This window comes from Sphingomonas sp. BL-S-05 (genome assembly GCF_055521695.1).
The window spans coordinates 2,205,800-2,321,142 of sequence record NZ_CM145499.1 but is presented as its reverse complement, the minus strand read 5'-3'; the positions used below and the strand labels follow the sequence as shown (position 1 = coordinate 2,321,142).

Annotated in this window: 94 protein-coding genes and 2 pseudogenes (2 of these 96 running past the window's edge); 61 read left to right on the top strand and 35 right to left on the bottom strand. The window is 67.1% G+C overall.

The features are described 5' to 3' along the window. The 4 genes and pseudogenes from ACZ1JS_RS10860 to ACZ1JS_RS10845 all read left to right on the top strand — a co-directional run. A pseudogene (locus ACZ1JS_RS10860) lies at window positions 1–750 on the top strand (glycoside hydrolase family 43 protein); its annotated part reaches 297 nt to the left of the window's first position; the annotation flags it as partial. 237 nt (window positions 751–987) lie between these two features. Beyond that, window positions 988–3,726 carry a TonB-dependent receptor gene (locus tag ACZ1JS_RS10855; RefSeq protein ID WP_465166070.1) on the top strand — a complete coding sequence of 913 codons (2,739 nt, stop codon included), beginning with the start codon at window positions 988–990 and terminating at the stop codon, window positions 3,724–3,726. A 37-nt stretch (window positions 3,727–3,763) separates the two neighbouring features. Further along, window positions 3,764–5,569, top strand: coding sequence for a methyl-accepting chemotaxis protein (locus ACZ1JS_RS10850; protein ID WP_465166069.1), 1,806 nt, complete (start codon window positions 3,764–3,766; stop codon window positions 5,567–5,569). A gap of 4 nt (window positions 5,570–5,573) precedes the next feature. Then, window positions 5,574–6,572, top strand: a complete 999-nt coding sequence (locus ACZ1JS_RS10845) for a DUF2332 domain-containing protein (RefSeq protein WP_465166068.1) — start codon at window positions 5,574–5,576, stop codon at window positions 6,570–6,572. On the opposite strand, the gene ACZ1JS_RS10840 is transcribed toward ACZ1JS_RS10845, so the two are convergent. Continuing rightward, the gene (locus ACZ1JS_RS10840; protein ID WP_465166067.1) at window positions 6,569–8,290 is read right to left on the bottom strand and encodes an acyl-CoA dehydrogenase; all 1,722 of its coding nucleotides are present in this window, start codon (window positions 8,288–8,290) and stop codon (window positions 6,569–6,571) included. The genes ACZ1JS_RS10845 and ACZ1JS_RS10840 overlap by 4 nt on opposite strands. Before the next feature lie 46 nt (window positions 8,291–8,336). Between ACZ1JS_RS10840 and ACZ1JS_RS10835 the strand changes: the two genes are divergently transcribed. The 8 genes from ACZ1JS_RS10835 to ACZ1JS_RS10800 all read left to right on the top strand — a co-directional run bounded on the left by ACZ1JS_RS10835 (window position 8,337) and on the right by ACZ1JS_RS10800 (window position 23,775). Continuing rightward, window positions 8,337–9,293, top strand: coding sequence for an L-threonylcarbamoyladenylate synthase (locus ACZ1JS_RS10835; RefSeq protein ID WP_465166066.1), 957 nt, complete (start codon window positions 8,337–8,339; stop codon window positions 9,291–9,293). Between the two features lie 115 nt (window positions 9,294–9,408). Next, window positions 9,409–10,866 (top strand): methyl-accepting chemotaxis protein, encoded by a 1,458-nt coding sequence (locus ACZ1JS_RS10830; RefSeq protein WP_465166065.1) that lies wholly within the window; start codon window positions 9,409–9,411, stop codon window positions 10,864–10,866. 151 nt (window positions 10,867–11,017) lie between these two features. Beyond that, window positions 11,018–13,507, top strand: coding sequence for a circularly permuted type 2 ATP-grasp protein (locus ACZ1JS_RS10825; RefSeq protein ID WP_465166064.1), 2,490 nt, complete (start codon window positions 11,018–11,020; stop codon window positions 13,505–13,507). Beyond that, window positions 13,507–14,391, top strand: coding sequence for a transglutaminase family protein (locus tag ACZ1JS_RS10820; RefSeq protein ID WP_465168674.1), 885 nt, complete (start codon window positions 13,507–13,509; stop codon window positions 14,389–14,391). Before ACZ1JS_RS10825 ends, ACZ1JS_RS10820 begins: the two co-directional genes overlap by 1 nt. A gap of 268 nt (window positions 14,392–14,659) precedes the next feature. Next, a complete protein-coding gene (locus tag ACZ1JS_RS10815) occupies window positions 14,660–15,439 on the top strand; it encodes an ImuA family protein (RefSeq protein WP_465166063.1) in 780 nt (259 codons plus the stop codon). Beyond that, a complete protein-coding gene (locus ACZ1JS_RS10810; RefSeq protein ID WP_465166062.1) occupies window positions 15,336–16,880 on the top strand; it encodes a Y-family DNA polymerase in 1,545 nt (514 codons plus the stop codon). Before ACZ1JS_RS10815 ends, ACZ1JS_RS10810 begins: the two co-directional genes overlap by 104 nt. A 384-nt stretch (window positions 16,881–17,264) precedes the next feature. Further along, entirely contained in the window at window positions 17,265–20,483 is a 3,219-nt protein-coding gene (locus tag ACZ1JS_RS10805; protein ID WP_465166061.1) for an error-prone DNA polymerase, read from the top strand. Between the two features lie 43 nt (window positions 20,484–20,526). Then, a complete protein-coding gene (locus tag ACZ1JS_RS10800; RefSeq protein WP_465166060.1) occupies window positions 20,527–23,775 on the top strand; it encodes a PAS-domain containing protein in 3,249 nt (1,082 codons plus the stop codon). 369 nt (window positions 23,776–24,144) lie between these two features. On the opposite strand, the pseudogene ACZ1JS_RS10795 reads toward ACZ1JS_RS10800, so the two are convergent. The 3 genes and pseudogenes from ACZ1JS_RS10795 to acs all read right to left on the bottom strand — a co-directional run bounded on the left by ACZ1JS_RS10795 (window position 24,145) and on the right by acs (window position 29,492). Next, window positions 24,145–25,441: pseudogene (locus ACZ1JS_RS10795) on the bottom strand (IS110 family RNA-guided transposase). Between the two features lie 1,213 nt (window positions 25,442–26,654). Further along, window positions 26,655–27,272, bottom strand: a complete 618-nt coding sequence (locus ACZ1JS_RS10790; RefSeq protein WP_465166059.1) for a response regulator — start codon at window positions 27,270–27,272, stop codon at window positions 26,655–26,657. Between the two features lie 285 nt (window positions 27,273–27,557). Continuing rightward, window positions 27,558–29,492: an acetate--CoA ligase gene (acs, locus tag ACZ1JS_RS10785; protein WP_465166058.1), complete on the bottom strand. Its 1,935-nt coding sequence runs from the start codon at window positions 29,490–29,492 to the stop codon at window positions 27,558–27,560. Between the two features lie 162 nt (window positions 29,493–29,654). Here acs and ACZ1JS_RS10780 point away from each other — a divergent pair, with 162 nt between their 5' ends. Beyond that, the gene (locus tag ACZ1JS_RS10780) at window positions 29,655–31,316 is read left to right on the top strand and encodes an MFS transporter (RefSeq protein ID WP_465166057.1); all 1,662 of its coding nucleotides are present in this window, start codon (window positions 29,655–29,657) and stop codon (window positions 31,314–31,316) included. 261 nt (window positions 31,317–31,577) lie between these two features. Here the strand turns inward: ACZ1JS_RS10780 and ACZ1JS_RS10775 are convergent, their stop codons facing one another. Both ACZ1JS_RS10775 and ACZ1JS_RS10770 read right to left on the bottom strand, forming a co-directional pair. After that, complete coding sequence (locus ACZ1JS_RS10775) at window positions 31,578–31,766, bottom strand: YbdD/YjiX family protein (RefSeq protein ID WP_465166056.1); 189 nt, start codon at window positions 31,764–31,766, stop codon at window positions 31,578–31,580. Further along, window positions 31,750–33,831: a carbon starvation CstA family protein gene (locus ACZ1JS_RS10770; protein ID WP_465166055.1), complete on the bottom strand. Its 2,082-nt coding sequence runs from the start codon at window positions 33,829–33,831 to the stop codon at window positions 31,750–31,752. Before ACZ1JS_RS10770 ends, ACZ1JS_RS10775 begins: the two co-directional genes overlap by 17 nt. 214 nt (window positions 33,832–34,045) lie before the next feature. Here ACZ1JS_RS10770 and ACZ1JS_RS10765 point away from each other — a divergent pair, with 214 nt between their 5' ends. Then, complete coding sequence (locus tag ACZ1JS_RS10765; protein ID WP_465166054.1) at window positions 34,046–34,510, top strand: low molecular weight protein-tyrosine-phosphatase; 465 nt, start codon at window positions 34,046–34,048, stop codon at window positions 34,508–34,510. Between the two features lie 155 nt (window positions 34,511–34,665). Here ACZ1JS_RS10765 and ACZ1JS_RS10760 read toward each other — a convergent pair whose 3' ends face one another. Together ACZ1JS_RS10760 and ACZ1JS_RS10755 are read right to left on the bottom strand one after the other, a co-directional pair. Then, a complete protein-coding gene (locus ACZ1JS_RS10760) occupies window positions 34,666–38,061 on the bottom strand; it encodes an acyl-[ACP]--phospholipid O-acyltransferase (RefSeq protein WP_465166053.1) in 3,396 nt (1,131 codons plus the stop codon). Between the two features lie 102 nt (window positions 38,062–38,163). Then, window positions 38,164–39,834, bottom strand: coding sequence for an MFS transporter (locus ACZ1JS_RS10755; protein WP_465166052.1), 1,671 nt, complete (start codon window positions 39,832–39,834; stop codon window positions 38,164–38,166). A gap of 77 nt (window positions 39,835–39,911) precedes the next feature. Between ACZ1JS_RS10755 and ACZ1JS_RS10750 the strand changes: the two genes are divergently transcribed. Next, window positions 39,912–40,223 carry a DUF167 domain-containing protein gene (locus ACZ1JS_RS10750; protein WP_465166051.1) on the top strand — a complete coding sequence of 104 codons (312 nt, stop codon included), beginning with the start codon at window positions 39,912–39,914 and terminating at the stop codon, window positions 40,221–40,223. A gap of 158 nt (window positions 40,224–40,381) precedes the next feature. Here ACZ1JS_RS10750 and ACZ1JS_RS10745 read toward each other — a convergent pair whose 3' ends face one another. The 3 genes from ACZ1JS_RS10745 to ACZ1JS_RS10735 are packed head-to-tail and all read right to left on the bottom strand — an operon-like array spanning window position 40,382 to window position 42,730. Next, window positions 40,382–41,545, bottom strand: coding sequence for a glutathionylspermidine synthase family protein (locus ACZ1JS_RS10745; protein WP_465166050.1), 1,164 nt, complete (start codon window positions 41,543–41,545; stop codon window positions 40,382–40,384). Then, window positions 41,545–42,285, bottom strand: coding sequence for a PspA/IM30 family protein (locus ACZ1JS_RS10740; protein ID WP_465166049.1), 741 nt, complete (start codon window positions 42,283–42,285; stop codon window positions 41,545–41,547). The genes ACZ1JS_RS10745 and ACZ1JS_RS10740 overlap by 1 nt, the downstream gene beginning before the upstream one ends. Before the next feature lie 13 nt (window positions 42,286–42,298). Further along, on the bottom strand, window positions 42,299–42,730 hold the full coding sequence (locus tag ACZ1JS_RS10735) for a YjfI family protein (protein ID WP_056459411.1): 432 nt from the start codon (window positions 42,728–42,730) through the stop codon (window positions 42,299–42,301). A 98-nt stretch (window positions 42,731–42,828) separates the two neighbouring features. Between ACZ1JS_RS10735 and ACZ1JS_RS10730 the strand changes: the two genes are divergently transcribed. Genes ACZ1JS_RS10730 through ACZ1JS_RS10715 form a run of 4 tightly spaced genes read left to right on the top strand, consistent with a single transcriptional unit; the run spans window position 42,829 to window position 45,536 of the window. Then, a complete protein-coding gene (locus ACZ1JS_RS10730; protein WP_465166048.1) occupies window positions 42,829–43,833 on the top strand; it encodes an ion channel in 1,005 nt (334 codons plus the stop codon). Beyond that, window positions 43,830–44,468, top strand: a complete 639-nt coding sequence (locus ACZ1JS_RS10725; protein ID WP_465166047.1) for a DUF2491 family protein — start codon at window positions 43,830–43,832, stop codon at window positions 44,466–44,468. The genes ACZ1JS_RS10730 and ACZ1JS_RS10725 overlap by 4 nt, the downstream gene beginning before the upstream one ends. Window positions 44,469–44,485: 17 nt before the next feature. Further along, window positions 44,486–44,899: a DUF350 domain-containing protein gene (locus ACZ1JS_RS10720; RefSeq protein ID WP_465166046.1), complete on the top strand. Its 414-nt coding sequence runs from the start codon at window positions 44,486–44,488 to the stop codon at window positions 44,897–44,899. A gap of 13 nt (window positions 44,900–44,912) precedes the next feature. Continuing rightward, the gene (locus ACZ1JS_RS10715) at window positions 44,913–45,536 is read left to right on the top strand and encodes a DUF1190 domain-containing protein (RefSeq protein ID WP_242117066.1); all 624 of its coding nucleotides are present in this window, start codon (window positions 44,913–44,915) and stop codon (window positions 45,534–45,536) included. Window positions 45,537–45,675: 139 nt separating this feature from the next. Here the strand turns inward: ACZ1JS_RS10715 and ACZ1JS_RS10710 are convergent, their stop codons facing one another. Continuing rightward, a complete protein-coding gene (locus tag ACZ1JS_RS10710; protein ID WP_465166045.1) occupies window positions 45,676–46,281 on the bottom strand; it encodes a hypothetical protein in 606 nt (201 codons plus the stop codon). A gap of 111 nt (window positions 46,282–46,392) precedes the next feature. On the opposite strand from ACZ1JS_RS10710, the gene ACZ1JS_RS10705 reads away from it, so the two are divergent. Both ACZ1JS_RS10705 and ACZ1JS_RS10700 read left to right on the top strand, forming a co-directional pair. Beyond that, entirely contained in the window at window positions 46,393–47,058 is a 666-nt protein-coding gene (locus tag ACZ1JS_RS10705; RefSeq protein WP_242117069.1) for a response regulator transcription factor, read from the top strand. Continuing rightward, window positions 47,055–48,401 (top strand): sensor histidine kinase, encoded by a 1,347-nt coding sequence (locus tag ACZ1JS_RS10700; protein WP_465166044.1) that lies wholly within the window; start codon window positions 47,055–47,057, stop codon window positions 48,399–48,401. Before ACZ1JS_RS10705 ends, ACZ1JS_RS10700 begins: the two co-directional genes overlap by 4 nt. On the opposite strand, the gene ACZ1JS_RS10695 is transcribed toward ACZ1JS_RS10700, so the two are convergent. Further along, window positions 48,370–50,316 (bottom strand): energy transducer TonB, encoded by a 1,947-nt coding sequence (locus ACZ1JS_RS10695; protein WP_465166043.1) that lies wholly within the window; start codon window positions 50,314–50,316, stop codon window positions 48,370–48,372. The genes ACZ1JS_RS10700 and ACZ1JS_RS10695 overlap by 32 nt on opposite strands. A gap of 69 nt (window positions 50,317–50,385) precedes the next feature. On the opposite strand from ACZ1JS_RS10695, the gene ACZ1JS_RS10690 reads away from it, so the two are divergent. Beyond that, entirely contained in the window at window positions 50,386–50,805 is a 420-nt protein-coding gene (locus tag ACZ1JS_RS10690; protein WP_465166042.1) for a TlpA family protein disulfide reductase, read from the top strand. 116 nt (window positions 50,806–50,921) lie between these two features. Here the strand turns inward: ACZ1JS_RS10690 and ACZ1JS_RS10685 are convergent, their stop codons facing one another. Further along, window positions 50,922–51,398 (bottom strand): DUF6702 family protein, encoded by a 477-nt coding sequence (locus ACZ1JS_RS10685; RefSeq protein ID WP_465166041.1) that lies wholly within the window; start codon window positions 51,396–51,398, stop codon window positions 50,922–50,924. Next, window positions 51,395–53,785: a M1 family metallopeptidase gene (locus ACZ1JS_RS10680; protein ID WP_465166040.1), complete on the bottom strand. Its 2,391-nt coding sequence runs from the start codon at window positions 53,783–53,785 to the stop codon at window positions 51,395–51,397. Before ACZ1JS_RS10680 ends, ACZ1JS_RS10685 begins: the two co-directional genes overlap by 4 nt. Window positions 53,786–53,959: 174 nt before the next feature. On the opposite strand from ACZ1JS_RS10680, the gene ACZ1JS_RS10675 reads away from it, so the two are divergent. The 4 genes from ACZ1JS_RS10675 to ACZ1JS_RS10660 are packed head-to-tail and all read left to right on the top strand — an operon-like array spanning window position 53,960 to window position 58,555. Continuing rightward, window positions 53,960–54,919, top strand: coding sequence for a glycoside hydrolase family 43 protein (locus ACZ1JS_RS10675; RefSeq protein WP_465166039.1), 960 nt, complete (start codon window positions 53,960–53,962; stop codon window positions 54,917–54,919). Next, on the top strand, window positions 54,916–57,015 hold the full coding sequence (locus ACZ1JS_RS10670) for an ATP-binding protein (protein WP_465166038.1): 2,100 nt from the start codon (window positions 54,916–54,918) through the stop codon (window positions 57,013–57,015). Before ACZ1JS_RS10675 ends, ACZ1JS_RS10670 begins: the two co-directional genes overlap by 4 nt. A gap of 11 nt (window positions 57,016–57,026) precedes the next feature. Next, window positions 57,027–57,551 carry a lactoylglutathione lyase gene (gloA, locus tag ACZ1JS_RS10665; protein ID WP_465166037.1) on the top strand — a complete coding sequence of 175 codons (525 nt, stop codon included), beginning with the start codon at window positions 57,027–57,029 and terminating at the stop codon, window positions 57,549–57,551. Further along, on the top strand, window positions 57,548–58,555 hold the full coding sequence (locus tag ACZ1JS_RS10660; protein ID WP_465166036.1) for a zinc-dependent alcohol dehydrogenase family protein: 1,008 nt from the start codon (window positions 57,548–57,550) through the stop codon (window positions 58,553–58,555). Before gloA ends, ACZ1JS_RS10660 begins: the two co-directional genes overlap by 4 nt. 190 nt (window positions 58,556–58,745) lie before the next feature. Here the strand turns inward: ACZ1JS_RS10660 and ACZ1JS_RS10655 are convergent, their stop codons facing one another. From ACZ1JS_RS10655 to ACZ1JS_RS10630, 6 genes are all read right to left on the bottom strand, one after another. Continuing rightward, window positions 58,746–59,381, bottom strand: coding sequence for a carbonic anhydrase (locus ACZ1JS_RS10655; RefSeq protein ID WP_465166035.1), 636 nt, complete (start codon window positions 59,379–59,381; stop codon window positions 58,746–58,748). After that, window positions 59,378–60,967, bottom strand: coding sequence for a SulP family inorganic anion transporter (locus ACZ1JS_RS10650; protein ID WP_465166034.1), 1,590 nt, complete (start codon window positions 60,965–60,967; stop codon window positions 59,378–59,380). The genes ACZ1JS_RS10655 and ACZ1JS_RS10650 overlap by 4 nt, the downstream gene beginning before the upstream one ends. Window positions 60,968–61,093: 126 nt before the next feature. Continuing rightward, entirely contained in the window at window positions 61,094–61,789 is a 696-nt protein-coding gene (locus ACZ1JS_RS10645; protein ID WP_465166033.1) for a carbonic anhydrase, read from the bottom strand. A gap of 100 nt (window positions 61,790–61,889) precedes the next feature. After that, complete coding sequence (locus ACZ1JS_RS10640) at window positions 61,890–63,233, bottom strand: ATP-binding protein (RefSeq protein WP_465166032.1); 1,344 nt, start codon at window positions 63,231–63,233, stop codon at window positions 61,890–61,892. A gap of 4 nt (window positions 63,234–63,237) precedes the next feature. Further along, window positions 63,238–63,948, bottom strand: a complete 711-nt coding sequence (locus ACZ1JS_RS10635) for a response regulator (protein WP_242115959.1) — start codon at window positions 63,946–63,948, stop codon at window positions 63,238–63,240. Between the two features lie 210 nt (window positions 63,949–64,158). Next, on the bottom strand, window positions 64,159–65,931 hold the full coding sequence (locus ACZ1JS_RS10630; RefSeq protein WP_465166031.1) for a M14 family metallopeptidase: 1,773 nt from the start codon (window positions 65,929–65,931) through the stop codon (window positions 64,159–64,161). 126 nt (window positions 65,932–66,057) lie between these two features. Between ACZ1JS_RS10630 and ACZ1JS_RS10625 the strand changes: the two genes are divergently transcribed. Genes ACZ1JS_RS10625 through ACZ1JS_RS10610 form a run of 4 tightly spaced genes read left to right on the top strand, consistent with a single transcriptional unit; the run spans window position 66,058 to window position 70,749 of the window. Further along, on the top strand, window positions 66,058–67,734 hold the full coding sequence (locus ACZ1JS_RS10625) for an MFS transporter (RefSeq protein WP_465166030.1): 1,677 nt from the start codon (window positions 66,058–66,060) through the stop codon (window positions 67,732–67,734). Further along, window positions 67,731–68,879, top strand: coding sequence for an HlyD family secretion protein (locus tag ACZ1JS_RS10620; RefSeq protein ID WP_465166029.1), 1,149 nt, complete (start codon window positions 67,731–67,733; stop codon window positions 68,877–68,879). Before ACZ1JS_RS10625 ends, ACZ1JS_RS10620 begins: the two co-directional genes overlap by 4 nt. Continuing rightward, a complete protein-coding gene (locus ACZ1JS_RS10615; protein WP_465166028.1) occupies window positions 68,876–70,243 on the top strand; it encodes an efflux transporter outer membrane subunit in 1,368 nt (455 codons plus the stop codon). The genes ACZ1JS_RS10620 and ACZ1JS_RS10615 overlap by 4 nt, the downstream gene beginning before the upstream one ends. After that, complete coding sequence (locus ACZ1JS_RS10610; RefSeq protein ID WP_465166027.1) at window positions 70,240–70,749, top strand: GNAT family N-acetyltransferase; 510 nt, start codon at window positions 70,240–70,242, stop codon at window positions 70,747–70,749. Before ACZ1JS_RS10615 ends, ACZ1JS_RS10610 begins: the two co-directional genes overlap by 4 nt. Window positions 70,750–70,826: 77 nt before the next feature. On the opposite strand, the gene ACZ1JS_RS10605 is transcribed toward ACZ1JS_RS10610, so the two are convergent. Beyond that, window positions 70,827–71,498 carry a TetR/AcrR family transcriptional regulator gene (locus ACZ1JS_RS10605; RefSeq protein ID WP_465166026.1) on the bottom strand — a complete coding sequence of 224 codons (672 nt, stop codon included), beginning with the start codon at window positions 71,496–71,498 and terminating at the stop codon, window positions 70,827–70,829. A gap of 106 nt (window positions 71,499–71,604) precedes the next feature. Between ACZ1JS_RS10605 and ACZ1JS_RS10600 the strand changes: the two genes are divergently transcribed. From ACZ1JS_RS10600 to ACZ1JS_RS10580, 5 genes are all read left to right on the top strand, one after another. After that, entirely contained in the window at window positions 71,605–72,807 is a 1,203-nt protein-coding gene (locus tag ACZ1JS_RS10600) for an efflux RND transporter periplasmic adaptor subunit (RefSeq protein WP_465166025.1), read from the top strand. A 6-nt stretch (window positions 72,808–72,813) separates the two neighbouring features. After that, the gene (locus tag ACZ1JS_RS10595; protein ID WP_465166024.1) at window positions 72,814–76,023 is read left to right on the top strand and encodes an efflux RND transporter permease subunit; all 3,210 of its coding nucleotides are present in this window, start codon (window positions 72,814–72,816) and stop codon (window positions 76,021–76,023) included. A 2-nt stretch (window positions 76,024–76,025) separates the two neighbouring features. Continuing rightward, window positions 76,026–77,489: an efflux transporter outer membrane subunit gene (locus tag ACZ1JS_RS10590; RefSeq protein ID WP_465166023.1), complete on the top strand. Its 1,464-nt coding sequence runs from the start codon at window positions 76,026–76,028 to the stop codon at window positions 77,487–77,489. A 62-nt stretch (window positions 77,490–77,551) separates the two neighbouring features. Continuing rightward, window positions 77,552–77,815 (top strand): hypothetical protein, encoded by a 264-nt coding sequence (locus ACZ1JS_RS10585; protein ID WP_056456356.1) that lies wholly within the window; start codon window positions 77,552–77,554, stop codon window positions 77,813–77,815. 160 nt (window positions 77,816–77,975) lie between these two features. Beyond that, window positions 77,976–78,137, top strand: a complete 162-nt coding sequence (locus ACZ1JS_RS10580) for a hypothetical protein (protein ID WP_465166022.1) — start codon at window positions 77,976–77,978, stop codon at window positions 78,135–78,137. 446 nt (window positions 78,138–78,583) lie between these two features. Here ACZ1JS_RS10580 and ACZ1JS_RS10575 read toward each other — a convergent pair whose 3' ends face one another. The 9 genes from ACZ1JS_RS10575 to cyoA form a co-directional block, all read right to left on the bottom strand. Next, window positions 78,584–78,949: a hypothetical protein gene (locus tag ACZ1JS_RS10575; protein ID WP_465166021.1), complete on the bottom strand. Its 366-nt coding sequence runs from the start codon at window positions 78,947–78,949 to the stop codon at window positions 78,584–78,586. A gap of 10 nt (window positions 78,950–78,959) precedes the next feature. Further along, window positions 78,960–80,459, bottom strand: coding sequence for a L,D-transpeptidase family protein (locus tag ACZ1JS_RS10570; RefSeq protein WP_465166020.1), 1,500 nt, complete (start codon window positions 80,457–80,459; stop codon window positions 78,960–78,962). Window positions 80,460–80,577: 118 nt separating this feature from the next. Beyond that, on the bottom strand, window positions 80,578–81,108 hold the full coding sequence (locus ACZ1JS_RS10565) for a response regulator transcription factor (protein ID WP_345876446.1): 531 nt from the start codon (window positions 81,106–81,108) through the stop codon (window positions 80,578–80,580). Continuing rightward, window positions 81,105–82,409, bottom strand: a complete 1,305-nt coding sequence (locus ACZ1JS_RS10560; RefSeq protein WP_465166019.1) for an ATP-binding protein — start codon at window positions 82,407–82,409, stop codon at window positions 81,105–81,107. Before ACZ1JS_RS10560 ends, ACZ1JS_RS10565 begins: the two co-directional genes overlap by 4 nt. Before the next feature lies 1 nt (window position 82,410). Continuing rightward, window positions 82,411–83,109, bottom strand: a complete 699-nt coding sequence (locus tag ACZ1JS_RS10555) for an SURF1 family protein (RefSeq protein WP_465166018.1) — start codon at window positions 83,107–83,109, stop codon at window positions 82,411–82,413. Beyond that, window positions 83,106–83,495, bottom strand: coding sequence for a cytochrome o ubiquinol oxidase subunit IV (gene cyoD / locus ACZ1JS_RS10550; protein WP_242115976.1), 390 nt, complete (start codon window positions 83,493–83,495; stop codon window positions 83,106–83,108). Before cyoD ends, ACZ1JS_RS10555 begins: the two co-directional genes overlap by 4 nt. Further along, the gene (gene cyoC, locus ACZ1JS_RS10545; RefSeq protein ID WP_465166017.1) at window positions 83,495–84,124 is read right to left on the bottom strand and encodes a cytochrome o ubiquinol oxidase subunit III; all 630 of its coding nucleotides are present in this window, start codon (window positions 84,122–84,124) and stop codon (window positions 83,495–83,497) included. Before cyoC ends, cyoD begins: the two co-directional genes overlap by 1 nt. A gap of 5 nt (window positions 84,125–84,129) precedes the next feature. Next, window positions 84,130–86,130: a cytochrome o ubiquinol oxidase subunit I gene (cyoB, locus tag ACZ1JS_RS10540; protein ID WP_465166016.1), complete on the bottom strand. Its 2,001-nt coding sequence runs from the start codon at window positions 86,128–86,130 to the stop codon at window positions 84,130–84,132. A gap of 10 nt (window positions 86,131–86,140) precedes the next feature. Beyond that, window positions 86,141–87,292 carry a ubiquinol oxidase subunit II gene (gene cyoA, locus ACZ1JS_RS10535; RefSeq protein WP_465166015.1) on the bottom strand — a complete coding sequence of 384 codons (1,152 nt, stop codon included), beginning with the start codon at window positions 87,290–87,292 and terminating at the stop codon, window positions 86,141–86,143. Window positions 87,293–87,424: 132 nt separating this feature from the next. Between cyoA and ACZ1JS_RS10530 the strand changes: the two genes are divergently transcribed. Genes ACZ1JS_RS10530 through ACZ1JS_RS10515 form a run of 4 tightly spaced genes read left to right on the top strand, consistent with a single transcriptional unit; the run spans window position 87,425 to window position 91,482 of the window. Further along, window positions 87,425–88,765 carry an MFS transporter gene (locus tag ACZ1JS_RS10530; protein WP_465166014.1) on the top strand — a complete coding sequence of 447 codons (1,341 nt, stop codon included), beginning with the start codon at window positions 87,425–87,427 and terminating at the stop codon, window positions 88,763–88,765. A gap of 5 nt (window positions 88,766–88,770) precedes the next feature. Next, window positions 88,771–89,997, top strand: a complete 1,227-nt coding sequence (locus ACZ1JS_RS10525; RefSeq protein ID WP_465166013.1) for a chymotrypsin family serine protease — start codon at window positions 88,771–88,773, stop codon at window positions 89,995–89,997. 37 nt (window positions 89,998–90,034) lie between these two features. Next, window positions 90,035–90,748 (top strand): NUDIX hydrolase, encoded by a 714-nt coding sequence (locus tag ACZ1JS_RS10520; protein WP_465166012.1) that lies wholly within the window; start codon window positions 90,035–90,037, stop codon window positions 90,746–90,748. Beyond that, on the top strand, window positions 90,745–91,482 hold the full coding sequence (locus ACZ1JS_RS10515; RefSeq protein WP_465166011.1) for an extensin-like domain-containing protein: 738 nt from the start codon (window positions 90,745–90,747) through the stop codon (window positions 91,480–91,482). The genes ACZ1JS_RS10520 and ACZ1JS_RS10515 overlap by 4 nt, the downstream gene beginning before the upstream one ends. 13 nt (window positions 91,483–91,495) lie before the next feature. Here ACZ1JS_RS10515 and ACZ1JS_RS10510 read toward each other — a convergent pair whose 3' ends face one another. Further along, the gene (locus ACZ1JS_RS10510; RefSeq protein WP_242115984.1) at window positions 91,496–92,047 is read right to left on the bottom strand and encodes a hypothetical protein; all 552 of its coding nucleotides are present in this window, start codon (window positions 92,045–92,047) and stop codon (window positions 91,496–91,498) included. Between the two features lie 348 nt (window positions 92,048–92,395). On the opposite strand from ACZ1JS_RS10510, the gene ACZ1JS_RS10505 reads away from it, so the two are divergent. Continuing rightward, window positions 92,396–92,971, top strand: coding sequence for a CHAP domain-containing protein (locus ACZ1JS_RS10505; protein WP_465166010.1), 576 nt, complete (start codon window positions 92,396–92,398; stop codon window positions 92,969–92,971). A 14-nt stretch (window positions 92,972–92,985) separates the two neighbouring features. Here the strand turns inward: ACZ1JS_RS10505 and msrB are convergent, their stop codons facing one another. Then, on the bottom strand, window positions 92,986–93,471 hold the full coding sequence (gene msrB, locus ACZ1JS_RS10500; protein WP_465166009.1) for a peptide-methionine (R)-S-oxide reductase MsrB: 486 nt from the start codon (window positions 93,469–93,471) through the stop codon (window positions 92,986–92,988). 178 nt (window positions 93,472–93,649) lie between these two features. On the opposite strand from msrB, the gene ACZ1JS_RS10495 reads away from it, so the two are divergent. The 5 genes from ACZ1JS_RS10495 to ACZ1JS_RS10475 all read left to right on the top strand — a co-directional run bounded on the left by ACZ1JS_RS10495 (window position 93,650) and on the right by ACZ1JS_RS10475 (window position 99,490). Then, on the top strand, window positions 93,650–95,326 hold the full coding sequence (locus tag ACZ1JS_RS10495; RefSeq protein WP_465166008.1) for a DEAD/DEAH box helicase: 1,677 nt from the start codon (window positions 93,650–93,652) through the stop codon (window positions 95,324–95,326). 539 nt (window positions 95,327–95,865) lie between these two features. After that, window positions 95,866–97,569, top strand: coding sequence for a 30S ribosomal protein S1 (gene rpsA, locus ACZ1JS_RS10490; protein WP_242115987.1), 1,704 nt, complete (start codon window positions 95,866–95,868; stop codon window positions 97,567–97,569). Window positions 97,570–97,735: 166 nt separating this feature from the next. After that, window positions 97,736–98,014 carry an integration host factor subunit beta gene (locus tag ACZ1JS_RS10485; protein WP_465166007.1) on the top strand — a complete coding sequence of 93 codons (279 nt, stop codon included), beginning with the start codon at window positions 97,736–97,738 and terminating at the stop codon, window positions 98,012–98,014. A gap of 100 nt (window positions 98,015–98,114) precedes the next feature. Continuing rightward, the gene (locus ACZ1JS_RS10480; RefSeq protein WP_465166006.1) at window positions 98,115–99,053 is read left to right on the top strand and encodes a right-handed parallel beta-helix repeat-containing protein; all 939 of its coding nucleotides are present in this window, start codon (window positions 98,115–98,117) and stop codon (window positions 99,051–99,053) included. Between the two features lie 50 nt (window positions 99,054–99,103). Next, a complete protein-coding gene (locus tag ACZ1JS_RS10475) occupies window positions 99,104–99,490 on the top strand; it encodes a DUF6766 family protein (protein WP_465166005.1) in 387 nt (128 codons plus the stop codon). Between the two features lie 12 nt (window positions 99,491–99,502). Here the strand turns inward: ACZ1JS_RS10475 and ACZ1JS_RS10470 are convergent, their stop codons facing one another. Then, a complete protein-coding gene (locus ACZ1JS_RS10470; RefSeq protein WP_465166004.1) occupies window positions 99,503–101,167 on the bottom strand; it encodes an alkaline phosphatase family protein in 1,665 nt (554 codons plus the stop codon). A 52-nt stretch (window positions 101,168–101,219) separates the two neighbouring features. Between ACZ1JS_RS10470 and ACZ1JS_RS10465 the strand changes: the two genes are divergently transcribed. From ACZ1JS_RS10465 to ACZ1JS_RS10450, 4 genes are all read left to right on the top strand, one after another. Further along, window positions 101,220–103,238: a protein-disulfide reductase DsbD family protein gene (locus tag ACZ1JS_RS10465; RefSeq protein ID WP_465166003.1), complete on the top strand. Its 2,019-nt coding sequence runs from the start codon at window positions 101,220–101,222 to the stop codon at window positions 103,236–103,238. A gap of 78 nt (window positions 103,239–103,316) precedes the next feature. Then, the gene (locus ACZ1JS_RS10460) at window positions 103,317–104,798 is read left to right on the top strand and encodes a circularly permuted type 2 ATP-grasp protein (protein ID WP_465166002.1); all 1,482 of its coding nucleotides are present in this window, start codon (window positions 103,317–103,319) and stop codon (window positions 104,796–104,798) included. A gap of 7 nt (window positions 104,799–104,805) precedes the next feature. Further along, a complete protein-coding gene (locus ACZ1JS_RS10455; RefSeq protein WP_242116440.1) occupies window positions 104,806–105,738 on the top strand; it encodes an alpha-E domain-containing protein in 933 nt (310 codons plus the stop codon). Then, window positions 105,738–106,532, top strand: a complete 795-nt coding sequence (locus ACZ1JS_RS10450; protein WP_465166001.1) for a transglutaminase family protein — start codon at window positions 105,738–105,740, stop codon at window positions 106,530–106,532. Before ACZ1JS_RS10455 ends, ACZ1JS_RS10450 begins: the two co-directional genes overlap by 1 nt. Window positions 106,533–106,673: 141 nt before the next feature. Here ACZ1JS_RS10450 and pyk read toward each other — a convergent pair whose 3' ends face one another. After that, window positions 106,674–108,140: a pyruvate kinase gene (gene pyk / locus ACZ1JS_RS10445; protein ID WP_345876484.1), complete on the bottom strand. Its 1,467-nt coding sequence runs from the start codon at window positions 108,138–108,140 to the stop codon at window positions 106,674–106,676. 72 nt (window positions 108,141–108,212) lie between these two features. Between pyk and ACZ1JS_RS10440 the strand changes: the two genes are divergently transcribed. The 12 genes from ACZ1JS_RS10440 to ACZ1JS_RS10385 form a co-directional block, all read left to right on the top strand. Next, complete coding sequence (locus ACZ1JS_RS10440; protein ID WP_465166000.1) at window positions 108,213–108,581, top strand: DUF1244 domain-containing protein; 369 nt, start codon at window positions 108,213–108,215, stop codon at window positions 108,579–108,581. A gap of 69 nt (window positions 108,582–108,650) precedes the next feature. Further along, a complete protein-coding gene (locus tag ACZ1JS_RS10435; protein ID WP_110152188.1) occupies window positions 108,651–108,887 on the top strand; it encodes a DUF2312 domain-containing protein in 237 nt (78 codons plus the stop codon). Window positions 108,888–108,910: 23 nt separating this feature from the next. Then, window positions 108,911–109,444 (top strand): DUF1003 domain-containing protein, encoded by a 534-nt coding sequence (locus ACZ1JS_RS10430; RefSeq protein WP_465165999.1) that lies wholly within the window; start codon window positions 108,911–108,913, stop codon window positions 109,442–109,444. Window positions 109,445–109,471: 27 nt separating this feature from the next. Then, the gene (locus ACZ1JS_RS10425; RefSeq protein WP_055763231.1) at window positions 109,472–110,215 is read left to right on the top strand and encodes a YebC/PmpR family DNA-binding transcriptional regulator; all 744 of its coding nucleotides are present in this window, start codon (window positions 109,472–109,474) and stop codon (window positions 110,213–110,215) included. A gap of 145 nt (window positions 110,216–110,360) precedes the next feature. Beyond that, window positions 110,361–110,870, top strand: coding sequence for a crossover junction endodeoxyribonuclease RuvC (ruvC, locus tag ACZ1JS_RS10420; protein WP_465165998.1), 510 nt, complete (start codon window positions 110,361–110,363; stop codon window positions 110,868–110,870). A gap of 118 nt (window positions 110,871–110,988) precedes the next feature. Next, window positions 110,989–111,591, top strand: coding sequence for a Holliday junction branch migration protein RuvA (gene ruvA, locus ACZ1JS_RS10415; protein ID WP_465165997.1), 603 nt, complete (start codon window positions 110,989–110,991; stop codon window positions 111,589–111,591). Window positions 111,592–111,768: 177 nt separating this feature from the next. Then, on the top strand, window positions 111,769–112,788 hold the full coding sequence (gene ruvB, locus ACZ1JS_RS10410; protein ID WP_465165996.1) for a Holliday junction branch migration DNA helicase RuvB: 1,020 nt from the start codon (window positions 111,769–111,771) through the stop codon (window positions 112,786–112,788). A 9-nt stretch (window positions 112,789–112,797) separates the two neighbouring features. Then, the gene (locus ACZ1JS_RS10405; RefSeq protein ID WP_465165995.1) at window positions 112,798–113,124 is read left to right on the top strand and encodes a hypothetical protein; all 327 of its coding nucleotides are present in this window, start codon (window positions 112,798–112,800) and stop codon (window positions 113,122–113,124) included. Window positions 113,125–113,183: 59 nt separating this feature from the next. Beyond that, window positions 113,184–113,642: a tol-pal system-associated acyl-CoA thioesterase gene (gene ybgC, locus ACZ1JS_RS10400; protein ID WP_345876513.1), complete on the top strand. Its 459-nt coding sequence runs from the start codon at window positions 113,184–113,186 to the stop codon at window positions 113,640–113,642. After that, complete coding sequence (gene tolQ / locus ACZ1JS_RS10395) at window positions 113,642–114,331, top strand: protein TolQ (protein ID WP_431311895.1); 690 nt, start codon at window positions 113,642–113,644, stop codon at window positions 114,329–114,331. The genes ybgC and tolQ overlap by 1 nt, the downstream gene beginning before the upstream one ends. Window positions 114,332–114,334: 3 nt before the next feature. Beyond that, window positions 114,335–114,766 carry a protein TolR gene (gene tolR, locus ACZ1JS_RS10390; protein ID WP_242116003.1) on the top strand — a complete coding sequence of 144 codons (432 nt, stop codon included), beginning with the start codon at window positions 114,335–114,337 and terminating at the stop codon, window positions 114,764–114,766. Between the two features lie 4 nt (window positions 114,767–114,770). Then, window positions 114,771–115,343, top strand: partial view of a cell envelope biogenesis protein TolA gene (locus tag ACZ1JS_RS10385; protein WP_465165994.1) — the 5' portion only. The gene runs 408 nt beyond the window's last position; only the first 573 of its 981 coding nucleotides appear in the window; its start codon is at window positions 114,771–114,773; its stop codon lies off the right edge, out of view.

Below are 115,343 nucleotides of genomic sequence, written 5' to 3'. Positions count from 1 at the left end.
GGCTTCCTGTGGGCGCCCGAACTGCACCAGATCGACGGCAAGTGGATCATGTACTTCGCCGCCGGTCCCAGCGGCGGCGGCGAGGACGTGTTCCGCATCCGCACCTATGCGGTGGTGTGCGACGGTCCCGATCCGATGACCGGCAACTGGTCGGTGCTGGGGCAGCTGGAAACGCCGTGGGACAGCTTCAACCTCGATTCGACCAGCTTCGTACATCGCGGCACCCGCTATCTGGCATGGGCGCAGCGCGAGCCGGGGATCGAGACGAATTCGAACCTGTATCTCGCCCCGCTCGCGACGCCGCTGACGCTGGCCGCCAAGCCCGCGCGGTTGACCGTGCCGACGCTGCCATGGGAGATTCGCGGCTACAAGGTTGCCGAGGCTCCGGCGCTGCTCGCGCGCAACGGGCGGCTGTTCATGACCTATTCGGCGAGTGCCACCGACGCGCGCTACTGTCTGGGCATGCTGACCGCGCGCGACGATGCCGACATCATGGACCCGGCGGCATGGACCAAGTCGCCCCAGCCGGTGATGAAGACCGATCCGGCCCGCAAGATATTCGGTCCCGGCCATAACAGCTTCACCGTCGACGAACGCGGTCGCGACATGCTGGTCTTCCACGCCCGAGATTATGAAAAGATCACCGGCGACCCGCTGTTCGATCCCAATCGCCACACCCGGGTCCAGCCGATCCGCTACGATGCGGACGGCGTACCCCAGTTCGAACCGCCCGCCGCCAACGGGCCGCTGCGGGTCTGAACGACGCGGAACCGATCGATCATGCGCCCGGCAGCCATGCGTTGCCGGGCCGATTTGCGTTGGCGAAGACGCGACGCAGAACAGTGTCCGGGCAATACACGGCCCACTCGCTTCGATCCGTCCTTGTCTTCGGAACGGGCCTTTGGCGTCTTTCGCGTTAACTATCTGGTATCCGCTCCCGATCTATTGACTCCCCTGCGGGCAGTATTGCCGGGTGGGGGAGCGTTGATGCGGAAGTTGGGAGTTCTGTTGGCGGCGACCGCCACTGTGGTGGCGTCGGCACCGGCGGCAGCGCAGGGATTGCGCGGAGTCGTGACGACCAAGGGCGACAAGCCCGAGGCGAAACCCGGCGAGCAAGAATCGACCAACACCTCCGACATCGTCGTCACCGCGACTCGGCGTTCGCAGCGCCTGTCGAACGTGCCGATCGCGGTCAGCGCCTACAGCACCGCCGCACTTCAGAATTCGGGCGCGACCGACATTCGCCAGATGGCACAATTGTCGCCATCGCTGATCGTGTCCTCGACCGGATCCGAAGCCAATGCTGCGGCACGCCTGCGCGGCATCGGCACGGTCGGTGACAATCCCGGTCTCGAAAGCTCGGTCGCGGTGTTCATTGACGGCGTCTATCGCAGCCGCACCGGTTCGGGCCTCAACGATCTGGGCGAGGTCGAGCGGATCGAAGTACTGCGCGGGCCGCAGGGCACGTTGTCGGGACGCAATTCGTCGGCGGGCGCGATCAGCATCTACACCAAATATCCCTCGTTCACCTTCGGGGGCTATGGCGAGGCGAGCTATGGCAATTTCAACGCGGTGCGGCTGGCCGGCGCGCTGACCGGGCCGATCGTCAAGGACAAGCTGGCGTTCCGCGTCGACGGGGTGGTCGGCAAGCGCGACGGATTCTACCGCGATGTCGTCAACGACACCGATTACAACGACCGCAACCGCTATTTCGTGCGCGGGCAGCTGTTCTTCAAACCGGTCGACAATTTCTCGATCCGGCTGATCGGCGACTACACCCATCGCGACGAAAAGTGTTGCGGCGCGGTCTATATCGATACGCAGGAAAAGATCGATCCGACGCCGGGTGTCGCGGGGGATTATACCCCGTCGGCACAGAACCGCATCGTGTCGATCCTGCAAAGCCTGGGCGGGGTGCTGCCCAGCGACGGCGATCCGTATAACCGCCGCATCGCCAACACGCGCGGGCGGGCCTATGGCAACATCACCACCGATTACGGCGCGTCGGCGCGTATCGGCTGGACCTTCTCCAACCTCCAACTCATCTCGATCAGCGCGTATCGCGAATATAAGGCGGGTGGCGCGGCCGACGTCGATTACGGCAATGTCGACATCGGCTATCGCCCCGATGACGGGAACGCCTATCGCGAATTCCATACCTTCACGCAGGAAACGCGGTTGAGCGGCGGGCTGTTCAACAACCGTCTCGACTGGATGGTCGGCGGCTATTACGCGCACGAAAATCTGGCGGTCGTCGATAATCTCCGCTTCGGTACCCAATATGGCGCGTTCGCCGCATGCCGGGTCGTGGCGACGATCAATCCGCTGGCGGCGCTGCGCAATCCGGCGGCGAGCGGCTGCCTCAGCACTGCCGGCCGCGCCGCGCTGACCCCGGCGGTCGGGCCGCAGATCATCGGCGCGATCGACCGGCTGAGCACGCTCAACGATCTCGGCAGCGTGCGCGACGTCTATGACCAGACCAGCAGCAACTATGCGTTCTTCACCCACAATATCTTCAAGGTGACCGATACGCTCAGCCTGACCGGCGGTCTGCGCTATACGCATGAACAGAAGTCGCTGAACGCCAGCTTCGTCAACAACAACACCGTCTGTCCCAGCCAGCAGGCGGCGATGGCGCCGCTGCTCGGCAGCAGCAACGCGACTCTCCGGTCGCTCGCGGCGGGCATCGTCACCCTGACCTGCACGGGCAATTCGACCGCAGCGCTGACCGGCGTGCCGATCCGCGACAAGCTGAGCGAAGGGCAGGTGACCGGCACGACCGTGCTGTCGTGGAAACCGGTGCCGAGCACGCTGCTCTACGCATCCTATGCGCGCGGGTACAAGGCGGGCGGCTACAATCTCGACCGGTCCGACCTGTCGGCGACGGTGTTCACCACGCCGACGGCGGCATCGGCGCGCAACCTGCGCTTCGACCCGGAAACGGTGCAGGCGCTGGAAATCGGCGTCAAATACAGCTCGGCGAAGTTCACGGCGAACCTTGCCGCGTTCCGATCGGCGTTCCGCAATTTCCAGCTGAACACCTTCAACGGCACCAATTTCATCGTCCAGAATATCAGTTCGTGCGACCAGTCGCTGGCCGGTGCCGATCGCGACAACAACTCGGTGACCGGTCAGTGTTCTGGCAAGGTAGGTGCCGGTGTGGTGACGCAGGGCTTCGAATTCGAGGCCGGCGCCTATCCTGCGCGGGATGTGGCGTTCAATATCGGCTATACCTATGCCCATACCCAGTATCGCGACAATCTGGTCGGCAGCGAGGCGGGCGAGCCGCTGAACGCCGCCTTGTTCCTGTTGCCGGGCAACCAGATGTCGAACGCACCGCGCCACACCATCACCAACTCGGCGGTGTGGACCCCGCCGGTCGGCCGCAACCTCAGCGCGCTGTTCTATGTCGATAGCCGCCTGACCAGCGACTATAATACCGGATCGGATTTGTTCGCCGAAAAGCGGCTCGACGGCTTCTTCCTGATGAACGCCCGCATCGGCCTGCGCGGTCCCGAACAGCGCTGGGCGATCGAGTTCTGGGGACAGAATATCCTCGATACCGATTATCAGCAGGTCGCCTTTGCCGCGCCGTTCCAGGGGCTGGGCAGCGTGTCGCAGGTGACGGCCTTCGGCGCGCCCGCCTTCGGCGTCGGCAATGCGGTGACCTCCTCCTATCTTGCCGAACCCCGTACCTACGGCATCACGCTACGGTCGCGGTTCTGACGATGCCCTTCACATCTGTTACGGACGAACCGAACCCATGAGAATTCCTCGCAAGCTTGGGCTGTCGTTCCTCGCCGTCATCGCTTCGGCGGCGGTGGTGATGCTGGTGTTCTTCGTCAGCATCATGATGATCGCGCGGTCGACCGAACGGAATAATCACAGCCGGGACGTCTATGCCAAGGCGTTGACGCTCGAAACCTCGATCCTGCGGCAGAACAGCCAGTTTCGCGGGTTTCTGGTCACCGGCGATCCGACCTATCTGAAATCCTATGACGAAGGGCGGCAGGAGTTCGACGAGACGGCCGCCGCGCTGGCGGGAATGCTGACCATCCAGTCCGAAAAGGATCAGCTGGAGGAAGCGCGTCGCGAAACGCTGGCATGGCGGCGGAATTGGGGCGACCGGCTGATTGCGAAGGTCAAGGCCGGCGAACGCGACGCGGCGCAGGAGGAAGTGCGCGCCGCCGGGCAGAAGGTTCTGGTCAGCAAGGTGGCGCTGCCGCTGCGCGCGCTACGCGCGACCGAAACCGAGGAGATGGACGCGAACTCGGCGGCGCAGGCGAGCGCGATCACCACCGCGCTGATCGCGCTAGTCATCGGTGGCGTCGCGCTGATCGGGATCGCCGTCGCGCTGTCGATCATGCTCAGCCGCCAGATTGCGCGTCCGATCACCGCGCTGACGCAGGCGATGGCCGATCTGGCGGCGGGGCGGCACGATATCGCGGTCGACGCGGCGGGGCGGAGCGACGAACTGGGCGATATGGCGCGTGCGGTGCTGGTGTTCCGCGACACGGCGGCGGCGAAGGTCGCCGACGATCGCGACCGGCTGGCGGCGATGACGGCGATCGGCGGCGGCCTGCGCAGCCTGTCGCAGGCCGATCTGACCGCGCGCGTCGCCGATGTGCCCGACGCGTTCCGCGCGCTGTCCGACGATTTCAACAACGCCACGTCCAGCCTGAACCGGGTGCTGGGCGAAGTGCGCGGCACGGTGCAGAGCATCAAGCATAATTCCGACGAAATCTCTCAAGCCGCCATGGATCTCGCCGAACGGACCGAGCGCGAGGCGGCGGCGTTGCAGCAATCGTCGTCGGCGCTGGACGAAGTGACCAAATCGATCCGCGACGGGGCGGGGGCGGCGACCGGCGCTAGCAGCGCGATGGCCGACACCCGAACCGAGGCGGAGCGCGGCGACGCGATCGTGCGGCAGGCGATCGAGGCGATGCACGGCATCGAACGTGCCAGCAACGAGATCGCCGAGATCATCACCCTGATCGACGGCATCGCGTTCCAGACCAATTTGCTGGCGCTGAACGCCGGGGTCGAGGCGGCGCGCGCGGGCGAGGCGGGCAAGGGCTTCGCCGTCGTCGCCTCCGAAGTCCGCGCGCTGGCGCAGCGTTCGGCCGATGCCGCGACCGAGGTGAAGAACAAGGTCCAGTCGGCGTCGACCCATGTCCAGTCCGGCGTGCAGCTGGTCGGGGAGACCGGGCAGGCGCTGGGACGGATTATCGAGCGTGTGACGTCGGTCAGCGGGTCGATCGACGCTATCGCCCGTCAGTCGGAGCATCAGGCGACCAGCCTCGGCCAGATCAACGTCGCCATCGCCGAGATGGACGCGATGACGCAGCAGAATGCGGCAATGGTCGAACAGACCTCCGCCGCCGCGCGCCAGCTTGTGTCGGAGGCCGAAGCGCTTGCCGGATCGGTCGCCACCTTCGCGATCGATGGCGGCAGCGCAGCGAACGTAGCGAAATTCACGCCGCGCAAGCAGCAGCGCCGCTGGGTCGCCCCGCCCGAGCCTGCTCCGCGACGCGCGGTCAATGCGAGCGACGACTGGGACGCGTTCTGACGTCATGCCGGGTCCATTGGGGCAATATGCACTGGTCGCGCGCGACCTGGGCTCGGCGTTCGTCGCGGCGGTACTGGGGGCGGGGGAGCGTCAACTCGCTCGCGCGCCGCAGACCGCAGCACTGATCGCCGACTGGCCGGGCGATGCCGCCGCCGATGCGCTGGCGATGCGGTTCAATGCCGCGCTCCATGCGCTGGCGCGGCGCGGCGATGATCCGGCGCTCGGTGCACTCTACGCCAAGCGGACCGGCGATTTCGACGCGGTGATCGGCGACGCCATGGCGGCGGCGGACGGCTTCATCGCCGACTGGATGCGGCTGCCGCCCCAGACCAACGAGGTCGGGCGCGCGGCGGCGATCATGGCCGCGTTGATGACGCTACGTGGCATCCACGACCTGCCGGTCGAACTGCTCGAATTGGGCGCGAGCGCCGGGCTGAACCTGAACCTCGCTTATTATGCCTATGATCTGGGCGGGGTTGCGGTCGGGCATCGTGATTCGCCGGTACGGATCGCGCCTGACTGGCGTGGGCAGGCCCCGGTCGCGCGCCCGGTCGAGATCGTGGCGACGCGCGGCGTCGATCTGCGCCCGCTCGCCGCCGCCGATCGCCAAGCGCGCGAACGGCTGATGGCCTATGTCTGGGCTGACGAACCCGAACGCGCCGAACGGCTGCGCCACGCGCTGGCGATCGCCGACGACGTGCCGCCACCGATCGCATGCGACGACATCGCCCGCTGGCTACCCGCAGAACTGACGCATCCGCCTGCGGACGGTATCTGCCGCGTCGTCATCCACACCATGGCGCTGCAATATTGCAGCGCCACGACCCGAGCGCAGGTGACGGACGCCATGGCGACGGCAAACTACCCGCTGGCACGAATCGGCTTCGAATGGACCGACGCGCGGGATGCGGTCCATCTGACGCTCACCACCTATCCCGACGGCCACGTCCGCCATCTGGCGACCTGCCACGCTTATGGCAACTGGATCGACTGGCAGGGTTAGCTTGCGGCGAACTGTTCCGCACTGAGGCCGTATAATCCGCCGGCACCCGCCATCGCCGCCATGCCGAGGCCACGCGCTTCGGGCACGATCCGGTCGAGGTAGAACGCGACCGCCGCCCGCTTGCGCGCCGCGAAGTCGGCGTCGGCGACCCCGGCCAGCGCACGGCCCTGCCGCTCGAGCAGCCAGCCGCAGACGCAGGTCGAGAGCATCGTCAGGAACGGGTAGCTGCCCGCCAGCCGATCGTCGACGCTCGCCTCCAGCATCCAGCGCGCCACCGCCTGCGTATCGCCGAGCAGATCGCCAAGCGCGGCGTGTTCGACCTCGCCGCGCATGTCGGCGAACAGCGCGTCGATCGCCGCCCCACCATCGCCCGACAGCTTGCGTCCGACCAGATCGGCGGCCTGAATACCGTTGGTGCCCTCATAGATCGGGGTGATGCGGACGTCGCGATAATGCTGCGCCGCGCCGGTTTCCTCGACATAGCCCATGCCGCCATGGACCTGTACGCCAAGGCTCGCGACTTCGCAGCCGATATCGGTGCCATGCGCCTTGGCGAGCGGCGTCACCAGATCGAGCCGCGCCTTCGCCCCTTCGATCCCCAGCGTCGCGCGATCGACCTGCCCCGCGGCGTAATAGACCAGCGCCCGCCCGGCCATGGTCTGCGCGGTCATGCGCAGCAGCATTCGGCGGACATCGGGATGCTCGATGATCGCGACCGGGGCACCGCCGGCCGAGGCGCGCGGCGACTGGACGCGTTCGCGGGCATAGGCGACGGCCCGCTGTGTCGCCGCCTCCGCCACCTGTACCCCCTGCAGCCCGACATTCAGGCGGGCATTGTTCATCATCGTGAACATCGCGCGCATCCCCGCGCCCTCCGCCCCGATCAGTTCGCCGATACAGTCGCCATTGTCGCCGAACGACAGCACGCAGGTCGGCGAGGCATGCAGCCCCATTTTGTGTTCGATCGACACCACACGAATGTCGTTCGGCTCGCGCGGATTGCCATCGGCGTCGAGCCGGTATTTGGGAACGAGGAACAGCGAAATGCCCCTGGTCCCTGCCGGCGCGCCGGGGGTGCGGGCGAGCACCAGATGGACGATATTGTCGGCCATGTCGTGATCGCCGAACGAGATATAGATTTTGGTGCCGCGAATGCGCCAGTTGCCGTCGCCCACCGGCTCGGCCCGTGTGGTCAGCGCGCCGACGTCCGATCCGGCCTGCGGCTCGGTCAGGTTCATGGTACCGGTCCATTCGCCGGTGGCCAGTTTGGGCAGATAGCGCGCCTGTTGCTCGGCGCTGCCATGATGGGTCAGCGCCTCGATCGCGCCGACCGTGAGCGTGGGGGCGAGCGCGAAGCCGAGATTGGCGGTCCCTAGCGTCTCCAGTACCGCGGTCGCGACGGCAAAGGGCATCGCCTGTCCCCCGAAATCGGCGGGCGATCCGATCGTGCCCCAGCCGCCCGCGACATAGGCCTGATAGGCGGCACGATAGCCTTCGGGCATCACCACCCCATCGGCGGTCCACCGCGCGCCGACCGTGTCGCCGATCCGGTCGAGCGGCCGCCATTCACCGGCTGCGAACTCGCCGATCCCGGTCAGGATCGCATCCAGCATGTCGGGCGTCGCATCGGCGAAGCGCGGATCGGCGGCCAGCGCCTCGATCCCGGCGGCATGGGTCAGCGCGAAACGCTGTTCGGCGGTGGCGGGGGTCAGCTCCATTTGCCCTCTCTCGATCTCGTGTTTTTGCCGGTATAGCGCCCAAATCATGACCGCTCCAAACCCCCGCATCGCCACCGTCACCTTACCGTACGGCATGGCGGCGATCGATGCAGCGGCGGCGGTGATCGCGGACGGCGGCTGCGTCGCGGTGCCGACCGAGACGGTCTATGGCCTTGCCGCCGACGCGGGTGATTCGCATGCGGTCGCCGGCATCTATGCGGCGAAGGGGCGGCCGGGGTTCAATCCCCTGATCGTCCATGTGCCGACGCTGGCGGCGGCGCAGGCGCTGGCGGTGTTCGACGACCATGCATTGCGGCTGGCCGACGCCTTCTGGCCGGGTCCGCTGACCCTGGTGCTGCCAATGCGCGCGGGGGCGGGGATCGCCGCGCTGGTGACCGCCGGGCTGCCCACGGTCGCGATCCGGGTGCCGGCGCACGACGCGATGCAGGCGTTGCTGGCGGCGACCGGACGGCCGCTCGCCGCGCCCTCCGCCAATGCCAGCGGATCGATCAGCCCGACACGGGCCGAGCATGTGCTGCGCAGCCTCGACGGTCGCATCCCGCTGGTCATCGATGCCGGAGCGACGACACGCGGCATCGAATCGACGATCATCGCCTGTATCGACGGCGAGGTCCGCGAACTGCGCCCCGGCCCGGTGACGCGATCGGCGGTAGCGGACCTGCTGGGCGTAGCGGTCGGCGGAGCGGGGGCGGGGATCGAGGCACCGGGGCAGCTCGCCAGCCATTATGCCCCGTCGAAGCCGGTTCGGCTGCACGCAACCGATCGCCGGGACGGCGAATGGTGGATCGGTTTCGGGCCGTTCGCGGGCGACGCGACGCTGTCGGCCAGCGGCGACCCGGTCGAGGCGGCGGCACGGCTGTTCGACGCGCTGCACGTCGCCGATGCGTCGGTCGCCAGGCGAATCGCCGTAGCGCCGATCCCCGATGCGGGATTGGGTGCGGCGATCAACGACCGGTTGCGCCGCGCGGCGACACCGGCCTGACCTGATGCGTTAAGTCCGCGATTTACCAGTACTTACGCGCGGCCCATGCCTTTAAAAAGCTACGCAACATTAACCGTCGCGCGATAGCTTGCGTTGGTACGGGAGGGTACCGATCGTGAGTGCAACTGACGAAATTGATTTCGACAAGAGACTGGCGGCGTTCGCCTATGATGATCGCAGCTATCGTTCGTTTCCGCGGGTCAAGCGCGCGATCGAGCGCCATGCGCCCGCCGCGCTGACCGCGCTCTACCGGCATATCGCGGCGACGCCGTCGATCAACGCGATGTTTCAGTCGCAGGCGCGGATGGACCATGCCCGCGACAAGCAGCTCGAGCATTGGCGCAAGCTGTTTTCGGGGCCGATCAACCGCGACTATGCCGCTGCCGCATCGAATATCGGGCAGGTCCATGCCCGCATCGGGCTGGCCCCGACCTGGTATATCAGCGGCTACGCACGAATGCTGGAACATGTCCTGCCGCGACTGGTGCTCGGGCGGATCGGTTGGCCGTTCGGGGCGCGGGCGCGTGCACGGGCGGCGACCGCGCTGGTTAAGGCGTCGCTGATCGACATGGACATCGCGCTCGCCGCCTATTTCGAGGCGGAACAGGCCGGGCGGCGCGCCGTCATCGAACGCTGCGGGGTTGCGTTCGAACGGATGGCGCAGGGCGACCTGACCGTGTCGCTGGAGGGGCTGCCGCGCGAATATCAGGCGCTGGCCGACAGTTTCGAAGCGATGCGCAAGCAGATGTGCGAGACGCTGGGCATGGTCACCCGGTCGGGCGAGCAGATCCGCATCGGATCGGGCAATATCCGCCACGCATCGGACGACCTGTCGCAGCGCACCGAACAGCAGGCGGCGAGCCTCGAGGAAACGGCGGCGGCGATGGAACAGATCGTCGGCACCGTCCGCCAGACCGCCGAGGGCGCATCGCGTGCCGACCGCATCGTTGGCGAAGCACGCGGCGAAGCGGAGGAATCGGGCAAGATCGTCCGCCGCGCGGTCGACGCCATGGGCGGGATCCAGCGCTCCTCGGCCGAAATCAGCGAGATCATCAGCGTCATCGACGGCATCTCGTTCCAGACGAACCTGCTGGCGCTGAACGCCGGTGTCGAGGCGGCCCGTGCGGGCGAAGCGGGCAAGGGTTTCGCCGTCGTCGCTTCCGAAGTCCGGGCGCTGGCGCAGCGTTCGGCCGACGCCGCCAAGGACGTGAAGACGCGCATCCTCGCCTCGTCCGAACAGGTCGATGTCGGCGTCGAACTGGTCAATGCGACGGGACAGGCGCTGCAACGGATCATCGGCCGTATCGGCGAGATCAGCGACCTCGTCTCGGGCATCGCCATGTCGGCGGCGCAGCAGTCGACCGGCCTGCAACAGGTCAATACCGCCGTGTCCGAGATGGACAATGTCACGCAGCGCAACGCGGCGATGGTCGAGGAAGCGACCGCCGCCGCCCGCGTGCTCGCGCAGGAGGCCGAAGTGCTGGCAACCGAAGTCGCGCGCTTCAAGCTCGCCGGGGCTGGGGACGGCGGCAACGAGGTGCACCGGATGCAGCAGCGCCTGGCGGCGGCGTAAAGCCGGACCTCCTACTTCCGACGGGGGAGTAGGAGGTTCGAGGCTCTTGTGCTGCGCGGAGAAACCTCCTCGCATCCGTACCCATTTCCGCAAACCGGTTGCACCTGTGCGGCGCGCGTGCTTGGGAATGGTCGGGGTTTTGGGAAGCATTATGGCCAGCCGCGCGATCAACGGACGGTTTGATGCTGGCGCGACGGGTGAGCGCTGGCTGACGGAGTATCGGACCCGCGCGCCGCAGGGCGACATGTTGTCGGCCGCCTGCGCCGGGGACCGTGCGGCATGGGAGGTCGCGTTCGAGGAATTGGCCAGCCTGCCCGGCAGCACGCTGGCCGCCGCGCGCGAACGGGCGCAACGCCATGCCGACGATATCGGCACCGCCTATCGCGCGGCGGGCGAGAGCGAGGAACGCCGCTGGCCGCTGTCGCCGGTCCCGCTGCTGATCGGTGCCGACGAATGGCGCACCATCGCCGACGGTATGGCCGAACGCGCCGACCTGTTCGAGAGCGTGATCGCCGACATCCATGGCGACCAGCGGCTGGTCGCGGACGGCACCTTGCCGGCGATGATGGTCACCGGATCGCCATTGTTCCTGCGGCCGATGGTCGGCGTCGTGCCGCCAGGCGGGCACCAGTTGCACTTCGTCGCCGCCGACCTGTGCCGCGGTCCGGACGGGCGCTGGCGGGTGCTGGCGGACCATGTCCGCGTGCCGGTGGGGGCGGGATATGCGCTCGAAAACCGGCTGGCGATGGCGCGGACGCTGGGCGGTCTGCCGTCGCGGTTGAATATCGAACGCCACGCGCCCTTCTTCGCGGCGATGCGCGCCGGGATCGCCGCCGCCTGTCGCCGGGCGGAGCCGCGTATCGGCTTGCTTACATCGGGCAAGCTCAATCCCAGCTATGCCGAACAGGCGCATCTGGCGCGCTATCTGGGGTTCCTGCTGGTCGAGGGTGCCGATCTGGCAGTGCGCGACGATCACCTCTATGTCCGCACCATCGCCGGGTTGAAGCGGATCGACGCGCTGTGGCGGCGGATCGACCCACGTTTGATCGACCCGCTGGCGTTCGATGCCGGTTCGACGATCGGCGTGCCGGGGCTGGTCGACGCGATGGCGGCGGGCAATGTCGTGATCGCCAATGCGCCGGGCGTCGGCGTCCTTGAATCGCCGGCCTTTGCAGCGCTCCTGCCGGCGCTGGGCGAACGGCTGCTCGGGCGTGCGCCCGCATTGCCGTCGATCGGGACATGGTGGTGCGGTCGCGCGGCGGACCGTGCGCATGTGCTGGCCTCGCTCGATCAGCTCGTGGTGGGACCGGCCTTTGCCGGTCCGCCGGTCGCAGGATTGCCGGACGGCGCCGTGCTGGGCGCTGCACTGGACGACGAGGCACGCGAACGGCTGGCGATAGCGATGGCGTTGCGGCCGCAGGATTATGTGGGTCAGGAGGTCGCCGAGCTTTCGACCATGCCGACCGCCTGTGGCGAGGGTTTGCAGCCGCGTCCCTTCTCGCTGCGGGTTTTTGCCGCGCGCGGCGCCGACGGGCGCTGGGTGGTGCTGCCCGGCGGGTTCGTCCGTATCGGCGACCAGCCCGATGCACGCGCGGCGGTGATGGGCGAGGGGTCGTGGTCGGCCGACGTCATCGTCCACGGTCCCGATCCGGTCGCGCCAATATCGCTGCTCCAGCCCGCAGACAGCGTCGAACTGCGCCGCAATCCCGGCACGCTGCCCAGCCGCGTCGCCGACAACATGTTCTGGCTGGGGCGCTATCTGGAACGGGGCGAGGCGCTGCTGGGCGTCATCCGCGTGCTATTCGGCCATTCGATCTCGGCCGATACCGGCGCGGCGCTGGCTCCGGAAACGGTCGAGCGGCTGGTGACGATCATCGCCGATACCGGTGCCGCCGCCCGGCCGCCCAGCCACCGTCGCCGCGATCTGGTCGATTTCGGGCGGGAGGCGATGGAATCGGTCGAGGGCTGGGGCAGCGTGCGCGCGATCAACCGCATGGCGACGGGTATCGGCGGGGTTTCGCGCGACCGGCTGTCGGCGGACATGGTGCGGCTGCTCGACGCGCCGCATCCGACCGCAGGCACGTTGCTCGACCGCGCGGGCACGTTGCAGCGTCGCTATGCCGCGCTGGCCGGGCTGTCGGCAGAACATATGGGGCGTACCGATGCGTGGCGCTTCCACGACCTGGGGCGGCGGATCGAACGCGCGATGGCGGCGACGCGTACCTTGCTGGCGGTCGATCTGCGCCGGGCGAGCGCCGAGGACCTGTCGACGCTGCTCGACCTCGCCGACAGCCTGATCAGCTATCGCCAGCGCTATCTTATCGGGTTCGCACGGGTGCCGGTGATCGACCTGATCGCGCTCGACCCCGGCAATCCGCGCGGCATCGCCTTTCAGGTGGAAACGATCGTCCAGCATCTGTGCAAGCTGCCGGTCTTGAACGATGCCGGCATCGCCGAACCGCAGCAGCGCATCGCCGCGCGATTGACCGCGGCGATCGCGATCGGATCGGCCGAACGGCTCGATCGGGGCTGGCTGCTGGAGATCAACCAGCAGTTGCAGAAGCTGTCGGACGCCATCGCCACGCGCTATTTCCTGCAGGGGGCGCAGGCGCTTCGCGAAGCCGGGTTGACGCTGGCATGATGCGCTATGCCATCCGCCATATCACCCGCTTCGACTATGCCGAGGCGGCCGGGTTCGCGCGGTGCAACCTGCGCCTGCGCCCGATCCTGTGGTCGGGACAGGAACTGGAGGATTATGCGCTGCTGGTCGAGCCGGGGGGGCGGACCGCGCCGGCGCGGGCGCAGGCTGGGTTGGCCAATGTAACGCGATTGGTAGTCGATCGGCCTGAAAAGACGCTGACGATCGAGAGCCGCGCGACGGTGCGGGTCGAGCGTCCGATACCGTTGCCGTCACCGGGCGACCCGACGCTGGGCGATATCCGGGCGATGGTGGCGGCGGTGCAGGATGCGGGGCCGGCCAGCCCGGTCAGCTATCTCTTCCCCTCCGCCCACGTCCCGATCGTACCCGAAATCGCGGCATGGTGTGCCGAGGACCTGACCGACGACCGCGGCATCCTCGACGCGGCGATCGCGCTGGCCCGGCGGATCCAGGGGGATTTTGCCTTCGATCCGACCGCGACTTTGGTCGATACGCCGCCCGCCGAAGCCTTCGCCAAGCGAGGGGGCGTGTGTCAGGATTTCGCGCAAATCATGCTGTCGGGCCTGCGCGGCGCGGGGCTGCCCGCCGCCTATTGCTCGGGCTATCTACGCACGCTGCCGCCGCCGGGGCAGGAGCGGCTGGTCGGGGCCGATGCGACGCATGCGTGGGTGCTGGTCTGGGCCGGTCCCGAGCTGGGATGGGTCGGAGTCGATCCGACCAACGGCATCTGGATGGCGGAGGACCATGTCGTGATGGCGATCGGCCGCGACTATGCCGACATCGCGCCGATCGATGGCGTCGTGCTGGGATCGGGCGCGCAGACGATGCATGTGTCGGTCGATGTCGAGCCGTTGCCGGTTGGGTAGAGGGTCCGCATAGCAGCGCAGAGAAGTGGTTCGCGCAAAGGCGCAAAGGACGCCAAGGGTTCGGCTTTTGGTGAAGCCTGCCCACGCCAGCGCCCTCATCGTCAATGCTTTGAGAGGATGGCGTCTGCCGTAGGCAGTTGCTTCCCAGGAGGCGCAACCTCTTGGCGTCCTTTGCGCCTTTGCGCGAAAATCTTTTTAGGTTGCGCGCTGACACCCCTTCCAACCCGGATTGACGAATCCATAAGGGTTGGGGGATAAAGAACAAACCATGAACGCAGAGTCGTCCACCCTGTCCGCGCTGAAGCGGCAAGTCGCCGCTATGGAGCGGCGCGCGCCGGTGGGCAAGGCGGAGCGGGTCGCGACCGGGCATGCCGATATCGACGCCGCGCTGGGCGGTGGAGTCGCGCGCGGACGGCTGCACGAGATTTTCGCGCTGGAGGCGGGCGATGCCGGCAGTGCGACCGGTTTTGCGGGGATGCTGGCGATTCGCATGGGCGGCGGCATCGTATGGCTGCGCGAGGAGGCGGCGGTGCGGGGCGGGGGGCATCTCCATGCGCCGGGACTGGTCGAGATCGGGCTGGACCCCGCGCGACTGTTGCTGGGGGTGCTGCCCGATGCGCTGTCGGTGCTGCGTGCGGCGTCCGATGTCGTGCGCTGTGCCGGGGTCGGGGTGGCGGTGATCGAACTGCACCGCGATCCCAAGGTGCTCGACCTGACCGCCAGCCGCCGGCTCGCGCTGGCGGCGGAGGAAAGCGGGGTGGCGGCGCTGTTGCTGCGCATCGCCGCGACGCCGGTGGCAAGCGCCGCCGATACCCGCTGGGCGGTGCGGTCGTGCGCGTCGCAGCCCCTGCCGGCCAATGCGCCCGGCCATCCGACCTTCGACCTGGAATTATTGCGTCAGCGCGGCCGGGGTGCCGATGGCCGCTGGCAAGTGGAGTGGAACCGTGAGCAAGCCGTCTTCACCAGCCCGACGCCATCTGGCGCTGTGGTGGCCGTTCCTGCCCGCCGACCGGCTGCTGCGCCAATCCCCCTGCGCCGTGCCGGATGACGCCCCGTTCGTCTGTGTCGAGACGGTGCGGGGCGCGTTGCGTATCGCATCGGTCGACCCGCAAGCGCTCGACAAGGGGCTGGCCCCCGGCATGGCGCTGGCCGATGCGCGGGCGCAACTGCCCGAACTGGTGGTGGTTGATGCCGATCCGTTCGCCGATCATGGCTGGCTGGAGCGGATCGCCGATGCCTGCGACCGGTTCACGCCGCTGGTGGCGTTGGACGGCGGCGACGGGGTGACGCTCGACATTACCGGCTGCGCGCATCTGTTCGGCGGCAAGGGGGCGTTGGTGGCGGAGGTCGAGGCGCGGCTTGCCCGGTTCGGGACGCTGCGCCACGCGCTGGCCGACACGCCCGATGCGGCGCAGGCGCTGGCGCGGTTCCAGAGCGCGCCGGCGGCGAGCGAGGCGGCGGCGATCCGGCGGCTGGGGGTGGCGGCGCTGCGGCTCGACGACGAGGTTGCGGTGGCGCTACGCCGGGCGGGTCTGCGCACCATTGGCGATCTCGCGAGCCGTCCGACCGCGCCGATCGCGGCGCGTTTCGGCGACGAGACGGTGGCGGCATTGGCACGGTTGCTGGGCGATGCCGATCAGCGGTTGCGGCCACGGCGAGCCTTGCCGGCCCTGTTCTTCGAACGGCGTTTTGCCGAACCGATCGCGCGCGATGCCGACGTGCTGGCGGCGATCGGCGAACTGGCGGCGGAGGCGGAAGCGGAACTGACCGCACGCGACCGCGGCGGGCGGCGCTTTGCGGTGCGGCTGTACCGGGCCGATGGCGCGCTGCGCGATCTGGCGGTCGAAAGCGGGCTGCCGCTTCGCGATCCGCCGTCGATCCTGCGGCTGTTCCGCGAACGGATCGATGCGCTGGCCGATCCGATCGATCCGGGGTTCGGTTTCGACATGATCCGGATGATCGTCCCCGCGCTCGAGCCGCTCGCGCCGACGCAATTGCAGCTAGAGGGTGGCGCGGTCAGCGAGGAGGCGATGGCGGCGTTGGTCGATCGCCTCAGTACCCGCCTTGGCCGGGGGCGCATTGCTCGGGTCGCGCCGGGCGACAGCCATCTGCCCGAACAGGGCGTGCTGACCATCGACGCGATCGATGCGCCGGTCCCGACCGGCTGGGACGCGCCCGAGGCCGGCGAGCCGCCGCTGCGCCCGATCCACCTGTTCGACCCGCCGCAACGGATCGAGGTGATGGCGGAGGTGCCCGATGGCCCGCCGCATCGCTTCCGCTGGCGCCGCGTGCTGCACGACGTGATCCGGTTCGAGGGGCCGGAGCGGATCGCGGCCGAGTGGTGGCGGCGCGGGCAGGCCAAGGTGCGGACGCGCGATTATTACCGGGTCGAGGATGTGCGGGGGCGGCGCTACTGGATCTTTCGGCACGGGCTGTACGATCGCGAGACGCCCGATCCGCTCTGGTATGTGCATGGGGTGTTTGCGTGAGCGGGTGGTTCGCTGGCCCCCGTCATTCCCGCGGAGGCGGGACTTCTGCGATGGTTCGCGTCACCGTATGCCCGCAAAGGCGGGGATCCAGGGGCACCCTCGCGAAGCTTTGTCTTGCTTGGCTCTGGGCCCCCGCCTTCGCGGGGGTACGGAAGAGCTTCGGGATAGGCGGCGTTTGTTCGCAGAGGTCTCTTATAGGTGGGAGTCCATATGTGCCTGTGCTGCGGATGGAGGCGAGACGTCAGCGCATATGGATTCCCGCCTGCGCGGGAATGACGAAAATTGGGGCGGTGATGCTAGTTGCTGGCTCCTTCGTCATCCCCGCCCAGGCCGGGATGACGAAGGGTGGCGGGGTGACGAACGGAGCGGGCGAGGCTCCGTGAGATGGCCTTTGCCGAACTGATCGCCGCGACGCATTTCTCGTTTCTGCGCGGGGCGTCGCCACCGTCCGAGATGGTTGGGCAGGCGAACGCACTGGAGATGGCCGGGATCGGCATCGCCGACCGCAACACGGTTGCCGGGGTCGTGCAGGCGTTTCTGTCGCTAAAGAATGCGAAGGAGAAGCGGCATGAGGCCGGGCTGCCCGACTATCCCTTCGACCTTGTCGTCGGTGCGCGGCTGGTATTCGCCGACGGGACGCCGGACATCGTCGCCTATCCGGTCGACCGTGCGGCTTGGGGGCGGCTGACCCGGTTGCTCAGCGGCGGCAATCTCAAGGCGAAGAAGGGGGACTGCCACCTCGAACTGGCCGATCTGCTCGACTGGCAGGAGGGGCTGTTGCTGATCGTCACTGCGCCCGATGCGGCGTTGCTGGCGTGGCTGCGCGATGCCTGTCCGGGGCGGGTATGGCTGGCGGCGACGATGCCGCGTGGCGGGTGCGACCGGCGGCGGCTGGCGGCAAGGATCGCGTTGGCGCGGACCATCGGCGTGCCGCTGCTCGCGACCAACGACGCGCTCTATGCGAGCCACGAACAGCGCCCGCTGCACGATGTGCTGACCTGTATCCGCGAGGGGACGACGATCGCCGCCGCCGGCAAGCGGCTGGCCGCCAATGCCGAACGCCACCTGAAATCGCCGGAAGAAATGGCGCGGCTGTTCCGCGATTGCCCTGAAGCCGTCGCGGAAAGCGTCGCAATCCTCCGGCGCATCCGCTTTCGCCTGACCGACCTGAAATATGAATATCCGCACGAACCGGTGCCGCCGGGATGGGAGGCGCAGGACTGGCTGGAGCATCTGACGATGACCGCCGCGCATGAACGCTACGGTCCCGATCTGCCGGTCGAGGTGCGGCGGCGGCTGGACGAGGAGTTCGCGCTGATCCGCAGCGAGAAATACGCGCATTATTTCCTGACCGTCCATGATCTGGTCCGGTTCGCGCGGACGTGCGACCCGCCGATATTGTGCCAGGGGCGCGGGTCGGCGGCCAATTCGATCGTGTGTTTCCTGCTGGGCGTCACCTCGGTCGATCCGCGCGAGCATGATCTGCTCTTCTCGCGATTCGTGTCCGAACAGCGGGGCGAGCCGCCCGATATCGACGTCGATTTCGAACATGAACGGCGCGAGGAGGTGATCCAGTATATCTATGCCCGCTATGGCCGCGAGCGGGCGGGCATCGCCGCGACCGTGATCCATTACCGCCCGCGCAGCGCAGTGGGGGAGGTCGGCAAGGTGCTGGGCCTGACCCGCGACGTGACGCAGCGGCTGGGCAGCACCGTATGGGGCAGTTTCGCCGGGCAGATGGAGGCGCGGCGCTATACCAGTGCCGGGTTCGACCTCGACAATCCCGACATTGCGCAGCTGCGCTGGCTGGTCGATCAGATCCTCGAATTCCCGCGCCATTTGTCGCAGCATGTCGGCGGCTTCGTGCTGACGCAGGGGCGGCTGGACGAACTGGTGCCGATCCATAACGGCGCGATGGAAGGGCGGACCTTCATCGAATGGGACAAGGACGATATCGACGCGCTGGGGCTGATGAAGGTCGATGTGCTGGCGCTCGGCATGCTGACCTGCATCCGCAAGGCGTTCGACCTGCTGCGGCGACACGGCCTTGGCGAGCATGACCTGACCGTCGACCTGAAGGCGGACGATGAAGATGTTTACCGTATGCTGCACCGGGGCGACAGCATCGGCGTGTTCCAGGTCGAGAGCCGGGCGCAGATGAACATGCTGCCGCGGCTAAAGCCCGAAAACCTCTACGACCTGTCGGTACAGGTCGCGATCGTGCGGCCGGGGCCGATCGAGGGGGACATGGTCCATCCCTATCTGCGCCGCCGTGCGAGCAAGGAGGTGGTGACCTATCCCTCGCCCAAGCCGCCGCACGATCCCAACGAACTCAAGACGCTGCTCGACAAGACCTATGGCGTGCCGCTGTTCCAGGAACAGGTGATGAAGCTCGCCATCGTCGCCGCCGATCTCAGTCCGGGCGAGGCGAACGAGTTGCGACGGGCGATGGCGACGTTCCGCAATCCCGGCACGATCCAGAAGCTGCGCGAAAAGCTGATCGAGGGCATGACCCGGCGCGGCTATGAGCCGGACTTTGCCGAGCGTTGTTTTCGCCAGATTGAGGGGTTTGGCAGCTATGGTTTTCCCGAAAGCCATGCGCTGTCCTTCGCGAGGCTGGTCTATGTATCGTCATGGATCAAATGCCATCACCCGGCGGTGTTCGCCTGCGCGCTGCTCAATTCGCAGCCGATGGGCTTTTACGCGCCGGCACAGATCGTCCGCGACGCGCGCGACCATGGGGTCGAGGTGCGGGGGATCGATGTGAATGTCAGCGACTGGGACAACAAGCTGGAGGGGGAGCAACGCGCGCTGCGGCTGGGGTTCCGGCAGATGGATGGCTTTCGGGAGAAATGGGCCGAGGCGATCGCCGAAGCGCGACCCTTTGCCAGCGTCGAGGAACTGGCGCGAAGGGCGCGACTGCCGCAGCGGGCGCTGCGGCTGCTGGCGGATGCCGATGCGTTCCGATCGATCGGCTTCGACCGGCGCGCGGCATTGTGGGAGGTGCGGCGGACGCCCGATGCCGAACTGCCGCTGTTCGCCCATGCCCGCACCGCCGAACTGGGCGCGGAGCCGGACATGGCGCTGCCCGCGATGCCCGCGGTCGAGCATGTCGTGACCGATTACCAGACGCTGCGCCTGTCGCTGCAGGGGCATCCGATGCAGTTTCTGCGCGACCGGCTGGACCGGATGGGGGTGACCAGTTGTGCGGGCATCATGGCGGCGAAGGCGGGGGCAAGGGTCACGGCCGCCGGCCTCGTCCTCGTGCGGCAGCGGCCCGGCAAGGGCAATGCGGTCTTCGTCACGCTGGAGGATGAGGGCGGCATCACCAATGTCGTGCTGTGGGCGCGGCTGTTCGAGGCGTATCGACGCGAGGTGATGGGCGCGCGGCTGATGCTGGTCGAGGGCGAGGTGCAGCGCAGTCGCGAGGGGATCGTCCACCTGATGGGCGCGCGGGTATGGGATCGCAGCGACCTGCTCGACAGGCTGGGCGAAGCGCCGCCGCCGATCCCGTCGTCGCGCGGCGACGAAGCGATCCGTCCGGTCGCCTCGCGTCACCCGCGCGACGTGCGGCTGGTACCCAAGTCGCGCGATTTCCACTGACATCCCCCAGCCGCCCGGCGTAGGACGGAAGGCGGAGGGTCGCATGAACGGATTGCTGCTGTTCGCGGTCGCGATCGGCTATGCCGCCTTGCTGTTCGCGGTGGCATGGGGCGCGCGTCGCCGCGGGCTGACGCCGCGTGACCGGCGGATCGTCTATACGCTGGGGCTGGCGGTCTATTGCAGCAGCTGGACGTTCAACGGCGCGGTCGGCAGCGCGGTTGCCGATGGCTGGGCGTATCTGCCGATCTATCTGGGGCCGATCCTGATCTTCGTGCTGGGCGGGCGGTTGCTGGTGCGGCTGGTCGGCGCGGTGCAGGCCGATGGCGCGACGTCGATCGCCGACTTCATCGGATCGCGCTTTTCGCGCAGCCGGGGTGTGGCGGCGCTGGTCACGCTGATCGCGCTGATCGGCACCGTCCCCTATGTCGCGCTGCAATTGCGGTCGGTCGCGACCAGCTATGCCGCGCTGGCAGGCATGGCCGACGTGACGCGGCCGGTCGTCGTCACCGCATTGGTGCTGGCAGGGTTCGCGATCGCCTTCGGACCGCGCAGCGACGCCGAGCCGCGTGCCGAGTCCGGGCTGCTGGCGGCGGTCGCGATCGAATCGGTGGTCAAGCTGGCGGCGTTTGCCGGAGTCGCCCTGTTCGCTGTCTTGCTGGTCGGCGACGCGGCATCCGAGGCGCGGAGTGCGGGGCTGGCGCGGCTGTCGGCCGGGTTCGCGCGCGCGCCGGACCTCGGCGATTTCGTCGTCACGACGTTGCTGGCCGCCGCCGCGATGCTGTGCCTGCCGCGCCAGTTCCAGGTGACGGTGGTCGCCGCGACCGAGCCGGCCGATCCCTTGCGCGCGCGCTGGCCATTCGTCGCCTATCTGATGCTGACCGCGTTGCTGGTGCTGCCGATCACCTGGGCGGCGCTGGTGCAGGGCGGGATGGCGCGGCCCGACCTGCTGGTCATCGCCATGCCGGTCGCGGCGGGTGCGCCGGCGGTGGCGCTGCTCGGCTTTCTCGGCGGTTTTTCGGCGGCGACGGCGATGGTCGTGGTCGAGACGGTGGCGCTGGCGACGATGGTGTCGAACGACCTGATCGCGCCGCTGCTGTTGCGCAGCCCGCGCCTTGCCGCTGCCGAGCATGTCGGGCGCACGCTGCTATGGGTGCGGCGGGGGGTGATCGCGGGGATCATCGGCGTGGCGACGGCGTGTGCGCTGCTGATCCCGACGACCCGGGGGCTGGCGGCGATCGGGCTGGTCGCGTTCGCGGCGATGGCGCAGTTCGCGCCGGCGCTGCTGCTGGCGATCCGGCGCGGCGGGCGCGACCCGCTGGCGGCGAAGGCGGGGCTGACCACCGGGCTGGTCGGGTGGACGTTCCTGTTGTTCGTGCCGACGCTGACCGGCGCGCCGCTGCCGGTGTCGGGGGTGCCGGGGATGGGCGCGCTGTCGGCGGCGGCGTTGGCGACGCTGGCGGCGAACCTGATCGTTCATGCGATCGTCGCCGCGTCGCGTGCGCCGCGCCTGCCCTTTGCCCGCGACGAACGGGTGCCGCCGGTGCGCGATCTGGGCGAGCTGACCCGGCTGGTCGCGCGCTTCGTCGGCGAGGAGCGGGCGGTCGCCGGGCTGGGCGAGGGGACGCATGTCGACGCCCGGGCGGCGCGACAGGCGGAACGGCTGGTGGCGCAGGTGGTGGGCGTATCATCGGCCCGGCGGCTGGTCGCCTCCGCCCTGTCGGGCGAGGCGCTGGGCGCCGAAGACGTCGCGCGGATGCTGGATGCGAGCGGGCAGAGCCTGCAATTCTCGAAAGGGCTGCTCGCCGCGACGCTGGAACATATCGATCCGGGGGTCAGCGTGGTCGATGCCGAGCTGAACCTCGTCGCGTGGAACCAGCGCTATCTCGACCTGTTCGGCTTTCCGGAGGGCATGATCCGGGTCGGCGCGCCGGTTGCCGATGCAATCGCATTCAATGCGCTGCGCGGCGATTGCGGCCCCGGCGAGGTCGACGACCATGTCGCGCGGCGGCTGGCGCATATGCGGCGCGGCACGCGGCACAGTTTCGAACGGGTCCGGAACGATGGGCGGGTGCTGAAGACCGTCGGCGGCCCGATGCCGGGCGGCGGCTATGTCATGTGTTTTTCGGACATTACCGCCGAGGCGCAGGCGCTGCGCGCTCTCGAGACGGCGCGCGCCGAGCTGGAGCAGCGGGTCGAGGAACGGACGCGCGCGTTGTCGGACGCGAATGCCGCACTGGCGCGGGCGACCGGCGACAAGACCCGGTTCCTCGCCGCCGCCAGCCACGACCTGTTGCAGCCGCTCCATGCCGCGCGGCTGTTCACCGCCGCGCTGGCGCGGGGGGCGGACGATCGCGCCCGGCCTCTGGTCGAGCGGATCGATCAGTCGATCGCGGCGGCGGACCAGTTGCTGCGCGCATTGCTCGACATATCGCGGCTGGATGCCGGGGGGATCGTGCCGGTGCCGACGCGCTTCGCGGTCCGGGGGTTGCTGAGCGAACTGGTCGACAGCTTTGCCGATCAGGCGCGGGCCAAGGGGCTGACGCTGCGGCTGGGGCCGGGCGATGCGGTGGTCGAGACCGACCGGGTGCTGCTGCGCTCCATCGTGCAGAACCTGCTGGGCAATGCGGTACGCTATACGGCGCGGGGCGGGGTGGTGATCGGGGTGCGACGGCGGGGCGGCATGGTGCGGATCGAGGTCGTCGATAGCGGGCCGGGGATTGCGACAAGCGATCAGGCGCGGGTGTTTCGCGAGTTCGAGCGGCTGGCCAATGCCGAGGATGCCGGGCTGGGGCTGGGCCTTGCCATCGTCGCGCGGACGGCGGCGTTGTTGGGCGCGGACGTGACGCTCGACAGCCGGGTCGGGCGGGGCAGCCGCTTTGCGGTGACGCTGCCGGTTTCGGTGGGGGCGGTAGTCGCCCCGCCGGTGCGGACGGTGGCGCAGGCGGTACGGCCGCTCGACTGCCTGATCGTTGATGATGATGCCGGGGTGCGGGTGGCAATGGCGGCGCTAGCTGGCAGCCGGGGGCATGGGGTGCGGGTGGCGGCCACGGTCGAGCAGGCGCTGGCGCAGGTCGAGGGGGCGGCGGTGGCGTTCGTCGACCATGATCTGGGCGGAGCGGTCGATGGGCTGGCGCTGATTGGGATGTTGCGGGCCAAGGCGCCGGGCTTGCGGGTGGCGCTGGTGACGGCGGATGCCGGGCGGGCGCTGGCGGAGCGGGCGGAAGCTTTGGGGGTGGCGGTGTTGCTGAAGCCGCTGTCGGGGGAGGTTTTCGACGCGTGGCTGGCGGGTTAGCAGGGCGTGGAAGTTGACGAAGGTGACAGTATGCAATGCTTTTGCAGAGGGGTAAGGTTGTTTTATTGCAATGGGTTAAGCGTGGCCTGTTGCGCGGAAGTTGACACTTTTGCTTCGGGCGGTGCCGGTTGGGTCGCGGGATGGGCGTCGACAACGTCCTATGTCGGGAAGCAGCGGCGGGTTTTGGCCAGCAGATATCCATGCGCCGACAACCGTCGGCGCGGCATGCAATCTGAGCCAGATGGCTCCCACCGTCAACGGGATCGCTCCCTGCCATAGCAAACACAGGATCCAGCAGCGCCGAGGCGGCCGTGGTCCTCACCATCCTTAAAACGAGATACGCACCCAGGTGGAAGGCCCGAACATTATCTACAGGGTCGCTCGACGAGCGCCCTCACGGCACTTGCAGAGAGGGGTCCTTCCACCTGGCATCCGACCGTTCGAGGAACGGCCGGTACTCTGTCCCCGTCTTGATGACGGCGTGAGCCACGCGCGCCATCTTGGCGGTGAGCGCCGTCATCGCCTTGCGGCGACGGTCGGCATCGTCCGCGTGCCCGGCGACATATCGTCCGAGCTTGTCGCGGAAGCTGTTGTCGCGCTGACGCGCGGCGACCTGGGCAGCCATCCAGAAGGTCCGGCGCAGGCGCGCATTGCCGTACTTGGACAGCTTCGTGCGGCCACGGAACGTGCCTGACTGACACGTTGCGAGATCGAGACCGCAGAACTTCAGGAACTGACGATGATGGTTGAAGCGCCGCAGATCACCGGCCTCGGCCAGGATGGTCAGCGCGTTGATCGGACCGATGCCCGGAATGTTGCGCAGCAGCTGGTAGTCGACGTCATCGGCGAGCCGCGCATGGGCCAGCCGCTCGATCTCGTCTCGCTGGTGGATGAGGCTGCGGCCCTGCGCGATGACCATGCGGAACATGGTGATGGCGGCTGAGTTCTCCGGCACCGGCAGTGCCGTCGAGGCGGACGCCGTCTCGTAGATGTCGTTGATGAGGCGTGCCTTGGAGACCTTGCGGCCGATGAGCGGCCATGCCGCGGCCGAGAACGCCTCGCGGTCCAGCGCCGTGATGGTGGCCGGCGTCGGAAACCGCTCGATGAGCGCCAGGAACCAGTCGGACCGGCTGTTGCCTGCGAAGCGGGCGATCTCGGGGAAGTACAGCGGCAGGTAGTGGGTCAGGATCCGATGCCAGGTCTGCGTCTTCATCCTTGAGATCGTCTCGTGAGTCTTCGAGAGCTCCTGCAGGTCGTTGATTCCGGCCACCAGCGGGTCGACGTAGCGCTGCGTCGCACCGATCCGCAGCATGTGCAGGATGACCTGCGCGTCCTTGGAGTCGTTCTTGTCCCAGCCGTTGTGCAGCGCCTCGCGCGTTCTGGCGAGCGCGACCGACGAGATGAGGCGCAGCTCGAACCCTGCCGTCAGCAGCCGGTGCGCCAGCGTACGATGGTAATTACCCGTCGCCTCGAACCCGACGATGATAGGGCGCCCGATAGCAGCGAGTTGCTCGGCAAAGCCGTCATAGTCCTGCCTGGTCGCCATGACGGTCATCCGCCGGCGCCGGCCGCCTTCCGGTCGCTCGATGAGAACCTCCTGTCGGCTCTTGGACATGTCGATGGCTACCAGCACGGCGCCGGCAGGCGTAGAGGTGAGCTTGGTCATGGTCGGTCGGCCTCCAAAGTGTTGTCTCGACAACCTCACTTTAGATACCTGCTGACCGGCCATGGCTTGCCCTGATGAAGTCTGCGGCCGCTACGCGGCCTTGTCTTCATCAGGGCCATAGCGGCTCCCGAACCAGCGCTTCCCAATGTGCTATGGGAAAGAGCTTAGGTGGAGATTGGCAAGTGGTCGGCTTGTAGGAAAGCGTTATGGGGGTTCGGGGGGGCGACGGGCCGTTGCCCGAGCCGTCGGGTCCATTGCCGTCGGCCAATCCATCGTCGGCGGACGGAATCATGGGTCGCCCTGCCCCAGAGCCGATCGACATTCAGTCCGCCGCATGAGGCTGTGACTGACGGACCTTCTTTCGTCACTCCCGCGCAGGCGGGAGTCCATATGCGCCGAGGTCGCCGATCCATTGGAAACGGTAGCGGCTATGGATTCCCGCCTGCGCGGGAATGACGAAGATGTGTTGTGATCGCTGAATGTCGATCGGTCCTATTCCTTTCCGTTTGGCGAAGGTCGCCTGTTGGTTCGGGCAAACGCATCCCTGAACGCGACGCCCTCAGGATCAGCAATCTGCGTTTTGGGCACTTGCCGTAAGGCGCTCTCAGTCAAAGATGTACCTGTGTCTGCTTCCGCCCACTTGCGAACATTGTTCGGCTGATCGAAGCTGCTTCCTAGGGGGGGGGGGGGAGAAAATGGGGAAAACCATGCGAGTTACGGCAGTAGCGCTGGGGTTTCTCGCGTCCTGCGCGACAACGGACTCGAGACGTGCCGACCCGACAATCTACAAAGCTTTCGGCGACCGGTGGAACTTACGTATCACCGCCAATTCAATTCGGCTTCGCGAGCGCGTGGGTAGGGGTAGCCTCAATTACTATGGACCAGTGCCGCCAATTAACGTGACGGCAGATGGAATGCGCCTGCAAGGAGAATTGTTGCGCGAATACGTCGTCGCTGGGCTCGCAGAGGAGGACCGCCTCTCCTACGCGATTGAGATCACGGCACAGCCTTGTCAGGATAGGAAAGGTCGGCTGTGGCCAACGAGCGTCAGGGTCAGCTTCGTCTCGGGATATGATTCGTCCGGATGCGGCGGCTCTACGGCAAGCCTCCATAGGCCGAAGCTTTAATAACAGCAGGTGAGCCTACGTCTGCTTCCCACCAAGACTCGACCTTGCCCAAGCGCATCCGACTTCCATAACCCCAGTTCTCGCCGCTACCCCGACACCTCCAGCCCCAGCGCGCGTGCCGCCACCGCAGCTTGCGTGCGGTTGCCGACGTCGAGTTTGCGGAGCACGGCGGTCATGTGGACCTTCACCGTGGCTTCGGCGATGCCGAGGTCGTGGGCGATCTGTTTGTTGAGGCGGCCGGCGAGGACGCCGAGCAGGACGCGCAGTTGTGTGGGGGTGAGGGCGGCGACGCGGGCGGCGATGTCGTCCTCGGGCGCGGTGTCGGGGGGCATGCGTTCGCCGGACAGGGCGGCGGCGATGGCGGATTCGATATGGTCGAGCGGGGCGTCCTTGCCGACGAAGCCGACCGCGCCGAAGCGGGCGACCTGTGCATAGGCGGCGGCGCGGTCGGCGCCGGAGATGACGAGGATGGGGACGTCGGGCGCCTCGGCATGGAGCAGGGCGACGCCGCTATAGCCGACCGCGCCAGGCATGTTCAGGTCGAGCAGGATTAGGGCGAGGTCGCCCGTGTCGCGGACGGCGTGTACGGCGCGGTCTAGCGAGCCGGCTTCGATGACGTGCGCGTCGGGGCTGACCTGTGTGACGGCGAGGGTCAGCGCCTGGCGGAACAGGGGGTGGTCGTCGGCGACGAGGATAGTGGTCATGGCGGGGGGCCTTTTTGACGTCGCGCCGGACTTGGTCGAGGTCTCTGCGAACGCCGCGCGTTCAGTTACGCCCGCATCGTACCCCCGCGCAGGCGGGGTCCAGAGCCAAGTAGAACAGCCGCTCGCGCTTGGAACCCTGGACCCCCGCCTGCGCAGGGGTACGGCAGAAGCGTGGCGATGTGGCCTTCCTGAGCAAGTGTCGCATTGAGTCGGGGGCCGACTTTCTCACCGCCACTGCAGAAGAAGCGAGGGCCCGAGGTGGCGGGAGGGGAGGGTGGGCGTCCCTCACGCCGGCCGGATACGCTCTGCGACCAGCGTGTCTACCACACCCGGATCGGCCAGCGTCGAGGTGTCGCCCAAATTCGACGTGTCGTTCTCGGCGATCTTGCGCAGGATGCGGCGCATGATCTTGCCCGAGCGGGTTTTCGGCAGGCCCGGCGCGAATTGCAGCGCGTCGGGGGTGGCGACGGGGCCGATCTCCTGCCGGACCCAGCCGCGCAGTTCGGCGCGGAGGTCGTCGGACGGTTCCTCGCCGGCGTTGAGCGTCACATAGGCATAGATGCCCTGGCCCTTGATGTCGTGGGGCATGCCGACGACCGCGGCTTCGGCAACTTTTTGATGCGCGACGAGCGCGCTTTCGACCTCGGCAGTGCCCATGCGGTGGCCGCTGACGTTGATGACGTCGTCGACGCGGCCGGTGATCCAGTAATAGCCGTCGGCGTCGCGGCGCACGCCGTCGCCGGTGAAGTACTTGCCGGCATAGGTGGTGAAATAGGTCTGGAAGAAACGGTCGTGATCGCCCCACACCGTCCGCATCTGCCCCGGCCAGCTATCGGCGATGCACAGATTGCCCTCGGTCGCGCCGGACAGTTCCTTGCCCTCGGCATCGACGATCACCGGTTGTACGCCGGGGAGCGGCTTGGTCGCGCTGCCGGGCTTCAGGTCGGTGGCATAGGGGAGAGGCGAGATGAGGATGCCGCCGGTCTCCGTCTGCCACCAGGTATCGACGATCGGGCAGCGGCGGTCGCCGACGACGCGGTGATACCAGTCCCACGCCTCCGGATTGATCGGCTCGCCGACCGAGCCGAGGATGCGCAGCGACTTTCGGCTGGATTTCGTCACCCACTGGTCGCCCTCGCGCATCAGCGCGCGGATCGCAGTGGGGGCGGTGTAGAAGATGTTGACGCCCAGCCGGTCGATCGTTTCCCAGAAACGGCCATGATCGGGATAGTTGGGCACGCCGTCGAACATGACGGTGGTCGCGCCGTTGCTGAGCGGGCCATAGACGACATAGCTGTGCCCGGTGACCCAGCCGATATCGGCGGTGCACCAGAACACCTCGCCGTCGCGGTAATCGAACACGTCGCGGAAGGTGGTGTGCGCCCAGACCAGATAGCCGCCCGTCGTGTGCAGCACGCCCTTGGGCTTGCCGGTCGAGCCGCTGGTATAGAGGATGAACAGCGGGTCTTCGGCGTCCATCGGCTCGGCCGGGCAGTCGGGCGATGCATCGGCCAACAGGTCGTGGAGCCAGAAATCGCGGCCCTCCGTCATCGGCACGTCGGCACCGCTGCGGCGGATGACGATGACGGTGTCGACGCCGGGAGCATGGGCCAGCGCCTTGTCGACATTGGCCTTGAGCGGAATGCGCTTGCCGCCGCGACAGCCTTCGTCGGCGGTGATGACCAGACGGCTGTCGCAATCGACGATGCGGTTGGCGAGGCTGTCGGGCGAAAAGCCGCCGAACACGATCGAATGGATCGCGCCGATGCGGGTGCAGGCAAGCATAGCCGCCGCCGCTTCCGCCAACATCGGCAGATAGAGGGTGACGCGATCGCCCTTCTTCACCCCCTTCGCCTTCAGGACATTGGCGAAGCAGCACACCTGTTGGTGGAGTTCGCGATAGGTGACGCGGCGCGTCTCGCCCGGCTCGTCGCCTTCCCAGATGATCGCGACCTGATCGCCGCGTTCGGCCAGATGGCGGTCGAGGCAGTTGACCGAGACGTTGGTCTGGCCATCGGCGAACCAGCGGATGCGGAAGTCGGCTTCGTCGAACGACGTGTCCTTGACCTGCGTATAGGGGCGCGACCAGTCGATGCAGCGTCCGCCCTCGCGCCAATAGGCTTCCGGGTCGGCGACCGAAGCGGCGTAGCGCGCGTCATATTCGGCCTGGTCCACCCGCGCGGCATCATCGTGCGGAGCCGCGTGAATCGTCTGGGTCATATATCTCTCCTATGCCCTTGATCTGTGTTGAGGGGTACGCGCGTCAAGTCGCTTGCCCCTACGACCAAGGTCGTACTTCCCGCCATGGCCCGCGCAGATGACACTGGCGCGGCAGGGAGGTGCGGCGAACGATCGCGCCCCGCTTTACAAGAGGATGCCGCCATGGCGGGAGCAACGATGGCCGGGGCGAGTCCCAAGGGCCAGAACGAGAAACTGGTGATCGCCGCGTCGTCGCTGGGCACGGTGTTCGAATGGTATGATTTCTACCTGTACGGGTTGCTGGCGACGTACATCTCGAAACAATTCTTCTCGGGCGTGAACGAGACGACGGGGTTCATCCTCGCGCTCGGCGCGTTCGCGGCCGGTTTTGCGGTGCGGCCGTTCGGAGCGCTGGTGTTCGGGCGGATCGGCGATCTGGTCGGGCGCAAGAATACGTTTCTGGTGACGATGGGCATCATGGGCCTGTCGACCTTCGCGGTCGGGTTGCTCCCCTCCTATGCCAGTATCGGCGTCGCCGCGCCGGTGATCCTGGTCGCGCTGCGTATCCTGCAGGGGCTGGCGCTGGGCGGCGAATATGGCGGGGCGGCGACCTATGTCGCCGAACATGCGCCCGACGGGAAGCGGGGGCTGTATACCAGCTTCATCCAGACGACGGCGACCATGGGGCTGTTCGCGGCGCTGCTGGTCGTGATCGGGTTCCGCACGTTGCTGGGCGAGGAGACGTTCGGCGGGTTCGGGTGGCGGTTGCCGTTCCTCGTGTCGATCCTGCTGCTGGGCGTGTCGATGTGGATCCGGCTGCAATTGTCGGAAAGTCCGGTGTTCCTGAAGATGAAGGAAGAGGGCAAGACGTCGAAGGCGCCGCTGACCGAAGCGTTCCTGCGCTGGCCGAACCTGAAGGTCGTGTTGATCGCGCTGTTCGGCGCGGCGATGGGCCAGGCGGTGGTGTGGTATACGGGGCAGTTCTACGTCCTGTTCTTCCTCGAAAAGATGATGAAGGTCGATGGCGCGACGGTGAACGTGCTGCTGGCGGTATCACTGGCGCTGGGTACGCCGTTCTTCGTGTTCTTCGGCTGGCTGTCGGACAAGATCGGGCGGAAATGGATCATCATGGGCGGGTGCGCGCTGGCGGCGATCACCTATTTCCCGCTGTTCGGGGCGCTGACCAACGCCGCCAATCCGGCACTGGCGGCGGCGCAGGTGGCATCGCCGGTACGGGTGAGCGCGCATGATGAGGACTGTTCGGTCCAGTTCGATCCGATCGGGCGCAACAAGTTCGATGCGAAGAGCTGCGACATCGCCAAATCCTATCTGGCGAAGAACGGCATCAGCTATACCAATGTCGAGGCACCGGCGGGGACCATCGCCAGTGTCAGCGTCGGCAACCGGATGCTGGTGGCGCCCGATCCGGCGGAGGTGACCGGGCCGGCGCGGGCGGCGGCGATCACCGCCTATCAGGGCGAACTGGCGGCGGCGCTGGCGGAGGCCGGCTATCCCGCCAAGGCCGATCCGGCGGCGATCAACAAGCCGCTGGTGGTGCTGATCCTGTGGTTCATGGTGATCCTGGTGACCATGGTTTATGGCCCGATCGCGGCGCTGCTGGTCGAACTATTCCCCAGCCGCATCCGCTATACGTCGATGTCGCTGCCCTATCATATCGGCAATGGCTGGTTCGGCGGGTTCCTGCCGACGACGGCGTTCGCGATGGTCGCGGCGACCGGGGATATTTATTACGGACTGTGGTATCCGGTGGTGCTGGCGGTGGTGACGCTGGTGCTGGGCGTGCTGTTCCTGCCGGAGACGTTCCGGCGAAATATCCGGGATTAGCGGACGAGGGTTCAGGAAGGCGGACCCCCACGCAGGTGGGGGTCCAGGGCGGCGGACGCTATCGTAGCTTGGTTTGGCTCTGGACCCCCGCCTGCGCGGGGGTACGGTCGTGTTCAGGGCAGGCGCTGCCCGCCCACCGCGTACGTCATCCCAGCGAAGGCTGGGATCTCCCGATTGTCGGTCGGGGCAGGGGCCGCGGGAGACCCCAGCCTGCGCTGGGGTGACGTTTGGGGCGGCGGGGAATGACGGCCGGCCAGCCCCTCAGCAACAGCGCGGCGGGGCGCCGGGGCCGGTGCCGTAGCGGCGGGCCACGCGGTCGCGGTGGAACTCCTTCAGGGTCATGACCGGTTCGCCGGGATGGTGGGCGGCGCGGTGCGCGACGTAGCGGTCGTAATCGGGGACGCCGACCATCAGCCGCGCCCCCTCGGCCAGCTTATGCAGGAAGCGCATCGCCGACCTCCTGCGTGGTGGGCATCGCCGCCGCCTTCGCCTTGCGGATCGCGCCGATGCCGTAGATCAGGATCGACAGCACGACGACGATGAACAGCACGCACAAGGCCGCATCGATGCGGTCGTTGAGGATGATCCGCTGCATCTCCGCCGCCGATTTGGCGGGGGCGAGGACCTCGCCGCGGGCGAGGGCATCCGAGAACATTTGCGCATGGGCGAGGAAGCCGATCTTCGGATTGGGGTCGAACAGCTTCTGCCAGCCCGCCGTCAAGGTGCAGATCAGCAGCCATGCGGTCGGGACCATCGTCACCCATGCATAGCGGTCACGCTTCATCTTGAAGAGCAGCACCGTCGACAGGATCAGCGCGATGGCGGCGAGCATCTGGTTCGAGATGCCGAACAGCGGCCACAGCGTGTTGATCCCGCCCAGCGGATCGGTGACGCCGCTGTAGAGGAAATAGCCCCAGGCGGCGACGGCCAGCGCGGTGCCGATCAGGTTGGGGCCGAGCTTCTGCGTCTCCTTCATGGCGGGAATGAAGCTGCCGAGCAGGTCCTGGATCATGAAGCGGGCGACGCGGGTGCCGGCATCGACGGTGGTCAGGATGAACAACGCCTCGAACAGGATGGCGAAATGGTACCAGAAGGCCATCATCGCCGGACCGCCGATGACCTGGCTGAGGATATGCGCCATGCCGACCGCCAGCGTGGGGGCTCCGCCCGCGCGCGACAGGATGCTGCCTTCCCCGACGTCGCGCGCCAGTTGGTCGAGCATGTCGGGGGTGACGACGAAGCCCCAATTGGCGATGGCGCTGGCCGCCGATTGCGCCGTCGTGCCGATCAGGGCGGGCGGGGCGTTCATCGCGAAATAGACGGCGGGGTCGAGCACGCAGGCGGCGATCAGCGCCATGATCGCGACGAAGCTTTCGGTCAGCATCGCGCCATAGCCGATGAAGCGCAGGTCCGCCTCGCTCGCGACCATCTTGGGCGTGGTGCCGCTGGCGATCAGCGCGTGGAAGCCCGACACCGCGCCACAGGCGATGGTGATGAACAGGAACGGGAACAGCTTGCCCGAAAAGGCCGGGCCGGTGCCGTCGATGAAATGGGTCACGGCCGGCATCTGCAGGTCGGGACGGACATAGAGGATGCCGAGCGCGAGGCCGGCGATCACGCCGATCTTGAGGAAGGTCGACAGATAGTCGCGCGGGGCGAGCAGCAGCCAGACCGGCGCTACCGAGGCGACGAAGCCATAGGCCATCAGGATGAGGGCCAGCGCCGGCCCCGAGTAGGTGAACAGCGGGGCGAGGGCCGGCGAGTGCGCCACCGGCTCGCCCCCGACGATCGCCGCCATCAGCAGGACGAAGCCGATCACCGACATTTCGGCGATCTTGCCGGGGCGCAGGAAGCGGCCATAGAGACCCATCAGCACCGCGATCGGGATAGTCGCGAAGACGGTGAAGGTGCCCCACGGACTGCCGGTCAGCGCCTTGACCACCACCAGCGCGAGGACCGCGAGCAGGATGATCATGATCATCAGCACGCCGACCAGCGCGATGGTGCCGGGAATCAGCCCCATTTCGCTGCGGATCATGTCGCCCAGCGACCGCGCGTCGCGGCGGGTGGAGAAATAGAGGATCAGGAAATCCTGCACGGCGCCGGCGAACACGACGCCGGCGAGCAGCCATAGCGTACCGGGCAGATAGCCCATCTGTGCGGCGAGCACCGGCCCGACCAGCGGCCCGGCGCCGGCGATGGCGGCGAAATGGTGGCCGAACAGCACGCCCTTATGGGTGGGCACGTAATCCAGCCCGTCGTCGCGGCGCACCGCCGGGGTGGGGCGGGAAGGATCGACGCGCAGCACGCGGCTGGCGATGAACAGGCCGTAGAAGCGATAGGCGATGGCGTAGACGCACAGTGCCGCGACGACGATCCACAGCGCGTTGACCGGCTCGCCCCGCATCAGCGCGATCCAGCCGAGCGCGACCGCGCCGACGATCGCGACCACCGCCCATGTGATCCATTCGCGCGCATTGGTCGGTGCGATCGGTGTGGTTGCTGCTGTCGCCATGCGCCTCTCCCGGTTTGGGATAATATTGGCGCAAGGGGGCGGAGGATGCCATGGGTTTCGTCCGTCTCCGCCAAATCCGTTCGCTTCGAGCCTGTGGAGAACCGAAGTCGAGAAGGGGGTGCCCGAATGGGGAGTTCTCGACGGGCGCTTCCCGACAGGTGCGAAGCTGCTCGAACCGAACGGTTTTCTTGGGGCGGGGCCAGTGGAGATTGCGATGACATCCAACCGATCCTTCCTGCTCGTCTGTCTCGGCAATATCTGCCGTTCGCCGCTGGCGGAGGCGGCGTTGCGCGATGCGGCGGCGCGGGCGGGGCTGGACATCATCGTCGATTCGGCCGGGACCGGGGCATGGCATGTCGGCAACCCGCCCGATCCCCGGTCGCAGGCGGTGGCGCTGGCGCACGGCATCGACATAGCGGGCTATCGCGCGCGGCAGGTCGTGGCGGCGGATTATCGCCGGTTCACCGATATCCTCGCGCTGGATCGCGACAATCTGGCGGAGCTGCGACGGCGCGCGCCCAAGGATTCGACCGCGCGGATCGGGTTATTGATGGACGTGGTGCCGGGGCGTGCGGGGCAGGCGGTGGCCGATCCCTATTATGGCGATGCCGCCGGGTTCGCGGTGACATGGGCGGATGTGTCGGCGGCGGCGGAGGCGATCGTGGCGGGGTTGCGCTGAATCGAAGCGGGACCGCTGCGAATGTCCGCTTCGCCGTATCCCGGGGCAGGCGGGGATCGATGGACGGACGCACCTGCATCGAACCGTGCGTCATCCCGGCGCAGGCGGGAATCTCCCGGTACTGGCGCGCGTCTTTCGCCCCATGGCCGTTATCGCTACCCCGCCGCCATCGCAGTCATCGTCACATAATCCAGCTTCCCCGTGCCGAGCACCGGCAGCGCCGCGACCACGCGCACGTCGCGCGGCAGGGCGAGTTCGGCGACCCCGTTCGCCCGCCCCCATGCCGACAATTCCCCCGCCATCGCCCCGGCCTGCGTCGTGAACAGCACCAGCTGCTCGCCCTTCCGCGCATCGGGTCGGGTCACCACCGCATGTTCGGCGCCCGGCCACAGCTTGGCGGCATAGCCCTCGACCGCCGGCAGCGAGATCATCTCGCCACCGATCTTGGCGAAGCGCTTGGCCCGGCCCCGGATGGTGACGAAGCCGGCATCGTCGATGGTGACGATATCGCCGGTATCGTGCCAGCCGTCGGCGGGCGGCTGCACCACGCCGGGCGCCTCGACCTTCAGATAGCCTGCCATCACGTTCGGCCCGCGGATCGCCAGCCGCGCGCCGTCGGCAATGCCGGGTACCGGCTCCAGCCGCGCCTCGATCCCCGGCAGCAGCCGCCCGACGCTGCCCGCGCGGAAGTGCATCGGCGTGTTGACCGCGATCACCGGTGCCGCCTCGGTCGCGCCATAGCCTTCGAGGATGCGCAGCCCGAACTTCTCGGCATAGACGCTGCGCGTTTCCGGGCGCACCCGCTCGGCACCGGCAAAGATGTAGCGCAGCGCATAGAAGTCATAGCCATGCGCCATCCGCGCATAGCCCGACAGGAAGGTGTCGGTCCCGAACAGGATCGTCGCATTCGCGTCATAGGCGAGCGCCGGCACGATCCGGTAATGCAGCGGACTGGGATACAGCACCGTCTTCACCCCCGACAGGATCGGCAGCAGCGTGCCGCCGGTCAGGCCGAAGCTGTGGAACACCGGCAGCGCGTTGAGCACCGTGTCCGCACGGTTGAAATCGATCCGCGACGATAGCTGCAGGCAGTTGCCGAGCAGGTTGCGGTGGGTCAGCACCACCCCCTTCGGCACGCCTTCCGACCCGCTGGTGAACAGGATCACGGCGGGCGCATCCGCCGATATGCGCAGCCGCCGGTGCAGCCGCCCCGCCATCCGCGACCGCACCAGCGCGACCAGCTTCGCCCCCGCGCCGATGGTCTCCCGAATATCCTCGAGGTAGCGGATGGTGATCCCGTCACCGACCAGCCCGGCGACAACCTCGCCCAGCTTCGCCTGCTCGACAAAGGCCCGCGCGGTGACGATCGTCCGCACCTCGGCCGCCATGCACGCCGCCCGCATATTGGCGAGGCCGGCGGTATAGTTCAGCATCGCCGGCACGCGGCCGGTGGCCTGCAACGCGAAGAAGATCGCGACCACGCCATTGACGTTGGGCAGCAGCACGCCGACCGCCTCACCCTGTACCGTTCCCTTCGCCAGGGGACGGGCGAGCGCCTGCGTCCCCGTCACCAGCCGGTCATAGGTCAGCGGCACGCGCTGCACATCCTCGACCACGCCCATGTTCGCCCCGTGCAGGTGCCGCGCATCGATCAGCGCATCGTACAGCGTCCGGTCGATGTCCGACGTGGCGAAGATCATCTCGCTCATCACGTCGTACAGCCGCCGCCCCGCGATCGCCCGCCGCTCGCGCGCGCTCAACCCCTCGGGCAGGTCGAAGCGACGCGGGGGCAGCACGGTCAGTTCGATCTTCGGGAACCAGTGCAGCCGCGCCTTGCCCTTCAGCCGGCTGAAGCGGGTATATTGCGCCCCGTCGATCCGCACCGGCACGATCGGCGCATCGGCGCGGTCGGCGACCATGCCGGGACCGTCGAACACCTTCATCAGCGCGCCGGTCACCGTGATCCGCCCTTCCGGGAAGACCACCAGCGTCCGCCCTTCGCGTACCGCCTTGACCATCGCCTTGGCCGACATCGGATTGGTCGGATCGACCGGGAACGCGTCGAACAGCTTCAGGAGCGGCTGCATCCACCACGCTCGCGCAAAGCGGCTGTGGATCGCGAAGGTCGGCCGGCCCGGCAGGAATGCCGCCAGCAACAGCCCGTCGAGGAACGAGACATGGTTGACCACCACCACCGCGCGTTCGCCGGGCAGCGGCATGTTTTCGGCACCGTGCACCTTCACCCGGTAGGCGAGCCGAAGCGCGCTGCGCACCACCGACTTGAACACCGTCTCGGGCAACAGCCAGCAGGAGATCAGCGCGATCGACAGCGTCGCGAAGCCCAGCGCGCCGAAGATGCCGGGCACGCTGCTGCCACCCGCCAGCATCGCCGTCACCACCGCGACCATCACCACCGTCACGATGGCGTTGATGACGTTATTCGCAGCGATGATCTGCGACCGCTTTTCCGGCGCGCTCCACGTCTGGAGAATGGCATAGAGCGGCACCACGAACACCCCGCCCGACAGCGCGATGCCGGCGAGGTCGATCAGCAGATGCCAGCTGCCCGGCGTCGCCACGAACGCGGCGATATCCGCGCCGGGCGTCACGACCACGAACCGGTTCGCCGTGATCCATGTATCGATCAGGAACACCGCCAGCCCGATCGCCGCGATCGGCACATAGCGGGCCGACACCTCGCCCTTCAGCAAGCGGTTGACCAGCAGCGATCCGACCGCGACGAACAGGCTGAACACCGCGAGGAACAGCGTCACCACGTCGGGCGCGGCGTTCAGGGTACCCGCGACCAGCGGCGCGAATTCCGACAGCACGACCGCACCGACCGAAAAGAACCAGCTTATCCCGAGGATCGCCAGCCACACGCCGCGCCCCCCATGCGCCGCGCGCAGGATCGCGGCGGTGCTGCGGAACGGGTTCAGGTCGATCCGCATGTCGGGCGCGGCGGACGGCGCGGACGGCACCGCCAGCGCTGCGACAAATCCCAGCACCGCCACACCGAACGCGACCAGCCCCGCTTCCCAGGGCGGGATGATCCCGCCCAGCAACTGACCCGTAAGGATCGCGACGAACGTGCCGGCCTCGACCAGCCCGGTGCCGCCCATCAATTCCTCGCGGCGCAGATGCTGCGGCAGGATCGAATATTTGACCGGACCGAAGACGGTCGAATGTACCCCCATCAGGAACAGGCAGGTCAGCAGTACCGGCACCGACTGGAACCAGAACCCCGCCACCGCCAGCGCCATGATCGCGATCTCGGCCGCCTTCACCGCGCGGATCAGCCATGCCTTGTTCCACGCATCTGCCATCTGCCCGGCGAGGCCGGAGAACAGGAAATAGGGCAGGATGAACAGGCCGGTCGATACCGTCGCCAGCGTCGCCGCCTGCGCCGGATCGGCGCGGTACAGCGTGAAATTGGCGAGGAACAGCAACGCGAACTTCAGCAGATTGTCATTCATCGCGTTCAGAAACTGGACGACGAACAACGGTGCGTAACGGCGCTTGGTCAGCAGCGAGAAATCGGGCGCGGACATCCATTCCCCCATCGGCATTGCCCGACCGGAACAGGCGCGCGCCCGCCCCCGAATCACGGCGACGGGAGTCAGACTAGCAGAAAAATAACAGTGTTCAATAAATCAGTTCGAACGGGTCGGATCGGTCAGCGGATCGGCCATTTCGCGTGGGGTCGGCAGGCGCATGATCGGCAGCGACGCGGTCTGGCGTTCGATCATCCGATGGACGCGTGGGGGGCCGTCGCCCCGGTGCAACGCCAGCAACGCCTCGCTATTCGCGCGATCGGCTTCGGTGCGGCGCTGATTGTGGCGGATATAGTCGAGCCACGTCGACACGTGATAGCGTTCGATCCACAGTTCGGGGTCGTTCAGGTCGCGCAGCAACGCCCAGTGATGCGCCCCGTCGCGCCGCCGGATGCGGCGCCGTTCGTTCATGACGTTCAGGAACGCGACGACGTCCTGAGGGGCGATGCGATAATCAATCGTCACCACCACCGGTCCCGACCGCGGCTCGACCGGGACTTCGGTATCGGGCGTCTCCCAGCCGCGCGGGGCGAGGTTCGCGGTCTCGATATCGCGCAGGGGCAGCCGCAGCCCGGCGACCACGCTCAGCATCTGCACGCCCGCCGCCGCCAGCAAGGCGGTGCGCACGCCCGATCCTTCGGCGACCGATCCGAACAGCCAGCTTCCCGCCGCCATGCCGCCGAACGCCGCCATCTGATACAGCGCCACCGCCCGCGCCACGACCCAGCGCGGGGCGGCCATCTGCACCGATACGTTGAACGTGCTGAGCGCCGATACCCAGCCCGCGCCGGCCAGCACCAGTGCCGCCAGCGTCAGCGGCAGGACCGGGCTGATTGCCGCGATCGCCGCACCGGACGCCAATGCCGTCGCCGCGACCCGCACCAGCCGTTCGGGGCTCCACAGCCGGCGCAACCGCACGCTCGACAGCGCGCCGATCACCGCGCCCGCGCCGAACGCGCCCAGCAGCGCGCCATAGGTCAGCGGCCCGCCGGTCACCAGGTCGCGCGCGACCAGCGGCATCATCGCCGGCACCGCACTCGCCGCCAGCCCGAACAGCGCCGCGCGGATCAGCACCGTCCGCAAACTCGGCGACATGCGGACATAGCGCACGCCGGCGGCCATCGCGAGGCCCAGCGTCTCGCGCGGCAGGGTGCGCGGCGCATAATCGGGCTTCCACCGTGCCAGTACCGCGATCAGCCCGATATAGCTGACCGCGTTGGTCAGGAACGCCGCCGCCGCGCCCGCCGCCGCGACGATCGCGCCGCCGATCGCGGGTCCGACGCTGCGCGCGATGTTGAATCCCATCGAATTGAGCGCGACCGCGCTGGGCAGGACGCTGCGCGGCACCATGTCGCCGACCGACGCCTGCCATGCCGGGCCGTTGATCGCCGTCCCGCACCCGATCAGGAAGGTGAAGGACAGCAGCAGCCACGGGCTGAGCACGCCCATCCATGCGCACACCGCCAGCGCCACCGACACGGCCAGCATGAACCCCTGCGCCGCCAGCATCACCCGGCGCCGGTCGAGATTGTCGGCGACTGCGCCGGCCCATAGCGACAGCAGCATGATCGGCAGCGTCGTCGATGCCTGTACCAGCGCGATCATCTGCGGCGATGCCGCCAGCGACGTCATCATCCACGACGCGCCGACCGACTGGATCAGCCCGCCGAAATTGGACGCCATCGATGCGATCCAGATGGCGCGGAAGATCGGGATCGACAGCGGCGAGCTATGCTGTGCCGTCGCGGTCGTTACGGGTGTAGATGCCATGACGGGTGAATGCGCCGCGCGCCACTTTGTGCCAAGCCGCTTGCCTTGGCGAGACTTGCGACGGCAAGGAATTGGCGATGCGCGATCCCTTCACCCTCGACGCGACCGGCGCCACGCTGACGATCCGTGCGACGCCCAAAGCGTCCAAGACGGCGGTGACCGGCGTGGTGGCGCTGGAAGGCGACGCGACCGCACTTGGCCTGCGCGTCGCCGCCCCGCCGGTCGATGGCGCGGCGAATGACGAAGTCGTGCGGTTCGTGGCGAAGCAGTTGCGCGTCGGGCGCGGCGCGGTGACGCTGGTCGCGGGGCAGACATCACGGGTGAAGCGATTGCGGATCGAGGGGGAACCGGCGGCGGTGGAGGCAGCGTTACGGGCACTGCTGTCCTGACCGCCGTCCGCCAAAACCCATCCGTACCCCCGCGAAGGCGGGGGCCCAGAGCCAAGCAGAGCAAAGGCTTGCGCGTGGGGTCCTGGGTCCCCGCCTTCGCGGGGACACGGTACGGCGGACTTTCGAATGAAGCTCGCCTTGCCGGAAGGAAGAACTGGCTAGACGATCGCATGCGGTACGAACCGCGCCAGATCGCGCGTGATCGGCCCGTCATCCTCGCGCACCGACAGCGCCACCGCTTCGTCACCGACGATCCACGATCCGACCACGGCATGATTGCCGTCATACACCGGCAACCGCGCCAATGCCTGCACGACATGGCCTTCCTCGCCATAGCCGCCCTCCGGCCCATGCGCGGTGGCGCTGCCGTCGACCAGTTCGATGTCCCATCCTTCGCGCGAGAAGATCGGCTTGCGCACATAGGCGTCGCCGATCTCCGCCAGCGCCGCGCTGTCGTCGGCAAAGGCTGCCGGCAGCAGGTTCGGATGCCCGGGGTGCCGCTGCCACAACAGCGGCAAGATCCCCTTGTTCGACAACAGCGCCTTCCACGCGGGTTCGAGGAACAGCGTCTTCGTCGCCGCCAACTGCTTGGCGTATGGTTCGCGCAGCATATCCTCCCACGGATACAGCTTGAACAGCGCCGCGATCAGCACGTCGTCGCCGTCGACGAACGCGCCGTCGCCGTCGACGCCGATCCGGTCGATCGCGACGAACGCCGGGTCCAGCCCCGCCTGCCGCGCGACATCCTCCAGATAGCGGACCGTCTGGCGGTCCTCGACATGGTCGTCGACCGAGGCGAAATGCACCGTGCTGCCTTTGGTAAACAGCGCGCCGAAGCGTTCGACCAGCGCATCGTGTAGCCGGTTATACTGGTCCGCGCTCGCTGGCAGCGTGCCGTCGGCGATGCGATCCTCCAGCCATTGCCACTGGAACAGCGCGGTCTCGAAGATGCTGGTCGGCGTATCGGCGTTATATTCGAGCAGCTTGGCCGGGCCGCTGCCACGATAAGCAAAATCGAACCGCCCGTACAGCGTCGGCGCATGCGCCTTCCACGACGCCGCGACCACGTCGCGCATGTCGTCGGGAATGGCGAGGCGGCGCATCAGCGCCTCGCTGCCGACCACCTCGTCCACCAGATCGCGGCACATCGCATGGAGTTCGGCGCTCGGCGCCTCGATCCCCTGTTCCACTTCGTCGAGCGAGAAGGCGTACCACGCTTCCTCCTCCCAATATTTCTGGCCGTCCTGATGGTGGAAGGTGAATCCCATCCGCTCGGCGGTCGCCCGCCAGTCGGGACGGGGGGCGACCGCGCGGCGTTCCATCAATCGCGCCCGATCGTCCCGCCGTCGCGCGTCCCGTCGGACAGGCGCGGCGCGTCCTTGGGCTGCGCCAGGCGGGCGAGGATGTCGTCGGCGCTCGACGTGCCGGGCAACAGGCCGGCGGCCTGCAGCTTCGCGTCGAGATCGGCGCCGGTGCGCATATCCTCCAGCTCGGCCTGCGCCTTGAACTTCTCCTCGCGGATCGCCTGCCGTTCCTTCAGCCGCGCGAGGCTGTCCGCCGCCGACCCCAGCGACGATGCCGCGCCGCCATAGCTGCTGGCGACCGAGGCCTGCGCCTTCTGGACGCTTTCGTTCGCGCGCACGACATCCACCTCGCGGCGCAGCGCGTCGATCTTGCCGTCGCCGGTCTTGATGATACCGCGGATCTTGTCCTCGGCCGCGCGCATTTCGGCGATCTGCGGCGTCTTGCTCGACTGTTCCTGCTCGATCGTCGCGAGGCGCTGGGCGACTTCGCGCGCAAGGTCCATGTCGCCGCGCGCCATCGCCGCCCGCGCCGACGATTCATATTTCTCGCGCTGAGAGGTCAGCGCCTCGAGCTCCTTTTCCATCATCCGCCGCTTGGCGGTCAGCGTCGCCAGATCGTCGCGCGCCTTCGACTGCAGCGTGCCGGCATCGCGAATCTGCTGGTCGAGGATCGTCAACGCCTTCGCATCGACGATCGACTGCCCGGTTTCGTGCGCGGTGCCGCGCACCAGCGCCACGAGGTTCTTCCACATCGACATCGATACTTCTCCGTTACGCGGCGAATTCGGTGCGCAGTTCGGACGCCGCCTCGATCGCGTTCTGCGCCAGCACGCGCAGTTCGATCAACACGGTGCGCAGCGACGATTCGACCGACAGCTCACCCACCAGTTCATAATATTCGCGCCCGCCGACATCGGCGATGGCGAAATTGGACAGCGGCACCAGCTTCTGCGTCTTGAGCAGGAAGCGGTTGAACGCGTCCGGCTCGCTCTGTTCGTCGACCGGCCACAACAGGCTCGACACGACGATCTGTTCGCCCGCGACCGAGGCGAAGATGGCGAGGTCGCCGAAATGATGCATGGTCAGTTTCAGGACCGGTTCGGCCTGTTCGATCCGCTCGACGCTCAGTTCGTCGGCATAATCGGGACCGCCGAGCGCCTGCGCCAGTCCGGCGGTCGTCCAGCTACGGGGTGCTTCGTCCATCCATCCCTCCGAAAAGCTCGGCCCGGTGTGTTGGCCGCGCTTGACACCCCAAGCATAAGGGCCGACCAAAAAGCAAGATGCGGGGGCATGGGCAGGGGATGAAGTCATTCAGTCTCGGCAATTATCTACGGCGGCTCTATCTCGCGGCCAGCGAGCTGCACCGGGGCGTGCTGCTTGCGCTGCTGGTCCTGCACATGACCATCTCGTGGGAATTGCTGGCCTTTGCCGGGGAGGGCGACCTGCTGCGTCCCTCGGCCTATCTCTATTGGTATGCGACGACCGCCTCGACGGTCGGCTATGGCGATCTGTCGCCCAAATCGGACATGGGCCGGATCGTCACCGCGCTGTTCGTCATGCCCGGTGCGATCGCGCTGTTCACCGTGTCGATCGCCCGCGCCTTTGCCGGGGTGTCGGCGCGCTGGCGGCGGCGACGCATGGGGTTGGGGGATTATAGGGCGATGCGCGGTCATATCGTCCTTGTCGGCTACGACCCTGATCGTACGCCGCGCATGATCGCGGAGATCGTCGCCGACGGGCAGGGGCACGAACTGGTGCTGGTCGCGACGCAGGAACTGACCGTGGACGCCGCGACGCATCGCTTCGTCCGCGTCGCCTCGCTGACCGCACCCGCCGATTTGCGCCGGGCGGGGGTGGCGACCGCCGAGCGGGTCATCGTCTATGGGCCGTCCGATCCCGATACGCTGGCGGCGACGCTGGCCGTCACCGCGCTCAACGAAGCGGGCCATGTCGTCTGCTTCCTGCGCGATCCCGACACCGCCGGGCTGCTGGCGGCGCACTGTCCGCAGGTCGAGGTGGTGCTGACCCCGACCGTCGAACTGGTGGTGAAGGCGCTGAGCGATCCAGGGTCGAGCCGCCTGATCGCGCAGCTCGCCAGCCATACCGACGACGGCGGCACCCTCTATGCCACCACCGCGCGCACCGGCGGCAGCTTCGATCAGGCCGCGCGCGATTTGCGGATGCGCGGCGGAATCCTCGTCGCGACCTGTAGCGCCGGAGCCAATTCGCCGGTATTCGACCCCGACGGCCAGGTCGCGGTCGGCGACCGGCTCTTCTACATCGCGCGGACAAGGATCGCGGCATGATTTTCGGCAGCCTGTTCGGCGGCGCGCCCAAGGACGAACCCCCGGCGATCGCCGTCGTCCGCAACATCACCATCGGGCGACAGGTCCGGCTCGACGCGCTGGCATGGCGGCGGCTGACCGGCGCGGCCTTCACCCTCGACCGCGATACGCTGGAAATCACCGCGCAGGGGGTGATCCGGCTCGACGATGGCAGCCATGTCCACCGCTTCTACACCGACGACGAACTGATGTTGCAGGCGGTGAGCCAGTCGGCCGACGGGTCCGACGCCGACGATTTCACCCTGTTCCGGCCATGGTCGTCGACCTACCCGACCGACTGGGCCGATACCGGCGCGTTCCGCCAGCGCCTGTCGCAGCCGGTGTGGGACGAACCCGGCCTCGCCCGTTTCCAGCGTTTTTGGTACGCCGACGACGATCGCAGCCAGCCGCCGGTCGAACTGTGGGAGGCGGTCTATTACGAACGCACCGGCCGCCCCGTCCGCCAGATCAAGCAGGCCTGCATGCTCTATGCCCGCGACATCGCGCCCGAGGGGCAGGAACTGCTGCTCGCCATCGCCATGCAGCCCGAGGGCGGCGACCTGACGCACGAGATCATGGTCGGGCTGCCGCTGCTGCCCGCCGAATTCAACGCCTGAGCTTTAGGGGGACCGGGATGTTCGATGTCGCATATTTTCTGGACGGGGCGCTGCATTTCGTCATCGCCTTCGGTCTGGCCTGTGTGTTCCTGACCGTCTTCAAATGGCTGTACCAGATTTCGACGCCTTATGACGAGCGCACACTGATCGCCGCCAACAATCCGGCGGCGGGGATCGCGCTGGGCGGTGCGATCATCGGTTTCGCGCTGCCGCTCGCCTCCGCGCTGAGCGTCACGGTCAGCGTCGTCGAATTCACCGCCTGGGCGCTGCTGGCGGGCGTGATCCAGATCGTCGCCGCCTTCATCGTCCGCCGCCTGATCGTGCGCGACATGGTCACCCGGATCGAAGAGGGGAACATCGCCAGCGCGATCTACAGCGCGGCGACGTCGATCGGACTCGGCCTGCTCAACGCCGCGTCGATGACCTATTGAGAGGCTCCCGCCGATGACTACCCAGCCCCCCCGCCGCAAACGCTCGGTCGCTGCCGGCCTGACCGCCGTCGGCGCGGTCGCGATGCTGTCCGGCTGCGACGACAATAACGAACAGGCGCGCTTCGGCCCGCCGACCGAGGTCGCCGCCTTCCAGACGATCCAGCAATGCGTCGACAGCGGCCAATATGACCGCGACACCTGCGTCGCCGCCCAGCAAAAGGCGTTCAACGAGGATGCGAAGGCCGCGCCCCGTTTCGACAGCCAGGCGCTGTGCGAGGAACAGTTCGGATCGGCGCAGTGCTTTCAGCGCAGCGAGGGCGGACAGAGCTTCTTCACCCCGCTGCTGACCGGTTTCCTCATCGGGCAACTGCTGAACAACAATTCGTCGCGCTATACCTATGGCGGCCTCTACCGCGACCGGCGCGACCGCGATGGCGGCTGGTATACCGGGTCGGGCGCGTATCTGGGCCGTGGCAACGGCTATCGCTATTCGGTCGGCCGCGACGCGATCACGACCCCGGTCACGACCCAGCGCATCCAGACGCGCAGCTCGGTCGTCTCGCGCGGCGGCTTCGGTGGCCGGGTGAGCGCGCGGTCGAGCGGCGGCTGGGGCGGCGGGCGGTCGTTCGGGGGGTAAAGGGCGCAAGCGGCGGGTCGATCCTCGCGGGTGCGAGCCCCGTGCGAATGTCCGCTGTACCGTACCCCCGCCTGCGCGGGGGTACGGAAGGGTTCCGGCACTGCCGGATCAGGGCGGTCCAGCCTTCACGCAAGCGGACTTAGCGTGTCGACGTCACCGGTGCCGTGGTCGGTACCTTGGCGAGCGGTGCCGCGCCGGCCGGCGGGGGCGGGGGGACCTGACCGCTGGTGGGCGGCGGCGGGGGAGCGCTGCCGTCGGCGGGCGGCGGTGGCGGGACTGCGCCCGGAGCGCAACCCGGGCCGCCGGGACCGCCCGGACCGCGTGCGCCGTCGGGGCCGGGCTTGGGGCCGTGGCCGGGGCGGGGCGGGGGCGGACCGACCGGGGTCACCTTGCCATTGGCGTCGACCAGATAGCTCGCCTTGAGCTGGCCATTGTCATAGCGGCCCTGCACCTGCACCGCCGCGCCCTTGCGGACCAATGCGTCGCGCCCGGCATCGACCATCGCCCGGCCGGTCGCGTCCTGCACCACGAAGCGGTCGCCAAAGACTTCGGCGACGCGGCCCTTGACCGTGACGACGCCGTTGTCGCTGGCGAGCTTCGCGACGGGGGTGGCGACGGTCGGCGCCATTTCGACCGACGGGCGGGTCATCGACACCGCACTCGCCCCGCCCGCCGCGCCGATGGCGAGGCCGATCGCGACGCCGAGGACGAGCTTGCCCGGACCGCCCAGAGAGAATTTCGCCATGTGTCATACTCCTTCGTTGTTCGATGGAGCCGTTCTAGCGATTCATCCCCTCGCCACGCTGAACCCCGCGGTTCAGTTTCGGTTTAAGCGGCAGCGATAGCGGAAGGTGCCATGCGGATATTGCTTGTCGAGGACGATCCCGATCTGGGCCCTGCCATCGCGCGGGCGTTGCGCGCGGAACATTGCGCGGTCGATCTGGTGCCCAGCGGGATCGATGCGCAGCATCTGGGCGATACCGAGCGCTATGACGTGGCGGTGCTCGATCTGGGCCTGCCCGATCGTGAGGGGACGGCGGTGCTGAAGGGGTGGCGCGAGGGGGGGCGCGACCTGCCGGTGCTGATCCTGACCGCGCGCGACGGATGGTCGGACAAGGTCGCCGGGTTCAAGGCGGGGGCAGATGATTTCCTGACCAAGCCGTTTCGCGTCGAGGAATTGATGATGCGGCTGCGCGCGCTGGTGCGCCGCGCGGCGGGGCATGGCGCGACACGGCTGACCTGCGGGCCGCTGGCCTATGAAACGCAGACCGGGGTGTTCGAGCTGGATGGGCTGCCGATCAAGCTGACCGCGCTCGAATATCGGGTGCTGGCGGCGCTGATGCTGGCGAAGGAAGCGGTGATCGAGCGGCTCGACCTGATGGAGCGGGTCTATGAGGGCGATGCCGATGTCGATTCGAACAGCTTGGAGGTCATTATCGGCCGGTTGCGCAAGAAGATCGGCGCGTCGCTGATCGAGACGGTGCGCGGGCGCGGATATCGGCTGACGGCGGGATCGGTATGAGGTTGCCGCGGTCGATCCATGGCCGGATGCTGGCGCTGTCGCTGGCGACGACGTTGGTGGCGCTGCCGGTGGCGGGGTTCGCGATCGGGGGCGTGCTCGACCATTTCGTGACGCGCAACATCGATGCGCGGCTGGGCGACCGGTTGCGGTTGCTGCGTGCGGTGGTGCGGCCTGACGGGACGATCGACCGCGAGTTGCTCGACCGGTCGGAACTGGCGACGGCGATCGGAACGGATGCGGTGTGGCGGATCGATACGCCGGGCGGGTCGGTCGGTGCAGCCATGCCGCCGCTCGCGACGCTGCGCGCGCCGGGGCCGCCGGTGGGACCGGAACGCGGACCGCCGGCGGGGCGGGGGCCGGGGTTCGGTGCGCCGTTCGACCTGACGCTGCCCGATGCGACGCGAGTGCATGGACTGGTGCTCGACCTGCCCGAGGGGCGCGGGCGCGTGGCGGTGGCGGTGCCGCGGCGCGAGATCGAACAGCCGTTGCGCGGGGCGATGCTGCCGCTGCTGCTCACGCTGGCGATCGTCGCGTTGGTGCTGGCGGTCGCGACCTTGGTGCAGTTGCGGCTGGGGTTGCGGCCGCTCCGGGTCCTGCGCGACCGGGTGGCGGCGGTGCGGGAGGGCGCGGCGGCGGATGTGCCCGAGGATCAGCCCGACGAATTGCGGTCGCTGGCGGTCGAGCTGAACGCGTTGGTCCGCGACAATGCGGCGGCGCTGGCGACGGCGCGCGGATCGGCGGCGAACCTCGCCCATGCGCTCAAGACGCCGGTGGCGACGCTGGCGATCGAACTGGGCGACGATCCCCGTGCGATGCAGGTGGCGCGGATCGACGCGACGATCCGGCATCATCTGGCGCGCGCCCGCGGTGGCACGGTCGACCGGCGGGCGGCGACGGCGCTGCGACCGGCGGTCGAGGGGCTGGTGGCGGCTGTGGCGGCGCTGCACCGTGACCGGGGGCTGATCGTGCGGGCGGCGGTGCCCGACCTGTCGGTGGCGGTCGATGCCGCCGACCTGGACGAACTGGCCGGCAATCTGATCGACAATGCCGCGCGCCATGCCCGGTCGGCGGTCGAGGTCATAGCGGTGCGCGAGGGCGGGTTCGCGGTGCTGCGCGTCAGCGACGACGGTCCCGGCATTCCCGTCGCCGACCGCGCGCGGGCGACCGATCCCGGCGTGCGGCTCGACGAGCGCGGCGACGGGCATGGCTTCGGCCTCGCCATCGTCCGCGATCTGGCGGCGCTCTATGGCGGGCGGCTGGAACTGGGCGAGGCGGACGGGGGCGGGTTGGTCGCCACCGTCACGCTGCCGGTTACAGCTGGAAGCGGAACCGCTGGATATTAGCCGAGCAGGCGGTGTTTCCTTCGGGGCGGAAGCTGCTGCGATAGCGGGTGGCGCCGACCATCTTTTGCGCCGCTTCGCCGAAGACGAAGGGCGGATAGGCGGCGATGGTCCGCTGGGTCATGGTGCGACCGTCGGCGGCGATGTCGAACTCGACCTGTGCCCAGCCCTGGAATCCCATCTGCACCGCTTCGGTCGGGTAAAGGTTGCTGGTTGCGCCGCTGCGCTGCACGACCGGGCTGGGCGCGATCAGCGCGCACTGATCGCTGGTCAGCCCGGTGCGGTCGAAGGCGGCGCGCGCCTGTGCCACCTCGCCGCGCTGCGCCAGCAGGTCGGCCTGTCGCAGCAGCGCCGCGACCTTGAGCGGATGATTTTCGGGCAGCGGCGCGGCGACGACGGCGGCGATCAGCTGCTCCGCCTCCGCCTTGGGCGCGGCCGGGTAGGAACGGTTGGCCAGCATCATGCGGACCGTCGCGGCGGACAGCGGGTCGGCGTTGATCTCCGGCCGGGCCAGCAGCGCGGTCCGTTTGCGGACGTCCTGATCGTAATGGCTGCGATCGGCATCGATCTCGGCCAGCGCAAGATAGGTGGTGACGGAGGCGGGGGCCTGCATCGTCCGGGCGAGCGCGGCCGCTTCGGCGGCGGCGGCGATGCGCTCGGCCTCGGTCGGGAGCGAGGAATAAGCGATCCACGCATCGGCGGCGAGCAGCGCGCCCTGGTCCCCGGCGGCACGCGCCCGGCTCGCTTCGGCGCGGACCAGCGGATAGGCGCGGGCCGGGGTCAGGTCCGACCAGTCCTGTTGGTGGCCCTTGGTACGGACCCAGGCGTCGAACGCGTCGCCGAGCGGCTGTCCGAGCGACGGACGGTCGGCGGCGGTCGAGCATTTCAACTCGATCCGGGTGGCGTTGCGGAAGAAGGCCGGAATCTTGACCGACTCGGTCGGCGACCACGACCAGTCGGACACGGCACGGGCAAAGGCCAGCGCCACGTCGCGTCCGCCGGTGGTGTAGATCGGGGTCACCGCGTTCACCGTGCCGTTGTCGGCGACCGAAAATTCGACGACCGCGAAATCGTCGGGCTTCAGACCGGTCGCCGAGCCGCAGGCCGCCGATTTCATGTTGATCGCGGCGGCGAAGGCATCGTCCTTCATCCGGCCCGCGCCGGTATAGGCCATATAGGTCTGCGCCTGTTGCCGGTCGCCGTTGAGCAGTGCGGCGAGCGCAAGGTCGGCGCGGGTGGCGACTTCGGAACTGCTGACGCGCTGGTCGAGGCCGCCCTGCTTGCGCAGCGAATCCTTCAGGACGCTGTACGCCTCCTCCTTCTTGCCGTTGTTGAGCAGGACGCGGGCATAGCGGGTCTGGATAAGCGCCAGCACGTCCTTGCCGATCGCCGGTTCCTTGGCAGCGAGATCGCGGGCTTCCTGCGCATAGGCCAGCGCCTTGCCATCGCCGTCGAAGGCGAGCGTGCGCGACAGGGCGAGTAGCGGGGCGACGCGATCGAGCCCCTTGGCCAGCGCCAGCGCGTCGCGATAGGACGAAGCCGCCGCGTCATAGTCGAACGCATCGAACGCGGCGGTGCCGAGCACCATATGCGCATCGCGCAGGTCGGCGGCGAATTCGGCGGCCTGTCCGGCCAGCGCGGGCATGCCCTGCCGGATGAGCGCGGCCCCGGCGACATGGTCGCCGTTGCGCGCGACGCAGATGCCTTTGCGCACCTTCACCGCGCCGAGCAGCAGTGCGTTCTTCGTGCCGACGGTGCGTGCCTCCAGCGCATCGTACAGCCTGATCGCGTCGGCACATTTGCGGGTTTCATAGGCGATGTTGGCGGCATCGAACTGGGCTTGCAGCGTCGTCGCCGCCGGGGCGGGCGTCGCCGCCTGCGCCACCGCGAGTAGTCCGTGCAGAATCGCGTCGATCATTCATCATCCCCTCTATTGTCCGGCAACAAAGCACGCCAAGATGACAGCGTCGATGGGCAGGGCGGGCGAATGCGGCGAATTTGGACCTTGATCGCGGGCGCGCTGCTGCTGACCGGAGCCGCGCCGGCCGATCCGGCGCGCTATCCGGCGCGATCGATCCTGCTGTTCGTCGCGTCGTGGTGTGCGCCATGTCATGGCGAATTGCGGCAGTTGCCGGCGATTGCGGGCGGGGCGGGGGCGTACCGGGTGCTGGTGGTGCCGATCGATCGTGGCCGGGCGACCGATGCCATGTTGCGCGGGGTGCCGATCGATCAGGTCTGGCGCCCCGATGCGGCGCGGATGGCGGAGGTGCGCGCCGAGTTGCTGGCGAAGACGGCGGGGCTGCCGTTCAGCGTGGCGATCGGCCGGGATGGGCGGCCCTGTGCGCTGCACCGCGGTGGCATGACGGCCGCGAGCGCACGGGGAATGGTGGAAGCGTGTCGGGGGTAGTGGGCCATCACTGCCGTACCCCCGCGCAGGCGGGGTCCAGAGTTCCAGACGCAAGCCGTTGACCTGCTTGGCTCTGGGCCCCGCTTGCGCGAAGGCACGGCAAGACGGGGCGGAAGTTACAGCGTCACGCTACCCGTGCCCGCTCCGCGCAGGGTCAACGACTTCACAACATTGCCCTGGCGGACATTCACTTGGTTGACCTGCCCGTGATAGACGTCGGTCAGCACAGTCGAACGGATCGCGACCGACTTCGGTTTGCGGGGCGCGCGGCCGGTATAATCGATGCGGACCTCGGCATGCGACAGGTCGGTGGTCGCATAGGTCAGCGGGACCGGCTTGCCGTCGATCTGCAGGACGAAGCGGCGCTGCAGATAGCTGCGCAACGCCGCCATCGCGGCGGGATCGTCGAGGCTGGTCTGCGCCTGGGGTGCGATCTTCGCCAACGCCGGTTCGATATCGTGCGCCTCGAACCGGTGCGACACGGTGACCTTACCATCGGCGAGGGTCACCACGGCGAGCGAGTCATGGCCGCGATGCGCCTGTGCCGGGGCGGCGGCCACGAAGCAGGCGAGGAGGGCGAGCGCCCCCCTCATTTCGCCACCGGCGCGGGATAAGTGCGCAGCGAGCCGGGTTTCACCTGCACGTCGAAGTCCTTCATGCGGTTTTCCAGATCCTCGACATCCTCGATCTCCAGCATGACCGGACGGATGGCGCCGCGATAGACATTGTTCGATCGATCGGCATCGGCGATTTCGAGCAGCGGGTCGACCTCGGCACCGGTGATCGTCTTGTTGGTTACATATTGCCACGTCACCGCCTTCGGATCGTAGCGCCACACCTCGGCCGGGATGCGGACGATCTCGTTGCTGCCGTCGCTGAAGGTGAGTTTCAGCGGAACCGGCATGACCAGCCCGCCGATGTTGCGCAGCGAGAAGCGGTAGAATTTGTCCTTCACGTCGAACGCGGCGCGTTCCTCCGGCGTCAGCTTGTCGAGCTTTTCGGCGAGGTCGCGGCGCTGTTGCGGGCTGACGGCGAAATCGTCCTGCTGGTCATAGAAGTCGCGCGTCGCGGGATCGCGTTCGGTGACGGTGCGCTGGCCGGCATTGTTGCGGACGGTCAGCGACGTGTTCTCCGCATCGCGGATCGCACGGCGTTCGCGGGCATTGGCCTCCAGATCGCGACCGGCGATGCGGCCCTCGACGACCTTGTCGAGCGCGATGTCGACATGGTCGGTCGAATAGAACCAGCCGCGCCAGAACCAGTCCAGATCGACGCCAGAACTTTCCTCCATCGTGCGGAAGAAGTCGTAGGGCGTCGGCCGCTTGAAGCGCCAGCGCGTCGCATATTCGCGGAAGGCGCGGTCGAACAACTCGCGGCCCAGCACCGTCTCGCGCAGGATGGTCAGCGCGGTGGCGGGCTTGCCATAGCCGTTGGCACCGAATTGCAGCACCGAATCCGACTGGGTCATCAGGGGAACCTGATTGTCGGACAGCATATATTCGGCAATGTCCTTCGGCTCGCCACGCCGCGAGGGGAAGTCCTTGTCCCACAGCTTTTCGGCCTGGAACTGGAGGAAGGTGTTCAACCCTTCGTCCATCCATGTCCATTGGCGTTCGTCGCTGTTGACGATCATCGGGAACCAGTCATGGCCGACCTCGTGGATCACCACGCCGATCAGCCCGGTCTTGGCGCGTTCGGTATAGGTCAGCAGGCCGGTCTTGGGGTCCTTCACCGGGCGCGGCCCGTTGAAGGTGATCATCGGATATTCCATGCCGCCGACGGGGCCATTGACGGACTGCGCTACCGGATAGGGATAGGGGAAGGCGAACTTTCCGTACACGTCGATGGTATGGGCGATCGCCTTGGTCGAGAAGGCGTCCCACAGCGGACGCGCTTCCCTCGGGTAGAAGGACATCGCCAGGACGTTCGGGTTGGCAGCATAATCCTGCCGGACGTTCATCGCGTCCCACGCGAATTTGCGCGACGATGCCCAGCCGAAGTCGCGGACATTCTGCGCGGCGAAGGTCCAAGTCTTAGTGCCCGAAGCCCGGCTGCGTTCGGCGGCGGCGGCTTCGTCGGGGGTGACGATGTACATCGGCGCGGTGGCGGACTTCGCCTGTTCCAGCCGCTGGCGCTGCGTGGCGGTCAGGACCTGATCGGCGTTCTGGAGGACGCCAGTGGCGGAAACGACATGGTCGGACGGCACGGTCAGTGCGACCTTGTAATCGCCGAACTCCAGCGTGAATTCGCCGGCGTCGAGAAACGCCTTGTTATGCCAGCCCTCGTAATCCGAATAGACGGCGAGGCGCGGGAACCACTGCGCTCCTTCGAAGATGCAGTTGCCGTCTTCGCCGGCCCCGGTGAAGCATTCGTAGCCGGATCGGCCATCGACGACCTTCTGCTCGGCCATCGGAAACGACCAGTCGATCGACAGCGTGACCTCGCCGCCATTGCCCGCGACCGGCTGCGGCAGTTCGATGCGCAGCAGCGTGTCGGTAACGCGGTGGGCGAGCGGCTGGCCATCGGGGCCGCGCACGGCCGCGATCGTGAAGCCGCCCTCCCAGTTCTTCATCCCCTCCGCCCGGCGGATCTCGCCGATGCTGATCGTGTTGGCGTCGGGAACGGTGCGCGACAGCTCGACGATCGAATTGCGCTTGTAATGATTCTGATCGAGCAGCAGCCACAGATAGGGCAGCGCATCGGGAGAGTTGTTGCGGTACCGGATCGTCTCGGTACCGGTGACGACCTTGGTCGCTTCGTTCAGCGATACCTTGACGTCGTAATCAACCTTTTGCTGCCAGTAGCGATAGCCGGGCGCGCCCGATGCGTTGCGGTAGTCGGTGGGCGTCGGCCAATCCTCTCCCTCCAGCTGACGGAATTTGTCCTGCCAGTCGCCCTTGGTCTGACGGATGGGGTCGGCGAAAGCGGGCGTCGAGGCGAGCAGCAGGGCGACCAGCGCGATGCGGGATACGGCGGGCAAGGGTTTGGCCTTTCGAACGGACGGACGGGTAATCGTTGCCGGTGATACGATGCGCGTCAACCATTGGCGACGGCAATATCGGATATAATGTGACACGACCGCACCGATGGTTGCGGTCGACCCCGGAGTGCGGCAATCGGTGCGTCGAGGGTATCAGAGGCGAGTGCGCGGGCTATGCGGTTGAACCGGCGGACGATGATCGGCACGCTCGCCTGCCTGCCTATGGCTTCGCGGGTAATGGCGGCGCGCGCGGACGATCCGTTGCTCTTCGCCTATTTCGGGACCGGCAAGGGCGAGGCGGCGGGGCTGAAGCTGGCGATCAGCGACGACGGCTTTGCGTTTCGCGAACTGGGCGGCGGGCGAAGTTACCTGCCGCCGATGGTCGGCGAGGCGAAGCTGATGCGCGATCCGTTCGTGTTTCGCGGGATCGGCCGCGACGCGCCATGGCATATGGTGTGGACGACGGCATGGGAGGGGGTGACGATCGGCCATGCCACCAGCCGCGACCTGCGCCACTGGTCGCCGCAACGCGCGCTGCCGGTGATGGCGGGGGTGAAGGGCACGCGCAACTGTTGGGCGCCCGAGGCCATCTGGGACGCGAAGGCGCGGCATTTCGTGATCTTCTGGTCGAGCACGGTCGCCGGACGGTTCGAGGAAACGGCGGGTACGTCCGAGTCCGGCTACAACCATCGGCTCTGGTATGTGACGACACGCGATTTCGTGACGTTCAGCGATCCGAAGGTGCTGTACGATCCGGGGTTCAGCGTGATTGACGGGACGTTTGCGCGTGGGGAGAGCGGGCTGCACCTGATCGTCAAGGACGAGACGCTGACCCCGCCGCGCAAATGGTTGCAGGTAGCATCGACCAAGTCGCCGACCGGACCGTTCGGAAAGCTCGGCACGCCGTTCACGCCGCCCTGGGTCGAAGGACCGATGACGACCGTGATCGGCGGCGAGACAATATGCTACTGGGACGTCTATCGCGACGGCAAATGGGGGGCGGCGGCGACGCGCGATTTCGTGACGTGGCGCGATGTCGGCACGAAACTGTCGATGCCACCCGGCGCACGGCATGGGTCGCTGGTGCGCATTCCGCGCGCGACGGCCGATGCGCTGGCGCAGGGACCGGCATGACGGTCGCCCCCTTTCTGAACGGTGGCGGTCGCGCGGCGGAGATGATCCGTGCGCGCGACTGGTCGGACCATCCGCTGGGACCGCCCGATCAATGGCCGGAGGGACTGTGCAGCGCGCTCAGCCTCGTGGTGAATTCCCCGGAATCGATGATCCTGTGCTGGGGACCGGAGCTGTGGTTCTTCTTCAACGAGGCCTATTTCCCGCTGCTGGGGCCCCGGCTCGACTGGGCGATGGGCGAGCGGTTCGACAAGGTCTGGGCCGATGGCCTCGAACAGGCGATGCCGATCATCGAGGCGGCCTATGCCGGTAACAGCCCCCGCTATGTCGACGTGCCGTGGAAGCTGGATACCGATCGCGGGGCGGCGGATACGTGGTGGAGCTTCTCCTATTCGCGTATCCTCGACCGGCGGGGGGATATCGCCGGGCTGTTCATCTTCACCAACGAGACCACGGCGCGGGTGCTGTCCGACGCGGCGCTGAAACGCAGCCAGTCCGAGCTGACCACCGCGCTCGACGATCTGCGCCAGTTCAACCGCACGCTGGAGTTGCGCGTCGACCAGCGAACGGCCGAGCGCAACCTGCTCGCCTCGATCGTCGAGACGACCGACTCGGTCGTCAACGTCATCGACCTCGATTACAACTGGATGGCGATCAATCGGGCGGGGATCGACGCGTTCGAGGCGGTATTCGGGGTGCGGCCGAAGGTCGGCGACAATCTGCTCGATCTGATCGCCGACCAGCCCGATCAGCAGGCGGCGGTGCGCGCGGCGTGGGACCCGGCGCTTGCGGGCGAGGAATACACGACCGCGGCGGAATTCGGCGATCCGGCGCGGGGGCATGCCCGTCGCGCCTATGAAATGAAGTTCAACGCCGTCCGCGATGGGCAGGGGCGGCAGGTCGGCGCGTTCCAGTTCGTGACCGACGTGACCGAGCGGCGCCGGGGCGAAATGGCGTTGCAGGAGGTGCAGGATGCGCTGCGCCAGGCGCAGAAGATGGAGGCGATGGGTCAGCTGACCGGTGGGGTGGCGCATGATTTCAACAATTTGCTGACCCCAATCCTCGGCAGCCTCGACCTGTTGCAGCGGCGCGGCACCCTGTCGCCGCGCGAGGCGCGACTGGTCGATGGCGCGCTGCAATCGGCGGAGCGGGCGCGGACGTTGGTCCATCGGCTGCTGGCCTTCGCCCGGCGGCAACCGCTCCAGTCGGGGCCGGTCGATCTGGCGGTGCTGGTCGGAGGGATGGCCGACCTGATCGCGAGCACCGCCGGGTCGCCGGTCGCGGTGCGGACGATGATCGCCGCCGACCTGCCCCCGGCGCTGGCGGATGGCAACCAGCTTGAAATGGCGATCCTGAACCTGTGCGTGAATGCGCGCGATGCGATGCCCGATGGCGGCACGCTGACGATCGCCGCCGATTGTCCCGATACGCAGGCGACGGCAGCGGCGGGCGTGGCACCCGGCCCATATGTCAGGCTGTCGGTAATCGATACCGGGACCGGCATGGATACCGAGACGGTGGCGCGCGCGATCGAACCCTTCTTTTCGACCAAGGGTATCGGGCGCGGTACGGGCCTGGGCCTGTCGATGGTGCATGGGCTGGCGCTGCAACTGGGGGGCACGATGGCGATCGTCAGCGCCCCCGGTCTGGGTACGCGCATCGACCTGTGGTTGCCGGTCAGCGGCGAGCGCGTGCGGCAGGTGGAGGCGGGTGAGGACGACGCGGCAGGCGAGCCGGGGTTCCGCGGCCGCGCGCTGGTGGTCGACGACGAGGCACTGGTGCGGATGACGACCGCCGACATGCTCCAGAGCCTGGGATATGAGGTGGTCGAGGCCGATGGCGCCATCGATGCGGAACAAATGCTGGCGCAGCGGCGCTTCGACCTCGTGGTGACCGATCATCTGATGCCCGGCCGGACCGGCGTATGGCTGGCGCGGGCGATCCATGACCGGCATCCCGGGCTGCCGGTGCTGATCGTATCGGGCTATGCCGATATCGATGGGCTGGCACCCGATCTGCCGCGCCTGACCAAACCGTTCCGCGAGGCCGAACTGGCCCGTGCGATTGCCGGATTGGCGGGCACTCCCACCGATCGTTGAAGGAAGTTGCGATGACCCGACCCGAAGGGACCGAGGGATTTACCCTCAACCAGACCATGTTGCGCGTCCGCGATCCGAGCGCCAGTATCGCCTTTTACCAAGACGTGCTGGGCATGACCCTGCTGCAAAAGCTGGATTTCGACGAGGCGGCATTCTCGCTCTATTTTCTCGGCTTTCTGCGCGACGGTGAGACGGTGCCCAGCGATCCCAAGGAGCGCGCGCGGTTCGTGTTCAGCCGGGAGACGACGCTGGAGCTGACGCATAATTGGGGGACGGAGGACGATCCCGATTTCGCAGGATATCACAGCGGCAACGACGATCCGCGCGGCTTCGGGCATCTGGGCATCAGCGTGCCCGACGTCGCCGCCGCCTGCGCCCGGTTCGAGGAACTGGGCGTCCCCTTCCGCAAGCGGCCCGATGAGGGGCGAATGAAGGACATCGCCTTCATCACCGATCCCGATGGATATTGGATCGAGATCCTGTCGCCGAACGGCATGACTCAGGCGGTGGTCGATGCAGCAGGGGATGACGCATGAAGGCGGTCCAACTGCGTGCGCCCGGCGGGCTCGACCGGCTGGAACTAGTCGACCGCGCCGATCCGGGACAGCCGGGGGCGGGCGAGATTCGGGTGAAGCTGCATGGCAGCTCGCTCAACTTCCACGATTATATCGTCGCCAGCGGCAAGTCGCCGGCCGAAGACGGGCGGGTGCCGATGGCTGATGGCGCCGGGATCGTCGAAGCGGTGGGCGAGGGCGTGACCGGCTTCGCGGTCGGCGATCTGGTCGTGTCGTGCTTCTTCCCCGATTGGCAGGACGGCGCGCCTACCATCGGCGACTTCGCGCGGACGCCGGGTGACGGTATCGACGGGTTCGCGCAGGAGGTGGTCGTGTTGCCCGCCACCGCCTTCACCCTCGCGCCCAAGGGCTGGGACGCGGTCGCGGCGGCGACTATTACCACCGCCGGCCTCACCGCATGGCGGGCGCTGGTGGTCGATGGCGGATTGAAGGCGGGCGACCGGGTGCTGCTGCTCGGCACCGGCGGCGTGTCGATCTGGGCATTGCAGATCGCCCGGGCGATGGGCGCGAAGGTCGCGATCACCTCGTCGAGCGACGACAAGCTGGCGCGCGCGGTGGCGATGGGCGCGGACTTTACCGTCAACTATCGCAGCGATCCCGATTGGGGCGCTACGGTCGCGCGATGGGCGGACGGACGCGGGGTCGATCATGTCGTCGAGGTCGGCGGACCGGCGACGCTGGCGCAGTCGATCGCCGCAGTGCGCGTCGGCGGGCATATCTCGCTGATCGGAGTGCTGACCGGACGTGGCGGCGAGGTGCCGACGGCGGCGCTGATGGCGAAACAGGCGCGGCTGCAGGGCCTGATCGTCGGCAGCCGGCGCGAACAGCAGGACTTCGTCCGCGCGCTAGAAGTGACGGGGATACGGCCGGTCGTGGATCGGCGGTTCGAGCTGGGCGATCTAGCCGAGGCATTCCGGTTTCAGGAAGGCGGCGATCATTTCGGAAAGATCGGGGTCGAGTGGTAGGGGTCTCACCTTCGCCGTTTGTGCTGCGTAGGGATTGAGCCTGTCGGAAGCCCGTATCGAAGTATCTGGGACGGTCCTTCGATACGCCGCTTCGACAGGCTGGAAGCTGCTCGAACCGAACGGATTTTCCTGGGGGGGCGGCGAGCTTGCCAATCGCCCATCCGCCCCCGCCAGCGGCCATGTCCGTACGTCAGACCAGCACCTTCTCCGGCGTCGGGACGGTGCCGAGCGGGGTCGTCGCATCGATTTCCATCAACGGTTTCAGCAACCCGTCGCGGAGATCATAGACCCAGCCGTGTAGTTCGAGCGGCTGGCCTGCGGCGAAGGCGTTCTGGACGACGTCGGTGCGGGCCAGCGCCAACAACTGGTCGCGGACGTTGAGTTCGACCAGCCGGTTGGCGCGCTGCTCGGCGGGGAGGGCGTCGAGTTCGTCGCGGTGGCTGTCGATCACGTCGCGGGCGATCGCCAGCCAGTCATGAACATGGCCCTGCACGCCGCCCTCGAGCGCCGCCTGAATGCCGCCGCAGCCATAATGGCCGCAGACGATGATATGCCCGACCTTCAGCACCTCGACCGCGAACTGCACCACCGACATCAGATTCTGGTCGTTCGGATCGATCAGATTGGCGATGTTGCGGTGCATGAACATGCCCCCCGGCTCGGTATTGGTCAGCTGGTCGGGGGCGACGCGGCTGTCCGAACAGCCGATCCACAGGAATTCGGGCTGCTGCCCGGCAATCTGCCGCGCGAAATAATCGGGATTTTCCTCGAGCCGCTCGGCGGCCCATGCCTTGTTGGCAAGGAGCAGATGCTTGTATTCCCTCATGCGTAGGCGACCTCCTTGCGCGGCGCCTTGATCTGGGGCGCGGTCTTTTCGCCGATATCGCCGCGCACCAGCACGTTGATCCCGCGATACTGCGCATTCTTGATGAAGCCGTTGATGATGTCGATATTGTCGAGGTCGACATAGTTGGTCGCCGACAGGTCGATCACCACCGTGCAGTTGTCCGGGACTTTCTCCAGCTCCTTGGTCAGTTCCACCTTGTGGATGAAGTAGAGGTTGCGCTTGGCGCGAACCATGCAGCTGGCACCGGGGCCTTCGCCGTCCTGCACGAACGTCACCGCCGGGCGGAAATTGCGCGCGATGACGAAGACGAAGCCGACGACCAGCCCGACGACGATGCCCTTCAGCAGGTCGGTGAACAGGATGGCGAGGATCGTGACCACGAACGGCACGAACTGGGTCATGCCTTGTTTCCAGCGTTTGGTGAAAAGTTCCGGCTTGGTCAATTTATAGCCCGTCTGGATGAGCACCGCGGCGAGGGCCGATAGCGGGATCATGTTGAGCAGCATCGGCACCAGCAGGACGCTGAGCAGCAGCCACGTACCGTGCAGGATCGTCGACATCTTCGATGCGGCATTCGCATCGACGTTCGCCGACGAGCGCACGATGACCGAGGTCACCGGCAGGCCGCCGATCAATCCCGAGATGATGTTGCCGCTGCCCTGTGCCAGCAATTCGTGATTCTTGTCGGTCACGCGACGCTTGGGATCGAGTTCGTCGACCGCCTTCACCGACAGCAGCGATTCGAGGCTGGCGACGATCGCCAGCGTCACCGCCACCGTCCACACCGTGGCATTGCCGATCTGGCCGAAATCGGGAAGGCTGAACAGCTTCACGAACCCGCCGAGGCCATCGGCGATCGGCACGCTGACCAGATGGGTCGGCTTCACCTGAATGGCAGGCGCGACGACGCCCAGCAGCGCGTTGATCGCGACCGAGCCGACGACGACGACCAGCGGGCCGGGGACGAAGCGCAGCGGGCCGTCCTTCGGCTTGTTCTTGTCCCACCAGAACAGGAAGGCGATGCTGATCGCAGCGATGATCGTGGCGCCCCACACCACCTGTTCGCGCAGCACGAAGAGGATGGTGTTGAAGGTGTTGAGACCATCGCCCTGATTGAACTGGAAATCGCCCGCCGGATCGCCGTCATAGCCGATCGCGTGCGGCACCTGCTTCAGGATCAGGATCAGGCCGATCGCCGCCAGCATGCCGGTGATGACCGAGGACGGCACGAATTCGCCGAGCACGCCCGAGCGCGAGAAGGACAGCAGGATCTGCATGCAGCCGGCAAGGAACACGGCGAGCAGGAACGCCTCGAAGCTCGGCAGCTTGGTGATCGCATCGAGCACGATCACGGTCAGGCCGGCGGCGGGGCCGCTGACCGACAGCGGCGACTTGCTGAGCGAACCGACGACGATGCCGCCGACGATCCCGGCGATCAGCCCGGAAAAGAGCGGCGCGCCCGATGCCAGCGCGACGCCGAGGCACAGCGGCAGCGCGACGAGCGCGACGACGATCGAGGACGGCACGTCCTGACGCAGATTGGCGAGTAGGGAGGGTTGCGACATGGCTGCGATGGCCTTGTTCTGAAACGAGGTGCGCCGAGCGTGCTTGGGGGAAGCACGCCCGGCGCGGTGCCCGGGATCGACGGAACGGGGGAGGGAAGGTTCGCCCCGCCGATCTTGCGGGAACGGCTATTCGGCGGCTTCTGCCGTCACGAAATCTGCGGCCAGGCGCTTGGCGGCGGGCAATGCCACCGGCAGCGGGCGATCCGGCTTGATCGGCACGAAGCGGCCGGTCGTGCCGTCGAGCGCGAGGATCGAGCCGGCATGGATGTCGACGAACCAGCCATGCAGCGTCAGATCGCCCTTGGCGATGCGCGACGCGACGGCCGGATGGGTGCGCAGGTGCGAAATCTGGACCACGACGTTTTCGAGGCTGGCGGCGCGGACCGCGGCGGCATCGTCGAGATCGGGATAGCTGTGCTGGATGACCGAATGGGCGGCATGGCTATGGCGCAACCACGCGGCGACGCTGGGCAGCCCTTCGAGCGTCTCGGGCTTCATCAGCGCGCCCATCGCGCCGCAGCCCGAATGACCCGACACGATGATGTCGGTCACACCGAGGACCGCGACCGCATATTCGACGGTCGAGGTGGTGCCGCCATTCTGCTGGGTGAAGGGGGGAATGATGTTGCCGGCGTTGCGGATGACGAACACGTCGCCCGGCTTCGCCTGCAGGATATGTTCGGGGACGACGCGCGAGTCCGAACAGGAGATCATCAGCACCTTCGGGCTTTGACCATCGGTGGCGAGCTTCGAATAGAGGTCGGCATCGCTGCCGAACACGTCCTTCTCGAACCCGAACACCCGGCCGATCACGTCGTTCACGCAGCGTCTCCCTCAAAACCTGTCGGCCGGTGCAACCCTGCCGCTCGGATCAATGCTATAGCCGGGGGAATCTTGCTGCGTTCGCCTGCGATGTAACGAATTATTGCTGAACCGCGAATGGCGCGGGCAGGATGATTGCGGCGCACAGCCCGCCGCTGACCCGGTTGCGCAGTTCCAGCCGACCCCCTTCGGCCTCCACCGCGCGCTGCACGATCGACAGGCCGAGGCCGAAGCCGACCGTGTCCCGCTTGCGCGCGGTATCGAGGCGGACAAAGGGTTCGAGTACGTCGCCCAGCGATTCGTCGGGAATGCCGGGGCCGTCATCCTCGACCCGGATCACGGTCGCGCCATCCTCCACGGCCAGCGTCAGGGTGACGCTGCCGCCATAATGGATCGCGTTTTCGACCAGGTTGATGACCGCACGGCGAAAGCCGGAGCGGCGCACGGCGCGTTCGAAATGGTCGGGACCGACATAGGTCGCATCATGGCCATGGTCGGCGGCATCGTCGACGATACTGGCGCACAATACCGCCAGATCGACCAGCACGGCGCGTTCGGGTTCGCTCTCGCCGCCCAGAAAGGCGAGCAGCGAGGTGACCATGGCTTCCATTTCGGCGAGGTCGTTCTGCACCGTCTCGCGCACGTCGCGGTCGTAAATCGCGTCGGTGCGCAGCCGTAGCCGGGCGAGCGGGGTGCGCAGGTCGTGGCCGACCGCCGCCAGCGCGCGGGTCCGCTCGTCGATCAGCCGATGGATGCGCGCCTGCAACCCGTTGAAGGCGACGACGAGGCGGCGGACCTCGCTCGGCCCCGCTTCCTCGATAGTTGGGAGAGTCGATCCGCCGCCGGGACCGAAGCGGTCGACCGCGTCGGCCAGTTGCCGCATCGGCCGCAGCGTGCGGCGGATCAGCAGCCCTCCGACCACCATCAGCGCGATCGCCGGGATCAGCGCCAGCAGGATGCGGCCGATGGCGAGATCGAAAGCGCGGAGCGGTTCGAGCGTACGGAAATAGAGCCAACTGCCATCGTCGAGCCGTAGCGCGCCGCTGACCACCGATCGCCGCCCCTGTCCGATCAGCGTCAGATGCAGGCCGGTGGGGGCGAGGCTCGGCTCCCATGCCAGCACCTGTTGTTCCATCTCGCGCAGTTCGGTGCCGCTGGCCGGGAGCGCGGGGGCGGTCGCGCGCCACTGGACCGCATAGCGTTCGGTGGTCAGTTCGGTCGCCATGCCGGCGCGTTGATCGACCGGGCGTTCCTCGACGATCCGGCGCGCGATCACGAGATGTTCGGCCAGCCGGCGGGCTTCGTCGTCACGCACCGAAAACTGGCTGGCGCGTTCGTAGAGCAGCACCGACACGCCGAATTCGATGACGATCGTCAGCAGCAGGATCGCGACGATCCGCCCGATCAGGCCGAAGGGAAGCGCGGGGAGCCGCTTCGCCTCCACCGGGTCAGCGCCGCTCGACCGGCACGTTCAGCATATAGCCGACGCCGCGCACGGTAACGATCGGCGGGGTGCCGCCGGCGGTCGACAGCTTGCGGCGCAGACGGCTGATGAGCACGTCGATGCTGCGGTCGGACGAATCGCCCAGCCGGGTACGCGACAATTCGATCAGCCGTTCGCGCGCGATCACCCGCTGGGCATGGTCGAGCAGCACGACCAGCAGGTCGAATTCGGCCCCGGTCAGATCGACCGCCGCGCCGGTCGGCGAGGTCAGTTCGCGGCGCGGCAGATTGGCGGTCCAGCCTTCGAAGCTGTAAATGCCTTCCTCGCGCTGCGCCGCCTGTGCGTTCAGTTCGCCCCGGCGCAGCACGGCGCGGACGCGGGCGATCAGCTCGCGTGTGCCGAACGGCTTGGGCAGATAGTCGTCGGCGCCGAGTTCGAGGCCGATGACGCGGTCGACTTCGCTGCCCTTGGCCGACACGAAGATGATCGGCACGGCGCTGTTCTGCCGGATCTGGCGGCACAGGTCGATGCCGCTGGTGCCGGGCAGCATGATGTCGAGCAGGATCAGGTCGACCGGCCCCTGTTCGAGCGCCAGCCACATTTCGGGCGCGGCGGAACAGGTGCGGACGTGATAGCCATTTTCCTGCAGCGCGCGGGCGGTCAGCGTGCGGAGCGCGGGATCGTCCTCGACCACGATGATCGATGGGGCGGTCATGCGGGGTGGCTCGGGTTGGTCATGGCGTATTCGGTCCCGGCGGCAATCGATGAAACCGTTCGTCCTGCGTAGCCGCTGAGCCTGTCGAAGCAGCGTATCGAAGGACCGTTTGTGGCGGGTGCTTCGATACGGGCCTTCGACTACGCTCAGTCCCTACTCAGCACGAACGGCATTTGTGAATACAGACTTAGGGGAAGGCTGCGACGCCGGTCAATTCGTCTCGCGGCCAATAGGATACAGCAGGTACCGTTCGTCATAATAAGGCGTGCGCGCATAGAACCATTGCAACCGCGCAGTGGCGTCCTTCGCGAAATCGGGATCGGCGGCGAGCTTCGCGTCGAATTCCGCCTTCAGCTTCGGGTCGTTTGCCAGCATCTTGTCGGCGAGCGGGGCGATGGCATAGCCTTCGATATATTCGGTGCGGGCCAGCATCGCCGGGGCCATGTTCCATGCCAGCACCCCGTCCTCGCTTTCGGGTTCTAGCAGGAAGGCGGCGAGCAGGCCGAGCGGCTGGTCGGCGGGGACGCGGACCGATCCGGGCGGCATCGTCTCGCGGCGGCGTTCGTGGACGATCCTGGCCTCCAGCGGGACATGGCCTTCGCTGGCCGGCTGCAATTTCGGTTCGGTCGCGCGCGCCATGTCGAGGTCGAGCGTCCGGGGGGCGTCGATCGGCTCGTAGCGGATGCCGTGCAGTTTCAGCAGGTCGATGACGTGCGGCAGGGTGGCGGGTACCCACCATGCGCGGGGCAGGGCGACGGTCTTGTCGGGCAGGCTGCCGAACACCGGCATGTTGAACGTCACCGGCTTGGGCAGCCAGCGCAGTTCGTCCCGGCCCGAGGCGGGCGAGCGATAGCTGTCGTGCGCCAGTCCGAGAAAGTCGACGCTGTAGAGCGGGGTCGGGTTCGGCTTCCACGTCATGGTCGCGGTCGCGGGGCGGTCGGCGCGGTCGGCGTCGATCGCTTCGCGCAATTCGGCGGCACGATCGGCGGCGATGCGGAGCGATTCCTCGACGAACACATAGGTGCCGAGCACGCGCTGGCGATAGGGTTTGAGCGAATGGGTCTCGACCAGCACGGTCGGGATATGGGCGATGTCGCCATAGCCGGTCGAGAAACGCGGCGTGTCGACGTCCTGGCTCATGCCCTTTTCCGGCGCGCGATTGTCGAGCGTGCTGACATAATAGCCGGGGGTGTGGCCGCCGCGTTTCAGCGCGGCGTCCATGGCCCGGCGCAGCCGCGTGTCGAGAAACCGGCCGATGGCTGCCGAGCGGGCGTAATAGCCCCGCCAGCCCGAAAAGGCGTAGGTGACGTCGTAGCGATGATCGATGCCGTCGGTGACGTGCAGGTCGAGATACAGCACCGGGTCGAGCCGCCGGATCAGGCCGATCATCGCCTGCGTCTCCGGCGCATCGGCTTTCAGATAGTCGCGGTTGAGGTTCAGATTCTGCGCGGTGGTGCGCCAGCCCATGTCCTTCGGCCCGCGCTGGTTCGGGCGGTTATAGGGGCCGGAGCGTTCATGGCCGTCGACATTGTAGATGGGCACGAACACCAGATCGACCTTGTCGAGCAGGCCGTCCTTGCCGCGCAACGCGATGTCGCGCAGCAGCATCAGCCCGGCGTCCTTGCCCTCGATCTCACCGGCATGGATGCCGGCCTGTACCAGCACGACCGGCTTGCCGGCGTCGCCCTTATGCGCCCGGACCGCATAGAGGTCGCGCCCTTGCGGGCTTTTGCCGAAGGTTTCGATGGTCAGTAGCGGGGACGCGGCGACCAGCCGGTCAATCCATGCGCGGGTTGCCGCATAGTCGGGCGTGGTGACGAAACCGCTCGCTTCGGCCGGGGTGATCCACGGGTCGTTCGGTTTGGCGATCAGCTTCTCGCTGGCGCCGTGCCATGGGCGGATCGGCGGCAGCGGCGCTTCGAGCGGGGTCTGGGCGGTGGCGGCGGAGGCGAGAAGGGCGGCGGCGAGGATCAGGAAACGCATGTCGCGATCGTAGCGGATGCTGGCAGCGACGCCAGTCCTTCTCCTTCCTACCAAAGGGAACGATGGGCAATCCATTCCCCAGCCGGAACGATCTGTTGCGTAACAAGTTGTTGCTCGGCAATACCCTTGTATGGAGCCACGGCGATCGCCCCGGCCTATGAGTTCAAGCCGCACGAACGGCCGTTCCTGCCCGGTTCGCCCGCCACGCCCGAGCACCCGTTCGCGCGCCGGGTCGGCTATTTCGCGATCGGCATGCTGCTGGGCGTCACCGGCGGGTTCAACAACGGGCTGCTGATCGCCAACCTGCCGCAGATCCAGGGGTCGCTGGGGCTTACCCCGGTCGAGGGCGGGTGGCTGACCGCGATCTATTCGATGACCAGCGTCTGCATGTCGATGCTGCTGATAAAGTTCCGGCAGCAATTCGGGTTGCAGCGCTTCACGCGCATCTTCCTCATCGCCTTTCTCATCCTCAACGTCCTGCAGCTATTCGTGCACAGTTATGGCGTGCAGTTGATCGTACGCGGGGCGGCGGGCGTGGCGGGCAGCGCGCTGACGACCCTGTGCTTCCTCTACATCATGCAGGCGCTGCCCGCCGCCGCGCGGCTGTCGGGGATGATCATCGGCTTCGGTGCGTCGCAGGTCGCGCTGCCGCTGGCGCGGACGCTGTCGCCGCTGCTGCTGGCCGATGGGCGGATCGAGGCGCTGTTCCTGTTCGAACTGGGGCTGACGCTGATGTGTCTCGGCTCGGTGGCATTGCTGCGGCTGCCTCCGTCGGAGCGGACACCGGCATTCGAGCGGATCGATTTCCTGACCTTCGCGCTGTTCGCGCCGGGCATCGCGCTGCTGTGCGCGGTGCTGGTGCAGGGGCGGATACAGTGGTGGTCGACGCCGTGGCTGGGATATGCCACCGCCGCCGCCATCCCGCTGATCGGCGGCGCACTGCTGATCGAGCATAACCGCGCAAATCCGCTGCTCAACACGCGCTGGATGCTGGGCCGCAACATCGTCCGCTTCGCTGTCGTCGCGGCCAGTCTGCGTATCCTGTTGTCCGAACAGACGTTCGGCGCGGTCGGGCTGCTGACCGTGGTCGGAATGGGTAATGATCAACTGGTGACGCTGAGCCTCGTCATGACGCTGGCGTCGATCGCGGGGCTGGTCGTCTGCCTCAAGACGCTGAACATGCAGGATCTGTACAAGCCGGTGGTGATCGCCGTCGCGCTGATCGGCATCGGTGCGTGGATGGATTCGGATTCGACCAACCTGACCCGCCCGTCGAGCCTGTATGTCAGCCAGTCGATCATCGCCTTTGCCGCGCTCTATTTCCTCGGGCCGATGGTGATGATCGGCATCTTTCGCGCACTGGCGCGGGGGCCGAGCCATATCATCAGCTTTTCGGCGATCTTCAGCATTTCGCAGACGATGGGCGGCCTTGCCGGCACCGCGCTGCTGGGATCCTTCCAGATCGTGCGCGAGAAATATCACGCGTTCGAACTGACCCAGAGCCTGACGGTCACCGATCCGCTGGTCGTGCAGCGTATCCAGCAACTGGGCGGCGCCTATGCCCGCGTGCTCGGCGACGCGACGCTGCGGCAGGCGTCGGGCACGGGGCTGCTGGGGCAACAGGTGACGCGGGAGGCGAACATCCTCGCCTATAACGATGTCTTCCTCGCCGTCGCGATCCTTTCGGCGGCGATGGTGGTGTGGCTCGGCGCGCTGTGGCTGCGCTTCCGCCTGAAGGGCGTGAACCCGCTCGCCGCCGATCTTGCCGCCGTGCAACGCATGCGACAGCAGCAAATGTCATGACCGATACGCAACTTACCGAAGATGAAAAGCAGCGGCTGACCGACCCGGTCGAGGTGCCGCGTGAACCGGCGCGGGCGCGCGGCTGGGCACCGCCGCGCGGGTCGCTGAAAGCCACGATCGGCTTCGTCGCGCTGCTGCTCGGCGGCATCGCGCTGGCACTATACGCATGGGGGCTGTGGCCGTTCGGCAGCGCGATCCAGGCGACCGACAATGCCTATGTCCGCGGGCAGACGACGATCATCGCGCCGCAGGTCAATGGCTATGTGACGCAAGTGCTGGTCCGCGATTTTCAGGACGTAAAGGCGGGACAGGTGCTCGCGCGGATCGACGACCGCATCTATCGCCAGCGCGTCGATCAGGCACGGGCCGGGCTGGCGGCGCAACAGGCGAACCTCGCCAATTCGCAGCAGAGCGAACGGTCAAGCGAGGCGAGTCTCGGCGGACAGGCGGCGGCGGTCGTCAATGCGCAGGCACAGCTGGCGCGGGCGCAGGCGGATATGGCGCGCGTCAACGATCTGGTTGCGCAGGGGTCGGTGTCGCTGCGCGAACGCGACCAGACGCTGGCGGCGCTTCGCGCGGCGCAGGCGGGCGTGTTGCAGGCGCAGGCGCAGCGCAGCGTCGCGCAGGAACAGGTGCGGACTGTGACGGTCGGGCGCGGCGGGCTGAACGCGGCCGTCGAGAATGCGCGTGCGGCGGTGCGGCTGGCCGAGATCGATCTGGCCAACACGATCATCCGCGCGCCGCAGGACGGGCGGCTGGGCGAGGTCGGGGTGCGGCTGGGGCAATATGTGACGGCCGGCACGCAGATGATGTTCCTCGTGCCGCCGACCGTCTGGGTCACCGCCAATTTCAAGGAGGCGCAGACCGCGCGCATGGCGCCGGGCCAACCGGCGACGATCCGCGTCGATGCGTTGGATCGCGCGGAGTTGCGCGGGCGGGTGGAGCGCATTGCGCCTGCCGCCGCCAACGAGTTCGCGGTGATCCGGGCGGACAATGCCACCGGTAACTTCGTGAAGGTGGCACAGCGTATTCCGGTGCGGATCGCGATCGATGCCAAGGATCCGCTGTTCCAGCGACTGCGGCCGGGGATGTCGGTCGAGGCGCGGGTCGATACCCGTAGCGGCGTGTCGCCGGCGGCGCGATGAGGGGACGGATCGCCCTGACGGCGCTGGCGTTTCTCGGCGCCTGTGCCCCGGCCGAACGACCGCGCCCGGAGGCGGCGGCGGTCGTGCCCCCGGCGGCGTGGCGCACGCCGCTGCCCGGAAGCGTGCCGATCACGGCGAACTGGTGGCGGGCGTTCGGCGATCCCGAACTGACCCGGCTGGTCGAGGCGGCGCTGGCCAACAATTCCGACATTGCCATCGCCGCCGCGCGCGTGGCCGAGGCGCGCGGGCAGGAGCGGGTGGCACGCGCGGCGCGCTTCCCGACGCTCGACGCCGGGGTGGGGTTGATCGAACAGCGCGCGCTCAACGCGTTCGGGTCGGCGACGACCGGCACGTCGCTGCAACCCGTGTTCCAGTCGGCCTATGAGATCGACCTGTTCGGACGGGTCGGGCAGACGATCGCGGCGGCGCGGCTGACCGGCGATGCCGCTGCCGCCGCCGCCGACAGCGCCCGGCTGGCGGTCGCCGCCGCTACCGCCAGCGGCTATGTGACGCTCCGCGGCCTCGATGCGCGGATCGAGACGGTGCGGGCGACGATCGCGTCGCGGGGCGAGGCGTTGCGCATCGCCCGTTCGCGCGCGGAGGCGGGCTATACTTCGCAACTCGAACTGCGACAGGCCGAGGCGGAATATGCCGGCGTGACGCAGACGCTGCCGCAGCTCGAATTGCTGGCACGGCGGCAGGAAAATGCGTTGGCGCTGCTGACCGGCACCCCGCCACGGACGATCGATCGCGGGCGGGCATTGGAGGCGCTGGTGCCGCCACCGATCCCGGCGGGGCTGCCGTCCGACCTGTTGCGGCGGCGCCCCGATATCGCGCAGGCCGAGGCGACACTGGCGGCGAGCGATGCGTCGCTGGCCGGGGCACGCGCCCAGTTTCTGCCGTCGCTGCGGCTGACCGGATCGACCGGGGAAGTACTGTCGAGCGCGTTGCCCAATCCGGTCGGCATCTGGTCGATCGGGGCGAGCGTGCTGGCGCCGCTGTTCCGGGGCGGACAGTTGCGTGGGAATTACGATGCAGCAACGGCGCGAAGGGATCAGGCCGCGTTCGCCTATCAACGCAGCGTGCTAACCGCGTTTCGTGAGGTCGAGGATGCACTGGCGGCGGTAGATCGGCTGGCGGTGCAGCGGCGCGCGCTGGAGGCGCAGCGCACCGCGACAGCCGAGGCGCTGCGCCATGCGACCAATCGCTACCGGGCCGGCTACAGCCCCTATCTGGAGCAGCTCGATGCGCAGCGCGCGTTGTTCAGCGCCGAATTGTCGCTCGAACAGGTGCGCGCCGATCAGTTGACTGCGCTGGTCGCACTGTATCAGGCAATGGGCGGCGGCTGGGGGTCCGGCGCATGATCCGGGTTGCGACGATGGCGGACGTCCCGGCGCTGCATGCACTGGTGGAGGCGGCGTTTCGCGGGGAGTCGGCGCGGGGCGGGTGGACGCATGAGGCGGACCTTCTCGACGGGCAACGCACCGACCGCGCGGCGCTGGCCGAAGTGATGACCGATCCCGATCGCACGATCCTGATGACCGACGATGCGACCGGATGCGTCCAGGTGTCGCAGATCGCGCCGGACCGGGCCGCGCTGGGCCTGTTGGCGGTGCGGCCGGACGTGCAGGCCGGCGGGCTGGGGCGACGGCTGGTGCGGGCGGCGGAGGATCATGCCGTGCGCATTTATGGCGCCCGGAGGATGGAGATGACGGTCATCGCCGTGCGGGACGAACTGATCGCATGGTATGCGCGGCAGGGCTATTGCCGCACCGGCGAAATCCGGCCGTTCCCGATGGACGATCCGCGCTTCGGCCTGCCGCGCCAGCCCCTGTCGTTCGTCGTACTGGAACGCAGCCTGCCGCGATGACCCCCGAAGCGACAAGCCCCGCCCGGGGGACCGGACGGGGCCTGCAACGGCAGCGCAAGGGAGTGCGCAACTTCGATTTAACCTGCTGCAACAAATCCGCAATGGTTCTTTTGGAGACCCGGGTACGCCGGACTGTCCAACAATTGGTCAACCCAGCGCTCGACCAGCGTCATCAACCGCGAATAGGCGGTGGCGTCGTCGAAATCGGGGTCCGCGATCCGGCGGTGCATGATCCCCGCGCCCATCGTCAGGATCATCTCGGCAAGTTCGGCACGCGACTCGGCCTGATCGGGGCGGGGGGCAAGGCCGGTCAGCGACAAAATCAGTGCCTGCTTGACCCGACGGTTGATGTCGTGCGCGATCGCCTTGATCCGGTCGTTGCGCGCGGCCTCCGCGATGATTTCGGGCATCAACTGTCGCGACTCGATATCCCTGCCGCACTGCAAGAACATCCGCAGCCAAGCGCGAATCGCATCGACGTCGCCGGCCTTCACCGCCTGCGCAATCTCGGCCTCGTGCAGGAAGGTGGCGAGGTCGCCCTCCACGATCGCGGCGACGATCGCCTCCTTGTCGGCGAAATCGCGATATATCTGTCCGACCTTGATGCCCGAAACCGCCGCGATCTGCGCGACTCCGGTGCCGTGAAAGCCATGTTCGGCGAACAGTGTCCGCGCCACCGCAACCAGCTTTTCGCGCCGGGCCAACGCCTTGCTCGCCCGGCATGCCACTCCGCACTGCAACAAATTCACGTCCGATTCACCTGTAACCTCTTGCCACTTTTCGCTGGTCGGCGTAGGCGCCGCCAATGTGTGAGTGATCGATCACTCACGTTCAGCACATCCGTCGAGGACGTTCATGAAAAATCGCATGGCCCCATTGGCACTGGCGCTCCTCCTTTCGGCCTGTGGCGGGGGCGGCAGCGAACAGCAACAGCAGCAGGGCGCGCCGCAGGGGCCGCCGCAGGTCGGGTTCGTGACCGTGCAGGCGCAGCCGGTGACGCTGACCACCCAGTTGCCGGGCCGCACCGCGCCCTATGAAACGTCGGATGTCCGCCCGCAGGTCAATGGGCTGATCCTTGCCCGGCTGTTCCAGGAGGGCGATTACGTCCGGCAGGGCCAGCCGCTCTATCGCATCGACCCGTCGCCCTATCAGGCGGCGGTGGCGAGTGCGCGCGCCGCATTGTCGCGGGCGCAGGCGTCGATCGCTTCGACCCGCAACCTTGCCCGCCGTTATGGCGAACTGGTCAAGATCAACGCGATCAGCCGGCAGGAATATGAGAATGCGGTGACCGGCGCGCAGCAGGCGCAGGCGGACATCGCCGCGCAGCAGGCGGCGTTGCGGCAGGCGCAGATCGACCTGTCGCGCACGACGATCAAGGCGCCGATCTCGGGCCGGATCGGCCGGTCGGTCTATACCACCGGCGCGCTGGTATCGGCGGCGCAGACCGAGGCGCTGACCACGATCCAGCGGCTCGACCCGATCTATGTCGATATCCAGCAGTCGAGCGCCGACCTGCTCAAGCTGCGCCAACAGATCCTCGACGGCGACCTGTCGCGCGGGTCCGGCGCGGCGCGGGTCCGGCTGAAGCTGGAGGATGGCAGCACCTATCCGATCGAGGGGACGTTGAAGTTCACCGACGTGACCGTCGACCCGGCGACGGGGACGCAGGCGATCCGGGCGGTCTTCGCCAATCCGCGCGGGCTGTTGCTGCCGGGCATGTATGTCCGCGCCGAACTGGTCGAAGGGACCAAGGCGAACGGCATGCTGGTGCCGCAGCGCGCGGTGACCCGCGATCCGAAGGGCAGCGCGACGGTGCTGGTCATCGGGGCCGATGGCAAGCTGGCGCCCCGCCCGCTGACCACCGACCGGACGGTCGGCGATGCGTGGCTGGTGACCGGCGGCCTGCAGCCCGGTGACAAGGTCGTCGTCGAAGGCGCGCAGATGTTGCAGCCCGGCACCCCGGTAAAGGGCTATCAATGGACGCCGCAGACCGCCGGCGCGGCACCGCAGGGCGCTGCCCCCGGTGGCGCCGGCGGTCCGCAGGCACAGGCGAAGTAACCGCTGATGTCCCGCTATTTCATCGACCGGCCCATCTTCGCATGGGTCATCGCCGTCGTCATGATGCTGGCCGGCGCGATCGCGATCCGCAGCCTGCCGATCGCGCAGTTCCCCGAGATCGCACCGCCCGCGGTCGCGATCACCGCCACCTATCCGGGGGCGGACGCGGAGACGCTGGAGCGCACGACGACCCAGATCATCGAACAGCAGCTGCGCGGCATCGACAATCTGCGCTATTTCTCGTCTTCCTCCTCCTCGGCGGGGACGGTGACGATCACGCTGACGTTCGAACAGGGCACCGATCCCGACATCGCGCAGGTGCAGGTCCAGAACAAGCTGCAGGCGGCGACCCCGCTCTTGCCGCAGGAGGTCCAGCGGCAGGGGATTCAGGTCACCAAGTCCGCGGCCAGCTTCCTCGTCGTCGTCGGTCTGGTCTCGACCGACGGGTCGCACAGCAACAACGACCTGTCCGACATGGTCGTGTCGCAGTTCCAGGACCCGATCAGCCGCGTATCCGGCGTCGGCGAATTGCAGGTGTTCGGCGCGCAATATGCGATGCGCATCTGGGTCGATCCGCTCAAGCTCAACAGCTATCAGCTGACGATCGGCGACGTGACGGCGGCGGTGCAGGCGCAGAATGCGCAGGTCTCCGCCGGACAGATCGGTGCGCAGCCGGCGCCTAAGGAGCAGATGCTCAACGCTACGGTCAGCGTCCAGTCGCGCCTGCAAACGCCCGAGCAGTTCGCCAATATCCGGCTGAAGACCAATGCCGACGGCGCGGTCGTCCGGTTGGGCGATGTCGCGCGGGTCGAGATCGGCGCCGAGAATTACGGCTTCGACGTGCAGTATAATGGCCGTCCGGCATCGGGCTTCGGCGTCCGGCTGGCGGCGGGTGCCAACGCGCTCGACACGGTCGAACTGGTCAAGGCGCGCGCGCAGGAAATCGGTCGCGGCCTGCCGGGCGACGTCAAGGTCATCTATCCGTACGACACGACGCCGTTCGTCCGCCTGTCGGTCGAACAGGTCATCCACACGCTGATCGAGGCGGTGGTGCTGGTCTTCCTCGTCATGTTCCTGTTCCTGCAGAACTGGCGGGCGACGATCATCCCCACGATCGCCGTCCCGGTGGTGCTGCTCGGCACCTTTGCGGTGATGGCGGTCGCGGGTTTCACCATCAACACGCTGACGCTGTTCGGCATGGTGCTGGCGATCGGCCTGCTGGTCGACGACGCGATCGTCGTGGTCGAGAATGTCGAACGCCTGATCCAGACCGAGGGGCTGTCGCCGAAGGAAGCGGCGCGCAAGTCGATGGACGAGATCACCGGCGCGCTGGTCGGTATCGGCCTCGTCCTGTCGGCGGTGTTCCTGCCGATGGCGTTCTTCGGCGGGTCGACCGGCGTCATCTATCGCCAGTTCTCGATCACGATCGTGTCGGCGATGGTGCTGTCGGTGATGGTCGCGCTGATCCTGACGCCGGCATTGTGCGCCACGATCCTGAAACCGCATGATCCGCACAAGCATGAACAGGGCAACGGCCTGCTCGCGCGCTTCTTCCGCTGGTTCAACGACAAGTTCGAACGCAGCCAGCACAAGTATGAAGGCGGCGTCCGGCGCACCACGCGCAACTGGAAACGGTCGATGCTGGTCTATCTGCTGATCGTTGGCGGCATGGTGTTCGTGTTCACGCGCCTGCCCTCGGGCTTCCTGCCCGATGAGGATCAGGGGACGGTGCTCGCGCTGGTACAGGGTCCGGCGGGTGCGACCAGCGGTCGTACCGAAAAGGGCCTGAACCTGGTGCGCGACCATTTCCTGAAGCAGGAATCGGCCAATGTCGCCGGGGTCTTCACGATCAACGGGTTCAGCTTCGCGGGACAGGGGCAGAATGCCGGTCTCGTCTTCGTGAACCTGAAGCCGTGGGACGAACGCAGCGGTGCCGAGAACAAGGCGCAGTCGATCGTCGGTCGGGCAATGGGTGCGTTCGCGGGCTATAAGGACGGGCTGATCTTCGCACTGGTGCCGCCTGCCGTGCAGGAACTGGGCAATGCGACCGGATTCGACGTGCAACTCGTCGATACCGGCGGCATCGGCCATGACCGTCTGCTCCAGGCGCGCAACATGATGCTCGGCATGGCCGCGCAGGACGCGCGCGTCGCACAGGTGCGTCCGCTCAGCCTCGACGATGCGCCGCAGCTGAAGATCAATATCGACGAAGACAAGGCGCGTGCGCTGGGTCTCGACCTCGCCGACGTCAATTCGACGATCTCGACCGCATGGGGCGGCGGCTATATCAACGACTTCATCGATCGGGGGCGCGTGAAGCGCGTCTATATCCAGGCCGATACCCCCTATCGCCTGAGCCCCGAGGATGTCGGCGACCTGTATGTGCGCAATGCCACCGGACAGATGGTGCCGTTCGCCGCCTTCTCGACGCTCGAATGGGCCAATGCGCCGGTCCAGCTGACCCGGTATAACGGGCAGTCGGCGATGCAGCTGCAGGGTTCGCCGGGGGCGGGGCTCAGCACCGGCGCGGCGATGACGGCGATGGAGGAGATCCATGCCAAGCTGCCGCCGGGCACCGCGCTCGAATGGACCGGGCTGTCGTTCGAGGAACGGCTGTCGGGCGGGCAGGCGCCGGCGCTGTACGGGCTGTCGCTGCTGATCGTGTTCCTGTGTCTCGCCGCACTGTATGAAAGCTGGTCGGTGCCGATCTCGGTCCTGCTCGTCGTGCCGCTCGGGATTCTCGGGGCGCTGCTGGCGGCGTGGCTGACGGGTCTCAACAACGACATCTACCTGCAGGTAGGCCTGATCACCACGATCGGCGTGTCGGCGAAGAACGCGATCCTGATCGTGGAATTCGCCGAGGAGCGGATGGGGGACGGAATGAACGCGGTCGATGCGGCGGTGGAGGCTGCCCGGCTGCGTCTCCGCCCGATCCTGATGACGTCGCTCGCCTTCGTCTTCGGCGTGTTGCCGCTGGCATTGTCGACCGGTGCGGGTGCCGGCGGGCAGAATGCGATCGGGCGCGCGGTGGTCGGCGGCATGTTGTCGGCGACGATCCTCGCCATCTTCTTCGTGCCGATGTTCTTCGTCGTCGTCCTGCGCCTGTTCGGCCATGGCGGCAGCGACAAGAACACCCCGTCCGCCAACCGGGACATCGAACCCGATGGCGGCAACCGGTCCTCCGATGGCGGCGAAGCTGCGCCGCAGGGGGCATGACCATGAGCAACCCGATGACGCTGCGTAGCCTGATCCTCCTCGCCACCACGACGGCGCTGGCGGGGTGCAACCTCGCCCCCAACAATGTCCGGCCGGAGGGGGCGATCCCGCTGACGCTGCCGCAGGGTGGCGCCTATCCGCCGCTGGGCGCCGAACAGGCCGATGTGACTGCGATCGCCTATCGCGATTTCTTCACCGATCCCCGGTTGCAGGCGGTCATCGCGACCGCGCTGGAGAATAATCGCGATTACCGGGTGACGGCGGCCAATGTGCTGGTCGCCCGCGCGCAATATCGCGTGACCCGCGCCAGTCAGGTGCCGACCACCGCCGCCAATGGTGGCGTCACCTATACCAACAATCCGTTCGGGGCGCTGGGCGGGGCGGGGGGTGCCGGTGGGCAGGCCGGCGGCGCGGGCGGGGTGCCGGCCCAGTCCGGCAATCTCGAAATCTATCAGGCGTCGGTCGGGTTCTCCGCCTTCGAACTCGACCTGTTCGGCCGTGTCCGCAATCTCAGCCAGGCGGCGCTGCAGGAATATTTCGCGACCGAAGAGGCGCAGCGCGCCGCGCGCATCGCGCTGATCGGCGAAGTGGCGACGGCGTGGCTGACCATGGCCGCCGATCAGGACCAGTTGCGCCTGTCGCGCGAGACGCTGGCGAGTTTCGGGCGCACGCTGGAGTTGACCCGGGCGCAGTTCCGCGTCGGCGTCATCTCCGAACTGGAGGTGCAGCAGGCCGAAACCAGCTATCAGCAGGCGCGCAACGACATCGCCGCCCTGACCGCGCAGATCGCGCAGGACCAGAATGCGATCAACCTGCTCGCCGGCACGACGGTGCCGATCGAGCAATTGCCATCCGAGTTGGGCGAACGTGACGCGGTTCTGACCAATCTGCCGACCGGCGTGTCTTCCGCCGTCCTGTTGCGCCGGCCGGACGTCTTGCAGGCCGAACGCCGGCTCTATGCCGCCAATGCCAATATCGGCGCGGCGCGGGCGGCATTGTTCCCGACGATCTCGCTGACCGCGACGCTGGGCACGATCAGCACGGCGCTGGGCGGCCTGTTCGGCGCGGGGACGCAGAACTTCTCGATCGCGCCCGCCGCCACCCTGCCGCTGTTCGACGGTGGCCAGCGGCGCGGCAATGTCGAGGTCGCCCGCGCGCAGCAGCTTGCGGCGGTCGCGACCTATGAAGGCACGCTCCAGACCGCGTTCCGCGAGGTCGCCGATGCGCTGGCGACGCGCGGCACGATCGACGAGCAATTGGCCGCACAGACGGCACGGGCGCAGTCGGCGGCCACCGCCGAGCGACTGTCCGATGCGCGCTATCGTGCGGGGGTGGATTCGTTCCTTAACACGCTGGACGCACAGCGGACCAGCTATGCCGCGCGGCAGACGCTGGTCCAGACGCGCCTCGCCCGCGCGACGAACCTGGTGACGCTGTACCGGACGCTGGGGGGCGGGCTGAACTAGCGCCCCTTGCATCGCATCGCGATCGGCATATGCTCTCCATTATAACATATAGGAGAGGAACGATGAATCCGATCGAGCCGGGCGACGCAGCGGGCGAGAAGAGCATGGTGATCCTGCAAAGCCTGCTTTGCCTGCTGCGCGAGAAGAACCTGTTGTCGCGCGCCGATATCGAGGAACTGGCCGCAAAGGTCGCCAGCCGCGCTGCGGAGCATGATCGCGACCCGCTGCCCTGCCAGTCCGATGCGGTCGTCGCCGCCGCCAGCGAGATGAACCGGCTCGGCGCCTATATCGGCGGGCGCTATGGCGGGAAGCATCGTCGCATCTGACGCCGCGACCGGCGGTGTAATCACCGCGTCAGATTTCGAAGCGACAGGCATCTCTCGCGGCCGTCATGCGTTTCATGCAGGTTCGGTTGCACCGGGCGAGTTAGAATGGGCGGCAAACGCCCCATGAGAGGTTGTCGTGTCTTTGATCGGACCGGACGAAATGTCCTATTTTGTACGCCGCGCGGAACAGCAGTTGGAACTGGCCCAGCAGGCCGACCATGAACAGGTTGTCCACGCCCATTACGAACTGGCGAACCTGTATCTCGACAAAGCCTATGCCGATGGCGTGACAGGGTCGGAGGTAGGTACGGAAGCTGCGTGAGCTTGTGTAAGCCGAGCGCGGACCTTTGGTTCGCGTGTCGGCTTGGTTTAGGCGACGCGCTCGCCAGTTATTTAACGTCGCCCCGGACTTGGTCGAGACTTCTGCGAACGCCGTTCGATTTTAGCGTGATGACAAGAGGTAGCTCCGTTCGTGCCGAGTAGGGGCTGAGCGAAGTCGAAGAGCCGTATCGAAGTACCTTCTACCAACGGTCCTTCGATACGTCATTTCGACAAGCTCAATGGCTACTCAGGACGAACGGGTCAGGTTCATGTCATCCCCCCTAGCCGAAAACGTCCGTACCCCGGCGCGGGCCGGGGTCCAGTTGGTAGAGCTTGTCCGTATCATACCAATGCCCCCGACCCGGTCCCGGCCTTCGCCGGGGCGCAAGCAGGACTTTCGCAGAGGTCCCGTTCAGAATCGGAACGACACGCGTCGATATCGAGCGCTTACTGCTCGGCTTCGTTGACCGGCGCCGTTTCTTCGGGCGCTTCCTCCGCCGCCTTTTGCTCGCCACGGGTCGAGCGCGAGGTCATGCCGGTCGCGGAGGCGTCGTCCAATACCTGCTGGTCGGGTTCGATCGGCGGGGGCGGGGGAAGTTCCTCCGCCGGGGCGACTGCACTCAGATTTTCTGTCACCGGCGGCGCGGCTTCGTAATTCTCCTCGGGCAGCGGCGTTGGTGGGGGTGCTTCCTCGTCGAACGCGCTGTTTTCGATCGGGGCATCCTCCGGCTCGGATCCTGAGCATCCCGCCATGCCGGTCGCCAGCAACAGACCGCTGCCAGCCAGCAGCATCGCGCGCCATCCGCTCTTCATCTTCATCCCCTTATCGTGCCGCCAACTGGCTGGCCTCGGCGCGCGCGGCGATCTTGTTCGCCAGCACGCCGTCCCATTTATACGGATCCTCGCGGAAGCTCATCGTGCCGTTGGGCGTCGCGAACGCCGTCCAATAGAGCAGATAGACCTTCACCGGATCGGCGACCTTGGCTCGCACGGTCTTGCCCGAGGCGAGCGTCGCGTCGATCTGTTCCGCCGGCCATTCGGGGGTCGTCCGCAACAGCAGTCGCGCCAGGTCCTCGGGCTTTTCGAGGCGAACGCAGCCATGGCTGGCCAGCCGGTCGAAATTGGCAAAGCCCGACTGCGCCGGCGTGTCGTGCAGGTAGACGGCGAACGGATTGTCGAAATCGAACTTGAACCGGCCGAGCGCACTGCGCTCCGATGCCTGTTGCAGGCGACGGCCGCCGCCCTCGGTCTCGATCACGCGAAAGCCGTTGCGCTTCAGATAGCCGGGATTGGCGCGTTCCTTCGGCCACAATTCCTTGTCGGCGATCGAAGACGGCACATTCCATGGCGGATTGAGCACGATCGAATGGATCGTCGAGGTCAGCATCGGCGTCTCGTCACCCGGACGCCCGGTCACCGCCTTCATCGACGTCACCGGCTGGTCGCCGTCGAACACGGTCAGCACCGCCGCGGCGATGTTCACCTGAATGCGGTTCTTTTCCAGTTCGGTCGGCAGCCAGCGCCACCGTTCCATATTCGCCTTGATCTGCTTGATCCGTTCGCCGACCGGCACGTTGAGCGAGGCGATGGTCTGCGCGCCGACCTGTCCGGCGGGGTTCAGGCCGTAGCGCCGCTGGGCGCGGCGGACCGCGTCGAGCAACGCCGTGTCGAACGTATCGCCGCTCGCCGACAATTCGGGATCCTCGAGCGCCAGCCGCTTGCGCAACGCCGCGACCTGCGGCCCGCGACCGCCCGGGCGCAGTTCGGACCCGGCGGCGACGGTCGGCCAGCCACCATTCGCGGCGATCTTGCGATAGCGTGCCAGGCCGGTGACCAGCGTATCATATCCGGCATAGGGCGGCGGCAGCGACGCGACCCATGCCGCCAGCCGGTCCTTCGCCACGGCGTCGCGGAACGACGGCAGCGGATCATAGGATTGCGGGCGCATCGCCCAATCCTTCTGGAAATCGGCGGTGTCGAGCCGTCCGGCGCGTACCGCATGGGCATGGTCGAGCGCGGCCTGCACCAGCGCCGGTCCGGTCAGCGCGCCCAGCAACGGCTCGCGGTCCTTCAGCCCCTGCGCCACCGCGTCACGGGCCAGCAGGCGGGCGAGTTCGCTCTCCTGCGCGGCGGTCAGCGTCGGCAGCGGCAGGGGGGCGGGGATCGGCTGCACCATCGGCGTGGTCGACGGCATGGTCGGCACGACCGGCGGCGGCAGCACCTGTGCCGAAGCGGCGTTCGCGAGGGTCAGGCCCGCGCCGGCGAACAGGGCACGCCGCAGCGTGCGGACGAAACGGAGACGGTGTTCGGTAATCGCTTTCATCCCAGACTCTTTTGGTACGACAGGCGTCCTATACGGATTCCAACCTGCCGCACGATGAACCGTTCCCCTTTGTCGCTCTGTTACCACAAGGCGGGATCGGTTTCGAACCCCTAAGCGATCAGGAAAGATGCCGCTTGTCGAGTTTGCGGGCGAGGGTGCGCCGATGCATGCCCAGCCGCCGCGCGGCTTCGGAAATGTTGAAGCCGGTGTCGGCCAGCGTCTGGTGGATATGCTCCCATTCCAACGTCTTGATCGAGGTCGGCGCGGCGGTCAGGTCGGCCTGCGGATTGCCCTCGACCTTGGCGAAGGCGGCTTCGATCTCGTCGGTATTGGCGGGCTTGGTCAGATAGTTGGTGGCGCCCAGCTTGATCGCCTCGACCGCCGTCGCGATGCTGGCGAAGCCGGTAAGCACGACGATACGCATGGCCGGATCGATTGCCGACAGCGCGGAGACGCAGGCAAGGCCCGAGGCGCCGCCCAGCCGCAGGTCGACCACGGCATATTCGGGTTCGAACCGGCGCGCGACATCGTCGAGCCGATCGGGGCCGGTAATGACCTCCACCGCATAGCCGCGCCGTTCGAACGACCGGCACAGGGTGCGGGCGAAGGTCGCATCATCCTCGACGATCAGCAGGCGACGGTCGGTCATTTGGTCTTCTCCAGCGCCAGCGACTCGATCGGCAGGAGCAGCGTCGTCTCCGCGCCGCCGTTGTCGCGGTTCACCGCCTCGATCGTTCCTCCCAGCGGCCGCAGGACATTGGTCGCGAGATAGAGGCCGAGCCCGGCACCCTGCCGGTCCTTGCTGGTATTATAGGGTTTGCCGAGGCTGGAGAGAATGCGGTCGGCGAAACCATTGCCGTCGTCGCGCACCGTCAGCCGCAGCATCGCTCCGTCGCGCAGTGCGATCAGTGCGATGTCGCGTCCGCCCGCCTCCACCGCATTGTCGAGCAGGTTGGTCAGCGCCTGGGCCAGCGCGCGGTCGGCGACGATCGGTACGTCGGGTCCGAGGCGATCTTCGAACGCGGCGCGGCCGGGGTCGCTGCCGCGCCAACGGTCGAGCGTATCGGTCAGGAAAGTGCGCAGCGTGGTGCGGGTCGGCGCCTCGCCCTTCACCTCCCCGGCGGCGAACAGGATGCCCGATACGATCTCCTTGCACCGCGCGACTTCGGCCCGCATGTCGTCGACCTCGGCGGCGAAGCGCGGGTCGCGGCGGACCGCCGGCTCGTTCTTCCAGTCGCCGAGCAGCACCGAAATCGACGAGAGCGGCGTGCCAAGTTCGTGCGCCGCGCCGCTGGCGAGCAGGCCCATGCGGACGATATGCTCCTCCTCGACCGCGCGCTGATGGAGTTGCGCCACCTTGGTATCGCGGTCGCGCAGATTGGCGGCGATCCGCGTCACGAAGGCGACCAGCAGCGTGGCGGCGAGCACGAAATTGATCCAGTTGCCGAGCAGGAACGCGTCGGACAGGCTGCTGGCATAGGATGGCGGCAGTTGCAGCGGGCGATGGAACGGCCCCAACAAAGCGAAGGCGGCACTGGTGATCGCGACCAGCGCCCAACTCGACCAGACTTTCAGCAGGATCGCACCGATCACGACCTGCAACAGATAGAGCGACACGAACGGGTTGCGTGCCCCGCCCGACAGATAAAGTTGTGCGGTCAGCGCCGCGACGTCGAGGACCAGCGCCGCGAACAGCGGCAGGTTGGTGTCGCTCCACCGCGACCGGCGGGCGAGGGTGGCGAGGTTGAGCAGCACCAGTGCCGCCAGCACGCTGGCCATCGGCACGAGGGGCAGGCGGATGCCGAGCAGTCCATCGACGACGAGAATCGTCGCCAGCTGACCACCGACCGCCAGCCAGCGCAGCTGGACCAGCAGCAGCATGTTGCGGCCGACCCCCTCGGCCGGCGGCGCATAGGGGGTCGGGGTGGCGGCGGGCTGCATCGGGCGCATGTTACGCCCGTTTGTTCGGCCGCGCGACAAACCATGTCATGCCGGCCAACAGTGCGGCGAGGCCGAACCAGGTGAGCGCGTAGACCAGGTGGTTGTTGCGGAAGCTGACCACCGTCAGCCCGCCGCGCGGCCATGCCTTGCCGGGCGTCGCGGCAGCGTCGATGAAATAGGGCGCGACTTCGGACAAGCCCCGCTTGGCGGCGATCGCGCCGACGTCGCGCGAATACCAGCGGTCTTGGGTCGGGTCGTTGCTGCGCAGGAATCCGCCGCCCGGCTCGGACAGGCGCAACAGTCCGGTTACCGTAACGGTGCCGGGGGGTGCCGGCACCTTGCCGCGTTGTTCGGGGGGCACGAAACCGCGATTGACGAGGACGGTGAAGCGCCCGGTATCGAGCGGGGTCAGGACCCAGAAACCACCGCCGAGCGCCGTCGTGGCCTGGGTATAGCTGTCGGCGTCGGGGCGGTACCGGCCGGTGACGGTCACTGGCCGGTAGGCGTCGTTGGTCGTGATCGCGCGCCATGCCGATGGCGGCGGGGCGGGGACGGGGGGGGAGCGCAGCATTGTTTCGGTTCGCTGGATCAGGTCCAGCTTCCACGTCCGACGCTGCAACTGCCACACCCCCAGCGCGAGGAGGCCGGCGATGACGCATCCGATCAGCGTTCCGATCAGGATGCGTCGCAAAGCCCCCGGCCGGGTCACATCGTGCTCATTTCCCCGGACATCTGCGGCATCATGTTCAGGTTCATATGGTACATGACCCATAGCGACCCCGACAGCACGATGACCACGAGGATGGCGGTGAAGATCAGCGCCATCAACGTCCAGCCATTCTCCGACTTGGTATTCATGTGCAGGAAGTAGATCATATGCACGACGATCTGCACGATCGCGCAGAGCATGACGATGCCGGCGGTGATCCGGCTATCGGCAAACGCATTGGTCATGACGAGCGCGAAGGGGATCGCGGTCAGCACCACCGAGAGCAGGAAGCCGATGACATATTCGCGGCGCGAGCCGTGCGCGGGCGCATCGCCATGGCCGCCATGGCCATGCGCATGCGCGTCGTGATGTGCGTGGCCGGCCATTACAGCACTCCCAGCAGATAGACGAAGGTGAAGACGCCGATCCAGACGACGTCGAGGAAGTGCCAGAACAGCGACAGGCACATCAGGCGGCGCATGTTCGCAGCACCCAGACCGAACTTGGCGACCTGCACCATCAGCGTCACCAGCCAGACGATGCCGAAGGTGACGTGCAGGCCGTGCGTGCCGACCAGCGTGAAGAAGCTGGACAGGAACGCGCTACGCTGCGGTCCGGCGCCTTCGTGGATCAGATGGCTGAACTCGTAGAGTTCGATGCCGAGGAAGCACAGCCCGAACATGCCGGTGATGGCGAGCCAGCGTAGCGTCGCGCCCTTCTTGCCCTCTTCGGCGGCGATCATCGCGAAGCCGTAGGTGATCGACGAGAAGAGCAGCATCGCGGTGTTGAGCGCGACAAGCGGCAAGTCGAACAGTTCCTTGGCGTCCGGGCCACCCGCGGTGCTGCCCGAATAGACGCCATAGGAGGCGAAGAGCATGGCGAAGATGAGACAGTCGCTCATCAGATAGAGCCAGAAGCCGAGCATCGTGCTCGACCCGGCTTCATGCTCATGCTCCTCCGCCAGATGGAAGGCGCGCTCGGACGCGCCTGCGGGGACTTGAACCGACGAACCCATAATCCTTACGCCCCCGCGGCCTGGAGGTCGGCGGTCCGCCGACGCTCCGTCTCGATGACTTCCTCGACCGGAATGTGGAAGTCGCGCTTGTAGTTGAAGGTGTGGAAGATCGCGACGCCGATCACCGCGACGAACGACAGCGCCGCCAGCCACCAGATGTACCAGACCATCGCCAGACCGAAGACGGTCGACACGCCCGCGATCACGATACCGGCCCAGGTGTTGCTCGGCATATGGATCGGCTGGAAGCCTTCCGTCGGCCGGGCGTATTTGTGGCTCTTCATGTCGTACCACGCGTCCATGTCGTGAACGACGGGGGTGAACGCGAAGTTATAGTCCGGCGGGGGCGACGAGGTCGCCCATTCGAGGCTGCGGCCGTCCCACGGATCGCCGGTGACGTCGCGCAGCTTGTCGCGGTTCAGGACGCTGACGGCGATCTGGATGAGGAAGGCGGCGATGCCGACCGCGATGATCGCGGCACCCACCGCGGCGATGACGAACCAGATCTGCAGGCTCGGATCGTCGAAGTGGCGCAGGCGCCGGGTGATGCCCATCAGGCCCAGCACATAGAGCGGGGTGAAGGCGACCCAGAAGCCGACGAACCAGCACCAGAAGCTGACCAGGCCCCAGGTGCGGTCGAGCTTGAAGCCGAACGCCTTGGGGAACCAGTAGTTGATGCCGGCAAAGGTACCGAACACCACTGCGCCGATGATGACGTTGTGGAAGTGCGCCACGAGGAACAGCGAGTTGTGCAGCACGAAGTCGGCGGGCGGCACCGCGAGCAGCACGCCGGTCATGCCACCGATGGTGAAGGTCAGCATGAAGGCGATCGCCCACATCATCGGCAGTTCGTAGCGGATCCGGCCGCGATACATGGTGAACAGCCAGTTGAAGATCTTCGCACCCGTCGGGATCGAGATGATCATGGTCGTGATGCCGAAGAACGAGTTGACGCTCGCTCCCGACCCCATGGTGAAGAAGTGGTGCAGCCAAACCAGGTACGACAGGATGGTGATGACCAGCAGCGCGTAGACCATCGACGTATAGCCGAACAGCCGCTTGCTAGAGAAGGTTGAGACGACTTCGGAGAACACGCCGAACACCGGCAGCACCAGGATGTAGACCTCCGGGTGGCCCCAGATCCAGATCATGTTCACATACATCATCGGGTTGCCGCCCAATGTGTTGGTGAAGAAGTTGGTGCCGACATAGCGGTCGAGCGACAGCATGGCGAGCACGGCGGTCAGGACCGGGAAGGCGGCGACGATCAGGATGTTGGTGACCAGCGCCGACCAGGTGAAGATCGGCATCTTCATCAGGCCCATGCCCGGCGCACGCATCTTGACGATGGTCGCGATCAGGTTGACGCCCGACAACAATGTCCCGACGCCCGCCAACTGGAGCGCCCAGATATAATAGTCGACGCCCACGTCGGGCGAGTAGTCCAGCCCCGATAGCGGCGCGAACGCCAGCCAGCCGGTGCGGGCGAATTCGCCGACGAACAGGCTGGCCATCACGATCACGACGCCCGACGCGGTCATCCAGAAGCTGAAATTGTTCAGGAACGGGAAGGACACGTCGCGCGCGCCGATCTGCAGCGGAACGATATAGTTCATCAGACCGGTGACGAACGGCATCGCCACGAAGAAGATCATGATGACGCCGTGGGCGGTGAACACCTGATCATAGTGATGGGCGTTCAGGAACCCTTCGTTCTGTCCGAAGGCGATCGCCTGCTGGCTGCGCATCATGATCGCGTCGGCAAAGCCGCGCAGCAGCATGACGATGCCGAGGATCATGTACATGATCCCGATCTTCTTGTGATCGACCGTGGTGAACCACTCTTTCCAGAGATAGCCCCAGAGTTTGAAATAGGTCAGCGCCGCCAACACCGCCGCGCCGCCGATGGCGACCGCAATGAAGGTCATGACGATGATCGGTTCGTGGATCGGGAAGCTTTCGATCGTCAGGCGACCGAAGATCAGCTTGTTAAGGGTATCGGACATGATCTGGTTCTCAGCCTAGCGCCGGGGCGCGGCGGCCCGGCATCGCAGGCGTTGCGTTGCGGGTCATGTTGCGGTTGGCGTCGCTTCCGGGATCGGTAGCGCCGGGGGCGGCCGACGATCCCTGCGGTGCGTCGCCGCTGCTGTGCGGGCTGACGCCATATTCGGACGGGGCCTTTTCCAGTGCGCCCTTGGTGCGTTCGCCTTGCTGGGGCAGGCGGCTGTTGACCGCCGAGCCATGGCCGCCGCCATGCTGCATGCTTTCGGTCATGCACGGCGTGCCGGGCTTCACGCACATCTGGACGATGCGCGTGAACAGGCCCTGTTCGATCCCGCCAAAGCCCATGGGCGGCACCTTTTCGCTCGGCTTTTCGAGTTCGAGATAGCGCGCGGTGTCGAGCCGGTTCGGCATCGCCTTCACCCCTGCGACGAACTTGTCGAAGCCGGCGGTGTCGGTGCTGGTGGTCTTGAAGTTCATATAGGAGAAGCCGGCGCCGCTATAATGTGCCGACATGCCCTCGAACGTGCCAGGCTTGTTCAGCACCGCATGCAGTTTCGTCTCCATGCCGGGCATGGTGTAAATCATGCCGGCCATGGCGGGGACGTAGAAGGTGTTCATCACCGACGACGACGACAGGCGGAAGCTGACCTGGCGATCGACCGGCAGGACCAGCCGGTTGACGGTGGCAATGCCCTGTTCCGGATAGATGAACAGCCATTTCCAGTCGAGCGAGACGACCTGGATCTCCAGCGGCTTCTGATTCTCCGGGACCGGTTTTCCCGACGAAATCTGACCGATCGGCCGATAGGGGTCGAGCAGATGGGTGCTGATCCACGTCAGCGCGCCCAGCGCGATGACGATCAGCAGGGGACCCGACCAGATGACAAGTTCGAGCGCGGTCGAATGGTCCCAGTTCGGCTTGTACGTCGCCTTTTCATTCGACGCGCGGTATTTCCACGCGAACCAGACGGTCAGCGCCATCACCGGGATGATGATGAGCAGCATGAGGCCGACCGAGATCATCAGGACGTCGGCTTGCTGGCGCGCGACGTCGCCGGCGGGATTGAGCACGACCATGTCGCACCCGCCGACAAGCGGCAGGGCCGCGAGAGGCAGGAGCGAACGCAGTGGCCGGTGCCACGGAAGCGAGCGGGGCAGGATCATGCGCGCGACCTATGCCGACCGATGCTGCACTGCGATAGGACATTTTGTCCTATCCCCGCGTTTGGTGCATTGCGATAACGGGCGCACATTCAGTCTACCCGCGCGCCCATCCGCGCAACGTTTGGAGTCCCTATGGCCGAGGCCTTCGTCCATTCCCGCGAGATCGAGGCCGACGCCCGGGCGGTCAACACGTCCCCCAATGGCGAAGCGCAGATCAGCGTCCAGTCGGAAGAGATCGCGATCGGCGTCATCATCGGCCGTACGTCGGAATTCTTCGACTTCTTCGTCTATGCGATCGCGTCGGTGATCGTGTTCCCGCAGCTCGTTTTCCCCTATGTCGACCGGCTGACCGGCACGCTTTATTCCTTCGCGCTGTTTCCGCTGGCGTTTTTCGCCCGTCCGCTCGGCACGCTGCTGTTCATGTGGATCGACCGGCGGCACGGGCGCGGGACGAAGCTGACCATCGCCTTGTTCCTGCTCGGCACCGCGACGGTGGCGATGGGCTTCCTGCCCAGCTATGCGCAGGCCGGTGCATGGTCGGCGATCCTGCTGGCGACGCTTCGTATCCTTCAGGGGATCGCGCTGGGCGGCGCATGGGACGGTCTGGCCTCGCTGCTGGCGCTGAACGTGCCGCAGGACCGTCGTGGCTGGTATGCGATGATCCCGCAGCTCGGCGCCCCGCTCGGCCTGATGGTGGCCAGCGCGCTGTTCGCGTTCTTCACCGCCTATATGAGCTCGGAGGACTTTATCAGCTGGGGCTGGCGCTATCCGTTCTTCGTCGCGTTCGCGCTGAACGTCGTCGCGCTGTTCGCCCGGCTGCGCATCGTCGTCACGCCGGAATATACCGCGCTGTTCGAGAACCGCGAGCTGAAGGCGTCGCCGGTGCTGCCGACCGTCGGCCGCGAATGGAAGACGATCGCGATCGGGGCGCTGGTGCCGCTCGCCAGCTTCGCGCTGTTCCACATGGTCACCGTGTTTCCGCTGTCGTGGATCCTGCTGTTCACCGAACAGGAGATCGCCCGCTTCCTGTGGATCGAGACCGCCTGCGCGATCTTCTTCATCTTCGCGATCATCATCTCGGGCGTGCTCGCCGACCATGTCGGTCGCCGGACGCTGCTGGGCATCGGCGCGGTCGCGATCGCGCTGTTCTCCGGCCTTGCGCCGTTGCTGCTGAACGGCGGCGATGCCGGTGAAATCGCCTTCATGATCACCGGCTTCATCCTGCTCGGCCTGTCGTTCGGCCAGTCGTCGGGGACCGTCGCGTCGAACTTCGCCAAAGATTCGCGCTATACCGGCGCGGCACTCACGTCGGACCTCGCCTGGCTGTTCGGTGCGGGCTTCGCGCCGCTGGTCGCATTGGCGCTGGCCGACAAGCTCGGGCTGATCGCGTCGGGCCTGTACCTGTTGTCGGGTGCGCTCGGCACGCTGGCGGCACTGGCGCTCAATAAGGAACTGGCGCGCCGGCTCGATTGAGCGACATGCTACGTTGGCTGGTGGCGGCGCTTGCGCTGGTGGTGGGAAATCCCGCTGCGGCGCAGGACGCCGCCACCGTCGTTTCTGCCGATGCCGCATTGGCGCAGGATGCCGCCGAAGTCGCGCGGATCCGGGGTATCGATCCGGCCGCGGCGCTCATTCTGCTCCGCAAGCAAATCGCCAGCATTGCGGCAACCGACTGGATCGAGGGGCGCTATCGCGACCGGCTGGCGGGCATCGCCATCGAGCCGGACGGTGCGGTCTCGGTGCTGCTGACCGGCAACCGGCCGGTCGCCGATGCCCAAATCGGCGCAGGCGAGCTGACCGTGCCGGTCCGTTTCCGCATCGGTGCCCGGTCGACGCGAATCGAACTGCTCGACGCGCTGAACCGGCATCAGGCGGCCATCCGGGCGATGCTCACCAGGCCGCCGGCGATCGGCATTGATGCGCGACGGGGGGCGTTGCTGATCCAGATCGGTGCTGCCGATGCCGGGGGCGACGTCGCCGCATTGCGGCGGCGACTGGCCGACCTGACCGGGGTGCCGATCCGTGTTGCCACGACCGGGCGGCCCGATCTGGATCTGGCAGGCGAGGTGATCGGCGGATCGCGACTGATCGGGCCCGATCCGACCAATGGTCGCCGCTATTATTGCACGACCGGTTTCGTCGTGACCGATGGCGTGCGGACCGGCATCGTCACCGCCGCCCATTGTCCCGATCAACTCGATCATATCGCGCCCGACCGATCGGTGACGCCGACGACCTTTGTCGGGCAATGGGGCTGGGGCTTCCATGACGTACAGGTCAACGCGACGCCTGATGCCGTCCGTCCGCTATTTTATGCCGACGCGGCGCGGACGCAAATCCGCACCGTCGAGGCACAGCGCAGTCGAGCAAGTACGCGCGTCGGCGACATCGTCTGCCATCGCGGTGAGAGCAGCGGTTACAGCTGTGCCGAGGTGATGATGACCGACTTCGCTCCGTCGGGCGATCTGTGCGGTGGACCATGCCTGCCAACCTGGGTCGCGGTTGCCGGGCCGGGGTGCCGTGGGGGCGACAGCGGCGGCCCGGTGTTCCTCGGTAATACTGCGGTCGGGCTGCTGAAGGGCGGCAGCTATCGACCCGATGGGTCTTGCGTCTTCTATTATTATATGTCGCTGGACTTTTTGCCCGATGGCTGGCGGCTGTTGATCGCGCCGCCGCTTGCTCCACTGTCTGCGTCGACGAACTGACTTCACATCGCTCTCGCTGCTCCCCAAGTCGGCGGCGATGACTGAAGCTATACCCGCCGCCACGTTGATTGTCCTGCGCGATCGGCCAGAGGGTCCGCCCGATATCCTGATGGTCGAACGTGCGGCGGCGATGGCGTTTGCCGGCGGAGCACTGGTGTTCCCCGGCGGGCGGATCGACGCCGGGGACTATGCGTTGGCATTGGCGATGGGCGACGATCATCTGGCTCCGCGGCTGGCGGCGATTCGCGAGACGATAGAAGAAGCCGGAATCGCGATTGGAATCGACGGTGATGTCGAATCGATGCGGCGCGCACTGGCCGGTGGTGCTACCCTGTCGGAACTGGGACCGGTCGATCCGACGCCACTGGTCCCCTATGCCCGGTGGCGGCCCGATCATGTGCCGGTGCGGGTGTTCGATACGCATTTCTTCCTCGCCCGTCCGCCCGAAACGGCAGCCGAGGCGCGGGTCGATGCGACCGAGAACAGCCGGGTGATGTGGACGACGGCCGCAGACGCGCTGACGGCGGCGGACCGGGGCGAGGCGACCTTGCTGTTTCCGACCCGCCGCGTGCTTGAGCGACTGGCCGAACATTGCGACAGCAATGCCGCATTCGCTTCGGCGGCGCGCTGGCCGGTGCGGACGATCACGCCGTGGGTCGAAACGCGCGGCGATGGCGACTGGATCTGCATCCCCGACGATCTCGGCTATCCGGTTACCGCCGAACCGGCGTCGCGCGCGGTGCGCGGGTGACGGCGCTATCGGCGGGCATACGCCTGGCCGTCTGGCTTGCCATCCTCGCCGCGATCGCGTTCGCCCTATATGCCTTTGCGCGCAGCCGTCCGCAGGATGTACCCTGGACCCCGCTGGACCTGTCGCAACCGATCGGCATGTTCACGCGCGGCAAGATCGGCGATCTGCGCGGCGATTTCGCGGGGTGCCGGTCGCTGCTCGATGCCGCCGGTGTGCGCTATACCGTGCTGCCGCCGCGCGAAGGGTCGGCACAATGCGGCTATGACGATGCGGTGCGGATGCGTGGCGGCGGATCGCGCACCATCGCCATTACCCCCGATGTCGGCGTGTCGTGCCGCGTCGCGACCGGCATGGCGCTATGGGAGTGGCAGGTCGTGCAGCCCGCCGCGCAGAAGCATTTCGGCACGTCGGTCGCGCGTATCCAGAATTTCGGCAGTTACAACTGCCGCCGTCTGTACGGGCGCGACACCGGCGCGTTCAGCGAGCATGCAACGGCGAACGCGCTGGATATTGCCGCCTTCGTCCTCGATGATGGTCGCCGGATCAGCGTCGTCGGCGACTGGACGGCGGGGCGGGGGCGTGACGACGCGGCGAAGGCGGCGTTCCTGCGCGAGGTGCGCGACGGGGCGTGCGGCGTGTTCTCGACGGTCCTGTCCCCCGATTACAACGCCGCGCACCGCGACCATTTTCACTTCGATCAGGCGGCGCGCGGTTTCGGCGGGGCATGTCGCTGACCCCGCCGACCGGTCAGTGCATCGGTGCGCCGGCTTCGACCTTTTCGACCCATGCCGGATAGAAGGCCGGTTGCCGCAGTGACCAGCCCGAGGCGGTTGCCGCGGCTTCACTGAGCGACTGGAGCAGCTTGCGGCGCAATTCCGGGTGCAGATGCGGCAGCGCCGCCGAAGCGCAGAAGGCGGCGGGTAGCCAAGGCCGCGCCTCCGCCCCGACCAACCGTTCGTAGAGGAAGCGATAGGCGCCGAAGGTCGTCAGCCGCCCTTGTCCCAGATCGAAGGCGGTGACCATCAGCAGCGGGGTCATGAACGGCTCGGTCGCGTCGAGCCCGCTGTCTTCCGGGATGCAGGCGCGAATGTCGGGCAGGCGGTCGTAGATGCGTGCCTGGGCGCGGATGCTGGCCGCTTCCACCACGTCACGCGACCAGCGGCGCATTGCGTCGTCACGATCGAGACCGATGTCGAGCGAGCGGCGGATGTAGCGCTGCGTCGCCGCCGAGAACGTCGCGAATTCCTTCATTTCGGCCAGCGTCATCGCCCCTTCGGCTGGTCTGCGTGCAATCGCCATCTTCAACTCCCCGCCCAAATTGCCAACGACCGGATGTTACGCGGAAACGGTTAACAGCTTGCTGAACGAACGTGGCGGAACCCGGTCGACGACACATCCGATCATGTCGGGTGCTGCATTGCAACATCAATGTCATGCGGTTCGTCGCATCGTCCGGGACCGGACGAATGTTGGTTCGGGGCATGGAAAAAGGCGCGAACGATCGGCAGGGGTCGGTTCATCCGCCAGTCATCGCCGCGCGAACACGCTTCGTCGGAATTGGTTCCCGATCGGCCGGGCATGGGGTTTTCGTGCGCGGAAAACCCTGCTTCATGCCGCCCAAGACATTCGTGGGGCCGTGGGGGTCAGATGAATTTTGGTGCTTTGGCAGCGCGTTTTGCGCTGGTGGTTTCGTGCGCTCTGACGATGGTGGCTCCGGCACAGGCCCGGTTCTGGCAATGCGCCCCCTATGCCCGCGAAATCTCGGGCGTCGAGATTTTCGGCAACGCCCATACCTGGTGGAGCCAGGCCGCCGGCAAGTATGAACGCGGCCATGCACCGAAGGAAGGTGCGGTCCTTTCGTTCGCCGCTACCTCGAAAATGCGCTTCGGCCATGTCGCGATGGTGTCGAAGGTCGTCAGCGACCGCGAGGTGCTGCTGACCCATGCCAACTGGTCGCAGCGCGGCGGGATCGAGCGGGACGTGCGCGCCGTCGACGTGTCGGCGGCGGGTGACTGGAGCGAGGTGAAGGTGTGGTTCGGTCCGCTGGGCGGGCTGGGCACCTCGGCCTATCCGACCAACGGCTTCATCTATTCGAGCCACGCGCCGGCTCCGGCCGAATTCGCCGCGCCGATGGAGATCGCCAAGGTCGATCCGCCGGCACCGGCCGGCGGCGCCAGCATCCAGCCCGCCCATGCTCGCCAAGTCGTCGCGCTCAACGACTGATCGCGGCTCCCGGTTCAGGCGGGGCGGAAGGTCATCGCCACGCCGTTCATGCAATAGCGTTTGCCGGTCGGGCGCGGTCCGTCGTCGAACACATGGCCGAGATGCCCGCCGCAGCGCGCGCACAGTACCTCGGTCCGCGTCGTCATCAGCGAGCGGTCTGTCTTCGTGACCACGGCGCCGTTGAGCGGCGCATAGAAGCTCGGCCAGCCGGTGCCGCTTTCGAACTTGGTCGTCGACGAAAATAGCGGATGACCGCAGCCGGCACAGGCGAACACGCCCTTGCGCTTCTCGCCGTTGAGCGGGCTGCTATACGGGCGCTCGGTACCTTCCTGCCGCAGGACAGTATATTGCGCCGGGGTCAGCCGCGCCTTCCACTGGGCATCGGTCAGCTTGAACGGGAAATTGGGGGCCGCTTCGCTGGTTTCGGGCGCGCAGCCGATCAGGGCGGCAAGGCCCGACAATCCGGTCAGTTCGAGCAGGCGGCGGCGATCGATCGACATGGGTAATCCTTTCGTTCGATCGATGTGGGTTTGGGGGCGGCGAGCGACAACGGGCAGGTACGCCAGCCGACCAAGCGCCACGAATTCGGTTCAAAACGGCGCGGCGTCGGTGCGGAACGCCAAGATAGGGCGACGCTTGGCCTTGCCGTAGCCGCAATTTGGGGCCATTTGGCGCATTATGCCTTTTTCGACGTTGCCCGAACCGCTATCCGCGGCGCTATCCGCGCGCGGTTATGAAGCCCCGACCGCCGTGCAGGCGGCCGTCCTGACTCCCGAAGCCGACGGGCGCGACCTGCTCGTGTCCGCACAGACCGGATCGGGCAAGACCGTTGCCTTCGGTCTCGCCATGGCGCGCGACCTGCTCGACGCCGATGACAAGATGCCCCGCGCCGGCACGCCGCTTGCACTCGCAATCGCGCCGACCCGCGAACTGGCGCTGCAGGTCGCGCGCGAATTGCTGTGGCTCTACGGTCCGACGGGTGCGCGCATCGTGTCGTGCGTCGGCGGCATGGACGCGGCACGCGAACGCCGCAACCTGTCCCACGGCGCCCATATCGTCGTCGGTACGCCGGGCCGTCTGCGCGACCATCTCGAACGCGGCGCGCTCGACCTGTCGGGGCTGAAGGTCGCGATCCTCGACGAAGCCGACGAGATGCTCGACATGGGTTTCCGCGAGGATCTCGAGGGGATTCTCGACGGTACGCCGGCCGAGCGCCGCACGCTGTTGTTCTCGGCGACGCTTGCCAAGCCGATCGTGGCGCTCGCCAAGCGCTATCAGAAGGACGCGTATCGCATCGACACGCGCGAGGCCGAGCGGGGCCATGGCGACATCAGCTATCAGGCGATGACCGTCGCGCCGAACGATATCGAGAATGCGGTCGTCAACCTGCTGCGCCTGCACGAGCCGGACACAGCCTTCCTGTTCTGTGCGACGCGCGAGGCGGTGCGCCACCTGCACGCCAATCTGGTCGAGCGCGGCTTCGATGCGGTGGCGCTGTCGGGCGAGCATTCGCAGTCGGAGCGCAACCATGCGTTGCAGGCGTTGCGCGATCGCCGCGCGCGCGTCTGCGTCGCTACCGACGTCGCCGCGCGTGGCATCGATCTGCCGTCGCTGAGCCTGGTGGTCCATGTCGAGTTGCCGCGGGATGCCGAAGCGCTTCAGCACCGTTCGGGCCGGACCGGTCGCGCGGGCAAGAAGGGCATCGCCGCGCTGATCGTGCCCTATCAGCGCCGCCGCCGGGTCGAGGGGCTGTTGCGCGATGCGAAGATCAATGCCGAATGGATCGGCGTGCCGACTCCGGATGAGATCCATGCCGCCGACCGCGAACGCCTGCTCGCCAAGCTGGCCGAGCCGGTCGAGTTTGACGAGGCCGATGTCGAGCTGGGTGCGCGCCTGCTGGCCGAAAAGACGCCGGAAGACATCGCCGCGCTCTTGGTCCGTGCCTATCGCGCCAAGCTGCCCGCGCCCGAGGAATTGTCGGCGGGTGGCGTGCCCGAGCGGCGCGAACGGCAGGAAGGGCCGCGTCCGGGGTTCGAGGACACGGTGTGGTTCCGCATGAATGTCGGTCGGCGCCACAATGCCGACCCCCGCTGGCTGCTGCCCTTGCTGTGCCGTCGCGGCCATATCACCAAGGGCGAGATCGGCGCGATCCGCATCGCCAACGACGAATCGGCCTTCGAAATCCCCAAGGCGATCGCGGCCAAGTTCATCGCGTCGGTCAAGCGGACGGCGACGCCCGACGATGACCTGATGTTCGAACAGATGTCGGGTCCGCCCGCCGCCCCCCAGCGTCGCACGACCGGTGCGCCGCCGCGGCATTCGGCCAAGCCGTATCGCGGGGGACGGCGAGGGTAAGCTGGTTTTCACGCGAAGGCGCGAAGGCGCGAAGGCGCGGAGACGCGAAGGAAGTAAGAAGGTTGGATTTTCGCGCAGAGGCGCGGAGGAGCAGAGAGGCGGTGCCCGTGGTGGTCGCTTGCCGCGCCAGCGGCCGTCATCACTCGTTGCTGCGATCCTGAAAGGCTTCGCCGGAAAGCGTTGGCGGCCCCTATCGCAACCTCTCTGCGCCTTCGCGCTTCTGCGCGAAATCTACCTTCTCCTTTTCTTTCCGCGCCTTCGCGCCTTCGCGTGAATCAATTCCTCTTTCCGAGCGTCCCGCGAACCCCAACCCGTTGCGCCATCCGCTCAAAAGGCGTATGGCGCGCCGGTTCGACGAGCACAGACTCGCGTAGGCCGGATGCTCGCGCGTCCTTTCCGCACAGCCGGGGCAAGCCTTTCGTGACGACATGGTCGTGGAATGCCGCGTGTCGTATTCGGCGCGCGCGGCAATGCCGGTCAAAGACCGCCGGAGACAACCGGCCGGCCGGAAACAGATACGTTTAGGAACCAAGATTTATATGGCCAGCATGGCAAATCCCACCCGTGACGATTTTGCGTCGATGCTCGACGACATGTTCGGTGCTTCGGAAAGCTTCGAGGGCCGCGTGGTCATCGGCACCGTCACCGGCATCGAAAACGACCTCGCCGTCATCGACGTCGGCCTGAAGTCGGAAGGCCGCGTGCCGCTGCGTGAATTCGCCGCGCCGGGCCAGAAGGCCGATCTGAAGGTCGGTGACGAAGTCGAAGTCTATGTCGACCGCGTCGAGAATGCGAACGGCGAAGCGATGCTGAGCCGCGACCGCGCCCGTCGCGAAGCGGCGTGGGACAAGCTGGAAACCGAATTCGCCAAGACCGCGCGCGTCGAAGGCGTCATCTTCGGCCGGGTCAAGGGCGGCTTCACCGTCGACCTGTCGGGCGCCGTGGCGTTCCTGCCGGGTTCGCAGGTCGATATCCGTCCGGTGCGTGACGTCACCCCGCTGATGGACATCCCGCAGCCGTTCCAGATCCTGAAGATGGACCGCAAGCGCGGCAACATCGTCGTGTCGCGTCGCGCCGTGCTGGAAGAAACCCGCGCCGAGCAGCGTTCGGGCCTGATCCAGTCGCTGGCCGAAGGTCAGGTGATCGACGGCGTGGTCAAGAACATCACCGATTACGGTGCGTTCGTCGACCTGGGCGGCATCGACGGCCTGCTGCACGTCACCGACCTGTCGTACAAGCGCGTCGGTCACCCGTCGGAAGTGCTGAACATCGGCGACACCGTCCGCGTTCAGATCATCCGCATCAACCGCGACACGCAGCGCATCTCGCTCGGCATGAAGCAGCTTGAGAGCGATCCGTGGGATGGCGCCGGTGCCAAGTATCCGGTCGGAGCGAAGCTGTCGGGCCGCGTCACGAACATCACCGAATATGGTGCGTTCGTCGAACTGGAGCCGGGCATCGAAGGTCTGGTCCACGTTTCGGAAATGAGCTGGACCAAGAAGAACGTCCATCCGGGCAAGATCGTGTCGACCAGCCAGGAAGTCGACGTGATCGTCCTCGAGGTCGACCAGGACAAGCGTCGCATCTCGCTGGGCCTCAAGCAGGCACAGGCCAATCCGTGGGAGAAGTTCGCGGAAGATCACCCCGTCGGTTCGACCGTCGAGGGCGAAGTCAAGAACGCGACCGAATTCGGCCTGTTCATCGGCCTCGACGGCGACGTCGACGGCATGGTCCACATGTCGGACATCGCCTGGGGCATTTCGGGCGAGGACGCGCTCAACCTGCACCGCAAGGGCGAGACGGTTCAGGCCGTCGTGCTGGCGATCGAGCCGGACAAGGAGCGTATCTCGCTCGGCATGAAGCAACTCGAGCGTGGCGGCCCGGTCGCGGCGCAGGCGGGTGATCGCCTGAACAAGAACGCGATCGTGACAGTGACCGTGCTCGAAGTCCGCGATGCGGGCCTCGAAGTGCAGCAGGGCGACGATGGCGCGACCGGCTTCATCAAGCGCACCGATCTCGGTCGCGACCGCGACGAACAGCGTCCGGAGCGTTTCCAGGTCGGCCAGAAGTTCGACGCGATGGTCACCGGCTTCGATCGTTCGAAGAAGCCGACCTTCTCGATCAAGGCGATGCAGATCGCCGAAGAGAAGCAGGCCGTTGCGCAGTACGGTTCGTCGGATTCGGGTGCGTCGCTCGGCGACATCCTTGGCGAAGCGCTGAAGGCTCGCGGCGAGCAGAAGTAAGCTTCTCCTTCCTTTACAGGACGATCGACGGGGTGCTCCAAAGCGGAGCGCCCCGTTTTTCGTTCATTCGAAAGGCGGATTGTCGTTTCAAATAAATTCAGGTTAGGCGTAAGCCGCCAGACCGGACCCGGTTTCGGCCTAGATGCTTGGAATGCCGAGGGAAAAGATGATCCGATCCGAACTGGTTCAGAAGATTGCGCAGGATAACCCCACGCTGCCGCTGCGCGATGTCGAACGGATCGTATCGACGTTCTTCGACACCATTACCGAACGCCTACGCAATGGCGGCCGGGTGGAACTGCGCGGCTTTGGCGCCTTCTCGACCCGTGCCCGCGATGCGCGCGTCGGGCGCAATCCGCGCACCGGCGAAGCGGTCGAGGTTGACGCCAAGCGCGTTCCCTATTTCAAGCCCGGCAAGGAAATGCGGGCGCGGCTGAACGTCTGATCGGACGTATCGCGGCGGGACGGGGGCAGGGCGTACCCGACGCTTCCGTCGGCTGCGATCACGGCGCATAGCGGGGCGATCCCTACCGAGGCCCGCCCCCATGACCTGCCGCCGCTTCCTGCCCATCGTCCTGTTGCTCGGCGCAGCGCCGCTCCCAGCGCAGCAGCGTGCCGCGCCGTTCGTCATCGAACAGACCGGCGAGAGCTATCCGACGGTCGACGCGGCGGTGAGCGCGGTGCGCGATGGGACGGCGACGATCCTGATCGCGCCCGGCACCTATCGCGACTGCACCGTTCAGAGCGGCGGCGACATCACCTTCCGCGCGCGGGTGCCCGGCACGGTGATCTTCGCCGGCGGCGCGTGCGAAGGCAAGGCGACCTTCGTCCTGCGCGGTCGTCGCTCGACGGTCGACGGCATCATCTTTCGCGGCATTCGCGTTCCCGACGGTAACGGCGCGGGCATCCGTACCGAGATTGGCGATCTGACCGTCACCAACTCGACCTTCCTCGACAGTCAGGAAGGGATATTGGGCGGCAACCCCGATGGGCAGCAGCGCATCACCATCGACCGCTCGACCTTTGCCGGACTGGGCCAGTGCGAGACGACCGATTGTTCGCACGCGGTCTATCTCAGCAACAATGGCACGATCGTCATCAAACGCTCGCGCTTCGAACGCGGCACCGGTGGGCATTACGTTAAGATCCGCGCGCCGCGCATCGAAATCACCGGTTCGAGCTTCGACGACAGTCGCGGCAACAAGACCAACTACATGATCGATCTGCCCGAAGGCGCGACCGGGCTGATCGCGCGCAATGTCTTCGTCCAGGGCAAGGCGAAGGAGAACTGGACCGGCTTCATCGTCGTCGGCGCGGAGAAGCGGACCTTCCCGGCCAGCGGCCTGCGCGTCGAGGACAATGACGCGCGCCTCGCACCGGGTATGACGAAAAGCCCGGCGTTCGTGGCCGACTATACCGGCGACGGCGTCGCGGTGGGCACGAACCGGCTGGGACCGGGCATCCGGACGTTCGAGAAGCGATGATCCTTTGCTAAAATCATTCGTTTTCAGTCGTATGGCGAATGGAGATGGACATGCGCAAATATGCTTATGGCTGGATCACCGTTGCGTTCTTCCTGGTATCGATCATCGGGCACTGGGTGTTCGGTTGGTACGCCTTTGTCGATGCCGCCCGTGACCATGGGCAATCGCCCCACCTGAACGCCTATCTCGTCGAAATGGGACGCGATACGTTTGAGAACTGGCAGTCCGAATTTCTGCAATTGCTATGGCAGGTCGTAGGGCTTGCCTATTTCCTCTACGCCGGGTCGCCGGCGTCGAAGGAAAATGATGATCGGATGGAAGCGAAGGTGGACCTGCTCCTCAAGCTGTCCGGCACCGAGCAGGCGACGATCGACGAACTCGATCGCCGTTACTTGCGGGTCGATGGCCATGCGAAGCCGCATGGCCATCACGTCTGATCCCGGCGGTGCCTATCGGCACGTCGTCCCATCACCCGGATCTAGGTCGAGGCAACGGCCGTCGATCTCGTTCTTCGGTACCGGCAGGCGGATGGTAGCGGCCAGCGTCGGCAGGATGTCGACGGTCTCGACACCGAACGGCTCCTCGAACCCGCCCTGGCCCTTGCGCCAGAACAGGATCGGCACGCGGCGGTCATAGTCCCAGAAGCTGCCATGCGTCGCGACCGACGTGCCGACCACCGGATGCGGGATGGTCAGCACGCGTGGCTTCATCGCGACCAGCAGGTCGCCCGAGCGTGGCGGGTAGAAGGAGGCGCGCGCGCGTTCGATCAGCGACCACGTCTCGGGCGGCGTGTTCGGTACGGTCGTCGCGAGGATCTGCGCGCGGGTGAACACCGCCTGCGTCTGCGGATGGGCGGCGAACATCGCGATCGCCTCGCGCTCGACCGCCGCCTTTTGTGCGGCGGTCAGCTTGATGTCGTACCACACATCGCCGTTGACGCCGCCGTACAGCACCGGGCCGGCGATCTTCAGTTTCTCACCGATCGCCTTGCCGATGCGTTCCACGGTGAAGTCGCCGTCAAGGCGGACGGCGTCGGGCACGGCATGCGCGGCCAGCCGCTCGCTCGCGTCGCTACCGCCATGATCGGCGGTCAGCACGACCTGATAATCGACGCCGGTCGCGTCGAGCACGCGGAAGAATTCGCCAAGGCTCTGGTCGAGCGAGGTGAGTTGCAGGCACATCTCGCTCCCTTCGGTGCCATAGCCATGGCCGACATAGTCGGTGGCCGATGCGCCGATCGAGATGATGTCGGTCTGCGGCCCCTGACCCAGCTTCATGTCCTGGATCAGCCCGGCGGCGAGCGCGAGGACGGCGGCGTCATATTCGGGCGAGCGGCGGAAATTCGCGACGTCGCCTGCAGCGCGTTCGAAGCGGCCGGTGCCGACCGTCTTGTCGCCGACCCGTACCGCGCGTGCCAGCGGCTGACAGAAGGTGGGCAGCGTCATTGGGGGCTGGGCGGTGGCGATGCGTTTGGCGACGGCGGCGTTGGCGCGGGCGACCACCGGCGGCATGGTCCGACCGGCATAGCTGACAAAGCCGTTCTTGCCGAACCACCAGAGTTCGTCGACCTTGTGCCCGCCCATCATCACCGCCGCGCGGTCCTTGCCCGCGACCGAGACGACGCGGGTGCGCGGGTCGGCGGCCTTCATCCGCTCTCCTAGCGTCGGCACCATCAGATGGGCGTCGGACACGGTATAGTCGTCGAAGGTCGAGCCGGACACGCGCTCGTCCTCGGCGCAATAGACCTTGAAGCCGGGGCGGGTGTTGCTGCGCTGGTCGACCCAGTCATTGGCGATGATGCCGGTGCGTGACGGGCGCGATCCGGTGAGGATCGTGGAATGGCCCGGGCAAGTCTCGGTCGCGGCATGGCTTTGGTAGCCGGCCGGGAACACCGCGCCCTGCATCAGCCGCGCGAACCCGCCGGTAAAGCGGCCGCGATATTCGGCGAACAGATCGGCCGAGAATTGATCGACCGAGATCGCGACGATCAGCTTGGGCGGGGTCGCCGGATAGGTCGGCGGCACGGCATCGGCGGCGGGCGCCGGCGTCGCGGTCTGGGCGAAGGCGGGGGTGACGGTCGCTAGCAACAGCGCGGCAAGGGAAACGAGACGCATCGTGTACTCCGCGGACGGTGCATCCGTCCCGAATCTCCGCTACCCCGCGTCCATGACAGCGGCAAGAATAGTGTGGCATCGAATCGCGTTGTTGCTCGTGCTGTTCGGCGCGGCGTTGCCGGCTGCGGCCCAGACGCCCGGGCAGCGCCACGTACAGATGCGGATGATCGCCGAAAGCGATACGCCCGCGGCGGGCGGCAGCGTCGCGATCGCCCTTGTATCGGTGCCCGATGCCGGCTGGCACGGCTATTGGCGCAATCCCGGCGCGGTCGGAACGCAACCCCGGCTCGACTGGACGCTGCCGGTCGGAGCGAGTGTCGGCGAGCTACGCTATCCGGTGCCCGAACGGCTGACCGTCGCCGGGATCATGAATTATGTCTATGAACGGCCATGGACGCTGCTGACCGAGTTGCGCGTCCCGGCGGGCCTGGCTCCGGGCACGAAGCTGCCGGTACGACTGGCGATCGACTATCTGGTCTGCACCCGTGAAATCTGCGTGCCGGAAAAGGCGACGCTGGCCACCGACCTGACGATCGGCGACGGCGCGATCGATCCGGCCCGGCGATCGCAGTTCGACGGTTGGCGCCGCGCGCTTCCCAAGCCGATCGGATCGCCGGCAGTCTTCCAGCCGGGCGAGCAATTCCGGTTGCGTGTACCGTTTCCGGCGGGGGTCGCGATCGGCAATGCCTATTTCTTTCCGCTGACCGAGAACGCCGTCGATTATGACGCGCCACAACGAATCGAGCGCGACGGCGACTCGATCACCGTTTCGACCAAGGGGACCGGCCGGCCGGGCGCGCTGGAAGGCGTGCTGTCGACCGGACCAGGCGAAGGCTTTCTGATCCGCGCCACGCCGGGCACCGTCGCTCCGCCTGCCGAACCGGCGCCGCTGCGCGCCGCGCTGATCGCCTTTGCCGGCGCGCTGCTGGGCGGCTTGCTGCTCAACATCATGCCCTGCGTCTTTCCGATCCTCAGCCTCAAGGCGTTGAGCCTTGCGCGATCGGGCGAGTCGGCCGCGCATGCGCGTGCCGAGGGCGTCGCCTATACCGCAGGCGCAGTGGCGATGTGCCTGTTGCTGGGCGGCGTGTTGCTCGCCATCCGTGCGGCGGGAGTGGCGGCAGGCTGGGCTTTCCAGCTGACCGATCCGCGCGTCGTGCTGCTGTTGCTGGTGCTGACAGGGGCGATCGCGCTGAACCTCGCCGGATTGTTCGAACTGCCGACGCCGCAGGTCGGCACGCGCGGCGGGCGGGGCGGGGCGTTCGCCACCGGCGCGCTGGCGGCGTTCGTCGCGACGCCCTGCACCGGGCCGTTCATGGGCGCGGCGCTGGGATCGGCGCTGGTCCTGCCGCCCGTCGCGGCGATGGCGGTGTTCGCCGGCCTCGGCTTCGGGCTGGCGCTGCCGTTCCTGCTGCTTGGCTTCGTACCCGCGCTGCGCCGTCGACTGCCGCGGCCGGGGGCGTGGATGGACGTGTTCCGCAAGATCCTGTCGGTACCGATGTTCTTGACCGCATTGGCACTGGCTTGGATTTTGGGGCGGCAGGCGGGGGTCGACGGCATGGCGTTGGGGCTCGCCGCGCTGCTGCTCGCGGCGCTCGGCCTGTGGTGGACCGGACGACGGCAGCTGCGCGGACGCGATCGGCCGTGGTGGCCGGGGCTCGCGGCGCTGTTGCTGGCGATCGGCACGACGGCGCTGGTCGAACGTGCCGCGCCGACTGGAGCCGCCCCACCCGGCATCGCCGGAGCCGAGCCGTTCAGCGAGGCGCGGCTGGCGACGCTGCGGCGACAGGGCAAGCCGGTCTTCGCCTATTTCACCGCCGACTGGTGCCTGACCTGCAAGGTCAACGAGCGTGCCGCGATCGAGACGCGGGCGGTGGCGGATGCGTTTGGCAGGGGGGGTGTCAGGGTATTGGTTGGCGATTGGACTGATGGCGACCCGGTGCTGGGCCGCTTCATCGAGGCGCACAACCGTGCCGGCGTACCGCTCTATCTTTATTATGCGCCCGGCAGTCGCGACGCACGGGTGCTGCCACAGGTACTTACGCCGGCGACCCTGACCGATTTGGTTTCCTGACGTCCGAACCGGCTTGCCAGCGTCGTTTTCGCATCGCAGCATGCGGAGAAATAACCGGCTGGCGGCGTTGGAGGACGGATGGGGCAGGCGTTCGACGAAATCTGGGGACAGGGTGGGCCGGACAATCCGCGCGACGACCTTGCGGCACTGGCACGCTGGATGCGCGAGGTGCCGTCCCATGAGTTGAAACGGCGCCTGCAATCGGCGGAGGCGACCTTTCGCCAACTGGGCATCACCTTCGCCGTATATGGCGATAGCGAGGCGGCGGAACGGATCATCCCGTTCGACATCGTGCCGCGGGTGTTCAAGGCCGATGAATGGGCGCGCCTGTCGAAGGGGCTGGTGCAGCGGACGCAGGCGATCAACGCGTTCCTCGACGATATCTATGGCGAGCGTCGCATCCTGAAGGCCGGGGTGCTGCCGCCCGACCTGATCTTCGGCAACAGCCAGTTCCGCCCCGAGATCGCCGGCATTCGCCCGCCGCATGGCGTATGGGCGCATATCTGCGGCATCGATCTGGTCAGGACCGGCCCCGACGAATTCTTCGTGCTGGAGGATAATGCCCGCACCCCGTCGGGCGTGTCGTACATGCTGGAAAATCGCGAGGCGATGATCCGGCTGTGCCCCGAACTGTTCCGCAATTTCCGGGTGGCGGCGGTCGACAGCTATCCCGACCTGCTGCTGGAAACCATGCGATCGGTCGCGCCGCCGGGAGCAGGGGCGCATCCGAATTGCGTCGTGCTGACGCCCGGCCATTTCAATTCGGCCTATTACGAACACAGCTTCCTTGCCGATTCGATGGGGATCGAACTCGTCGAGCCGGCCGACCTGGTGGTCGATGGCGATGTGGTATGGATGCAGACGATCGCCGGACGGGTGCGGGTCGACGTGATCTATCGCCGGATCGACGACGACTTCATCGATCCGGTCGTGTTCCGCCCCGATTCGCTGCTGGGTGTGCCCGGGCTGATCGCCGCCTATCGCGCGGGCAATGTCGCGCTGGTCAACGCGCCGGGCAACGGCATCGCCGATGACAAGGCGATCTACAGCTACATGCCCGAGATCGTGAAATTCTATTCGGAAAGCGAGCCGCTGCTCCCCAATGTCGAGACGTGGCGTTGTCGTGAGCCCGACGCGCTCAAATATGTCCTCGACCATCTCGACGAAGTGGTGGTGAAGCTGGTCGACGGATCGGGCGGCTATGGCATGCTGGTCGGGCCGACGGCGTCGAAGGCGGAGATCGAGGATTTCCGCCGCGCCCTGATCGCCGAGCCGCAGCGCTACATCGCGCAGCCGACGCTGGCGCTGTCGACGGTGCCGACGCTGACCGAGAAGGGACTGAGCCCCCGCCATGTCGATTTCCGCCCGTTCGTGCTGACCGGTGCGAACAAGGTGCAGGTGGTGCCGGGCGGTCTGACCCGCGTCGCGCTGAAGGAAGGATCGCTGGTCGTCAATTCCAGCCAGGGCGGCGGAACGAAGGACAGTTTCGTGCTGATGGACGATCCGCCCATGCAGACGCAGGCGATGGGCGGCATGACCCAGTCGCAGGGAGGGCGCTGAGATGGCGATGCTGTCGCGCACCGCCGCCTCGCTCTACTGGCTGGGCCGCTATGTGGAACGTGCCGATTTCCTCGCGCGACTGGTCGAGGCGACGGTGCGGCTTGATGCGCTGTCCTCGCGGCCGGCGGGCGATGCGGCCTGGGCCAGCGCTTTGGCGGTCAGCTATACCGAGGACAGTTTCGCCGCGACCGGACAGGCGGTCGGACAAGGGTCGGTCGCGCGCTTCCTGACCTGCGACCGCAGCCACCCCGGATCGATCCTGTGGTGCCTCGACGCCGCGCGCAACAATGCGAAGGCGGTGCGCACGGCGCTGACCCGCGACGCATGGACCGCGATCAACCGGGCATGGATCGTCTTCAACGCGCCGCGCGGTGAAGAGGGCGAGGATATCCTCAACCTCGTCGAGGCGATCAAGGCCGAGGCGCGCGGGTTCGAGGGCGCGGTGCAGCGCATGATGAAGAATGAGGCGACGTGGTTCGTGCAGCTCGGCGCGGCGATCGAGCGCGCCGACAACACCGCGCGGCTGATCGACGTGAAATATCACCTGCTGCTGCCCGAAGGGGAGCGGATCGGCGGTGCGATCGACCGGGATCAATGGACCACCATCCTGCAGACCGTGTCGGCGGTCACCGCGTATCGCTGGCTGTACAGCGACGGGCTGAAACCGGCGAGCGTCATCGAATTGCTGCTGTCGCGCGGCGAAGTGCCGCGCAGTCTGGCGGCGTGCGTCGATGAAACGGTCGAGATGCTGAACATGCTCGGCAAGCGCACCGGGTTTCAGGGAGAGGCCGACCGTATGGCCCGCGCACGCCTCGCCCGGATGCAGAAGACGCGCGCGCACGAGGTGATCGTCAGCGGGCTGCACGAATATCTGACCGCCTTCATCCGGGAGAATGCGATGCTCGACGCCGCGATTGCCCGCCAGTTCCGCTTCATCTGATGCGGCTGTCGGTCCAACATGAGACGCGGTATCGCTTCACCGAACCGCAGGCGCGCATCGTCCAGCTGCTGCGCCTTTTCCCCGGCGACACCAGCCACCAAACGGTGGTCAACTGGCGGATCGACGTCGATTGCGACGCGCGGTTGCGCGAAAGCATCGATGGCTACGGCAATCTGACGCGGATGCTTTATGCCGAGGGGCCGGTCGAGACGCTGTGCCTGACCGTCACCGGCGAAGCGTTGCTGAGCGAGAGCGATGGTCCGATCGAGGCGACGGACGAACCGTTTCCCCCTGAACTGTTCCGACGGGTGACGCCCTTGACCCAGGCCGATGATGCGATCGCTTCGTTGGCCACGGGCAGCGACCTGGCGGGGATGACCGCGCTGGCGGCGGCGATCCACGACCGCTGGCCACTCGACCGCCGGCCGACTCCGGCGATCCGCAGTGCGATCGAGGCGGCCGCCGACGACCGGGTGTCGCCGCGCGACATGGCCCAGATCTTCGTCGCCGCCGCGCGGGCGAAGGGCGTGCCGGCGCGCTATGTGTCGGGATACAGCCTGTCGGGCGACGATGAACGCCGCACGCTTGCGCCGCATGCCTGGGCGGAGGCGCATGTCGCGGGCGGCTGGTTTGCGTTCGATCCGGCGGTCGGCGGGCGTTCGGGCCTCGACCATATCCGCGTCGCGGTGGCGCTCGACGCGGCAGGCGCCGCGCCGATTGCCGGTGTGCGCATGGGCGCCGGCGAAGAGGCGCTCGACGTCGATGTGCACGTCGAAGGGAGCGAGCAGGCGTAACCTAAATCCTCCCCGGCACGGGGAGGGGGACCGCTCGCGCCAGCGAGGGGTGAAGGGGGATCGCCGCGAACGTAGCGCCTGCGGAAGCCCCCCTCCACCAGCTTCGCTGTTCCCCTCCCCGTGCCGGGGAGGATTGGAGCCTTACGCTTCGAAGCCTTTGTAGTTCTTCAGTTCGTCGCCCACGATCTGCACGACATGCAGCACGTTGGTCGATCCCGGCGTCCCGAACGGCACGCCCGCGCAGACCACCACCCGGTCGCCGGCCTTGGCGATATTGTGGCGCAGGATCATGCGCTTCGCCTTGGCGACCATCTCCTCGAACGACGCGACGTCGCGCGTGTGGACCGCGTGGACGCCCCAAAGCAGTCCCAGCCGCCGTGCGGTGTCGATCTGCGGGGTCAGCACCATGATCGGCACCGGCGGCCGTTCGCGTGCGATGCGGCGCGCGGTCGAACCCGACTTGGTGAAGCACAGGATCGCCTTCGCATCGACGGTCGCGGCGATGTTCTTCGCCGCTTCGGCCAGCGCGTCGGCGGTGGTCGGATCGGGGCGCAGCACGGTGAAGTGGACGCGGTCGCCATGCGCCGGGTCGCGTTCGACGGCGTGCGCGATGTCGTTCATCATCGTGACCGATTCGACCGGCCAGCTGCCCGCCGCGCTTTCCGCCGACAGCATGATCGCATCGGCACCGTCATAGACGGCGGTCGCCACGTCCGACACCTCGGCACGGGTCGGCGAGGGCGAGGTGATCATCGATTCGAGCATCTGCGTCGCGACGACCACCGGACGGCCGAGGCGGCGGGCGGTCTCGACGATGCGCTTTTGCAGCGGCGGCACCGATTGCGGCGGCAGTTCGACGCCGAGGTCGCCACGCGCGACCATCACGCCGTCGCACTGTTCGACGATCTCTTCCAGCCGGGCGACGGCGGAGGGCTTCTCGATCTTGGCGAGCAGCGCCGCCTTGCCCTCGATCAGCTTGCGCGCCTCCGCCAGATCCTCGGGGCGCTGCACGAACGACAGCGCGATCCAGTCGACGCCCTGTTCGACCGCGAAGTGCAGGTCGGAAATGTCCTTGGGCGTCAGCGCGGCCATCGGCAGCACGACGTCGGGCACGTTCAGCCCCTTGGAATTGGACAGCGCGCCGCCGACCACGACCTCGGTCACGATCTTGTCGTCGTCATGGTCGAGCACGCGCAGCACCAGCTTGCCGTCGTCGAGGAGCAGACGCGCGTCGCGGGCGATCGCGGCGAAGATTTCGGAATGCGGCAATTCGACGCGGGTCGCATCGCCGGGTTCGCTCGACCGGTCGAGCGTGAAGCGCTGTCCGGTCTCCAGCATCACCCGCCCCTCGGCGAAGCGACCGACGCGCAGCTTCGGCCCCTGAAGGTCGGCGAGGATCGTGGTCGGGCGGCCATATTGGCGCTCCAGTCCGCGAATCGCCTCGATCACCGCGACCTTCGATTGCTGATCGCCATGGCTCATATTGACCCGGAACGCGTCGGCGCCGGCCTCGAACAGCTTCGCGATCATTTCCGGCGTGTTGCTGGCGGGACCGAGCGTGGCGAGAACGCGAACCTTGCGCGAACGGGGGCTGATGGCCTTGGTCATAATCACTCTCCGGGCGTTGCGCGCCTGCCTCTAGTGCTTATTCGTAAACGATCAACCTTGGAGGCCGATGTGATGGCAACAATCGATTCAATTTCCGAGCAGGCTCAGGCTGCCGCGTTCCGCCGGCTGGTGCGCCACCTGCAACATCGCACCGATGCGCAGAATGTCGATCTGATGGGGCTGGCGGGTTTCTGTCGCAATTGCCTTGGCGACTGGCTGGGCGAAGCGGCCGGCATGTCGAAGGACGAAGGGCGCGAGGCGGTGTACGGCATGCCCTATGCGCAGTGGAAAGCGGAGCATCAGCAGCCGGCGACCCCCGAACAGATTGCGAAGATGGAGCAGAGCGTCGCGAAGAACCGCAGCGACGACGACGCGCTGGACGAAGCGCTCGACGACAGTTTCCCGGCCAGCGACCCGCCGGCGATCACCGAACCGCGCTGATCGGTTGAGGCGGGCGCGCGGATCGGCTAGGCGCGCCCGTTCACCAATTTCGTCACATCCGAGGACTGCATGACCGACAATGTTTCGGCGGAACAACTCCGCCTGCTGATCGAGCGTATCGAACGGCTGGAAGAAGAGAAGAAGGGCATCAGCGACGATATCAAGGACGTCTATGCCGAAGCCAAGTCGACCGGTTTCGACGTGAAGACGATGCGGACGATCATCCGCCTGCGCCGCATGGAAAAGCATCACCGCGACGAAGCCGACATGCTGCTCGAAACCTACAAGCAGGCACTCGGTATCTGACACCGGGCGAAGGGGGCAGGGACATGGCCAGCGTCATCCATATCGCGACCCGACTGCTGAAGGGGCATGGCGATCCGCATGGCGAGGAGGAAGCCCATGTCCTGTCCGCGATCGAACGCGGCGCGCCGATCTCGCGCGACGCGGCCGACGAATCGGACGCACGATCGACCTTCGGCGACCGGCTGGCGGACCGCGTCGCGGCGGTCGGCGGGTCGTGGGGGTTCATCATCGCCTTCATGGCGGTGCTGCTGGGCTGGATGCTGCTCAATTCCGACGTGCTGTCGCATTTCGGGCTGGCGTTCGATCCCTACCCCTACATCTTCCTGAACCTGATGCTGTCGACCCTCGCCGCGATCCAGGCGCCGGTCATCATGATGAGCCAGAACCGGCAATCGGAAAAGGACCGGCTGGCGGCGCGGCTCGACTATGAAACCAATTTGCGCGCGGAGATCGACATCCTCGCGCTGCACGCCAAGCTCGACAGCGACGTGATCGACCGGCTGGCGGCGCTGGAGGCGAAGATCGACGCGCTGGCGCAAAACGTCGCCCGGGCGTAGAGCGGGCGCAACCAATAAGAGGCACCGATGGCAGGCCATAGCAAATTCAAGAACATCATGCACCGCAAGGGTGCGCAGGATAAGAAGCGGTCGGGCATGTTTTCCAAGCTCAGCCGCGAAATCACCGTCGCGGCCAAGATGGGCCTGCCCGATCCCGACATGAACCCGCGCCTGCGCGCGGCGATCAACGCCGCCAAGGCGCAGTCGATGCCCAAGGACAATATCCAGCGCGCGGTCGACAAGGCGTCGAAGGGCGACATGGAGAATTACGAGGAAATCCGCTACGAAGGCTTCGGCCCGGCGGGGGTTTCGCTCATCATCGAGGCGCTTTCGGACAATCGCAACCGCACCGCGACCAATGTGCGCACCGCGGTGTCGAAGAATGGCGGCAATCTCGGCACCGCCGGATCGGTCAGCCATGGGTTCGACCGGGTCGGCCTGATCAACTATCCCGCCAAGGCCGGCGATGCCGAAAAGGTGTTCGAGGCGGCGTTGGAAGCCGGTGCCGAGGACGTGACGTCGAGCGAGGACGGCCACGAAATCTGGACCGCACAGGGCGACCTGCACGAAGTCGCCAAGGCGTTGGAACCGGTGCTGGGCGAGGCCGAGGGCGCCAAGCTGGCATGGCGTCCGCAGACGATGGTGTCGGTCGGCGAAGACGATGCCGCGACGCTGTTCAAGCTGCTCGACGCACTCGACGACGATGACGACGTCCAGACCGTGTGGGGCAATTACGAAGTGTCCGACGAGGTCATGGAGAAGCTGGGTTGACGAACTCGATCCTCCCCGCTCCGCGGGGAGGGGGACCAGCGAAGCTGGTGGAGGGGGGCTTCGGCAAGCGCTGTGCTGCGTGGCGCTCCCCCTCCACCACCGCTTCGCGGCGGTCCCCCTCCCCGCAGGCGGGGAGGAGTTTCTCATGCTGATCCTCGGTCTCGATCCCGGCCTCGGCACCACCGGCTGGGGCATCATCCGCGCCGACGGCAACCGTCTGTCGCACATCGCCAACGGCCAGATCCGCACCGATCCGTCGATGCAGCTTCCGCGCCGCCTCGCACTGTTGTTCGGTGCGCTGGGGGAAGTGATCCGCACCGAACGCCCCGATGGCGCGGCGGTCGAGGAAGTGCTGGGCAACAGTAATGCGCAGTCGACGCTGAAGCTGGGGCAGGCGCGCGGCGTCGTGCTGCTGTCCGCCTCGACTGCTGGTCTCGCGATCGGCGAATATCATCCGAGCATCGTCAAGAAGGCGGTGGTCGGCACCGGCGGCGCGGACAAGAAGCAGATTCAGGCGATGGTCGGCCATTTGCTGCCCGGCGTGAAGCTGTCCGGTCCCGACGCGGCGGACGCGCTGGCGGTGGCGATCACTCATGCCCATCACCTCGCCAGTGCACAGGCGCGGGCGCGGCGGTCGACGGGGATCGGCGCGTGACCCTTGCCGCGACCGTATCCCCGCGCAGGCGGGGACCTAGAGCCACACAGAACCGGCGCCGATTGTCGCACTGGATCCCCGCCTGCGCGGGGATACGCCGTATCGAGAGAAGTCCCGCATGATCGCCCATCTCAAAGGCACGCTGTCCGTCTCCGGCATCGACCATGCGGTCATCGATGTGAACGGCGTCGGTTATCTGGTCGGCGCATCGTCGCGGACGTTGCAGGCGCTGGGGCCGGTCGGCGGCATCGTCACCATCCATACCGAGATGCTTGTCGCCGAGGACTTCATCCGACTGGTCGGCTTCGCCACGGCGGACGAGCGCGATTGGTTCCGCCTGCTGACCGGCGTACAGGGCGTCGGTGCGCGGGTGGCGCTCGGCATATTGTCGACGCTGTCGCCCGAGGAAGTCCGCACCGCGATCGCGCGCGGCGACAAGGCCAGCATCGCCCGCGCCAACGGCGTCGGCCCGAAGCTGGCACAGCGCATCGCAATGGAATTGAAGGACAAGGTCGGCGGCATTGCCATCGGTCCGGGTGCGATTGCCCCGGCGGCGGGCGGCGACGGGATCGAGGGGGATGCGGTGTCGGCGCTGCTCAACCTCGGCTTCCGGCCTGCCGAGGCGGCGACGGCGGTGGGCAAGGCGGCCGAGGAACTGGGGGCGGGAGCGAGCCTCGACGCCATGGTCAGGCTGGCATTGCGCAAGGCGTCGCGGTCTTAGATCCTCCCCGCTTTGCGGGGAGGGGGACCAGCCGCAGGCTGGTGGAGGGGGGAGCCACGTGCGATGCGTTTGCGGCTCTCCCCCTCCACCGCCGCTGCGCGGCGGTCCCCCTCCCCATGAATGGGGAGGATTTTGAAGTCGCTTTCTTCAACCCGCGCGAACAGCTAGGGAACAGTCGTGACCGACGACCGTATCACCACCCCGATCCGCCGCCCCGATGACGTCGACGCCGCGCTGCGACCCAAGGCGCTGGATGAGTTCGTCGGGCAGCAGGCAGCGCGCGAGAATCTGCGCGTGTTCATCGATGCCGCCCGCGGACGGGGCGATGTGCTCGACCATGTGCTGTTCTTCGGGCCGCCGGGTCTTGGCAAGACGACGCTGGCGCAGATCGTCGCGCGCGAAATGGGCGTCGGGTTCCGCGCCACCTCCGGCCCGGTCATCGCCAAGTCGGGCGACCTCGCGGCATTGCTGACCAACCTCGAGGACGGCGATGTCCTGTTCATCGACGAAATCCACCGTCTCAATCCGGCGGTCGAGGAAGTGCTGTATCCGGCGATGGAGGACCGCGCGCTCGACCTGATGATCGGGGAGGGGCCGTCGGCGCGCAGCGTCCGCATCGACCTGCCGCGCTTCACGCTGGTCGGCGCGACCACACGGCAGGGGCTGTTGACCACCCCTTTGCGCGACCGCTTCGGCATCCCGGTCCGCCTGCAATTCTACACCGTCGACGAACTGACCCGCGTCGTCACCCGCGCCGCCGGGCTGCTCGGCCTCGGCATTGCGAAGGACGGCGCGACCGAAGTCGCCCGGCGGGCACGCGGCACGCCGCGCATCGCCGGGCGGCTGCTGCGGCGCGTTCGTGACTTCGCCAATGTCGCCGGGGTCGAGGTCGTCGATGCCCGCACCGCCGATGCCGCGCTGAACCGGCTGGAGGTGGACGCCAAGGGGCTGGACGCGATGGACCGCCGCTATCTGACCATGATCGCCGACGTCTATCGCGGCGGGCCGGTCGGCGTCGAAACGCTTGCGGCGGGGCTCAGCGAACCGCGCGACACGATCGAGGAAGTGATCGAACCCTATCTGATCCAGATCGGCATGATCGCCCGCACCGCGCGGGGGCGCTGTCTGAACGCCGGCGGGTGGAAGCATCTCGGCTTCGAGCCGCCGGCCGGATCGCAGGACGGATTGTTCGACTGAGGAATGGCGATGAAGAACACTTTGCTGACGTCGGCGGCACTGGGGCTGATGACCGCACCCGTTGCCGCTGCCCGAACGCCCTTGACGATCGGCGTGACGATGACCGGTGACGCCGCGGCGCAGGTGACGATCGAAGGCGCGCAGTTCATGCTACCCGACGAACAGGAGCGGATGTCGACGGCGCTGAAGGCATTGCCCGACAAGAATCGTCCGGTCACGATCGCCGTTCTCGGTCGGGTCGGGGCGCCGTATCGGGTAATCGGCGGAATCATCTACTTGGCCCAATCGGCGGGCTTCACGCAGATCACGGTCCTGAACGAACCGCCTGCCGATTGACGGTACACGGCGGTCCGTCACCCCTTTCCCCGTCCGGCGGCAATGGTTAAAGCGGACAAATGACCGACCCCGACCAGCCGGCCGGCGGCCGCTTTGTCGGCGGCACGCATCGCTTTCCCGTCCGCATCTATTTCGAGGACACCGACCTGTCGGGCGTCGTCTATCATGCGAACTACCTGCGCTATTTCGAACGGGCGCGCAGCGACATGCTGCGAATCGCCGGCATCGACCAGCGCGAAGCGCACGAAGCGGGCGAGGGCGCCTATGCGGTCCGGTCGATGCAACTCGACTGGCGGGCGCCGGCACGACTGAACGACGCGCTGGTCGTGGTCAGCACCGTCGAGCGCGTCCGCGCGGCGGCGGTCGATATTCATCAGACAGTCATCCGCGACACGCTCTTACTGGCATCGGCTCGGGTCGAGGTCGCGTTCGTGGCCCCGAACGGCCGTCCGCGTCGTCAGCCGGCCGCTTGGGTCGACACCTTCCAGAGCCTGGTCGCAACCGAAAAAGAGGCATGATGGACGTACTCGTGAACACCGACGCCGCGACCATGTCGCCGGTCGCGCTCTTCCTCGCCGCCGACTGGGTGGTGAAGGCGGTGATGCTGGGCCTGCTTGCGGCAAGCATCTGGACCTGGGCGATCATCATCGGCTTCCTCGTCCGCGCGCGGAAGGTGCGCCGCGACATCGACCGGTTCGAAACCGATTTCGAACAGGCCGAGGATATCGATGCCTTTCATCGGTTGCAGGGGACACGCGACACCGCCATCGCCCGCGTCTTTTCGTCGGGGGTGCGCGAATGGCGTCGATCGACCGCGTCGAAGCAGATCGACCGCGACGGCACCCGCGAACGCCTCGCCACCGCGATGGCGTCGAGCGTCGCGGATGAAAGCGAGACGCTGGCCGACCGGTTGAACGTGCTGGCGACGGTCGGGTCGGTCGCGCCGTTCGTCGGACTGTTCGGCACGGTCTGGGGCATCATGCGGTCGTTCACCGCCATCGCTTCGGAACAGAATACGTCGCTCGCCGTCGTCGCGCCGGGCATTGCCGAGGCACTGTTCGCGACCGCGATCGGCCTGTTCGCCGCCATTCCCGCCGTCATCGCGTATAACCGCTTCAGCCACAGCGTGAACCGGATCGAGGCACGGCTGAACCGCTTCGCCGACGCCTTCCACGCCACCCTGTCGCGTCAGCTCGAAGGCGTCTGAGCGATGGGCATCAACCTGCCGTCCGCCAAGGGGAAGGGGCGCCGCGCACCGATGGCGGAGATCAACGTCACGCCGCTGGTCGACGTGATGCTGGTGCTGCTCATCATCTTCATGGTCACCGCGCCGTTGATGACCGCCGGCGTGCCGGTGAACTTGCCCGATAGTCGCGCGAAAGCCGTCGAACAGACGCAGCAGCCGGTGACGCTGTCGATCGACGCCGATGGCCGGACCTATATCGACGATGCCGAGGTGTCGGCCGACAATCTGCCCGGCGAACTCGAAAAGATCGCGGCGGCGGGGGCCGGGGCGACCGAGCCGCGCCAGGTGATGCTGCGCGCCGACCGCACGCTCGATTACGGGCGGGTCAACGGCGTGCTGGGCGAACTGAACCGCGCGGGTCTGAACCGGGTGTCGCTCATCAGCGTGGCGCAATAACGCGATGCAGAAGGCGGAGAAGATCGGGCTTGGCGTTGCGGTTGCGGGACATGCCGTCCTGTTCGGCCTGCTGTCGGTCGGCTTCCTCGCCACGCCGAACCCGGTGAAGTTGAAGAACGAGCCGATGGACGTCAGCTTCGCCGAAGACGTTGCCGCCGAACAGTCGTCGCCGCAGCAAACCGAGGCTCCTGCCGTCAGTCAGGCACCCGACACCGGTGCGCCGGAAGACGCCGCCCCGCCCGAGGCAGTCGAGGAGCCGACCCCGGAACCGGCCCCCGCGCCGCCTGCACCGGCGCCGCGTCCGCAACCGGCGCCTCGGCCCGAACCCAAGCCCGTGCCGAAGCCGGTCCCGGCTCCCAAACCCGTGCCAAAGCCGGTTCCGAAGCCCGCGCCGAAACCGGCCCCCACGCCCAAGCCCCAGCCCAAGCCCGCGCCGGCGAAGCAACCTGCCCGCCCGACGCCAGCACCGGCGCGGCCTGCGCCTGCTGCGAAAGCTCCGGCGAAACCGGCCCCCGCCAAGCCTGCGGCGACCAAGGGGCAGGGCACCAACGCCCAGGCCACCGCACCTCGTCCGCGT

Excerpts from the sequence above, each read along its gene's own strand:
- ACZ1JS_RS10855 (WP_465166070.1), top strand. The coding sequence starts at position 988 with ATGCGGAAGTTGGGAGTTCTGTTGGCGGCGACCGCCACTGTGGTGGCG.
- ACZ1JS_RS10850 (WP_465166069.1), top strand. The coding sequence starts at position 3,764 with ATGAGAATTCCTCGCAAGCTTGGGCTGTCGTTCCTCGCCGTCATCGCT.
- ACZ1JS_RS10845 (WP_465166068.1), top strand. The coding sequence starts at position 5,574 with ATGCCGGGTCCATTGGGGCAATATGCACTGGTCGCGCGCGACCTGGGC.
- ACZ1JS_RS10840 (WP_465166067.1), bottom strand. The coding sequence starts at position 8,290 with ATGGAGCTGACCCCCGCCACCGCCGAACAGCGTTTCGCGCTGACCCAT.
- ACZ1JS_RS10835 (WP_465166066.1), top strand. The coding sequence starts at position 8,337 with ATGACCGCTCCAAACCCCCGCATCGCCACCGTCACCTTACCGTACGGC.
- ACZ1JS_RS10825 (WP_465166064.1), top strand. The coding sequence starts at position 11,018 with ATGGCCAGCCGCGCGATCAACGGACGGTTTGATGCTGGCGCGACGGGT.
- ACZ1JS_RS10820 (WP_465168674.1), top strand. The coding sequence starts at position 13,507 with ATGCGCTATGCCATCCGCCATATCACCCGCTTCGACTATGCCGAGGCG.
- ACZ1JS_RS10815 (WP_465166063.1), top strand. The coding sequence starts at position 14,660 with ATGAACGCAGAGTCGTCCACCCTGTCCGCGCTGAAGCGGCAAGTCGCC.
- ACZ1JS_RS10805 (WP_465166061.1), top strand. The coding sequence starts at position 17,265 with ATGGCCTTTGCCGAACTGATCGCCGCGACGCATTTCTCGTTTCTGCGC.
- ACZ1JS_RS10800 (WP_465166060.1), top strand. The coding sequence starts at position 20,527 with ATGAACGGATTGCTGCTGTTCGCGGTCGCGATCGGCTATGCCGCCTTG.
- ACZ1JS_RS10790 (WP_465166059.1), bottom strand. The coding sequence starts at position 27,272 with ATGACCACTATCCTCGTCGCCGACGACCACCCCCTGTTCCGCCAGGCG.
- acs (WP_465166058.1), bottom strand. The coding sequence starts at position 29,492 with ATGACCCAGACGATTCACGCGGCTCCGCACGATGATGCCGCGCGGGTG.
- ACZ1JS_RS10780 (WP_465166057.1), top strand. The coding sequence starts at position 29,655 with ATGGCGGGAGCAACGATGGCCGGGGCGAGTCCCAAGGGCCAGAACGAG.
- ACZ1JS_RS10775 (WP_465166056.1), bottom strand. The coding sequence starts at position 31,766 with ATGCGCTTCCTGCATAAGCTGGCCGAGGGGGCGCGGCTGATGGTCGGC.
- ACZ1JS_RS10770 (WP_465166055.1), bottom strand. The coding sequence starts at position 33,831 with ATGGCGACAGCAGCAACCACACCGATCGCACCGACCAATGCGCGCGAA.
- ACZ1JS_RS10765 (WP_465166054.1), top strand. The coding sequence starts at position 34,046 with ATGACATCCAACCGATCCTTCCTGCTCGTCTGTCTCGGCAATATCTGC.
- ACZ1JS_RS10760 (WP_465166053.1), bottom strand. The coding sequence starts at position 38,061 with ATGTCCGCGCCCGATTTCTCGCTGCTGACCAAGCGCCGTTACGCACCG.
- ACZ1JS_RS10755 (WP_465166052.1), bottom strand. The coding sequence starts at position 39,834 with ATGGCATCTACACCCGTAACGACCGCGACGGCACAGCATAGCTCGCCG.
- ACZ1JS_RS10750 (WP_465166051.1), top strand. The coding sequence starts at position 39,912 with ATGCGCGATCCCTTCACCCTCGACGCGACCGGCGCCACGCTGACGATC.
- ACZ1JS_RS10745 (WP_465166050.1), bottom strand. The coding sequence starts at position 41,545 with ATGGAACGCCGCGCGGTCGCCCCCCGTCCCGACTGGCGGGCGACCGCC.
- ACZ1JS_RS10740 (WP_465166049.1), bottom strand. The coding sequence starts at position 42,285 with ATGTCGATGTGGAAGAACCTCGTGGCGCTGGTGCGCGGCACCGCGCAC.
- ACZ1JS_RS10735 (WP_056459411.1), bottom strand. The coding sequence starts at position 42,730 with ATGGACGAAGCACCCCGTAGCTGGACGACCGCCGGACTGGCGCAGGCG.
- ACZ1JS_RS10730 (WP_465166048.1), top strand. The coding sequence starts at position 42,829 with ATGAAGTCATTCAGTCTCGGCAATTATCTACGGCGGCTCTATCTCGCG.
- ACZ1JS_RS10725 (WP_465166047.1), top strand. The coding sequence starts at position 43,830 with ATGATTTTCGGCAGCCTGTTCGGCGGCGCGCCCAAGGACGAACCCCCG.
- ACZ1JS_RS10720 (WP_465166046.1), top strand. The coding sequence starts at position 44,486 with ATGTTCGATGTCGCATATTTTCTGGACGGGGCGCTGCATTTCGTCATC.
- ACZ1JS_RS10715 (WP_242117066.1), top strand. The coding sequence starts at position 44,913 with ATGACTACCCAGCCCCCCCGCCGCAAACGCTCGGTCGCTGCCGGCCTG.
- ACZ1JS_RS10710 (WP_465166045.1), bottom strand. The coding sequence starts at position 46,281 with ATGGCGAAATTCTCTCTGGGCGGTCCGGGCAAGCTCGTCCTCGGCGTC.
- ACZ1JS_RS10705 (WP_242117069.1), top strand. The coding sequence starts at position 46,393 with ATGCGGATATTGCTTGTCGAGGACGATCCCGATCTGGGCCCTGCCATC.
- ACZ1JS_RS10700 (WP_465166044.1), top strand. The coding sequence starts at position 47,055 with ATGAGGTTGCCGCGGTCGATCCATGGCCGGATGCTGGCGCTGTCGCTG.
- ACZ1JS_RS10695 (WP_465166043.1), bottom strand. The coding sequence starts at position 50,316 with ATGATCGACGCGATTCTGCACGGACTACTCGCGGTGGCGCAGGCGGCG.
- ACZ1JS_RS10690 (WP_465166042.1), top strand. The coding sequence starts at position 50,386 with ATGCGGCGAATTTGGACCTTGATCGCGGGCGCGCTGCTGCTGACCGGA.
- ACZ1JS_RS10685 (WP_465166041.1), bottom strand. The coding sequence starts at position 51,398 with ATGAGGGGGGCGCTCGCCCTCCTCGCCTGCTTCGTGGCCGCCGCCCCG.
- ACZ1JS_RS10675 (WP_465166039.1), top strand. The coding sequence starts at position 53,960 with ATGCGGTTGAACCGGCGGACGATGATCGGCACGCTCGCCTGCCTGCCT.
- ACZ1JS_RS10670 (WP_465166038.1), top strand. The coding sequence starts at position 54,916 with ATGACGGTCGCCCCCTTTCTGAACGGTGGCGGTCGCGCGGCGGAGATG.
- gloA (WP_465166037.1), top strand. The coding sequence starts at position 57,027 with ATGACCCGACCCGAAGGGACCGAGGGATTTACCCTCAACCAGACCATG.
- ACZ1JS_RS10660 (WP_465166036.1), top strand. The coding sequence starts at position 57,548 with ATGAAGGCGGTCCAACTGCGTGCGCCCGGCGGGCTCGACCGGCTGGAA.
- ACZ1JS_RS10655 (WP_465166035.1), bottom strand. The coding sequence starts at position 59,381 with ATGAGGGAATACAAGCATCTGCTCCTTGCCAACAAGGCATGGGCCGCC.
- ACZ1JS_RS10650 (WP_465166034.1), bottom strand. The coding sequence starts at position 60,967 with ATGTCGCAACCCTCCCTACTCGCCAATCTGCGTCAGGACGTGCCGTCC.
- ACZ1JS_RS10635 (WP_242115959.1), bottom strand. The coding sequence starts at position 63,948 with ATGACCGCCCCATCGATCATCGTGGTCGAGGACGATCCCGCGCTCCGC.
- ACZ1JS_RS10630 (WP_465166031.1), bottom strand. The coding sequence starts at position 65,931 with ATGCGTTTCCTGATCCTCGCCGCCGCCCTTCTCGCCTCCGCCGCCACC.
- ACZ1JS_RS10620 (WP_465166029.1), top strand. The coding sequence starts at position 67,731 with ATGACCGATACGCAACTTACCGAAGATGAAAAGCAGCGGCTGACCGAC.
- ACZ1JS_RS10615 (WP_465166028.1), top strand. The coding sequence starts at position 68,876 with ATGAGGGGACGGATCGCCCTGACGGCGCTGGCGTTTCTCGGCGCCTGT.
- ACZ1JS_RS10610 (WP_465166027.1), top strand. The coding sequence starts at position 70,240 with ATGATCCGGGTTGCGACGATGGCGGACGTCCCGGCGCTGCATGCACTG.
- ACZ1JS_RS10600 (WP_465166025.1), top strand. The coding sequence starts at position 71,605 with ATGAAAAATCGCATGGCCCCATTGGCACTGGCGCTCCTCCTTTCGGCC.
- ACZ1JS_RS10595 (WP_465166024.1), top strand. The coding sequence starts at position 72,814 with ATGTCCCGCTATTTCATCGACCGGCCCATCTTCGCATGGGTCATCGCC.
- ACZ1JS_RS10590 (WP_465166023.1), top strand. The coding sequence starts at position 76,026 with ATGAGCAACCCGATGACGCTGCGTAGCCTGATCCTCCTCGCCACCACG.
- ACZ1JS_RS10585 (WP_056456356.1), top strand. The coding sequence starts at position 77,552 with ATGAATCCGATCGAGCCGGGCGACGCAGCGGGCGAGAAGAGCATGGTG.
- ACZ1JS_RS10580 (WP_465166022.1), top strand. The coding sequence starts at position 77,976 with ATGTCCTATTTTGTACGCCGCGCGGAACAGCAGTTGGAACTGGCCCAG.
- ACZ1JS_RS10575 (WP_465166021.1), bottom strand. The coding sequence starts at position 78,949 with ATGAAGAGCGGATGGCGCGCGATGCTGCTGGCTGGCAGCGGTCTGTTG.
- ACZ1JS_RS10570 (WP_465166020.1), bottom strand. The coding sequence starts at position 80,459 with ATGAAAGCGATTACCGAACACCGTCTCCGTTTCGTCCGCACGCTGCGG.
- ACZ1JS_RS10565 (WP_345876446.1), bottom strand. The coding sequence starts at position 81,108 with ATGACCGACCGTCGCCTGCTGATCGTCGAGGATGATGCGACCTTCGCC.
- ACZ1JS_RS10560 (WP_465166019.1), bottom strand. The coding sequence starts at position 82,409 with ATGCGCCCGATGCAGCCCGCCGCCACCCCGACCCCCTATGCGCCGCCG.
- cyoD (WP_242115976.1), bottom strand. The coding sequence starts at position 83,495 with ATGGCCGGCCACGCACATCACGACGCGCATGCGCATGGCCATGGCGGC.
- cyoC (WP_465166017.1), bottom strand. The coding sequence starts at position 84,124 with ATGGGTTCGTCGGTTCAAGTCCCCGCAGGCGCGTCCGAGCGCGCCTTC.
- cyoB (WP_465166016.1), bottom strand. The coding sequence starts at position 86,130 with ATGTCCGATACCCTTAACAAGCTGATCTTCGGTCGCCTGACGATCGAA.
- cyoA (WP_465166015.1), bottom strand. The coding sequence starts at position 87,292 with ATGATCCTGCCCCGCTCGCTTCCGTGGCACCGGCCACTGCGTTCGCTC.
- ACZ1JS_RS10530 (WP_465166014.1), top strand. The coding sequence starts at position 87,425 with ATGGCCGAGGCCTTCGTCCATTCCCGCGAGATCGAGGCCGACGCCCGG.
- ACZ1JS_RS10525 (WP_465166013.1), top strand. The coding sequence starts at position 88,771 with ATGCTACGTTGGCTGGTGGCGGCGCTTGCGCTGGTGGTGGGAAATCCC.
- ACZ1JS_RS10520 (WP_465166012.1), top strand. The coding sequence starts at position 90,035 with ATGACTGAAGCTATACCCGCCGCCACGTTGATTGTCCTGCGCGATCGG.
- ACZ1JS_RS10510 (WP_242115984.1), bottom strand. The coding sequence starts at position 92,047 with ATGGCGATTGCACGCAGACCAGCCGAAGGGGCGATGACGCTGGCCGAA.
- ACZ1JS_RS10505 (WP_465166010.1), top strand. The coding sequence starts at position 92,396 with ATGAATTTTGGTGCTTTGGCAGCGCGTTTTGCGCTGGTGGTTTCGTGC.
- msrB (WP_465166009.1), bottom strand. The coding sequence starts at position 93,471 with ATGTCGATCGATCGCCGCCGCCTGCTCGAACTGACCGGATTGTCGGGC.
- ACZ1JS_RS10495 (WP_465166008.1), top strand. The coding sequence starts at position 93,650 with ATGCCTTTTTCGACGTTGCCCGAACCGCTATCCGCGGCGCTATCCGCG.
- rpsA (WP_242115987.1), top strand. The coding sequence starts at position 95,866 with ATGGCCAGCATGGCAAATCCCACCCGTGACGATTTTGCGTCGATGCTC.
- ACZ1JS_RS10485 (WP_465166007.1), top strand. The coding sequence starts at position 97,736 with ATGATCCGATCCGAACTGGTTCAGAAGATTGCGCAGGATAACCCCACG.
- ACZ1JS_RS10480 (WP_465166006.1), top strand. The coding sequence starts at position 98,115 with ATGACCTGCCGCCGCTTCCTGCCCATCGTCCTGTTGCTCGGCGCAGCG.
- ACZ1JS_RS10475 (WP_465166005.1), top strand. The coding sequence starts at position 99,104 with ATGCGCAAATATGCTTATGGCTGGATCACCGTTGCGTTCTTCCTGGTA.
- ACZ1JS_RS10470 (WP_465166004.1), bottom strand. The coding sequence starts at position 101,167 with ATGCGTCTCGTTTCCCTTGCCGCGCTGTTGCTAGCGACCGTCACCCCC.
- ACZ1JS_RS10465 (WP_465166003.1), top strand. The coding sequence starts at position 101,220 with ATGACAGCGGCAAGAATAGTGTGGCATCGAATCGCGTTGTTGCTCGTG.
- ACZ1JS_RS10460 (WP_465166002.1), top strand. The coding sequence starts at position 103,317 with ATGGGGCAGGCGTTCGACGAAATCTGGGGACAGGGTGGGCCGGACAAT.
- ACZ1JS_RS10455 (WP_242116440.1), top strand. The coding sequence starts at position 104,806 with ATGCTGTCGCGCACCGCCGCCTCGCTCTACTGGCTGGGCCGCTATGTG.
- ACZ1JS_RS10450 (WP_465166001.1), top strand. The coding sequence starts at position 105,738 with ATGCGGCTGTCGGTCCAACATGAGACGCGGTATCGCTTCACCGAACCG.
- pyk (WP_345876484.1), bottom strand. The coding sequence starts at position 108,140 with ATGACCAAGGCCATCAGCCCCCGTTCGCGCAAGGTTCGCGTTCTCGCC.
- ACZ1JS_RS10440 (WP_465166000.1), top strand. The coding sequence starts at position 108,213 with ATGGCAACAATCGATTCAATTTCCGAGCAGGCTCAGGCTGCCGCGTTC.
- ACZ1JS_RS10435 (WP_110152188.1), top strand. The coding sequence starts at position 108,651 with ATGACCGACAATGTTTCGGCGGAACAACTCCGCCTGCTGATCGAGCGT.
- ACZ1JS_RS10430 (WP_465165999.1), top strand. The coding sequence starts at position 108,911 with ATGGCCAGCGTCATCCATATCGCGACCCGACTGCTGAAGGGGCATGGC.
- ACZ1JS_RS10425 (WP_055763231.1), top strand. The coding sequence starts at position 109,472 with ATGGCAGGCCATAGCAAATTCAAGAACATCATGCACCGCAAGGGTGCG.
- ruvC (WP_465165998.1), top strand. The coding sequence starts at position 110,361 with ATGCTGATCCTCGGTCTCGATCCCGGCCTCGGCACCACCGGCTGGGGC.
- ruvA (WP_465165997.1), top strand. The coding sequence starts at position 110,989 with ATGATCGCCCATCTCAAAGGCACGCTGTCCGTCTCCGGCATCGACCAT.
- ACZ1JS_RS10405 (WP_465165995.1), top strand. The coding sequence starts at position 112,798 with ATGAAGAACACTTTGCTGACGTCGGCGGCACTGGGGCTGATGACCGCA.
- ybgC (WP_345876513.1), top strand. The coding sequence starts at position 113,184 with ATGACCGACCCCGACCAGCCGGCCGGCGGCCGCTTTGTCGGCGGCACG.
- tolQ (WP_431311895.1), top strand. The coding sequence starts at position 113,642 with ATGGACGTACTCGTGAACACCGACGCCGCGACCATGTCGCCGGTCGCG.
- tolR (WP_242116003.1), top strand. The coding sequence starts at position 114,335 with ATGGGCATCAACCTGCCGTCCGCCAAGGGGAAGGGGCGCCGCGCACCG.